General features: G+C 40.7%; 93 protein-coding genes and 2 pseudogenes (1 of these 95 running past the window's edge). 29 read left to right on the top strand and 66 right to left on the bottom strand.

Annotation, left to right across the window (positions count from 1 at the left end; all coding sequences use genetic code 11):
- Window positions 1-101 carry the beginning of a carbohydrate binding family 9 domain-containing protein gene (locus tag H5186_RS07615; protein WP_182794291.1) on the bottom strand. Its footprint begins 2,131 nt before the window's first position, so the window shows 101 of its 2,232 coding nt (coding positions 1-101); its start codon is at window positions 99-101; its stop codon lies off the left edge, out of view.
- A 134-nt stretch (window positions 102-235) separates the two neighbouring features.
- A complete protein-coding gene (gene fdxA, locus H5186_RS07610; RefSeq protein ID WP_145235999.1) occupies window positions 236-559 on the bottom strand; it encodes a ferredoxin FdxA in 324 nt (107 codons plus the stop codon).
- Window positions 560-724: 165 nt separating this feature from the next.
- On the opposite strand from fdxA, the gene H5186_RS07605 reads away from it, so the two are divergent.
- A complete protein-coding gene (locus H5186_RS07605) occupies window positions 725-2,335 on the top strand; it encodes an NAD(P)/FAD-dependent oxidoreductase (RefSeq protein WP_182794290.1) in 1,611 nt (536 codons plus the stop codon).
- Window positions 2,336-2,407: 72 nt separating this feature from the next.
- On the opposite strand, the gene H5186_RS07600 is transcribed toward H5186_RS07605, so the two are convergent.
- Together H5186_RS07600 and dapA are read right to left on the bottom strand one after the other, a co-directional pair.
- Window positions 2,408-3,709: a DEAD/DEAH box helicase gene (locus tag H5186_RS07600; protein ID WP_145236005.1), complete on the bottom strand. Its 1,302-nt coding sequence runs from the start codon at window positions 3,707-3,709 to the stop codon at window positions 2,408-2,410.
- Between the two features lie 198 nt (window positions 3,710-3,907).
- Window positions 3,908-4,828: a 4-hydroxy-tetrahydrodipicolinate synthase gene (gene dapA, locus H5186_RS07595; RefSeq protein ID WP_182794289.1), complete on the bottom strand. Its 921-nt coding sequence runs from the start codon at window positions 4,826-4,828 to the stop codon at window positions 3,908-3,910.
- 170 nt (window positions 4,829-4,998) lie between these two features.
- Between dapA and H5186_RS07590 the strand changes: the two genes are divergently transcribed.
- The 3 genes from H5186_RS07590 to tyrS all read left to right on the top strand — a co-directional run bounded on the left by H5186_RS07590 (window position 4,999) and on the right by tyrS (window position 8,138).
- Window positions 4,999-5,652, top strand: coding sequence for a DUF6058 family natural product biosynthesis protein (locus tag H5186_RS07590; protein ID WP_145236013.1), 654 nt, complete (start codon window positions 4,999-5,001; stop codon window positions 5,650-5,652).
- A gap of 326 nt (window positions 5,653-5,978) precedes the next feature.
- Window positions 5,979-6,800: a LuxR C-terminal-related transcriptional regulator gene (locus tag H5186_RS07585; RefSeq protein WP_182794288.1), complete on the top strand. Its 822-nt coding sequence runs from the start codon at window positions 5,979-5,981 to the stop codon at window positions 6,798-6,800.
- Window positions 6,801-6,881: 81 nt separating this feature from the next.
- Window positions 6,882-8,138, top strand: coding sequence for a tyrosine--tRNA ligase (tyrS, locus tag H5186_RS07580; RefSeq protein ID WP_182757622.1), 1,257 nt, complete (start codon window positions 6,882-6,884; stop codon window positions 8,136-8,138).
- 812 nt (window positions 8,139-8,950) lie between these two features.
- On the opposite strand, the gene H5186_RS07575 is transcribed toward tyrS, so the two are convergent.
- On the bottom strand, window positions 8,951-9,238 hold the full coding sequence (locus H5186_RS07575; protein WP_182740086.1) for a hypothetical protein: 288 nt from the start codon (window positions 9,236-9,238) through the stop codon (window positions 8,951-8,953).
- 224 nt (window positions 9,239-9,462) lie between these two features.
- On the opposite strand from H5186_RS07575, the gene H5186_RS07570 reads away from it, so the two are divergent.
- Both H5186_RS07570 and ykgO read left to right on the top strand, forming a co-directional pair.
- Window positions 9,463-9,714, top strand: coding sequence for a type B 50S ribosomal protein L31 (locus H5186_RS07570; RefSeq protein WP_145236032.1), 252 nt, complete (start codon window positions 9,463-9,465; stop codon window positions 9,712-9,714).
- 2 nt (window positions 9,715-9,716) lie between these two features.
- Window positions 9,717-9,860 carry a type B 50S ribosomal protein L36 gene (ykgO, locus tag H5186_RS07565; RefSeq protein ID WP_149980141.1) on the top strand — a complete coding sequence of 48 codons (144 nt, stop codon included), beginning with the start codon at window positions 9,717-9,719 and terminating at the stop codon, window positions 9,858-9,860.
- Between the two features lie 72 nt (window positions 9,861-9,932).
- Here ykgO and H5186_RS07560 read toward each other — a convergent pair whose 3' ends face one another.
- Entirely contained in the window at window positions 9,933-10,322 is a 390-nt protein-coding gene (locus tag H5186_RS07560; protein WP_182718730.1) for a cytochrome b562, read from the bottom strand.
- Window positions 10,323-10,471: 149 nt separating this feature from the next.
- Here H5186_RS07560 and H5186_RS07555 point away from each other — a divergent pair, with 149 nt between their 5' ends.
- Together H5186_RS07555 and H5186_RS07550 are read left to right on the top strand one after the other, a co-directional pair.
- Window positions 10,472-11,245, top strand: a complete 774-nt coding sequence (locus H5186_RS07555; RefSeq protein ID WP_182794287.1) for a substrate-binding domain-containing protein — start codon at window positions 10,472-10,474, stop codon at window positions 11,243-11,245.
- The gene (locus H5186_RS07550) at window positions 11,242-11,541 is read left to right on the top strand and encodes a hypothetical protein (protein WP_182794286.1); all 300 of its coding nucleotides are present in this window, start codon (window positions 11,242-11,244) and stop codon (window positions 11,539-11,541) included. The genes H5186_RS07555 and H5186_RS07550 overlap by 4 nt, the downstream gene beginning before the upstream one ends.
- A 62-nt stretch (window positions 11,542-11,603) precedes the next feature.
- Here the strand turns inward: H5186_RS07550 and H5186_RS07545 are convergent, their stop codons facing one another.
- The 5 genes from H5186_RS07545 to upp form a co-directional block, all read right to left on the bottom strand.
- Window positions 11,604-13,376, bottom strand: coding sequence for a sugar phosphorylase (locus H5186_RS07545; RefSeq protein WP_182718727.1), 1,773 nt, complete (start codon window positions 13,374-13,376; stop codon window positions 11,604-11,606).
- A gap of 68 nt (window positions 13,377-13,444) precedes the next feature.
- A complete protein-coding gene (locus tag H5186_RS07540) occupies window positions 13,445-14,665 on the bottom strand; it encodes a glycosyl transferase (protein ID WP_149980138.1) in 1,221 nt (406 codons plus the stop codon).
- Window positions 14,658-16,400, bottom strand: coding sequence for an HAD-IIB family hydrolase (locus H5186_RS07535; protein WP_182767591.1), 1,743 nt, complete (start codon window positions 16,398-16,400; stop codon window positions 14,658-14,660). Before H5186_RS07535 ends, H5186_RS07540 begins: the two co-directional genes overlap by 8 nt.
- A 149-nt stretch (window positions 16,401-16,549) precedes the next feature.
- Complete coding sequence (locus tag H5186_RS07530; protein ID WP_182718725.1) at window positions 16,550-17,782, bottom strand: uracil-xanthine permease family protein; 1,233 nt, start codon at window positions 17,780-17,782, stop codon at window positions 16,550-16,552.
- 2 nt (window positions 17,783-17,784) lie between these two features.
- The gene (gene upp, locus H5186_RS07525) at window positions 17,785-18,414 is read right to left on the bottom strand and encodes a uracil phosphoribosyltransferase (RefSeq protein ID WP_145236059.1); all 630 of its coding nucleotides are present in this window, start codon (window positions 18,412-18,414) and stop codon (window positions 17,785-17,787) included.
- A gap of 201 nt (window positions 18,415-18,615) precedes the next feature.
- On the opposite strand from upp, the gene H5186_RS07520 reads away from it, so the two are divergent.
- Entirely contained in the window at window positions 18,616-19,458 is an 843-nt protein-coding gene (locus H5186_RS07520) for an ABC transporter substrate-binding protein (RefSeq protein WP_182718724.1), read from the top strand.
- 1 nt (window position 19,459) lies between these two features.
- Here H5186_RS07520 and H5186_RS07515 read toward each other — a convergent pair whose 3' ends face one another.
- Together H5186_RS07515 and H5186_RS07510 are read right to left on the bottom strand one after the other, a co-directional pair.
- The gene (locus tag H5186_RS07515; RefSeq protein WP_182718723.1) at window positions 19,460-20,431 is read right to left on the bottom strand and encodes a Gfo/Idh/MocA family protein; all 972 of its coding nucleotides are present in this window, start codon (window positions 20,429-20,431) and stop codon (window positions 19,460-19,462) included.
- Between the two features lies 1 nt (window position 20,432).
- Window positions 20,433-21,383, bottom strand: a complete 951-nt coding sequence (locus H5186_RS07510; protein ID WP_182718722.1) for an oxidoreductase family protein — start codon at window positions 21,381-21,383, stop codon at window positions 20,433-20,435.
- A 193-nt stretch (window positions 21,384-21,576) separates the two neighbouring features.
- Here H5186_RS07510 and H5186_RS07505 point away from each other — a divergent pair, with 193 nt between their 5' ends.
- Window positions 21,577-21,753 (top strand): DUF6435 family protein, encoded by a 177-nt coding sequence (locus H5186_RS07505; protein WP_182718721.1) that lies wholly within the window; start codon window positions 21,577-21,579, stop codon window positions 21,751-21,753.
- 292 nt (window positions 21,754-22,045) lie between these two features.
- Here the strand turns inward: H5186_RS07505 and H5186_RS07500 are convergent, their stop codons facing one another.
- The 9 genes and pseudogenes from H5186_RS07500 to dnaK all read right to left on the bottom strand — a co-directional run bounded on the left by H5186_RS07500 (window position 22,046) and on the right by dnaK (window position 37,469).
- Window positions 22,046-23,758 carry a thiamine pyrophosphate-dependent enzyme gene (locus H5186_RS07500; protein WP_182794285.1) on the bottom strand — a complete coding sequence of 571 codons (1,713 nt, stop codon included), beginning with the start codon at window positions 23,756-23,758 and terminating at the stop codon, window positions 22,046-22,048.
- Window positions 23,758-25,026: pseudogene (locus H5186_RS23015) on the bottom strand (FMN-binding glutamate synthase family protein). Before H5186_RS23015 ends, H5186_RS07500 begins: the two are co-directional and overlap by 1 nt.
- An 870-nt stretch (window positions 25,027-25,896) precedes the next feature.
- Window positions 25,897-27,999: a TonB-dependent siderophore receptor gene (locus tag H5186_RS07490; protein ID WP_182794284.1), complete on the bottom strand. Its 2,103-nt coding sequence runs from the start codon at window positions 27,997-27,999 to the stop codon at window positions 25,897-25,899.
- A 223-nt stretch (window positions 28,000-28,222) separates the two neighbouring features.
- Window positions 28,223-30,478 (bottom strand): acyl-CoA dehydrogenase, encoded by a 2,256-nt coding sequence (locus H5186_RS07485; protein ID WP_145236077.1) that lies wholly within the window; start codon window positions 30,476-30,478, stop codon window positions 28,223-28,225.
- A gap of 309 nt (window positions 30,479-30,787) precedes the next feature.
- Window positions 30,788-31,249, bottom strand: a complete 462-nt coding sequence (ybaK, locus tag H5186_RS07480; RefSeq protein WP_145236081.1) for a Cys-tRNA(Pro) deacylase — start codon at window positions 31,247-31,249, stop codon at window positions 30,788-30,790.
- An 84-nt stretch (window positions 31,250-31,333) separates the two neighbouring features.
- Entirely contained in the window at window positions 31,334-33,655 is a 2,322-nt protein-coding gene (gene feoB / locus H5186_RS07475) for a Fe(2+) transporter permease subunit FeoB (protein ID WP_182740079.1), read from the bottom strand.
- Window positions 33,652-33,885: a FeoA family protein gene (locus H5186_RS07470; protein ID WP_149980124.1), complete on the bottom strand. Its 234-nt coding sequence runs from the start codon at window positions 33,883-33,885 to the stop codon at window positions 33,652-33,654. Before H5186_RS07470 ends, feoB begins: the two co-directional genes overlap by 4 nt.
- A gap of 337 nt (window positions 33,886-34,222) precedes the next feature.
- Entirely contained in the window at window positions 34,223-35,365 is a 1,143-nt protein-coding gene (gene dnaJ, locus H5186_RS07465; RefSeq protein ID WP_145236090.1) for a molecular chaperone DnaJ, read from the bottom strand.
- A 187-nt stretch (window positions 35,366-35,552) separates the two neighbouring features.
- Complete coding sequence (dnaK, locus tag H5186_RS07460) at window positions 35,553-37,469, bottom strand: molecular chaperone DnaK (RefSeq protein WP_149980123.1); 1,917 nt, start codon at window positions 37,467-37,469, stop codon at window positions 35,553-35,555.
- Window positions 37,470-37,712: 243 nt separating this feature from the next.
- Here dnaK and H5186_RS07455 point away from each other — a divergent pair, with 243 nt between their 5' ends.
- Window positions 37,713-38,528 carry an acyl-CoA thioesterase II gene (locus H5186_RS07455; protein ID WP_149980122.1) on the top strand — a complete coding sequence of 272 codons (816 nt, stop codon included), beginning with the start codon at window positions 37,713-37,715 and terminating at the stop codon, window positions 38,526-38,528.
- On the opposite strand, the gene H5186_RS07450 is transcribed toward H5186_RS07455, so the two are convergent.
- Window positions 38,517-39,245, bottom strand: coding sequence for an ABC transporter substrate-binding protein (locus H5186_RS07450; protein WP_259398786.1), 729 nt, complete (start codon window positions 39,243-39,245; stop codon window positions 38,517-38,519). The genes H5186_RS07455 and H5186_RS07450 overlap by 12 nt on opposite strands.
- Before the next feature lie 197 nt (window positions 39,246-39,442).
- Between H5186_RS07450 and H5186_RS07445 the strand changes: the two genes are divergently transcribed.
- From H5186_RS07445 to H5186_RS07435, 3 genes are read left to right on the top strand one after another with little or no spacing between them, the layout of a single operon-like run.
- Window positions 39,443-40,669 carry a paraquat-inducible protein A gene (locus H5186_RS07445; protein WP_149980384.1) on the top strand — a complete coding sequence of 409 codons (1,227 nt, stop codon included), beginning with the start codon at window positions 39,443-39,445 and terminating at the stop codon, window positions 40,667-40,669.
- A gap of 9 nt (window positions 40,670-40,678) precedes the next feature.
- Window positions 40,679-42,334, top strand: a complete 1,656-nt coding sequence (gene pqiB, locus H5186_RS07440) for an intermembrane transport protein PqiB (RefSeq protein WP_182718715.1) — start codon at window positions 40,679-40,681, stop codon at window positions 42,332-42,334.
- A complete protein-coding gene (locus tag H5186_RS07435) occupies window positions 42,334-42,957 on the top strand; it encodes a membrane integrity-associated transporter subunit PqiC (protein ID WP_145236105.1) in 624 nt (207 codons plus the stop codon). The genes pqiB and H5186_RS07435 overlap by 1 nt, the downstream gene beginning before the upstream one ends.
- Window positions 42,958-43,059: 102 nt before the next feature.
- Here H5186_RS07435 and H5186_RS07430 read toward each other — a convergent pair whose 3' ends face one another.
- The 6 genes from H5186_RS07430 to H5186_RS07405 form a co-directional block, all read right to left on the bottom strand.
- On the bottom strand, window positions 43,060-43,383 hold the full coding sequence (locus H5186_RS07430) for a GNAT family N-acetyltransferase (protein ID WP_145236108.1): 324 nt from the start codon (window positions 43,381-43,383) through the stop codon (window positions 43,060-43,062).
- Between the two features lie 41 nt (window positions 43,384-43,424).
- The gene (locus H5186_RS07425) at window positions 43,425-43,829 is read right to left on the bottom strand and encodes an NUDIX hydrolase (protein ID WP_145236111.1); all 405 of its coding nucleotides are present in this window, start codon (window positions 43,827-43,829) and stop codon (window positions 43,425-43,427) included.
- A gap of 84 nt (window positions 43,830-43,913) precedes the next feature.
- The gene (locus H5186_RS07420) at window positions 43,914-44,939 is read right to left on the bottom strand and encodes a zinc-binding dehydrogenase (RefSeq protein ID WP_145236115.1); all 1,026 of its coding nucleotides are present in this window, start codon (window positions 44,937-44,939) and stop codon (window positions 43,914-43,916) included.
- Window positions 44,940-44,956: 17 nt separating this feature from the next.
- On the bottom strand, window positions 44,957-46,333 hold the full coding sequence (locus tag H5186_RS07415) for a TolC family protein (protein WP_145236120.1): 1,377 nt from the start codon (window positions 46,331-46,333) through the stop codon (window positions 44,957-44,959).
- Window positions 46,326-49,481 carry an efflux RND transporter permease subunit gene (locus tag H5186_RS07410; protein ID WP_145236125.1) on the bottom strand — a complete coding sequence of 1,052 codons (3,156 nt, stop codon included), beginning with the start codon at window positions 49,479-49,481 and terminating at the stop codon, window positions 46,326-46,328. The genes H5186_RS07415 and H5186_RS07410 overlap by 8 nt, the downstream gene beginning before the upstream one ends.
- 8 nt (window positions 49,482-49,489) lie before the next feature.
- Window positions 49,490-50,656, bottom strand: a complete 1,167-nt coding sequence (locus H5186_RS07405; protein ID WP_149980115.1) for an efflux RND transporter periplasmic adaptor subunit — start codon at window positions 50,654-50,656, stop codon at window positions 49,490-49,492.
- Window positions 50,657-50,774: 118 nt separating this feature from the next.
- On the opposite strand from H5186_RS07405, the gene H5186_RS07400 reads away from it, so the two are divergent.
- Complete coding sequence (locus H5186_RS07400) at window positions 50,775-51,719, top strand: LysR family transcriptional regulator (protein ID WP_182718707.1); 945 nt, start codon at window positions 50,775-50,777, stop codon at window positions 51,717-51,719.
- On the opposite strand, the gene H5186_RS07395 is transcribed toward H5186_RS07400, so the two are convergent.
- Window positions 51,716-52,753: a GGDEF domain-containing protein gene (locus H5186_RS07395; protein WP_182718706.1), complete on the bottom strand. Its 1,038-nt coding sequence runs from the start codon at window positions 52,751-52,753 to the stop codon at window positions 51,716-51,718. The two genes, H5186_RS07400 and H5186_RS07395, sit on opposite strands and share 4 nt — an antisense overlap.
- Before the next feature lie 129 nt (window positions 52,754-52,882).
- A complete protein-coding gene (locus H5186_RS07390; protein WP_182718705.1) occupies window positions 52,883-53,749 on the bottom strand; it encodes a DUF6279 family lipoprotein in 867 nt (288 codons plus the stop codon).
- 533 nt (window positions 53,750-54,282) lie between these two features.
- Between H5186_RS07390 and H5186_RS07385 the strand changes: the two genes are divergently transcribed.
- On the top strand, window positions 54,283-55,008 hold the full coding sequence (locus H5186_RS07385; protein ID WP_145236141.1) for a tetratricopeptide repeat protein: 726 nt from the start codon (window positions 54,283-54,285) through the stop codon (window positions 55,006-55,008).
- A 40-nt stretch (window positions 55,009-55,048) separates the two neighbouring features.
- On the opposite strand, the gene H5186_RS07380 is transcribed toward H5186_RS07385, so the two are convergent.
- The 13 genes from H5186_RS07380 to H5186_RS07320 form a co-directional block, all read right to left on the bottom strand.
- A complete protein-coding gene (locus tag H5186_RS07380) occupies window positions 55,049-56,479 on the bottom strand; it encodes a coniferyl aldehyde dehydrogenase (RefSeq protein WP_259398280.1) in 1,431 nt (476 codons plus the stop codon).
- Between the two features lie 110 nt (window positions 56,480-56,589).
- The gene (locus tag H5186_RS07375; RefSeq protein WP_182794283.1) at window positions 56,590-58,065 is read right to left on the bottom strand and encodes a DASS family sodium-coupled anion symporter; all 1,476 of its coding nucleotides are present in this window, start codon (window positions 58,063-58,065) and stop codon (window positions 56,590-56,592) included.
- Between the two features lie 11 nt (window positions 58,066-58,076).
- Window positions 58,077-59,039, bottom strand: coding sequence for a porin (locus H5186_RS07370; RefSeq protein WP_145236151.1), 963 nt, complete (start codon window positions 59,037-59,039; stop codon window positions 58,077-58,079).
- 228 nt (window positions 59,040-59,267) lie between these two features.
- Complete coding sequence (locus H5186_RS07365) at window positions 59,268-60,635, bottom strand: sigma-54 dependent transcriptional regulator (protein ID WP_145236154.1); 1,368 nt, start codon at window positions 60,633-60,635, stop codon at window positions 59,268-59,270.
- Window positions 60,632-62,368 carry a cache domain-containing protein gene (locus H5186_RS07360; RefSeq protein WP_182718702.1) on the bottom strand — a complete coding sequence of 579 codons (1,737 nt, stop codon included), beginning with the start codon at window positions 62,366-62,368 and terminating at the stop codon, window positions 60,632-60,634. The genes H5186_RS07365 and H5186_RS07360 overlap by 4 nt, the downstream gene beginning before the upstream one ends.
- A gap of 36 nt (window positions 62,369-62,404) precedes the next feature.
- Window positions 62,405-64,381, bottom strand: coding sequence for a TonB-dependent receptor (locus H5186_RS07355; protein WP_182794282.1), 1,977 nt, complete (start codon window positions 64,379-64,381; stop codon window positions 62,405-62,407).
- A 118-nt stretch (window positions 64,382-64,499) separates the two neighbouring features.
- Window positions 64,500-64,763, bottom strand: coding sequence for a hypothetical protein (locus H5186_RS07350; RefSeq protein ID WP_145236163.1), 264 nt, complete (start codon window positions 64,761-64,763; stop codon window positions 64,500-64,502).
- 143 nt (window positions 64,764-64,906) lie between these two features.
- Window positions 64,907-65,158 (bottom strand): hypothetical protein, encoded by a 252-nt coding sequence (locus H5186_RS07345; RefSeq protein WP_149980101.1) that lies wholly within the window; start codon window positions 65,156-65,158, stop codon window positions 64,907-64,909.
- Between the two features lie 43 nt (window positions 65,159-65,201).
- Window positions 65,202-65,606 (bottom strand): DUF1761 domain-containing protein, encoded by a 405-nt coding sequence (locus H5186_RS07340; RefSeq protein WP_145236169.1) that lies wholly within the window; start codon window positions 65,604-65,606, stop codon window positions 65,202-65,204.
- Between the two features lie 284 nt (window positions 65,607-65,890).
- Entirely contained in the window at window positions 65,891-66,421 is a 531-nt protein-coding gene (locus H5186_RS07335; RefSeq protein ID WP_182717831.1) for a response regulator transcription factor, read from the bottom strand.
- On the bottom strand, window positions 66,418-67,659 hold the full coding sequence (locus tag H5186_RS07330) for a sensor histidine kinase (RefSeq protein ID WP_182794309.1): 1,242 nt from the start codon (window positions 67,657-67,659) through the stop codon (window positions 66,418-66,420). Before H5186_RS07330 ends, H5186_RS07335 begins: the two co-directional genes overlap by 4 nt.
- A 70-nt stretch (window positions 67,660-67,729) precedes the next feature.
- Complete coding sequence (locus H5186_RS07325) at window positions 67,730-68,134, bottom strand: DUF4440 domain-containing protein (RefSeq protein ID WP_145236175.1); 405 nt, start codon at window positions 68,132-68,134, stop codon at window positions 67,730-67,732.
- A gap of 8 nt (window positions 68,135-68,142) precedes the next feature.
- Window positions 68,143-69,456: an amidohydrolase family protein gene (locus H5186_RS07320; protein WP_182794281.1), complete on the bottom strand. Its 1,314-nt coding sequence runs from the start codon at window positions 69,454-69,456 to the stop codon at window positions 68,143-68,145.
- Window positions 69,457-69,609: 153 nt separating this feature from the next.
- On the opposite strand from H5186_RS07320, the gene H5186_RS07315 reads away from it, so the two are divergent.
- Window positions 69,610-70,686, top strand: coding sequence for a ketoacyl-ACP synthase III (locus tag H5186_RS07315; protein WP_182717829.1), 1,077 nt, complete (start codon window positions 69,610-69,612; stop codon window positions 70,684-70,686).
- A 55-nt stretch (window positions 70,687-70,741) separates the two neighbouring features.
- Entirely contained in the window at window positions 70,742-71,128 is a 387-nt protein-coding gene (locus H5186_RS07310) for a VOC family protein (protein ID WP_145236314.1), read from the top strand.
- Between the two features lie 20 nt (window positions 71,129-71,148).
- Here the strand turns inward: H5186_RS07310 and H5186_RS07305 are convergent, their stop codons facing one another.
- Window positions 71,149-72,510, bottom strand: a complete 1,362-nt coding sequence (locus H5186_RS07305) for a M17 family metallopeptidase (RefSeq protein ID WP_145236183.1) — start codon at window positions 72,508-72,510, stop codon at window positions 71,149-71,151.
- 94 nt (window positions 72,511-72,604) lie between these two features.
- On the bottom strand, window positions 72,605-73,054 hold the full coding sequence (locus tag H5186_RS07300; RefSeq protein WP_182739591.1) for a hypothetical protein: 450 nt from the start codon (window positions 73,052-73,054) through the stop codon (window positions 72,605-72,607).
- Window positions 73,055-73,207: 153 nt separating this feature from the next.
- Between H5186_RS07300 and H5186_RS07295 the strand changes: the two genes are divergently transcribed.
- The 3 genes from H5186_RS07295 (at window position 73,208) to H5186_RS07285 (ending at window position 77,912) form a co-directional block, all read left to right on the top strand.
- Entirely contained in the window at window positions 73,208-73,390 is a 183-nt protein-coding gene (locus H5186_RS07295; RefSeq protein WP_149980096.1) for an oxidoreductase-like domain-containing protein, read from the top strand.
- A 311-nt stretch (window positions 73,391-73,701) separates the two neighbouring features.
- Complete coding sequence (locus tag H5186_RS07290; RefSeq protein ID WP_182717827.1) at window positions 73,702-76,350, top strand: TonB-dependent siderophore receptor; 2,649 nt, start codon at window positions 73,702-73,704, stop codon at window positions 76,348-76,350.
- Between the two features lie 107 nt (window positions 76,351-76,457).
- The gene (locus tag H5186_RS07285; RefSeq protein WP_182717826.1) at window positions 76,458-77,912 is read left to right on the top strand and encodes a sulfotransferase; all 1,455 of its coding nucleotides are present in this window, start codon (window positions 76,458-76,460) and stop codon (window positions 77,910-77,912) included.
- Here H5186_RS07285 and H5186_RS07280 read toward each other — a convergent pair.
- Window positions 77,866-78,780, bottom strand: a complete 915-nt coding sequence (locus H5186_RS07280) for an alpha/beta hydrolase (protein WP_149980093.1) — start codon at window positions 78,778-78,780, stop codon at window positions 77,866-77,868. The genes H5186_RS07285 and H5186_RS07280 overlap by 47 nt on opposite strands.
- A 123-nt stretch (window positions 78,781-78,903) precedes the next feature.
- Here H5186_RS07280 and rlmF point away from each other — a divergent pair, with 123 nt between their 5' ends.
- Window positions 78,904-79,851 (top strand): 23S rRNA (adenine(1618)-N(6))-methyltransferase RlmF, encoded by a 948-nt coding sequence (rlmF, locus tag H5186_RS07275; RefSeq protein WP_182717825.1) that lies wholly within the window; start codon window positions 78,904-78,906, stop codon window positions 79,849-79,851.
- Window positions 79,848-80,861 (top strand): low-specificity L-threonine aldolase, encoded by a 1,014-nt coding sequence (gene ltaE / locus H5186_RS07270; protein WP_182717824.1) that lies wholly within the window; start codon window positions 79,848-79,850, stop codon window positions 80,859-80,861. The genes rlmF and ltaE overlap by 4 nt, the downstream gene beginning before the upstream one ends.
- Here ltaE and H5186_RS07265 read toward each other — a convergent pair.
- The 12 genes from H5186_RS07265 to H5186_RS07210 form a co-directional block, all read right to left on the bottom strand.
- A complete protein-coding gene (locus H5186_RS07265; RefSeq protein WP_145236208.1) occupies window positions 80,838-81,428 on the bottom strand; it encodes a thymidine kinase in 591 nt (196 codons plus the stop codon). The genes ltaE and H5186_RS07265 overlap by 24 nt on opposite strands.
- Window positions 81,429-81,516: 88 nt before the next feature.
- A complete protein-coding gene (locus H5186_RS07260) occupies window positions 81,517-82,368 on the bottom strand; it encodes an amino acid ABC transporter substrate-binding protein (protein ID WP_246175464.1) in 852 nt (283 codons plus the stop codon).
- A 76-nt stretch (window positions 82,369-82,444) separates the two neighbouring features.
- A complete protein-coding gene (locus H5186_RS07255; protein ID WP_149980090.1) occupies window positions 82,445-82,918 on the bottom strand; it encodes a methylated-DNA--[protein]-cysteine S-methyltransferase in 474 nt (157 codons plus the stop codon).
- The gene (locus H5186_RS07250) at window positions 82,915-84,276 is read right to left on the bottom strand and encodes a DNA-3-methyladenine glycosylase 2 family protein (RefSeq protein WP_182794280.1); all 1,362 of its coding nucleotides are present in this window, start codon (window positions 84,274-84,276) and stop codon (window positions 82,915-82,917) included. Before H5186_RS07250 ends, H5186_RS07255 begins: the two co-directional genes overlap by 4 nt.
- A 78-nt stretch (window positions 84,277-84,354) precedes the next feature.
- Window positions 84,355-84,981: a superoxide dismutase gene (locus tag H5186_RS07245; protein ID WP_149980088.1), complete on the bottom strand. Its 627-nt coding sequence runs from the start codon at window positions 84,979-84,981 to the stop codon at window positions 84,355-84,357.
- Between the two features lie 30 nt (window positions 84,982-85,011).
- Window positions 85,012-85,518 (bottom strand): hypothetical protein, encoded by a 507-nt coding sequence (locus H5186_RS07240; RefSeq protein ID WP_182717821.1) that lies wholly within the window; start codon window positions 85,516-85,518, stop codon window positions 85,012-85,014.
- Between the two features lie 89 nt (window positions 85,519-85,607).
- Window positions 85,608-86,099 carry a GNAT family N-acetyltransferase gene (locus H5186_RS07235; protein ID WP_182762259.1) on the bottom strand — a complete coding sequence of 164 codons (492 nt, stop codon included), beginning with the start codon at window positions 86,097-86,099 and terminating at the stop codon, window positions 85,608-85,610.
- Between the two features lie 27 nt (window positions 86,100-86,126).
- Window positions 86,127-90,875, bottom strand: coding sequence for a PAS domain-containing protein (locus tag H5186_RS07230; RefSeq protein WP_182794279.1), 4,749 nt, complete (start codon window positions 90,873-90,875; stop codon window positions 86,127-86,129).
- A gap of 108 nt (window positions 90,876-90,983) precedes the next feature.
- Window positions 90,984-94,124 (bottom strand): efflux RND transporter permease subunit, encoded by a 3,141-nt coding sequence (locus H5186_RS07225; RefSeq protein ID WP_182794278.1) that lies wholly within the window; start codon window positions 94,122-94,124, stop codon window positions 90,984-90,986.
- A gap of 11 nt (window positions 94,125-94,135) precedes the next feature.
- A complete protein-coding gene (locus H5186_RS07220; RefSeq protein WP_145236232.1) occupies window positions 94,136-95,356 on the bottom strand; it encodes an efflux RND transporter periplasmic adaptor subunit in 1,221 nt (406 codons plus the stop codon).
- Window positions 95,353-96,612 carry a TolC family protein gene (locus H5186_RS07215; protein WP_182762253.1) on the bottom strand — a complete coding sequence of 420 codons (1,260 nt, stop codon included), beginning with the start codon at window positions 96,610-96,612 and terminating at the stop codon, window positions 95,353-95,355. The genes H5186_RS07220 and H5186_RS07215 overlap by 4 nt, the downstream gene beginning before the upstream one ends.
- A 53-nt stretch (window positions 96,613-96,665) precedes the next feature.
- Window positions 96,666-97,046 carry a hypothetical protein gene (locus tag H5186_RS07210; RefSeq protein WP_182759469.1) on the bottom strand — a complete coding sequence of 127 codons (381 nt, stop codon included), beginning with the start codon at window positions 97,044-97,046 and terminating at the stop codon, window positions 96,666-96,668.
- Between the two features lie 166 nt (window positions 97,047-97,212).
- Here H5186_RS07210 and H5186_RS07205 point away from each other — a divergent pair, with 166 nt between their 5' ends.
- The 6 genes from H5186_RS07205 (at window position 97,213) to bfr (H5186_RS07180) (ending at window position 103,264) form a co-directional block, all read left to right on the top strand.
- Complete coding sequence (locus H5186_RS07205; protein WP_182762249.1) at window positions 97,213-98,076, top strand: cation diffusion facilitator family transporter; 864 nt, start codon at window positions 97,213-97,215, stop codon at window positions 98,074-98,076.
- 112 nt (window positions 98,077-98,188) lie between these two features.
- The gene (locus H5186_RS07200) at window positions 98,189-99,262 is read left to right on the top strand and encodes a PepSY domain-containing protein (RefSeq protein ID WP_182762260.1); all 1,074 of its coding nucleotides are present in this window, start codon (window positions 98,189-98,191) and stop codon (window positions 99,260-99,262) included.
- 289 nt (window positions 99,263-99,551) lie between these two features.
- Window positions 99,552-99,833, top strand: coding sequence for a hypothetical protein (locus H5186_RS07195; RefSeq protein WP_149980079.1), 282 nt, complete (start codon window positions 99,552-99,554; stop codon window positions 99,831-99,833).
- A 121-nt stretch (window positions 99,834-99,954) separates the two neighbouring features.
- Window positions 99,955-102,093 carry a TonB-dependent receptor gene (locus tag H5186_RS07190; RefSeq protein ID WP_182794277.1) on the top strand — a complete coding sequence of 713 codons (2,139 nt, stop codon included), beginning with the start codon at window positions 99,955-99,957 and terminating at the stop codon, window positions 102,091-102,093.
- A 222-nt stretch (window positions 102,094-102,315) separates the two neighbouring features.
- Window positions 102,316-102,789: a bacterioferritin gene (gene bfr, locus H5186_RS07185; RefSeq protein ID WP_149980077.1), complete on the top strand. Its 474-nt coding sequence runs from the start codon at window positions 102,316-102,318 to the stop codon at window positions 102,787-102,789.
- Between the two features lie 10 nt (window positions 102,790-102,799).
- Complete coding sequence (gene bfr / locus H5186_RS07180) at window positions 102,800-103,264, top strand: bacterioferritin (protein ID WP_182739583.1); 465 nt, start codon at window positions 102,800-102,802, stop codon at window positions 103,262-103,264.
- Between the two features lie 95 nt (window positions 103,265-103,359).
- Here bfr (H5186_RS07180) and H5186_RS07175 read toward each other — a convergent pair whose 3' ends face one another.
- The 7 genes and pseudogenes from H5186_RS07175 to H5186_RS07145 all read right to left on the bottom strand — a co-directional run.
- The gene (locus tag H5186_RS07175; RefSeq protein ID WP_145236256.1) at window positions 103,360-103,554 is read right to left on the bottom strand and encodes a (2Fe-2S)-binding protein; all 195 of its coding nucleotides are present in this window, start codon (window positions 103,552-103,554) and stop codon (window positions 103,360-103,362) included.
- 188 nt (window positions 103,555-103,742) lie between these two features.
- Entirely contained in the window at window positions 103,743-107,219 is a 3,477-nt protein-coding gene (locus tag H5186_RS07170; RefSeq protein WP_182762244.1) for an ATP-binding protein, read from the bottom strand.
- A gap of 22 nt (window positions 107,220-107,241) precedes the next feature.
- Complete coding sequence (locus tag H5186_RS07165; RefSeq protein ID WP_182762242.1) at window positions 107,242-109,503, bottom strand: ATP-binding protein; 2,262 nt, start codon at window positions 109,501-109,503, stop codon at window positions 107,242-107,244.
- A gap of 9 nt (window positions 109,504-109,512) precedes the next feature.
- Window positions 109,513-110,781, bottom strand: a complete 1,269-nt coding sequence (locus H5186_RS07160) for a PotD/PotF family extracellular solute-binding protein (RefSeq protein WP_182794276.1) — start codon at window positions 110,779-110,781, stop codon at window positions 109,513-109,515.
- Between the two features lie 107 nt (window positions 110,782-110,888).
- Window positions 110,889-111,809, bottom strand: a complete 921-nt coding sequence (locus H5186_RS07155) for a diguanylate cyclase (protein ID WP_182794275.1) — start codon at window positions 111,807-111,809, stop codon at window positions 110,889-110,891.
- The gene (locus H5186_RS07150; protein WP_182794274.1) at window positions 111,800-113,914 is read right to left on the bottom strand and encodes an EAL domain-containing protein; all 2,115 of its coding nucleotides are present in this window, start codon (window positions 113,912-113,914) and stop codon (window positions 111,800-111,802) included. Before H5186_RS07150 ends, H5186_RS07155 begins: the two co-directional genes overlap by 10 nt.
- 203 nt (window positions 113,915-114,117) lie before the next feature.
- A pseudogene (locus tag H5186_RS07145) lies at window positions 114,118-115,343 on the bottom strand (IS3 family transposase); the annotation flags it as partial.

Here is a 115,343-nt window from a genome sequence, read left to right as displayed (position 1 = left end):
TGCGCTAAACTAAATTGTTGTTGCTCAGCGTGTGCAAACGTACTGCATAAAGCGAAAGCTAAAACCCAGACAGATAATATTATTAATTTTATATACTGCATAAACATCCATTTAATACTCAGTTACTCGGATGAGTAATTTAAGTAGCAATTGTAATTCACGCAGGTACATTTGTTAATAGTTTGATTGCAAAAATGTTATTTTAATTAACTAATCAAGACAAAAAGCTGAGATTTTAGGTCTCAATTAACTTTAATTTATCGGCCACACCATTCCAGGTATCGGCATCTTCAGGGGCTGGTTTTACATCAGTGATACGCGGCCAAATAAGAGCAAGTTCGGCATTCAGTTCGGTGAATTCTTGTTGCGAATCAGGTAATTCATCTTCTTGATAAATTGCTTCAGCGGGGCATTCTGGAACACATAAACCACAATCAATACAATCAATCGGACTGATCGCCAAAAAATTAGGGCCTTCATAAAACGCATCTGCTGGACACACTGCTACACAGTCAGTGTATTTACACTTTATACAGTTTTCAGTGACTACAAATGCCATTTTAACGTTTGCCTAACATATCTTAATACAGCTGGAGATCATACCCAACCACAGCCAAAATACAATAAATAATCGCTGCCATCGAGGCTTAAATTAACGTAAAATAGTCCGCTATTGTGAGCAACTCGCGTCAGCGACTGCTAAGACACCTAACAGAGACTAAATATGATACGTTTAACAGAAATTAAGCTGCCACTTGATCATGGCGAAGATGCCATAAAGCAAGCAATTATAACTAAACTTGGCATTGATAACAGCCAACTCCATAGCTTTAATGTCTTTAAACGTGGTTACGATGCCCGCAAAAAAAACGCCATTTTACTTATTTATACCCTCGACATTGAGGTTGATAATGAAGCGCAATTATTAATTCAGTTTGCTAAAGACCAACATGTAAAACCAGCCCCTGACACCAGCTATAAATTTGTTGCTCAAGCACCAGCAACGATTCAAGAACGTCCTGTGGTAATAGGCTTTGGCCCTTGTGGACTGTTTGCTGGTTTAATACTGGCGCAAATGGGGTTTAAACCCATTATTTTAGAACGTGGTAAAGAAGTACGTGAACGTACCAAAGACACTTTCGGTTTTTGGCGAAAACGTACTCTAAATACCGAGTCAAACGTGCAATTTGGTGAAGGCGGCGCAGGAACATTCTCTGACGGAAAACTTTACAGCCAAGTTAAAGATCCAAAGCATTATGGTCGTAAAGTGATCACTGAATTTGTAGCTGCGGGCGCACCAGAAGAAATTATGTATGTCAGCAAACCGCACATTGGTACTTTTAAGCTGGTTACAATGATTGAAAAAATGCGTGCAAGTATTGAAGCGCTCGGCGGTGAAATTCGTTTTAGCACCCGCGTTGATGACATCCTACTTGATGATGGCCAAGTAACAGGACTGAAATTATCCACCGGTGAACAACTTGATACCCGTCATGTTGTACTTGCGGTAGGTCACAGCGCACGTGATACATTTAAAATGGTATACGATAAAGGGATTTACGTTGAAGCAAAACCGTTTTCAGTTGGTTTTAGAATTGAGCACAAACAATCTATGATCGATGAATGCCGTTTTGGTGATAATGCTGGTAACCCGATTCTTGGCTCTGCAGATTACAAACTGGTTCACCATTGTGACAGTGGCCGTACTGTTTACAGTTTTTGTATGTGCCCAGGCGGTACTGTGGTTGCAGCAACCTCTGAAGAAGGTCGCGTGGTAACTAATGGCATGAGTCAATATTCTCGCAGCGAACGCAACGCTAACAGTGCCATTGTTGTGGGGATTTCTCCTGAAGAAGATTTCCCAGGTCATCCATTAGCCGGTATTGATCTGCAGCGAAAACTGGAAGAGCAAGCCTTTGAACTAGGTGGTAGTAATTACGATGCACCAGCACAATTAATTGGCGACTTCTTAAAAGGTAAAGATTCAAGTGACTTAGGCGATGTAAAGCCTTCATACACACCAGGTATCAAACTCACTGATCTAGCAAATGTGTTACCTAAATATGCAATTGATGCCATTCGTGAAGCAATTCCTGCATTTAATAAGCAAATTCGTGGTTTTTCATCAAACGATGGCTTATTAACTGGCGTTGAAACCCGTACTTCATCACCAATTTGCATTAAACGAGATAAAAGCATGCAAAGTATCAATACCCAAGGCCTATACCCTGCCGGTGAAGGTGCGGGTTATGCAGGTGGTATTCTTTCCGCAGGCATTGACGGTATAAAGGCCGCTGAAGCATTAGCGTTATCTATGCTTGAGAAAAATAGCTAAGTAGTTTTTCACTGTTCACAAAAAAGCCTCATTTATTGAGGCTTTTTGGTGTTAATGACTTAACTTATACCATTATTTCTTTAACGAAAGTTTGGCACCTTTAAGGGTTTTACGTACGTTTGAGATACGTGAACGGTTTTTAGCTCGCGCTTCACCAGTTGCTTGACCTGATGGTTTATTTGAATGGCTACGACGCAAATGCGATGGTTTTTTGCCAATTTTATCAATCAGTACTTCACGGTTACTTACTTCATAACCCGGCAAGTATTCACGCTGAATTTTTTGACCGATTAAGGTTTCAATTTCAAACAACATATTTTCTTCTTCGCGGCTAACAAATGAGATTGCTTGACCTTGTTTACCGGCACGACCTGTACGACCAATACGGTGTACGTAATCTTCAGCAAGCCATGGTAAGTCAATATTAATTACACGTGGTAGGTCATCAATATCAATCCCGCGAGCGGCAACTTCTGTAGCCACAAGCACACGTACTTTACCCGCTTTGAAATCACTTAATGCACGACGACGGTTACCTTGGGTTTTATCACCATGGCACACAGCAGCCGGGATACCATCTAAGTTTAATTCTTTAACTAGCTCATCAGCCGTTTCTTTCATGTTAACGAACACTAACACTTGCTGCCAGTTTTTCTTACCGATCAATTCAGAAAGCAGCTCTTGTTTACGGCGCTCTTCAACTGGATAAACCACGTGATGAACGGTTGCAGCAGTGCTGTTGGTTTGATCAACACGGACAATTTCAGCTTGCTTGAGTACTTTGCTAGCAAACTGTTTAATTGCCGCTGGGAATGTTGCAGAGAACAACAAAATTTGGCGATCTTCAGCACAGCCATTGATCACTGTTTGCATATCACCAATAAAGCCCATATCAAGCATACGGTCAGCTTCATCGAGCACAAGATGTTGTACGTCAGCAAGGCTTAGATTACCTAAACGAATATGATCCAGTAAACGACCCGGTGTTGCGACTACGATATCGACACCCGCTTTTAAGCCATTAGCTTGACCTACCGTACTAACACCGCCAAATAAACTCACAGTTTTAAGCTTGGTGTACTTTGCAAAATCAGTAAAATTATTGGCAATTTGCTCTGCAAGCTCACGCGTTGGTGCTAGCACTAAGGCACGTGGTGCATTAGTTTTTGTGTATTCAACTTCAGATAATTTTTGAATAATTGGTAAAGCAAAAGCAGCTGTCTTACCGGTGCCTGTTTGGGCACTGGCTAAAACATCTTTGCCTTTACGTACTGCTGGAATAGCATTACGTTGAATGGGCGTAAGGGTGTGATAGTTAAGTTCATCTAACGCCTGAAGAAGTTCAGGGGCAAAACTAAAAGATTTAAAATTCATGCTGTATAACCTGCGGCCACATTATCAAGGGTCGCAAATTATACAGCAATTTAAGGCAAACAGTTAGTTTTTAAATATATAAACCAACTAGAATTACCTTTTCTCTTCTACAGCCATTTTTGTGTTTGACCTTTTCAAAGCATACTTTGCTAAGCAATAACAACAATGGTTTGGCGATCTTTTAAAGCCCAAACTAAATTATGGCAGAATAATTGTATTTTCTAAATTTAATGGTGTGGCTTTAGAGCCACCTACAACAGCAACATCATCAAGTTGATTGATCAACGTAACCCCTTGCGCTTGCTGCTGCTCATTTAATGGCACATAAGGTAATCTAAATACAGGCTTGACTGCACCTGTCATCATCAATGCAGTATTAATTGCAATTGGATTTGGCTCACAGAACAACCAACTGATCAAAGGTTGTAATGAGGCGTTCAGCGCGTCGCTTTTGCTGTCCATTAATTGACGATACAAGCCAGGAATTAAATTAGAGGTTACCGAGATCACGCCATGCGCTTTATAAGTATGGCGAGCATCATGTGCTTCATCGTCATTACCAGACCAACAGGCAATACCTTGTTGCTCATAGTGATTAATGCGCTCATTACCACCGCACTCTTTTACGCCAATAAAGTTTTCATGTTGTGCCAACGGCTCAATAATGTCAGGGGTTAAATCTTGTCCTGTACGCCCTGCTACGTTGTAAATAAATGCCGGACCAATTGCCAGCACTCGTTTGAAGTGTTCAATCACACCGGCAATCGATGTGCGGCCATAATAAGGGTTAATTTGTAGCGCTGCGTCCATACCGCTGGCAAAGCCATACTCAGTCGCTTTAACGGCTTCGCGGGTATTGTTACTGCCAGTGTTACCAACAATCACCAACTTATCTGCATACTTATTAACGCTGTGCGCAATCAGCATTAAATGCTCTTCCCAGTTCATTAACTGGCCTTCACCTGTGGTTCCACCGACCACAATACCATCAACACCGGCGGCGATCTGCTGTTCAACTAAATAATCATAGGTGGCTAAGTCAATTTCACCACTGGCTAAATAAGGCGTTTTAATTGCTGTGATGAGGCTTGCTTGTTTAATTTGTTCTAGGGTGCGCATAAAAAATTAATCTTAAAAAAACTTGCCGTAGTTGTAACATAAAAGCAGGCGTTTTCCGAGTGTTGCATAACTAATTAATTAAATTACTTGTGTTGTAGAGGTGCTTAGTCCAAAATAAACAACTGTATAAATAAACAGTATATTTATTTTCTAACCTTGAGTGCACTTTTATGCGTTTATCACGATTTTTAGCAACCCATTTTTATCACAGCGAAGAGCTTTGTCATGCCTTAGCAATCGATGAAGATACTCTTGCAATTTGGCAACAAAACGGGTTATTTCCAAAACCCAGTTACTGTATTAAAAATCAGCTTAGTTGTAGCTCTTACTCTGGTTTATATGAATGCGAAGAATACGACGACTTCTATCCACGAGGATGCGTTAACTGGGGACAAGGCTTAGCCAAGCAAAAAATTGATTCATCCAGTCAAGCCTTCAACTACTTTGCACAGCAATACAGTGCAAGTTTAACGAAGTTAGCTCAACAAGGATTTGAATTTAACGAAGAGCTATTTGGTTGTGAATTAGAAGAGCACCTGCAACAAGTATGGCAACAATTTTTATGCAGTAAATACGGTGTGCTAACTCAAAATGGCTTAATTGAAGAAATCGCCGCCGTTGATATTGGTCGCTTAGTTGTAGATGATATAACCGAATTACGCACAAAGCCAAACCTCACACAAGCAGAGCGAAGCAAATTACACCCTGCTTTAAAACTATTAAATCGCGCGCTTAGTCATGGTGCCGAACACGAAAAACAACATACCCTTCGTGCCCGTTATATTGATGCACTGGTGCTTAAATATGATTTATCGGTTAAGTGAAGAAAAAAAGTTTTAGGTTTTAGGAAAAACAATAGTGCCGTATCACAGTTTTGCATAAATGTAACCGCAATATGATGATTTTTAAGAGTAGTGTAACCAAACTTACTGAATGAGTACTTTGAGCGCGATGAAGATGGCCACTCTAGCGCGTTTCTGGACAGAAATACGTTACGAACTACAACACACTCTAACTTTTCGGATTGCCTCAAGTATTGCAGCCATGCACTCAGCATAGGAACCAAACTCAATTATCCAATATAGATAACTTTGGGGAAACCGCCTGTTGCGTTATGCTTATCTCAATCTTTATTGACTCGCGAATTCCCATGCCTAACGACGCATTCAACACTCAACTTGCAGAGACAATTTCTGCTCTTAACTCACCAAGCTTTACGCCTAAACTCATGCGCGTGATTGCTTCCATATTGAGTTTTGATTGCGCGGTTATCCTCGGCTACCGCGAAGGTAAACACCCTATCTACCTATATGATTCGATTGAAAGTGAACGCGATCTTCTGTTCCAGCGTTATCTCACCACCTCTTTTCAAAACGACCCCTTTTATAAAAAGCTGAACGCTAACAAAGAGCAAGGAATTTTTACGTTCAAAGATGTCGTAGATAAAGACGTAACGCGTAACACTTTCGAGTACCAAGCCTACTGTCAGCAGTTTTACCATCAAACGGGCTGGAAGGACGAACTCAGCATGCTTATCGAAGTCGAACCCACACGCTGGGTTATGCTCTACTTAGGATTTATGCAAGATGAAAAACGCTTCAACAAACCTCAAGTAACCAAACTCAAATCTTACTTCACCATTATTCAATCTTTGTGCCAACAGCACTGGAAACAGACTGAGTTTACACTCGCTGAGCCAGTATTCAGCCCTGACGCTTATTCAGGAAAAATGCGTGCAGCAATTGAATCCGCAGTGGCATCTTTTGGCGAAACTGTCCTCACCAAACGAGAACAGGAAATCGCCGCATTAATCGCGCAAGGCTATGACAACAAAGAGATTGCAACGCAGCTTGATGTCACAGTAGGCACAGTTAAGAATCACCGTAAACGCATCTACGCTCAGTTGAATGTGGCGTCATTAAGCGAGTTCTTTCAATTGTTTCTCAACCACCTAATCACTCAATCAAGGTAACAAACTGTCCCTTTAGGGATATATCTCAATTCCGCATCGCCTTTTAATATGAATACAACCAAACCAGACAAAGATAAGACAATGACACTAATTGAAGATTTACAAGCTCGCGGTTTGATTGCCCAAGCGAGCGATTTAGACCAAGTTCAACAATTGCTATGTGAGCCACAAACCTTGTACTGCGGTTTTGATCCAACCGCAGGTAGCTTGCACATCGGCCACCTAGTGCCACTGATTATGCTTAAGCGTTTTCAAGACGCAGGACACCAAGCCATCGCTCTTATTGGTGGTGCGACAGGTATGATTGGTGACCCAAGCTTTAAAGCCACAGAACGAAGCTTAAACTCAGAAGAGACCGTATCGGGTTGGGTGCAAGATCTGTCGAGCCAAATTCAACAGTTGATGGATAAGCAAATCAGCAAGCCAATGATCATGGTAAACAATGCTGATTGGGTGAAGCAGATTAACGTGATCGATTTCTTCCGCGATATAGGTAAGCATTTTTCCGTGAATACCATGATCAGCCGAGAGTCCGTTAAACAACGCTTAAAACGTCCTGAACAAGGGATTTCATTCACCGAGTTCAGTTACGCTCTGCTGCAATCTTACGACTTCGCAGAATTGAACCGCCAGTACAACTGTCGCCTACAAATCGGTGGTAATGATCAATGGGGCAACATTGTTAGTGGCATTGACCTTTCTCGCCGTCAAAATAGTGAGCAGGTCTTTGGTCTAACCCTACCTTTGATCACCAAATCTGACGGCACTAAGTTTGGTAAAACCGAAGGCGGTGCAGTGTGGTTAGATCCAAGTAAGACGTCGCCTTACGCTTTCTACCAATTCTGGTTATCCGTGGAAGATACCGATGTTTACAACTTCCTACGCTACTACACCTTCTTGAGCTGCAATGAAATTTCTGCGATTGAAACACAAGACAAAGAGAACAAAGGTAAACCACGGGCACAGCTTATCCTAGCAGAGCAAATGACGCGGTTTGTCCATGGTGAAGAAGGATTAGCTAGTGCAGAGCGAATCACCCAAGCGCTATTTAGCGGCAATGTTCAACTATTGAGTTTAAACGAACTAAAACAGTTAGAACTCGATGGCTTACCTAGCATGCAAAGTGCTGAGCAAGACTTGGTAAAACTACTAGTTGAATCAAGCTTAACCAACTCAAAGCGCATTGCACGAGAACTGATTGGCAGCAACGCAATCAGTGTGAATGGCGATAAAGTCGATGCAGAAAACCCAAACTTGAACTACCCACTGTTCGACCAGTACTGGTTGCTTCAACGCGGTAAAAAGCATTTTTGCTTGGTGAGACGTATAGTGGATTAACACACTTCTATTTTGGGTCACACTCTACCTCAGATGATTATTTGCCATTGAACATTGCAATGGCAAATAATGACGCCAAAAATTCCTGATATTTGCAGGTCTAATCTTGCACCGTAGTTTGTAGTGGATTAACAAATTTCGCCATAGAGTTAGAGATCTAAACATAAGGAAGAGTACATCAAATTACGCTTTAGGGAACCGAGTAGCTGAACGTTCGCAACTCAGAATGGGGCAGAAACGATTTACGCTTGAAGGTACGTTTTTGGCACTTTTCTACCTATCAAAAATAGAGCTATTCGTCATTTTCACTGGTTTTTATTCGATGGCTCAGATAACCACCAAACAACACCTTGCTCTTTTCGTTAAAACTTGTTGCTGCTTGTAATTGTTTACGCATTATCCATCATTAGATCACGCTTATTGTCCAAGGGGTTACGCTGTCGAAATGGTCTATGTGATACCGTACTGGTTTTGTTCTTTGTCGCGCTCTGCTGCGAAGGTGCATTAAAATAAGCTCAAGCTATCTTAACTTTATACCAATCGTGTTAAGTTACTGACCATTTATAGCGACAGATAAATACAGTGATAACAAGGCGTAAATTTTGACATGTAGTTGTTCTACTTGAAAAAATTATAACGCAGTTAGCGCTTTAGTTAGCTCGCTAGAATGGTTAAATATTTAAGTCGATTGGTATTACACCTTGCCTACTAACAAGCTGAGTTTGTGCAGCATTTGGACCAGCTATAATAGCAAGAAATGCAAATTGCCTTATAAAGATTAACTCTGAACCAATTTATCCAATATGTAAAAGTTACTCTTGATGCTCAAACTGACCGCGATATACTTCAAATACTTTTAAAACCGTATGTTGCGCTTTACTAAGGCCATCAAACCAAGCATCAAAAATTTCATCATCGTCTTGATCACTTAATGCCAAATACTGTGCAAGCAATTCAACAATGTCATTATGGGTGCAGCTTAATGGGTCTATTTGTTGTGCTAGGACACTATGATCACGACTACGTAATGTCTCCATGACGCCCTGATCTATTTCCTGACTTTGTTCACTACTATGCTGTTGCTGGGCTGATCCACTCATAATAATCTGACTCCTATTCTTGATTACTTATTATTTATAACAGGCTAATTCCCAATAGCTAGTTTTTTTAAATCAACTGCTGATTTTTTAACTTGTTTGTGTGAATAAACATCAAATCAGCTACTTTACCAACAACTCAAAAATAGTATTTGCAAAGAATTCTTATTTACTATAAATTATAGTGATAATATCACATAACATTAATTTCCAGTAAAAGGCTATTTATGAAACCTAATATTCACCCTGATTACCAAACGGTTGCTTTTCATGACACGGCCGCCGATAGCTACTTTATTATTGGTTCAACAATTAAAACTGATCGAACCGTTGAGTTAGATGGCAAGACATACCCTTACGTACCTATTGATGTATCAAGTGACTCACATCCATTTTATACCGGTAAGCAAAAATCTGTTGCAACAGATGGTCGAGTTGCTGCGTTTAATCGCCGCTTTAAAAACTTAGGGAGCAAATAATCATGAAAGTCTTGAGTTCATTGAAAAGTGCTAAAAACCGCCCGGGATGTCAAATTGTCAAACGCAAAGGACGCGTTTTTGTGATCTGTAAAGACAATCCACGCTTTAAAGCAGTGCAAGGTATGAAAAAGAAAGGAAGAAAATAAACAACTATCACAGACTGTACACCTTGATATAGGCGTACAGTCTTTAAGGCTAAACTTAAATACAATCTAACACTACTTACCGAACAACAGCTCCCAAAACCCTGGTGGCTCATGCAGTTTATGGTATTGCTTACGGAGCCCATCAATGGCTTTTAACGGTCCTTTGGCTGCTTCGAGTCCTTGCTCATTCGCTAATTTTTTTGCAAGTTCAGCTTTTGCGATCACTTTATCTAAACCTTGCAGTGACTGCTCAGCCTCTTTGTGAAAAGTGGCTGTTTTACTTCGCTTAACCAATATCATAAATTCATCGATCGCGGTATTAAACTCCTGTAGTTGTGTTGCTTCAACAGTATGCTTGAACGCAAGCCCCATATTCTTCATGTTGGCTTCAAGATCTAAATCGTCGTTAGCAAATAAACTCGGAACAAACAGCAGTGCCACAAGACACAGAAATACTTTCATAATAATCCTAACAGTTACAACTCAAAAAAGATGAAAAATCATTATACACTCCAGCAGCTATGAATATAACCTTACTCTAAGTGTGGTGAAAATTAATTTTGTGTTAGAATTCGTTTTTGTTGATGAGATGTGTTTTGGGTTTAGAGCGAATGCGAAGATTAAAAAAACAATTTCTGATTTTCTTGTTGTGTTTAATAATTAGCCCTTCTAGCTTTGCCAAATTAAACATTACCTTTGTAAATCCTGGTTTTGCAGATTCATCAGATGAAATAAACACAACGGGTAACTTTTGGTTCAAAGTATCTAAGATTATGCTAAATGCGGCGGATGACTTAGATATAAACTTGCACATAAAATACGCGAATCGTAATCATATCTTAATGAAAGAACTTATTAGGCAGGCAATTAAAGACAAGCCTGACTATTTAGTTGTGGTAGATGAAAAAAGCGTTGTCAGTAAATACTTAGCAAAATTAAATACCAGAAATATCCCTATTTATTTTTTATATAGCCGACCTGCTATCGGAAAATTTATATCATTAAAACGAGCTGGCGTTAATATTATTGGCAGCCTCATACCGGATAATTATGCTGCAGGGGAAGCTCTTGCACAACAGTTACTTATAAAACACACAACCACATCAACTCAACCTGCTAATATACTCGCTCTGATGGGTGATTATACAACGCCTGCATCGGTAGAACGTGTTGCAGGCCTAACTGAATTTGTTGAGCAACATGAAGATGTTAACTTTATTGGAAAAGAGGTTGCCAATTGGTCTGAACAGGAAAGCTATATAAAAACGTTAGCGTTTATGGAGTTTGCTCCTGAGATCAATATTATTTGGTGCGCCAATGATGCAATTGGGTTTGGTGCAAAAAGAGCATTACAAGTGCACATAAGGTCATTGTTGGTGGGATGAATTGGGACTCTGTACCAAAAGGTATCAAAGCGTTGGATATAACATTGGGTGGCCGTGTGTTACTAGGTGCCTATGCACTTATTAATATAGTTGATCATCATAATGAAAATACTCGAGTTCCCCTAAATCATTCATATTTATCCATATTCAGTAACCTTACTACTGAAACCATACCTCTTGTAAAGCACATAAATGAAACTGATTTAGCCGACATTGATTTTGCTCAATTTAGTAAAACTGCCTCAGATCCGAGGCCATTTACAGTAGATAACCTCGTCAAAGCCCTTAATAAATAACACTGTAAAGGGGATTTACAGCCCTTTACAGTAACTCTGCCGTTTTCCAGTAAAATAGCTAACTATTGTCGATTCGATAGCCATAGCGGCTGATAAGGCGCAAGTTCAATACTTTGTTGCCCCTGCTCTATTGCCTGAGCAGAAATAAGTTCAAACCACTGCTCAGTATCAATTAAGTTCAGATCAGCTAATAGCAGAGTCTGAGGCTCATCGCTAATGTTATAAACACAAAAAACACTTTGCCTACGGTCTATACTTTGACGCCAAAAACCAAATAAAGCACCGGTTAAATGTAAGGTAAATTGCGTCGCATTAGGGTGAAAAGCATCTTGCTGCTTACGAATAGCCAGTAAATTATTGATTTGAGTAAACACGTGATAATGATGACTTGATTGATCGGCAAGCTTTTCAAGTAGTGCCGACTCTTGCCAACGATGACGGTTAATACAGCGGTTATGCTGGCTATTTTCAAAGCGTTCATAATCATTGGTGGTACCAAGTAAACTATGAATATAAAGCCCAGGAATGCCTTCGAGGGCAAACATAATAGCATGAGCACAGGTAAAACGTTGTAAGCCCCACTTATCCACGCCTTTATGAGTGCCTTGTAAGGCATCAAATAACGCAATATTAAGTTCATAGGGTGAGCTGGTGCCATTATTCGCTGTGCGCATTGACACCTTTGCGCCAAAGCGACTAACCGTATTGACCATTTGCCCTAGTTCATCCTCGTCAAGCAACCCTTCGACAGGACGTAAGCCAATTCCATCGTGAGAAGCTATAAAATTAAAGTAGGCAGTACCATTTTGCGCTGGCGGCATGCTCATCATCCAATGTTTGAGCGCTTTACTGTCACCACTGAGCAAGGTATGTAATAACAAAGGCGGCAATGAAAAGTTATAAATACAATGTGCCTCATTGGCATTACCAAAGTAAGATAAATTTTCACGATTAGGAATGTTTGTTTCAGTGATTATAACTGCACTTGGCTCCACATGCTCTATTAGCGTTCGCAGTAATCTGATCACTTCATGTGTTTGCGGTAAATTAATGCAAGAAGTATTAAGTTCTTTCCATAAAAAAGCCACAGCATCAAGGCGAAATATCTTTATACCATTATCCAAGTAATGGCGAATAATACCTACAAATTCATTAAGCACTAATGGATTAGCAAAATCTAAGTCAACTTGATCTGGGCTAAATGTGCACCAAACATGGCGCTCCCCTAGTGCCGTTTGCACTGTATTAAGTAGCGGTGATGTTCTTGGTCGCACAACGTCAGATAGATCGTCATTTAAGCTAGCTGTTTTAAAGTAGCTTAACCCCGGCTCTTTGCCCTGAATAAAGTTTTCAAACCAACGACTGCGACTAGAGCAGTGGTTGATCACTAAATCAGCCATTAGCTTTACATCTTGAGCTATTCCTTGAATATCATCCCAACTACCAAGAGATTCATTCACTTGTACATAGTTCATTACCGAAAAGCCCTCATCAGAGCTATAAGGATAAAAAGGTAATATATGCAACGCGTTAATCGTTCCCGCACACTGGTTTTTCATAAACCGATGAAGGGTATGTAACGGTGGTTCACTCGGTACCGCAACTGCTTGATCTGCATCGCGATAACGCATAATTGAATCGCCATAAGCAATCAAAATTACATCTTGCTGATCCCAGCGGTTTTTATGCGGCGTAGGGTCTCGAACCGGGTCGTCTCTTAACATGGTAGTGATCAACATGCTTGCAAGCGCATCAATACTCATACATAAGTCAACACCCTCATATATACTCGTCAGGTGCTGTTCAACCCGTTGTTCAAATAACGCTTTACTCATTACCCTACCCCGTTGTTTATACTAATTTTTAATTATTTATCTGTAATTACTTCTCTGCTTAAGTATTATTATGAAAACTCTTTATTATCAAGCTCTACTGCTTCTTCTAAACGCGCAAACACATCTGGCATTGCTGAAGCAACTCGGTTCCAGCTGGGTACAAATGGCGCTTCCATTGGATACTGTAAAAAATGCTCACCTGCGTTCATAATGTTTTGCGCAAACATTTCTACTGCTTTTTCTTCTTGATGAATATCGAGTTTTAAGCCGTTCATCATGGCATCGTTATGATAAGTTTCAATAAAATCCAGTGCGATACGATAATAAGTTGCTTTAAGTGACCGAATGGTTTCCGTGGTAAATGTCACTCCTTGCGTGGCTAACTTACGAAACAGCGCTTTGGTGATATCTATCGACATTTTTGACAAGCCAGCCGCTTGATTATCCAGTGACAGCGCTTGGTGTTTATGATCATAGTTATCTGCAATATCTACTTGGCACAAGCGATTGTGTGAGTAGTTACGGTACATTTCAGACAGTACGCCAATCTCTAAGCCCCAATCGCTAGGAATACGAATATCGTTGAGCACATCACGGCGAAACGAAAATTCCCCCGCCAGCGGATAACGAAATGAATCCATATATTCAAGGTAGTCAGTGCTGCCTAAAATGGTTTTAAATGAACGCAATAAAGGAGTAACGAGTAAACGCGATACACGGCCATTGATCTTGCCATCAGCAGTACGAGGGTAAAAGCCTTTACAAAATTCATAGTTAAAGCGCGGGTGAGCAACTGGATAAATTAATCGCGCTAATAAACTACGGTCATAAGTTAAAATATCACAATCATGCAGTGCTATTGACTCAACTTTTGCCGTTGCCAATTTATAACCCATGCAGTACCACACATTACGGCCTTTGCCGAGTTCACGCGGCGCGACGCCTAACGCTTGCAACTCTTTATCGAGTGCTTGCAAACGTGGCCCTTCGTTCCAAAGCACGCGGTGATGTTGGTCAAGCTCTGCAAAAAATTGTAATGCATGACGATACTGACTCTCATCGGCCCTGTCTAAGCCAATCGTAATTTGCGACAAATAAGGAACATGTTTCAATTCTTGCACAATATTTTGTAATGCAGAGCCCTCAAGTTCACTGTACAGCGAGGGTAAAATCAAGCCCATTGGCCGTTGTTTTGAAAAGCTAACGAGTTCAGCTTCTAGATCAGCCAGCGGACGGTCGGCAATATTATGTAATGTTGTTATGATGCCATTTTGGTAAAAATCAGCCATGTGATTGCTCCTGTTTAGACGCTAATTGCGCTTTGATAACACTTAGATCTGCTACTTCATCGAGCCAACCTTGTGGGGCTGGGTGTTCACTAACACGCCATGGTTTGTGGGATAATTTTGCCTTGGCTTTACTGGCAGGATTATTAATTAAAATCGCGATATCTGCGGCATCCAACATCGCCATATCATTTTGGCTATCACCCAGTGCAATAGTAGTGAAAGCATGACGACAATGTTTTTTAAATTGCTCTACTAACCAGTTTTGCGCTTTACCTTTATTGGTACTGCGATTTAAATGAATAAAACGCCCGCCTATTAACACTTCATAACCAAGCGGTTTTATTGCTTCTAAAAAGTCAAGTAGCTGTTGCTCTGTGCCTTGCCAAAAAAGCGGATCTGAATATTCACGAATACGGGCAAGTTCGCTTTGTGCTAGGCTCAAGTCTGTTATCTGACTGACTTCTTGCGCTGATAATTGACTGAACAAACGGTAATAAGCACTAAACTCGCTACCGTATTCAAGTAATTCACTGTACAACTGCTTATTGGTTGGCGAAAGCGCATAACGCCAGTGTTCATCCAGCTCTTCGCAGCCAATTGGTTTTAATGAAAAATAATTTTTTGGGATATATACAGCCCCGCCATTTTCAATAATAAACGGCTGGTTTAACCCAAGTGATTTTTGCAGTGCGATTACCTCTGCAAACGTTTTGCTGGTATTAAAAACTACAGCGATACCTGCGCGACTCAATTGGCTTAAAAACGGAGCAATCTCAGTACATTGGTAATCGTTATGATCAAGTAACGTACCGTCTAAATCAGTGAAAATAAGTGGCATTGCAACATCATCAGCGCGAAGCTTCATGGCACTAATATCACGTACTTTATCTAGGCTCAGTAATGCATCGGCCTGCTCTGGTAACTGAGTTAAATTTTCTCGCGTAATACGTTCAAAATGAGAAATAAATCGCACTAATTGTTGCTCATCGAACGTTCCTTGGCCTCGTCCTTTATGCGACAGTAATTTTTGCTCTTGCTCTAATCGCCACCCATATACATCGGCAAATGACGGTGCTTTTAGCATCACGGTATAATCAATCATTGCAAAAATATCTTGGTATTCATTCGCTAAACAACTGTTTACACAGCGTCGCCAAATACCTTCAGGATCCTCGTATTGTTCTAATTGATTAACTGATTGATGTAATTGATAAGGTTGTTGCGCTATGCTACCAACACACCAACCTTCAAAAAAAATGATATCAACAGGCTGTTTATTAGTAGGCCATAACGCTTGCGTAACTGGATCATCGGTTTGTTTATCAAACTGTGGCAAAGGCACCCCTACTTCACCTGCAAGTAACGCGGTAAAAGTCTGCTGCATAAGTGCTGTATCATGGGTACCTGGCACACCACGCGTTGCAAATAACGGATGTACATCTTTACTTAATTGTTGACGATGCGCGTGGCTGTGATAAAAATCATCAATCGACATCGCAATACTATTAAACGCTGTATTACAATTGATCCAAGTAACTAAAAAATCTGCTAATGTCGTTTTACCTGAGCCTTGGCAACCATTGATTGCCACCAGCATTGGACCATCAGTTGGTTTGCTGTGGAGAATATCTTCAGCGAGTGGGACGAAATACTGTTCACTCAAATACTGATATTTGAGTGGCAGCTGATGTTTTGCTAAAAATGGGGTGATATCCACAATATTTGTCTCTTGCATTAAACGCTCCTGATCAGTATGACACTGTTAATGAGGTAAATGCAGTTACTAGACCAGTTTTATAACTTTATATTTTTTAGTTAGTTAAAAAAATAGCGCATATTAAATGCGCTATTTTGGTGCAAATCATTAGCTGAATGTGCAAAATATTACGTTGGCTTATCAGCCTTTGGTAACACTAAATTAAGCACTATGCCTAAAATAGCGCATAGGCTCACGCCTTGTAAGCTAAATTCGTTGCCACCGATATGCATACCACCAATGCCACACACTAAAATGAGTGCCACAATACTGAGGTTACGTGGAGCCGTTAAGTCTTCTCCACTTTTCACTAACGAATTTAAACCCACCACAGCAATTGAGCCAAACAGCAAAATCATGATCCCCCCCATCACAGGTACTGGTATGGTTTGCAAACCAGCGCCCATTTTAGCCACAAACGCTAAAATAATGGCGATAATGGCAGTCCACATCATCACTTTAGGATTAAAGTTACGCGTAAGCATCACTGCACCGGTGACCTCTGAATAGGTGGTATTAGGTGGCCCGCCGAATATAGACGCTGCAGTAGTAGCTAATCCATCACCAAACAAGGTGCGATGTAAGCCCGGTTTTTTCAAATAGTCTTTATTGGTGACTTGGCTAATCGCCATCATATCGCCAATATGTTCAATAGCGGGGGCTATTGCCACCGGCACCATAAATAACACCGCTTGCCATTTAAACTCAGGCCAAGTAAAAGCTGGCATTGCAAACCACGGTGCATTAGTAACAGCATCAAATTGCACGATCCCTAAATATAGCGATAAACTGTAACCTGCGATGACTCCAGCTAAGATAGGGATCAGCTTAAATACACCTTTGCCCCATACCGCGAAAATTAGCGTCACTAACAACGAAAATGCCGCCACCCAAATGGCTTGCTCGTACGCAATCAACTGAATTGAACCATCGCCGCTTTTACCCATTGCCATATTAACTGCAACAGGTGCCAGTGCTAAACCAATTACCATGATCACCGGACCGACCACAACTGGTGGTAATATTTTATGCAGGGTAGCTACACCTTTTAATTTCACTAATAGACTTAACAACATATAAGCCCCGCCTGCAGCCATTAAGCCCCCCATTGTGGCAGGCACACCCCATAGCTGCACGCAGGCAATAATAGGGGCGATAAACGCAAATGATGAAGCTAAAAATATCGGCACCTGACCTTTAGTTACCAAATGGAACAGCAAGGTACCAATACCAGCCGTAAAAAGTGCCACATTTGGATCAAGCCCCGTTAATAAAGGAACTAACACCAAGGCACCAAAGGCGACAAATAACATTTGCGCCCCAGTTAAAATTGTTTTGATTGAAAAGGTAGAGTTATCCACTGTTAGACAGTACCAAAAATTTTATCGCCAGCATCACCAAGACCAGGAATTATATAGCCTTTCTCATTTAAGTGGCTGTCTAATGATGCGGTAAAAATCTCTACATCAGGATGAGCTGCAAGGGTTTTTTCAACCCCTTCAGGTGCGGCAACCAATACAATCACTTTAATTTCTTTACAACCCGCTTTTTTCAGCATATCGATAGTCGCAATCATCGAGCCCCCAGTTGCGAGCATTGGATCAATAACGAGGCTCAAGCGCTCATCAATTTTGCCTACTAACTTTTCAAAGTAAGGAATTGGTTCTAATGTTTCTTCATTACGTTGCAGGCCCACAACACTGACTTTTGCAGCAGGCAGTAACTGCATAACACCATCCATCATGCCAAGGCCAGCACGTAAAATTGGCACAACAGTAATTTTTTTACCTTTGATGTGTTCAACATCTAATTGATTACCATCCCAACTGGTAATTGTTACTTTTTCCAGTGGCAGGTTTTTAGTCGCTTCATAGGTTAATAATGTACCCACTTCAGACGAAAGCTCACGGAAACTCTTAGTACTAATGCCATATTCTCGCATAAGGCCAAGTTTATGTTGAACAAGTGGGTGGTTAATTACATGAATAGTCATAATAGCGCCTAAAAGAAAAATAAATTGCGCTTATTTTAGCTTAAAAAATTCCATCAGACTTTAAAAAAGCATGATCAGTGCAATAAAAAAATTATTTTATGTTCCTAATACAGCGCTTTATCTCATTTAATCCGATAATTGTCATTTTCAACGCAACTACACTATAATAATAGCTATGAATAATTTGCTCACATAGGTTTTATGTCAAAGTTTGTTATTGGGCTCTTGATTGGTATTTTAGCAATAATGCCTTCATTAGCGATGGCTAAAAAACCATTAAAGGTGCAAATGATGACCGACTTTGCATCACAGGAAAATGATGATCCATTTAACATAGCCACTCAATTTTTGCTCGATATTGAAAAGCAGCTCAATGGTGCAATCGCGTTAAACTTTATCACAGCGAGTAGATTAAGGGAGTGGCAACAATTGCATGCAATGAAAGATGTGTGTTTGTACAATAAAGTCAAAACACCTGATCGCCTTGAAAATGCATTATTTAGTACCTCCCCAATTATGGCTTTTCCGGCCAACCGCTTAGTGGTGTATAATCATCCAGAACTGCCTGAAAATATTAGTTTAAATGATGCGGTAAATAAATATAATCTCACCATCGGCATTGCTTCAGGGCGTTCATATGGTCACGAAATAGATAATTATATTACCAAGCATCCTAAATCATTTATGAGCTTAGGCGGCACAACAGGTGCTTATCGCCTTAGTCAAATGCTATTTCAAAATAAGTTCGATGCCGTTATTGAATACAGATCGGTGTTTACTTCTCGTCACGGTACAGATCCAAGCACAGAAAATATCCGCTATCTCAGCCTAGACGACACGAATCAAACAGTGTTTGGCTATATTGCATGCTCGCAGTCAGAACAAGGAAAGCAAGTGATTGCATTATTTGATCAAGCATTACAAACGCCTGAAATCCAGAAAATAATCATTAGTAGTCACACACAAATATTTGCACCGCCGGAGCAGGCGCTGATATTACACGCATTACAAGATGCTTTTAACGTAGCAATACCTGCACGCTGATTTAGTTGTTTAAAATTTGCTCCATCACCCAACTAGTATGTGCGGCCGAATGACCTGTTGACGGATGTGTAATATTTTCAAATAATGACGAGGCCATATTTTGCACATGATATTGTTGAACATGAGGCGGGTTTTCAATGCTCAGTTGTTGCTGACCACTTTCGTTAATAACCGTAATTGCTTGCTCATCAAATACGCTAAAGCTGATCTCGCCCTTTTCACCGTATAAAGTAACAACATCAAAACGAGAAAAACCACCAAAGTTCCAACTTCCTGAGCCGGTAATACCGTTTTTATGCTGCCAACACGCAGTGATTGCATCAAAAGCGCCATATAAGTTTTGCTGGTTTGTCGCCAGTCCTTTCACTTGTTCATAATCACCAAATAAGTAACCAAATAAATCGAGACCATGGCTGGCTAAATCATCAAAATAACCTCCTGGTGCGATAGTTTTATCGGTACGCCAATTGTAAACACCTGATCTATCTTGCTCGCTGGAGGCTTTACTTAAGTGCCAATTAATATGTCGCACCTGGCCGATTTCGCCCGTGTCAATCAGGCTTTTTACTTTATTAAAGCGCGGTAAAGAACGTCGATAATACGCGACGAACAAGGGAACATTTTTACTGCTGAAAGCTTCAAGAATAACTTCACTGTGAGCCAATGTAGGCGCCAGTGGTTTTTCAATACAACATGGTTTGCCCGCAGCAGCAACTTTTAGCGCAAGCTCCATATGGCTATCTGGAGGCGTTGCGATATACACGGCATCAATATCAGAACTTACGATCAATTCATCGGCCGTTTTAAATACCATAGGCACGTTATGGCGTTTTGCGTAATCTTCAGCGAGTGCGGTATCTCGTCGAGTAACGCCTTGCAACACAAAACCTTTCGTATTTTTATACGCAGGGCCACTTTTCACCTCGGTTACAGCGCCACAGCCAATCATTCCCCAACGGATCTGTTTCGTCATTCTACGTTACCCCAAAATTTGTTTTTGTAATTTGATATTGCATATAAGCATTAATTTTTACGTGTTCTGGACTCCAGCCCATTAAAAATCGGTAAAAGTCAGCCCATACAACTGGCCATAAGGTTTGCCATTCGTTAATAGCAGCATGGCTATATGCGCTTTTATCAAATATGTGCATGGCGTTGGCAAAATATTTAAAGTAATCGGCTAAGTAATCATCAGCTCTTTGTTGTAATTGCTGTTCATTTAAACAACTACCCAAAAAGTACATAACGTCAATAACACCTACTCCAGCGCCAACATATTGAAAGTCATATCCTAAAACTTCCATAGTCGAACTATTAACAGCGAAGTTCGCAAGTTTTGCATCACCATGAATAAGCGTTTGATACTGACATGCCCGAATAGTTTGATCGATGCTGTGTGCTTGTTGCTTGATAGCACAATCTGCCATTTTTTCATACTCGTCTGGCCGAGTGGCTAAATGCCAATAACTCCCCTGCGGCCATAAGCCATCAGCTTTGACTTGAAAATGAAAAGCATGAAAATACGCCAACCACTTAATAATGGCTGTAACATGTGTATGGATTGGTTTTGCGTTTACAAAGCCACACTCTGTAAAATCAGCAAACACTAAGACTTTGTGCTGCTCATGTTCTATGGCATTAAAACACCTTAAAGCACCTGCTCTAGATGGTAATCGCGTCGCATAATGCTGATACCAATAAAATTCGACTTCATAAGAGTGACGCTTTCGGTTAATTGCAAACTCAGTTTGCGAAATTCGCGGATGATTTATGTGATCGGGCACACTAATCGCTTTAATGACGCAGGCTTTACCGTCTAAACGACAACGCACTATTTCACCACAGCCACTCCATAAAGCAGTGATTGTTTCAGTGATTTTAATATTTTTATAATGAAGACCAATTAATGGCAGATAAAAAGACATACGCACCAATATTCATAAAACACCTAGTATGACATAAACATTTTAAGATTAAAGCGCTTACAGGCAACACAGCTCACTACTTAACTACATGTTAGCAATCATTATCTTTTGCCAGCTTACTATTTCAACATAATGTAAACCAATGCATTGATTGAAACGTATCAATCTGCACCAGTTATTAAACGAGTAATATATGTTTTCATTCTTTAAGAAAGACCCAACTAAAAAGTTACATAAGCAGCTTTCTATAAAACTAGAACAAGCAATGCATGCCCAACGTAATGGCGATATACGCAAATACTCAGAACTTTCCTTTGAAGCAGATCAAATAGACAAACAAATAATAGAAATAGAAAAACAAAACAAGTAAATATAATATTTAGCCCGCAGTCTAAAATTATGAAATGGGGCTTTTTATTGAGCCCCGAGAATCGTGGTTGAGTCAATTCATACAAATCAGCCCTTTACACAAACTCACCCTCACTATTTCAACTACTTATCCTGACACCTAATGGTGCTGGGCTAGATTGAATGACCTGAACACAAAGAGCATCCTAGCGCTTGTTAGGGAAGGAATAATTTTATTAACATAGCGAGAAACGTTGAGGCACTATGAGTAAAAACCGGAGGTATCGTAATACCTCCCATTTTAAAAGGCGTTGTTACTTAATAAAGTTATCTCGGATTAATGAAATCACTTCATCTGAGCGACCATTAAGAACGGCTTTTACTCCAAATAAGGCAGTAGAAGCAACTTGGTTAGCCTCTATTTTAGGAGGCATTACTAATTCCATGCGATTAACTTTAACTTCTAATAATGCAGGTCCTTTATGATCTAACCAAGCTTGCATCGTATCTGGGAGTCGCTCTGGAGTATCGACTTGCCACCCCTGCAGACCAATTTGTTCAGCTAATGAAGCAAAATTTGGGTTATGCAGACTCGTATAGTTATCTAGTAGACCTTCAACCCGTTGTTCCATTTCAACAAATCCAAGGGATTCGTTATTGAAAACCAATAATTTCACTGGGATTTGCTCTTGTACTAGTGTCAGCAAATCCCCCATTAACATTGTTAAACCACCATCACCACACATCGCAATCACTTGCCGATGTGGGTATGCATTTGCAATACCTAGCGCTTGGGGATACGCATTTGCCATTGTTCCATGCAGTAGGCTTGTTAAGAATCGACGCTCGCCTGTAGCCTCTAAATGGCGTAGTAACCAGACCATCGGACTCCCACCATCAGCGGTAAATATGGCATTTCTATCGGCTTTATCACTGAGTAATTGCGTTAGATACTGAGGGTGAATGAGCTCACTCTCATGCCTTGCTTTTCCTGCATACTCTTTTTTGTCCTTGTGCCACTGCTCTAGTGCATTATTTAGATGAGAATCATCAGAGCGCTGTTCAAGTAAAGGCAGTAATGCCTCAATTGTATTGGCTACATCACCCACCAACCCCAAATCGATAGGTGTACGTCTTCCTAAATGTTTCGCCTGTGTATCAACTTGAACAATTTGTGCATTTTTCGGATAAAACTGGGTATAGGCGAAGTCAGAGCCTAAACATAGCAATAGATCACAGTCATCCATTGCTTGCATGCCAGCCAAATTACCTAGTATACCTGTCATACCTACATTAAACGGATTATTAGGTTCAACAAACTCTTTTGAACGAGAGCTGTGTGCAATAGGTGCTTTTATTTTATCAGCAAGCGCAACTAGTTGGTCATGTGATTCACGTGCGCCAATCCCCGCATAAATCGTGATCCGCTTTGCACTATGGATCATACCCGCCAAGGTGTTTAAATCTGCGTCATTTGGACGAATTAACGGCTGTGGTTGGTGTACCGACCAAGCGATATCATCTTCAATTTTATTTTTAAATATATCGCCATTCACTACAACCACCGCGACACCTTGATGAGTTAACGCAGCTTGGGCCGCTTGGGCAACGATCCGTCTTGCTTGACTAGGATGATTAATACGCTGGCAAAAAACGGAGCACTGATCGTATATCTTAGTTTGGTCTAATTCCTGTGGAAACCCCATGCCTTCTTCAGAGCTATCTACATTTGAAGCAATGAGTACAACTGGCGATCCGTTACGATGGCTTTCAAAAATACCATTAACAAAATGCAAGCTTCCAGGACCACAGGTGCCGGCACACACAGCTAATTGCCTAGTCATATATGCTTCACTGCCAGCAGCGAATGCCCCCACTTCTTCATGTCGAACATTGATCCACTCTAGAGACGTTTTACTGATTGCATTAGTAAAGTGGTTAATTGTATCACCCACAATACCATAACAACGTTTTGCACCCGCTTTTATTAGCGTGTCAGCAATTACTTCGGAAACTGTAATACTCATTAATAATGCCCTCTATTATGTGCTGATAAAGTTTTTCCCATCGCTTGTGTTATGTCTTTAATGGGTTTGAATGTATCCGGTGAAGCCGCCTCCCACCAATCGCCATAGGCTGTATCTTTAGGTGCGTCAAGCAAGCTATTTGCAGGCAAAAGCGGGTGAATATCAATAATCGACTTAGATTGAGCAGCGTTAACACGGGTAATAATTTGATGCGGGTTAAGCTCGCTTGGGTGAATAACACCACTTGAGCCTACAATTTCAGCCAGTGCTGAGAGAGTTTTGGCATGAAAGCGAGCAGCCCGTTCAGATTGTATATCAATATCTAAGGAGCGTTGACGTTGCGGATCTTGTGTTGCAATGCCTGTAGGACAAGTTCCCTTGTCACAACGCCGCGCCTGAACGCAACCAATCGAAAACATAAATGCACGCGCCGCATTACACTAGTCAGCTCCTAAAGCAATGTGCTTTGCCATTCCCATACCATTATAAATTTTACCGCTGGCACCTAACTTAATATGTTTTCTGAGCCCTGTGCCCACTAACATATTTTGCATCATTACGAGACCATCTTCTAAAGGCATACCAACCCAATCAGACAGTTCACTAGGAGCTGCCCCGGTGCCGCCTTCGGCACCATCTACAACGATAAAATCAGGATAAATCCCTGTACTTAACATTGCTTTGCCTAATGCCATCACTTCATGAGGCATGCCAACACAGAGCTTCAGACCTACGGGTTTATTGCCTGATAACTGACGCATATTTTGCGCAAATTCCAGAAGCTCAATCGGGGTTGAAAATGCAGAATGCCCTGAGGGAGACAAGCAATCTTGATGAATAGGCACTTGTCGCGCGTTGGCTATTTCTTGGGTTACTTTAGAGCCTGGCAACATGCTACCATGACCCGGCTTTGCACCTTGGCTTAGCTTAATTTCAGTCATTTTTACTTGTTCGATTTGCGCTTGGTCAGCAAATTGCTTGGGATCAAAACGACCCTGTTTATCACGACAACCAAAATAGCCAGTGCCGAGTCCCCATACAGTATCGCCACCGTGTTTTTTATGATATTTGCTAAGCCCTCCTTCACCGGTGTCATGATAAAATCCACCAATTGAAGCGCCCTTATTTAAAGCCTCTATCGCTCGCCCAGATAAAGCACCGAAGCTCATGGCCGAAATATTTAATAAAGATGCATTATAGGGTTGGCTAGACTGCTCATTACCAATCGTGACACGTGGTTTTTTATCAGGCTCTGCGCTTGGTGCCATTGAGTGGCACACCCATGTATAACCATCTTCACGGACATTTCGCTCAGTGCCCAGCGGCTGTGTGTCACTTTTACCCTGAGCCCGATTATAAATAAGATTACGCGCAGCAAAACTATATGGCGTCCCTTCTAAATCATCTTCTACAATGTATTGACGCAAAAATGGACGCAAATCATAAAAAATATGGCGCACCCATGCAATTACAGGGTAATTTCTCAAAAGTGTATTACTCTTTTGAAAGCGGTCTCTAACGCCAAGAAAGGATAAAAGTGCAAGTATAATAATTAAACTGAGTGTCCAATAATTATATGAGTCAAAAATGATTAGAAACAAGGCTGTTATCGCCGCGCAAATAGGTAGAAAAGATCGTAGTACTAAATGAAAAAAAGACATGACTTACTTCATGAGACTATAATCCTTTGTCTATTTTAATGAAAACAGCAAACACACTATTCCTAGGTGCGAGTACAGCTTACTTAGTAAATAACTTATTTTTACCCTATCATTTACCTTCTGAACACCACCTTAAATAATCAACAAAAAATTTTATCTTACTCGTTTGGCGAGTTTACATATAAAGATTAATCAATAAATCTCATCGCAAAGCGACACGAATAAACTCTGTAGCTAGATGTTGGTGATATTGTAAACGTGTATGCTAGGAGCTGAAGGTACTAAAAAATAGTCGGCTTTGATTTACTTTCATTCGCAAGTTTATGGCTTTTTGCATTACATTGGTGTTTGGCAACAATGACATTGCCCACTCACTTTAAGTACAAAAAGTGATTAGATCTAATCAAGTAAACTACCTAAGAAGGAATAGCTTACCCGCTTTAACTTGCGGGGTAAGCTATGATAAATAGAGAGTGGTTAAAACTGATACCTTACTGAAGCTTCAATATTACGGGGTGCGCCAAAGAAGCCTTGGTTATAAAAATCAATACTGGAGTAGTACTTTTTATCAAATACGTTGTTGATATTCATTTGACCGCTAAACTGATCTGTAAACTTGTAACGCGCCATCATATTAACCAGCCAATAACTTGCCTGCTCTGCACGATAGGCATTATTAGGGCCAACATTTTCATTATAGATTTCATTTTGCCAATGTGCATTTACACCAAATTTGAACGCCTCATTATAATCATACATTCCAGACAGTTTAACTAAGTGCTCTGGGTTATGTGTTGCAAAAGGATCACCATTTTCATCTTCAGATTTGGTATGTGCGTAGCTGAAATTAGCATTAAATGAATCAGTCACTTGTCCTGAAACTTCCACCTCAAAACCTTTACTCTGCGTACCTTTTTTCCCGATATATGGAAAGCTACCATCAGGCAATGGTTCAGTGAATGAAGGGTCTAGTACTGCTACATTATCTTTTTCGACCTTAAATACGGCAGCAGTAACAAGTAATCGTTCATCAAGCCAAGTACTTTTTACGCCTGCCTCTAAGTTGCTACCCTCTACAGGATCAAGACGTTGATCATTTTTGTCTTTTGCATTTTGTGGCTGGAAAATTTCAGTGTAGCTTGTATAAATTGATACCGTAGGTACAGGTGAGAACACTAGTCCCGCATAAGGAGTGTTAATGCCCGTTTGTTTGTAATTATCAGCACTGTCTATATCATTTTCATAATCATAGCGACTAAAGCGGTTACCTAGAACAAGGGTTAGTTTATCCGTTATACTCAGTTGTGTAGCAATATACGCCCCAACCTGCTGTTCGTTATTTTTTCCGGTAATAGCGGTATCTGCATAAGTAGGTTCAGATACACTGCCATCCCACTGTAAAAAGTTTCCAACGGGATCACCACTGATAGCATAAAATGAATCAGAAGTGACATGCTGATCACTTAAGTTAGCCCCAACAATCAAGCGGTGCTCTCGAGAAAACAACTCAAAAGGACCATCTGCGTATATGCGCGCACTATCCAAAGTACGATCACTTTGATAAATCATTGACGAACCACTCATACCAAGCCCAGTGTCTCGATCAGGATGCCCGCTTAAGTATAATAGTTTGCCATCCATTTTATCATCTCGGCGTTCGTATTCTGCTCTCAACTGCCACCCATTTGTAAAGCTATGCGCTAAATTAACAAAGGCACTGGTATTATCGCGGTCCCAATAGGTCCAGTTTGCTGCCGTTGTACTTGATATAGCTAAATCATCAGCAGAGGAGCCATCTGCATAAAATAAAGGTAATGCACCCCATGTAGAGCCTTTAGGCCTACGTTTCGCATGCTCTATTCCGATGTTCATCTCAGTATTCGCGCCTAAATCAAAACCCACGGTTGTATAAAGTTGAAGATTATCTTTTTCAGCTAAATCAACATGGCTTTCACCTTGATCAATACTCGCAGCTACACGGCCACGAATACTGCCATCGCTATTGAGTGGCGTGTTAAAATCACCTTCAAGTCTAACATTTTGCCATGAACCAACTTTCGCAGTAACGTAACCTTGTTGTTCAAAACCTGCTTTTTTACGGATCAAATTGATTGCCGCTGAAGGTTCACCTGCTCCAGAGAGTAAGCCAGTGGCGCCTCTAACTACTTCCACACGCTCAAAAAGAATGGAATCTGATACTGCTTCTGAAAAAAAGCTATTGTAAAAAACCGGTAAGCCATCATACTGAAAATTGGTAACGGGATTACCACGTGCGCTAAAGAAAAAACGGCTGGTTTCTGCTTTTTGAACATTGATCCCCGCAGCCATTCCCACGACATCTGCAACATTATCTAGTGCAAAGTCTTGAATTGCTTGCGCATCAATTACAGAGATAGACTGAGGAGTTTGTTGCACTGAAAGCATTAAGCCTGTAGCGCTGGTATTATATTCTAACCGTTGCCCTAGCACAGAGATTTTTTCGATATTTGCTTCTTCTGTGCCTTGCTCATTTGCAAAAGCTACACTCGACATTGCTAATGTAACTGCCATAGAGATGTAAGAAATAGTTGGATTAAACATGGACCCTCAAGTCAAATAAAAACAATTTGCACTTAGATTAACGTTTTTTAACAACAAATACAATCATAAAGTTTTACAACCTATAGACTTACAATTGAATAACATATTACTGTGCCGGCGGAATAACACTTGTCTTATTAACGAATAAATATGGATTCTAAGTTTTTTTAGCACAAAAAAAGCGCCTATACTGCAGGCGCTTACATTGTTGAATTAAAAAATATTACTGATTAACAACACTTTTCAGTGGGTTTATCGGTTTTGCATTTTCGTCTAATAAGTTCATATCAAAATCAAACTCATCAACACGAATTGCGCGTTCACGTTTTTTGTTGTAATCAATCAGTTTAGCGTATTCTTCTTCAGTGATTACATTTGCTACAAGTGCATTATCAAGAGTAAGTGCAAAACGAATACCTGGTTTGATTGTTTTAGCACGCAAGGCTTTTTTCACTTTTGCGAGTAAATCTAAACAGCCCATTTTCGCTTTATACGCTTGCTCGTTAATGTAATGTCCATCACCTTCAATAGGTTTAACTAAGTGTGTGATTTGCTTTTTAAATGCCGTGTCAAGTTGCGCTTGTGTAGCTAATTCGCGAATTAAGTCATCGCTAATTTTTGGCATTTTAGTCGAATAGTTCATGGTAATAAAACGCATAAACTTACGTGTGCCACTTGCAGGGAAGTTGTCTAAAAACTTATGCAATGCTTGTTCGGCGCTTTGTAATGCAAAACGTGTTGCGTAGTGGAAATATGGCGCTGCTTGCTCGCGTTCACTGCTTGCCACTTTTTGCTCATAATATTTAATTGATGCCATTGCCGCATATAAGAAGCTCATTACATCGCCTAAACGGGCTGATAGCATTTCCGCTTGTTTAAGTTTTCCGCCGAGTACCAGTAACGAAAAATCTGCATATACTGCTAATTTAGCTGATAATTTATGAGCTGCTTTTTCATATTCACGTACTTCTGGAAGTGGTGAATTAGCACCTGCTGTAAATGGTAATACGCCTAAACGAAATGCACGTAAACTGTTTGCTACGCTATAACCGACTGTTTTACGTAGAATGCGGTTAAATTCTTTATCTGCGTTTTTATCTTCGCTGTGGATTGATTCAACCATCGATTGTAAATATGGGTGACAACGCATTACACCTTGACCAAAGATCATCAAGTTACGTGTAAGAATGTTGGCGCCTTCAACCGTGATGGCAATTGGCTGTGCAACATAGCCGCTTGCTAACGTATTTTGCGGGCCGTTCTGAATTGCTTTACCAGCTTGAATATCCATTGCTGAGTCAAGCACGTCGCGACCAATTTCAGTCATATGATATTTTGCAATTGCAGTCACAACCGATGGCTTTAAGCCCATGCCTAAACCTTCGGTTGTAAGTACACGCATTGCTTCTTGCAGGTATGTTTTACCAGCAATATCAGCGAGTTTTTCTTGAATACCTTCAAACTGACCGATTGCTAAGCCAAATTGCTCACGTACCGCAGCGTATTCAGAGGCACCTTTAAATGCTACCTGAGATGAACTAACACCTAATGCAGGTAATGAAATACCTCGGCCAGCACCTAAACAGCTAACCAACATTTGCCAGCCACGGCCGATGTTCTTTTGCCCACCAATAATGAAGTCCATTGGCACAAATACTTTGTTGCCACGCGTAGTGCCGTTGTAAAAACGAATCCCCATTGGATCATGGCGATTACCAAGTTCAACACCTGGGTGCTCTTTTGGAATAAGTGCACACGTAATACCGAGGTTTTCTTTACCACCTAGCAAGCCATTTGGATCAACCACTTTAAATGCTAAACCAAGTACGGTGGCAATTGGCGCAAGGGTGATATAACGCTTGTCCCAAGTGATCTCAAGGCCAAGAACTTCTTCGCCGTTATACATGCCTTTAGTCACTGTGCCTAAATCTGGAATGCCACCGGCATCAGAACCAGCCTCTGGGCTAGTGAGTGCAAAACATGGAATGTCACGGCCATTGGCTAGGCGTGGTAAATAATGTGCTTGCTGCTCTTTAGTACCAAAGTGCAGTAGTAACTCACCAGGGCCTAACGAGTTAGGAACCATAACGGTTACTGCAACAGCAGAACTTTTAGTGGCGATTGTGCCAACGATAGTTGAGTTTGCGTAAGGGCTAAACTCTAAACCACCGAATGATTTAGGAATGATAAGTGAAAAGAAACGTTCCTTTTTCAGAAAATCTAAAATGTATTCAGGTAAATGAATGCCATTTTGAATTTCTGTATCGTCGATCATACCCAATAGCTCTTGTAATGGGCCGTCGATAAATGCTTGTTCATCTGCGCTCAATACAGCAGCAGGGACTGCGCGAAGTGCGTTGAAGTCAGGCTTACCTTGGTAAATAGAGCCTTCTAACCACACATCACCCGCATCAAGGGCTTCTTGTTCAGTGATAGAAATACTTGGTAATACTTTTTTTAATTTTGTACGTAAACTCATAATCAACTCATCCGACCAGACAATAATACCTACATTACGTCATAAAAAATGGTTTAGATCAATTACTCTAAGCAATTTTTTAACAGTTTTTTCAATTTATTTATTTTTAGGCTATCTAAGCCATTGAATAAAAAGAGCTAACACTTGTACGCTGAAAAGTATTTAGTTGATTTTTTTTTACTAAAAAACGCTAAAATAATTAAACCTCAATAACAATAGAAAAAAATGAGGGAAAATAAACATATGTTAAAGTTTGTGCAAGGTATTACTGTTAGCTTATCGACTGTTAACTAACACTGTAAATCACCACTAAAAGTCAGCTAATTTGCCATTACACAGTTTTATTAATGTATTGGGATCAAGTGCAATTTCAAGGCCGCGTTTACCAGCGCTTACATAAATAATATCAAACTGCTTTGCGCTACTATGAAGGTAAGTTGCTAAGCGTTTTTTTTGCCCTAATGGACTTACGCCACCAAGAATATATCCGGTGCTATTTTCTACCTTTTGTGCAGCGGCCATATGTACTTTTTTAACACCACATGCTTTTGCTAAGAGCTTTAAGTTAACTTGTTGACTCACAGGCGTAATTGCCACTACTAACTGCAATTCATTGGTTTCAAATACTAAGGTTTTGAAAACCTGCTCAGCGGCTAGATTTAACTTTTCAACAGCTTCTAAACCAAAGCTATGTGTACTTGAGTTATGCTCATAACTGAGCAGCTCAAAAGTGGCCTTGTGTTTTTTTAATAATTGTGTGGCTGGCGTCATGACTAACTCCATTGAATTGTTAACTGCTTTAAAATTAACAAAAAAAGAGTACCAAGGTACTCTTTTTTAAACTATATATACTGGCTAAATAATATTAACAACAGGGATTAAACGACTCTTTGCAGCCATTTTATTACCATAAATACGCATAGAGCTTATTGCCAATGCAATAACGACAGCGCACCCGAGTAACCAAAATGCCGAAAACATCGGAGATTGCTTAAAGTTACCCACTTGATACACCACAGAGGCTGTGATGTAAGCAAGCCCTGTTGACCAAATTGCAACAAATAGCATCCATTTCATTCCAGCTTCTCGGTACATAGCGCCCATCACCGCCACACACGGTGTATAAAGCAATACAAAAACTAAGTAACTGAATGCAGCAAGTTGACTGCTAAATAGGTTTTCCATGGTTGCGAAGGTCGATACATTCACTTCTTGATCAATGGCCGCACTACTTTGATCGCTCACATTAGTGACATTTAAACCCAGTGGATCGAGTAAATTACCAAATACGTCTATTAGGTTTGCAGGAATACTCGCGAATGCTTCAGCCACTTTATCGATGACATTAACTGGCTCTTCATTCACAGCCGCTACGCCATCTAAATTTGAATATAAACTATCTAAAGTGCCAACTACTGCCTCTTTAGCAAATACGCCAGTAAAAATACCGACAGTTGCAGGCCAATTATCTTGCTCTACCCCGATAGGAGCAAACACCGGTGTTGCAATTTTTGAAATTTCACTGAGCATCGATTTATCTGTGTTGTCATTGCCAAAAGTAAAATCAGTACCTATGGAGCTTAATATTTTTAAAATAACAAACACCACAATTATAGTTTTACCGGCGCGCATACAAAAGCTTTTTAAGCGCTCCCATGCTTTGTAAAGTACGCCTTTTGCCGTTGGCATATGATACGCAGGTAATTCGAGAATAAACGGGGTAAGCGTTGGACTAAACAAGGTATTTTTAAGTACCAAACCGGTTAATACCGCCATAACAATACCTAAAATATACAGTGCAAATACTAAGTTTTGGCCATTAGTGGTAAAAAAGGCAGCGACAAACAAGGCATACACACTTAAGCGCGCGCCACATGACATAAATGGTGACATGGCAATAGTCAGTAAGCGATCTTTATGGGTTTCTAAAGTACGAGTTGCCATTACTGATGGCACGTTACAGCCAAAGCCAACAATTAAAGGCACAAACGCTTTACCCGGTAAACCAATGGCGCGCATTAATCTATCCATGATAAAAGCAGCACGCGCCATATAACCTGAATCTTCAATAAAGGCTAAACAAAAGTATAAAAAGCCAATCACCGGGATAAAGGTGGCAACAAGCTGAATACCACCACCTATACCGTCCGCAAGCAATGCGCGTAGCCAATCAGGTGCGCCTAATGAAGTTAATATTTCACCAAAGCCATCGACTAAAATCGCACCTACAGCAATATCGAAAAAGTCTATAAATGCGCCGCCTACATTTACCGCAACAGTAAACATTAAATACATGATCCCTAAAAATATTGGGATCCCTAAAAAACGATTGATCACTACCGCATCTATTTTATCACTAATGGTTTCAGAGGCGATGCCTTTAGTATTTTGAGCAAGTTCAGCCAGTTGATGGGCAAACTCATAACGACCATTGGCAAAAAGCACATCAAGTTCATGGTGATCGGCAAACTGTTCAAATTCAGCTTTTGCCACTGCCAGTGTTTGTTTATCAGCATAGCCAAAACAGCTTTCATCTTGCTCTAATAACCGCAATGACAACCAATCAGTGTCGATGTTTTCTATCGGTTTATTATTGGCAGTAAAACTGGCTGCAATGTTGTTGGCCGCTTGCGTTATTTTTTGCTCATAACTAGGGATATGCATTGATACTTTTTTAAGTTTAAGCCCTTGTGCAATAAACTCTTTTAAACCAGTAATGTCTGTTTTATTATTTGCACTTAAGGCAATCACAGGGCATCCAAGTCGCTTTTCTAGCGCCTTTGGATCCGTTACTAAACCATTTCGTTTTGCCACATCGACCATATTTAGCACGACGAGTAAAGGTACTTTCATCTCAAGCAGCTGAGCGGTGAGGTATAAATTGCGTTCAAGATTTGATGCATCAAGAATATTGATGATCAGTTGTGATTCACCACTGAGTGCATAATCACGCGCAATTTTTTCATCTAAAGGGGTTTGTGCATTTACATCTAAAGAATAAGTGCCGGGCAAATCAACCAAGTCGACAGTCTGATCAGCCACTTTAAATTGACCAATTTTCTTATCGATGGTCACCCCTGACCAGTTACCTACTTTCTGTTTGCTACCGGTTAAAGCGTTGAATAGTGTAGTTTTACCACAGTTTGGGTTACCTATTACGGCAATGTTTGGATTCATACTGCGAGTTCCAAATTAATTGATTTTGCCTCGGATTTACGAAGACTAAGAACGGTACCGCGAACTTTGACAATCATCGGATCGCCAAATGGAGAAAAGCGTAATACGTGGACAGGAGCGCCTGGCGTTAAACCCATTGCAAGTAATTTCTGGCGCAACAAACTCGCATTAGGATCGATGCTTACAACAGAGCCATGTTGGCCAATTACTAATTCGTCTAACGTTAACATGCCATCTCATTTCATTTAATACATCAATGGCGCTGATTTTACGCCGATTATTCAATCATGCAAGTGAGACTAATTATCATATCGATAAGTAATGCAAAATAAAGCAGCAATGGCATTTAATTACCCATATAGGTAGGGGCCGAAATTTCATTTGATAAGATAAAATAGCCGTTAAGTGACAGGTGATTAACGAGCCTAATCGCTGTGTAAAGGTAGCATTATGAATATGTATTACTGCGTGGTTGTCAACAAAGCGCTTATTTTTGTCAGATTAATAAGCTTTTGTTAGCCAATAAAAAATGGCGCTAATTAGCGCCATTTTGTAAGTAATGAGTGATTACTTAGTTAAATCATCAAAGAACTTTTTTACACCATCAAAAAAGCCTTTTTCTTTTGGACGGTTTTTAGAACCATCCTTACCCATGCTTTGCTCAAGCTCTTGCAATAACTCGCGTTGGCGTTCATTTAACTTAACGGGTGTTTCTATTACCACTTTACAGATCAAGTCACCAACTGCGCCACTACGGACAGACTTAACACCTTTACCGCGCATACGGAACATTTTGCCCGTTTGACTCTCAGCTGGGATCTTCAATTTAGCACGACCATCTAAAGTCGGTACTTCAATTTCGCCACCAAGAGCAGCCGTTGTAAACCCAATCGGCACTTCACAATATAGGTTATTACCATCACGCTCAAAGATACGGTGTTCACGTACCGATACCTGCACATACAAGTCACCAGCGGGTGCACCATGTACCCCTGCTTCACCTTCGCCAGATAAACGAATGCGGTCGCCAGTATCAACCCCGGCTGGGATTTTAACCGATAATGTTTTGGTTTTTTCCACACGGCCTTGACCATGACAGCTATTACATGGATCAGAAATTATCTGACCAGTGCCCTGACAGGTTGGACAGGTTTGTTGCACAGCAAAAAAACCTTGGCGCATTTGCACTTGGCCTGCACCATGACAAGTCGTACATGTTTTCGGTTTAGAACCCGCTTTTGCACCGCTGCCGTCACACGGCTCACAGCTCACCCACGTAGGTACTTTAATTTCTACTTCTTTACCACGAACCGCTTCTTCTAAGCTTAAGTCCATGTTGTAACGTAGGTCTGAACCTCGTTGCTGACGCGATTGACGACGGCCACCACCGCCTCCAAAAATATCACCAAACACGTCACCAAATACATCACCAAAGTCACCATGGCCGCCACCAAAGCCGCCATGACCACCACCGCCACCGCCTTGTTCAAACGCAGCATGGCCGTATTGATCATACATTTGACGTTTTTGACTGTCAGTGAGGATCTCGTAAGCTTCTTTTACTTCCTTGAATTTAGTTTCAAGTTCTTTATCGCCTGCGGTACGATCTGGATGATATTTCATCGCTAAGCGTTTATACGCTTTTTTTACGTCTCTTTCGCTGGCGTCTTTTGCCACTCCAAGGACTTCATAATAATCGCGTTTTGACATATCTATCACACTACTCTTTTCTTACTGCAGCATTGCTGCGGATAAATCGATAAATCGTATCGATTTATCATCTAATTTACATGCAAAAGGCGCGTCAAGCTTTAGCCCGCGCGCCTTAGTTGTTCATCCTAACTTAAATTGCGATATCAGTCATCGTGTTTTCAGTTAGGCGAAGCGCTAACAACAATTACTTGTCGTCTTTAACTTCTTCGAACTCAGCATCCACTACGTCGTCATCTTTCTTCGCAGATTGTTGCTGCTCGGCACCGGCGTCACCACCTTGTTGTGCTTTAGCTTGTGCAATTTCCATTAACTTTTGTGACTTTTCAGCAAGCGCTTGAGTTTTTGCTTCAATCTCGTCTTTTTTGTCACTCTTAATCGCAGCTTCAAGGTCAACAACAGCCGCTTCAATTGCGTCTTTGTCTTCGCTTGGTAATGCATCACCCGCTTCTTCAATTTGCTTACGTGTACCGTGAACAAGTGCATCAGCTTGGTTACGTGCAGCTACTAACTCTTCAAACTTTTTATCGTCTTCTGCGTGTGCTTCGGCATCACGAACCATTTTTTCAACTTCTTCATCGCTTAAGCCTGAAGATGCTTGAATGGTGATTTTTTGCTCTTTACCTGTGTCTTTATCTTTTGCAGATACATGTAAGATACCATCAGCGTCCACATCAAAAGTAACTTCGATTTGTGGTGTACCACGTTGTGCTGGACGAATACCTTCTAGGTTAAATTGACCTAGTGATTTGTTGTCGCTAGCACGTTTACGCTCACCTTGTAAGACATGGATAGTTACTGCGGCTTGATTATCTTCAGCAGTTGAGAATGTTTGCGATTTCTTCGTTGGAATAGTCGTATTTTTCTCAATTAACGCCGTCATTACAGAGCCCATAGTCTCAATACCTAGAGATAATGGCGAAACGTCTAGTAATAGTACATCTTTAACATCACCAGCAAGTACACCACCTTGAATCGCTGCGCCCACGGCTACTGCTTCATCAGGGTTAACGTCTTTACGTGGCTCTTTTCCGAAGAAATCAGCAACTGTTTTTTGTACTAAAGGCATACGTGTTTGACCACCAACAAGGATGATGTCGTCAATGTCGCTTACTGATAAATCAGCATCAGCAAGGGCACGTTTTAATGGCTCTAGTGACTTCATTACTAAATCTTCAACTAGTGACTCAAGCTTAGCGCGTGTTAGTTTCACGTTCATGTGCTTAGGACCAGTTGCATCAGCAGTTACGTACGGAAGATTTACTTCTGTAGATTGTGCAGATGATAATTCAATTTTTGCTTTTTCAGCCGCTTCTTTAACACGTTGCATTGCAAGTGGATCAGTTTTTAAGTCTAAACCTTGATCTTTTTTGAATTCAGCAACTAAATAGTTGATTACGCGGTTATCGAAATCTTCACCACCTAAGTGAGTGTCGCCATTTGTAGCTAGTACTTCAAATGTGTGCTCACCTTCAACTTCATCAATTTCAATGATTGATAAATCGAAAGTACCACCACCTAAGTCATATACTGCAACAACGTTTTCGCCTTTGTTTTTGTCCATGCCATAAGCAAGGGCAGCAGCAGTTGGCTCATTGATGATACGTTTAACTTCAAGACCTGCAATACGCCCAGCATCTTTAGTAGCTTGACGTTGTGAATCATTAAAGTAAGCAGGTACTGTAATAACCGCTTCAGTTACTGCTTCACCTAAGAAGTCTTCAGCTGTTTTTTTCATTTTTTTCAAAACTTCAGCTGAAATTTGTGGTGCAGCGCGTTTTTCGCCGCCCGCTTCAACCCATGCATCACCATTATCTGCTTTGATAATTTTAAAAGGCATGATGCCGATATCACGTTGTACTTCTTCGTCTTCAAAGCGACGACCAATTAAACGCTTAATTGCAAATAGTGTGTTTGTCGGGTTAGTAACCGCTTGACGTTTAGCAGATTGACCTACTAAAGTTTCACCGTCTTGCGTATAAGCTATAATAGACGGAGTGGTACGATCGCCTTCCGCGTTTTCAATAACACGTGCTTTGCCACCATCAAGTACTGCAACACAAGAGTTAGTAGTACCTAAGTCGATTCCGATAATTTTACCCATGAAATATCTCCAACTTCAAAATTCATTAATACGTTCGATGACTAGTAGATAGGGATGCCACAAACTTAATTCAACTGTAAAAATGAAAAAAAAGTGCTTTTTTGTAATTTATTTTGCAAATAACCCTAATTAATGTGTGGATTGACGTTTTTTGCATCATTAGGGGCCATTTCACAATCTGGTCTGATGAGTTTTTCTGTGTTATAAAATCACTAATAAATAAAAATGTCTCAAAGGATCACTATGCATTTTGACCAACTACTACAGCAAGCGGCACTTATAGGTCAGCTTCCCCCTTCAGAGCAAACTTACGCAACAATGCAATTTCCTGCTAACTGGTGCCAAGGTCGAACTGCTTTTGGCGGTTTATCAGCCTCATTACTGTATCAGGCAATGCGTCAACAAATAGAACCAAGTCGTCGTTTGTTATCTATTAGTACAAATTTTGTAGGTCCTTTATTAGCAGATGCTGATTTTTCTCTTTCCGTCGAAATTTTACGGGAAGGAAAAAGTAGCACACAAGTACTGGCTAAAGCGCTGCAGAACGGCCAAGTAAGCGTGGTCGTACAAGCGTGTTTTGCAAAATCGCGAGATTCAGCTATTAAGGTACCAGTGACAAAAACAATGAGCCTAAAACCGGTTAATGAACGTTACACTTTACCATTTCAGTCAGGTGCCATGCCGGAATTCTTCCAACATGTCGCGCTTTGTCCTCAGCAAGGTGCAATGCCGTTTACAGCAGCCCAAACGTCGCATTTAGGCGGCTGGATGAAATTAAAACAGTCGCCAGCAGAACTAAGTGAGGCACATATTATTGCCTTAACGGATGCATGGCCGCCTACTTTATTACAAATGTTTAACCAACCAGCGCCCGCCAGTAGCATGTCGTGGTATTTAGAGTTTGTGAAAACACCGCAGTTGGCAGCCGACGAGTGGCTTGGATTTGAAGCAGTAACTCACCACTGTAAAGATGGTTATGGTTTAGAAGATGGCTGTATTTGGTCACAATCCGGTGAGTTGCTTGCGCTTACCCGCCAAACAGTAGCATTATTTGATTGAGTTTGGTTCTACAGCCTGAGCATAATCGCTGCCATCAAAGGCCATAATTTTACTGTACTGCCCATTTGCAATGATATGGGCAAGTCCCGTATCAAAAATCTCTTGTAGCACTTTACTATTAAAGTAGGCAGGGCGAGGTGCCTCAGGAAATATAGGGTGTATAGTAATAGGCTTAATTGGGTGCGATTCTTTATACTGCTGTAAATAATGTAAAAACACCCGTTTCTCTAGTACCACCACATCAACCCACTCTTTCATTAAATGATCCACCTGCGCCGCTTGGTATACAACTTCTTCATAGGAACTCAGTTTAGTTGTTAATGTTTTAAATGGTGGCGGCAAAAATTCGGTGGCATTTTGAAAGGCGACAACACTCTTACCCGATAAATCATACACAGTGTTAATTTTAAAATGATTTTTCTGCAGGCTCACCGCTACATTTTGATAAGCCAATAGACTTTGACTGGAAAAAATAGCAGGGCTCGTCACGCCCGCATAATTCATCGCAATATCGACCTGCATTTGTTCTAAGGACTGCCCTGCACGCTTATTAGACATGTAAACGATATCTAGGTTGGTTATACCTTGATCTTTAAACGCAGATTTTAAAATCTGCAACTGCAAGCCGGTATCATCCTCACTAAAGACGTAAGGAGGCAAAGAAGGGCTTACCGCAACGGTAATAATGTCGCTAGATTTTGGCGCAGCTAAACTCAATGCAAAAGTGCTATATAAAACAAAAAAAAACACTATAAAATACTTCATTCACCACCCACAGATAGATGCTTTTTAGCAACTGTAAAATTACATGACAACTTTCTTATTAGGCTAGCCTAGTTAAACCAATTTCGCATTTGTATTTAGCATATAATTGATGCAAACTTGATCTAAGATACTTCTAAGTGGTTATTAATTTGCAAACTGCCTGCCCTAATTGTGACTTGATTATTGATATCCCGCACATAGTTGCAAAACAAATGGCTGTCTGTCCACATTGTCACAGTAAACTATGCGCAGCAAATATAAATTATGACAGCCGTATTGTAGCACTCAGTATTAGTGCTTTACTCATGCTGCTAAGCAGTATGTTTTATCCCTTTATCTCATTTAGTAGTAATGGCATTACACAGACGATTACCTTGCCCGATGCCGCTCGTATTTTGTTTAATTACGACAGCGATTTATTAGGCATTTTTATTGATGTTAGTATTATTGGTTTACCAATGGCATTACTCACTATTTTGATCCCACTGCATTTAGGCTTACTTAAAGTACTTCCACAAACGATTGCCAGACGCTTACTCAAATTCACCTTAGCGCTGGAACCATGGATCATGTCAGAAATATTTTTAATCGGCGTATTGGTCAGCATGGTAAAAATAATGTCGCTAGCGGAAGTCAGCTTTGGCGTTAGTTTTTGGGCCTATGCCGCGTTTGTACTCTTCTATATTGGCTCATTAGCACACTTAAATCGTGCTCGATTATGGGATCAAGTACAGCCTCAGGCTGAAATTGCAGCCGCAAAACTTTCTTATCGTGCCATAGATAGTAACATTCGAGCCTGTCATGTCTGCCATCAACTAAGCGATAGCGAATACTGTTCTCGCTGTAATAGCAAAACCCATATCAGAAACCCCCACAGCGTACAAAAAGCAACGGCATGGTTAATAACTTCAATTGCCTGTTATATTCCGGCAAATTTATTGCCAATAATGTACACCACTAGTTTGGGGGATGAATCCCCCTCAACATTAATTGGTGGGGTAATAACACTGTGGCAAGCTGGCTCATACCCTATTGCATTAATCATTTTTTTAGCGAGTGTAGTAGTACCATTAGCTAAAGCGCTCATTTTAACATTTTTATGCTTTTTGGTTAGCAAACCCGCTAACGGCCAAACAAAGGGCTATACTAAAGTTTATCAATTAACTGAGTTTATTGGTAAATGGTCCATGATCGATGTATTTGTTGTCGCAATTCTAGTAGCCTTAGTGCAATTAGGAAATTTAATGTCAGTAACGCCAGGTTTAGGCACTGTATTTTTTACTATCATGGTGATTTGCCAAATGTTGGCAGCACACGCGTTTGATCCTCGGCTATTATGGGATTCGCCAAACAATGATAAAAAGACCATAAATTAGAGAAACAGCATGAGTGAAACGGCTAATATAAAAAAAGAACCTATTATTTCTGCGATTTGGATCATACCGGTTATAGCTTTGCTCGTTGGTGTGTGGATGCTTTACCAATACCAAGCTAATAAAGGCGCAACCATTTATATTTCAATGCCTCATGCTGAGGGTATCGTGGCAGGCAAGACTGAAATAAAAGTACGTAGTGTGAAAATCGGCCAAATTGATCACGTTCGCCTCTCTGATACTAAAAACAGTGTGATTGCTCGAGCTCAAATTGATAAACATTATGATGGCTTACTCACGGAAGACGCCAACATCTGGGTAGTAAAACCACGTATTGATGAAACGGGTATCAGCGGTATGAGCACGTTACTATCGGGTGTATATTTAGAATTTTCACCAGGTGAAAGTAGTAAAACAAAAGAGCATTTTAAATTACAAGAAGAGCCAGCGCTGATTGATAAAGATGTCAAAGGCGGTCGCTTTTCATTACTCAGCTATGATGCTGAGGTTATGGATGTCGGCACCGGTATATTTTTTAAGAATTATAAAATTGGTCAAGTTGAAACAGCGACATTTGATTGGAAGAATCAAGCGATGAAGTATGGTATTTTCATCAACGAACCTTATCAAAACCTGATCACCTTAAATTCTATTTTCTGGGTCAATACGGGTGTTGAAATTGATTTATCTGCCGATGGCATTAATGTAAAAACAGGTTCATTAAGCAGGTTATTAAAAGGAGGGATCTCGGTTGGTTTGCCTAAACAACAGTCACCGGGTAATTTAGCCCAAGAAGGCCATAGCTTTTCGCTTAGTAACAGCTACAAAGATGCTCTTGAGGAGCGTTTTTATAATTTTGACTATTACCTAATTGAGTTTGAACAGTCTATTCGAGGTTTACGTGCCGGAGCCCCGGTTGAATATCGTGGCATGCGCGTCGGTACTGTTGTTAAAGCACCTGCAAATGTGATGATCGATGGCAAACCCGCTCACTTTAGAACTGATAATACCGCTGTGCCAGTACTGATAAAAATAGAGTATGGCCGCATTTACCACGATAATGCCTCAGCCAAACAATTTTGGCAAAACAGTGTTGATGGTTGGATCAAAAATGGCATGCGCGCTTCTTTAAAACCAGGCAACTTACTCACCGGTGCTGTGTATGTCGATTTTGATATCTACCACGATGCCCCAGCTGCGAAGTTAGAAACACTGTCTCAATATCAAGTATTTCCAAGTGTTTCCAGTGGCATTACCGTATTAGCAGATCAAGTGTCTGACGTATTAAATAAGGTAAAAAACTTAAAAATTGAAGACAGCTTAGCGCAAATTGATTCCGCGTTTGCTGATTACCAAGCGCTGGCGAATGAAATGCGCACATTGTTAAGTAAACAAGATACCCAAGATTTACCCGGTGATATTAATCGTAATTTTGCTGAAATGACAAAAAGTATGCAGCAATTTGATGTCACCATGAAACAGTTTGAAAAAACCATGGCCAGTTATCAACAAGGTTCCTCATTACATCAACAATTACAACAAACGCTCTCAGAGTTTAAGCGTTTAAGTGAAGAACTACAGCCACTCTCGCGTGGCTTAAATGAGCAACCAAATATGTTTATTTTTGATAAATCATTGCCTGCCGATCCAACGCCGAGGAAACAATAATGCGGACATTTTTACGTATACAATTTTTTGCTGTTATCGGCGTAGTGTTATTATCAGGATGTAGCCAATCACTTAATGCCCCCGTTAAATACTACCAGTTTGAGCAAAGTATTAAACCAATGCAGCGCAGTAGCACTAACACATCAGCTCAATTACGGATCAATACAGTAAGTTTACGAGGCGCATTAAATAACCGTGGTATTGCAATGAAAATGGATAATAATCAGGTCAATGCTGCTAATTATCACTTATGGAGCGAAGCGCCAGATCAAATGCTAACAGCAAGCGCCCATCAAACATTATTTACCACGCTTGATAACTGGATGGTGGTCAAAGGATTACCTGTTATAACAGATAAAGATCAGCAAAGTTATTATGAATTAGAATATGAGCTACATCATTTCAATGGTGATAACCAAGGTAATGCCGATATTTCTGGTTTGTGGCGCCTATATTATACGTCGTTTGAAAATGGCCGCTCTTTAAAAACAATTCATTATTTTAGTGAGGTTAACCCTTTAACTGGTGATGATTACGAAGGCCTCGTCGAAAGCTTAGAGCAAAACTGGCAGAATATTAATCAACAGGTAGCAACTACCCTGAGTGTTCTTATTCAAGAATAAACACCACTAAAGCAGTGCCATCATTATTAAGCACTGCTTTGCCTATATACCTAAACCCGAGTTTATTTAATAACCCATGCGAAGCGGTATTGTCAGCGTCGGCTATCGCGGCAATGTAGCTGAACTTACCTTGATACGCGTGTAATAGTTTTGCAGCCGCTTCATAGGCACTGCTAATGCTTCTCGTTGGAATAAGCCCACCATGCCCATGGCAACGCCTTGTTTATTTGCCACAATATAAGGTCCAAAACCTTGCTGTTGGTGGCCATCAATAAAGGTTTTTTGTAAATAATCTTCGGCTTGTTGTTTGGTATAAATGCTTTTATCAGCAATATAACGATAAAAACTCGGCTGATTTAATAAACTCAAGATAAACGACGCATCACTAAGCTGGCCATGGCGAAGAATTAAACGTTGCGTATTCATATCTCGTTTTCCTATTAATGATAGTGATCGTTTAAGCTAAATTAAAATGCAGCACTATCAACTGTACCGGTATAATTTAAACAGGCTGCGACACGATGTTGTTGAACCTTGGAAAGCTCCGACAATTTATAATAACGATGTGCTAAGTGTTCATCGCTGAGCGTGATCACAGCATCTTTTAACAAACTAACTCTAAAAATAAAAGCATGAGAATTAAACGCTTTGTGGTAATAAATACCGGTTAAGTGTTCAATTTTCACTTCACAGCCGAGCTCTTCTTGGCATTCGCGTATGAGTGCTTGATGTACAGTTTCACCGACATCTAAGGCGCCACCAGGTAATCCCCAGCTTAGCTCGCCATAGCTTGCCTTTAGCAGCAAAACCTCCCCGCAGGCATTAGTGATCACCCCATGGGCGCTGAGTCGATAAAAATCTGTAAATGCCATGTTTCCCCCTAAGTTGATAACCTTAAACAATAACAAAAAGCCCCGCAATTGCGAGGCTTAAAGATTATGAATCACGGTTAATAATTAATCATGGCTAATTTTCACTACCTGCTTTCCGGTAAAGCCACCAGCAATTTGTTTATTCAGCGCCTGTGAAATACTACTGGCGTTAAATTCAACCTCAATGATCTGCGGTATTTTGATACTGCCACTGGCTAAATTGTCTAGCAATAAATTGCCCATAAAACTCATTTTTTGCTGAGCACATAAACTGTTTGCTAACCACGCTCCACCTAAAGAAACAATACCTATATTTGGCGCACGTCTGAACATCAGCTCCTGCTCAAACTTAGGCAGTGGATTTAAGCACGCAATACGGCCACAAAAACGCATTAATTCAACATTACGCACAGTGGTTTCACCACCAATCGAATCGAGCACCGCATCAAAGCCTTGTGGACCAAGTTCTTTACGAATTTTATCGCTAAGCTTTTTATCGTTGTAATCAAACACCACATCAGCACCCAATTGTTTAACAAGCTTATGGTTGCGTTTGCTCGCGGTGGTAAATACCGTAGCACCACGTTGTTTGGCAAATTGAATGGCGAACTGACCGACGGCCCCCGCACCAGCTTCAATTAAAAGTGAATCACCTTCGGTTAATTGCAGTTTATCAAGAGCTATTAATGCCGACATCCCTGCGCAGGGTAATGTCGCGGCTTGCTGTAACGTAACGCTATCAGGAATTTGCGATACAGCAAAGTTAGGCACTTTAGCGTATTGTGATAACACCCCTTGGTCGCCAACATTACCATGCCACATAACCCGAGTACCGACACTTGGAAATACCCCTTTAGTGGCTTTTACCACCACCCCTACAGCATCAAGGCCTAGGGTATGAGGATAGTGCCATTTACAAAAACCTTGTTTAGCAAAATACGCATCAACCGGATTCAACGCAACATACTCAACCTTTATCAACAATTCGTTGTCTACAACATCAGGCACCGGCAATTCAAGCTCAGATAAATTAATCTGTTCATTAGGTTCAAGTAACGCAATCGCACGCATTGTCGCGGGGATTGTTGATAAAAGATCAGTATGTGGCATCAAAAACTCAACTTAACTTAATTAACTAACGCATAACTCCAACGACCATTAAATACTTGGTAAGTGTCTACTTTAGCAAGTAATGATGAAATCGTTGAGTCAATTGCATTTTCCTGCGCTATTAAAACATCCTGTCGCGCATCTAACAACTCTAAGTAAGGTATTTGCCCTTCTTGGTACATCGCCTGCGCTTGTAAAAAGGCATTATTAGCAAACTCATAACGTGCTTTGGCATAGCCTAGTTGTTGAGTTTGTTTGACTAATAACTGCAGTGAAAGTTCACTCTGCGCTAATGCCTCCAACACCACTTGTTGATATTGGCTGTAAGCGGCTTCACTGAGATATTGCTGAGCATCACGTTGCGCCAATAACGCAGGGTAGCTCAATAATGACCACTGAATGCGTGGGGCAACTTGCCATTGCTGCGTAGTGTCAGAAAGCTGGTTGTTATCTAAGCTCAGTACACCTGCAAACGCCGTTAAACTGATATCAGGTAATAATGCTTTACTCGCAGCCACGCTTAATGAATTAGCTTGGCTAAATTCAAATAATGCTTGGCTAATATCAGGACGCAGTGCAATGGCATCACTTGGAGTGGCTAAACTTACAGTAAATGCATGCTCAAACAGCGCTTGCTCATCAACTAAGGTTAGATCAGCAGGTAACTGCCCTGTTAATGTCGCAAGCGTTGCTAGATCACGAAATTGCGCGTATTCAATATCTGGCAACAAAGCTTGCTGCTGCTTCAATTGTGCTAAGGTTCGATTTAAATCAAGCTCATTAGCGACCCCTTCCTCAACGCGAGCCCGCAGAACCGCAATACTTTGCTCTAATGCTTCAATTTGTAGGTTAATGATCTGCTGTTTTTGCTTATTACCTTGAAAACTGACAAACCCTTTTACCACAGAGGTAACAACTTCAATATGCAAAGCACGTAATTGTTCCGCTTGACTCATTGCCCCTGCATTCGCAGCATCAACAAGCGCAGTTATTTTACCAAATAAATCAAGTTGCCAATCAAGGTTAACATTGGCTTCCGATTGACGCGTGTTAACGTTACCAGTACTTGAGCGAGTGGCATCAACTGCCACTGCACCTTGGGGAAGATACTGTGCTTTTTGCCCACCTAAACGAGCAAGCGCGCTTTGTAACTGCAACTGACTAGTGTGCAAATCATGATTATTAGCGCGCGCACTGAGCACTAGATTATTTAACTGGGTTGAATTTAATTGCTGCCACCAGTTAAGTTCGTCTTGACCTTGTAACTGTGCAGCGATCTGTGTTTTTGCAACAAATTCTTGTAGCTGATTTTGCTGTTGCTGCTCATCAATTTTACTGGCGCAGCCACTTAATAAACCCGCCATAACAAGAGCGGTTAACTTATACTTACTCATTAATTTGCTCCTGCGTAGTCACTTTACGGGTTTTAGTTACCAAAATATAAAATACAGGGGTAAATAATAAACCAAACACGGTTACACCAATCATACCCGAGAACACTGCGTTGCCCATTGCATGGCGCATTTCTGCTCCAGCTCCCGTTGCTAATACTAAGGGAATAACACCCGCAGTAAAGGCAATTGACGTCATTAAGATAGGTCGTAAACGCATCCGACAAGCTTCTAAAATAGCGTCGAAATGACTCAACCCATGATTATTTTTATCGCGTGCAAACTCCACCATTAAAATGGCATTTTTAGAAGCCAAGGCAACCAATACAATCAATGCTATTTGCGTGAAAATATTATTATCAGCGCCAACCAACCATACACCCATTAATGCTGAGAATATTGTCATTGGTACAATAAGAATAATAGCCAGTGGTAGACGTAAGCTTTCATACTGCGCAGCCAATACCATGAACACTAATAACACCACTAATGGGAATACATAGACCATGGTATTACCCGCTAGAATTTGCTGAAAAGTAACTTCGGTCCATTCGTACTCAATACCCGTAGGTAAATTATCAGCCAAGATCAGTTCAATTGCCTGCTGTGCTTGATCTGAACTGTAACCAGGCGCTGGACTACCATTAAGCTCTGCACTTGGGTAACCATTGTAATGCATCACTCGATCAGGGCCTGTTGTAGGCGTTACCGTTAATACCGAGCCCAATGGCACCATATTCCCTTGGTTATTGCGCACTTTTAGATTCAATATTTGTTCTGGATCAAGGCGGAAATCAGCATCAGCTTGGGCATTAACTTGGTACGTACGGCCAAATAAATTAAAGTCATTAACGTACATTGAGCCCAAATACACTTGCAACGCATTAAATACTTCATCCAATGGAATACCTTGAATAAGCGCTTGCTCTCGGTCGATATCAATATCCATTTGTGGTACTTGAATTCTAAAACTTGAATAGAGCCCCATTAACGCAGGATCTTGCTGAGCTTTAGTAATCACCGTTTGCAAACTGTTAAATAGTGTTTCAAAGCCTTTATTACCGCGATCTTCAATTTGCAGTTTAAACCCACCCGTGGTGCCTAAACCTTGGATTGGCGGCGGTGGAAATACAGCCACAAATGCTTCATCAATGGCACTAAAACGCTGGTTTAACTGTGCCGCAATAGCCATCGCCGATTTACTCGGATCGCTTCGCTCACTAAAGGCTTCTAGCGGTGTAAATACAATGGCACTATTAGGGCTGTTAGTAAAACCATTTACCGACAAGCCAGGAAAGGCAACTGTGTTTGCAACACCAGGTACTTGCAGTGCAATTTCTTGCATTTGCCTAACCACATCTTGAGTACGGTCTAAACTCGCTGCATCAGGTAATTGTGCTATCGCAACTAAATACTGCTTATCTTGTGCAGGAATAAAACCACCCGGCACGGCATCAAATAGCTTAATTGTTCCGCCTAATAAAACCACGTATGCAATCACCACTACCACGCTCATGCGCATTAGTTTTTGTACCAGCTTTTGATAGCCTTTGGCGCCACGGTCAAATACTCGATTAAAGGGTGCAAATAACCAGCGACCAAATAAACGATTTAATAAACGCGTCAGCGCATCCGGTTTAGCATCATGGCTTTTAAGTAATAGTGCCGCCAACGCCGGTGATAAAGTTAATGAGTTAAATGCTGAGATAACCGTTGAAATAGTAATAGTTAACGCAAACTGTTTATAAAATTGACCTGATAAACCACTAATAAACGCGGTAGGAATAAACACTGCACACAACACTAACGCAATCGCGATTATAGGCCCTGTCACTTCAGTCATCGCCACGCGCGTTGCTTCCAGAGGTGATAAACCTTGTTCAATGTTACGTTCAACGTTTTCGACCACCACGATAGCATCATCGACCACAATACCTATGGCAAGTACTAAACCAAATAACGACAGCGTATTGATCGAGACCCCTAACCACTGCATCACCGCAAAAGTACCAATCAGTGAAACTGGCACAGCTATAAGTGGAATAATCGAAGCACGCCAGGTTTGTAAAAATAACACCACTACAATTACCACTAACGCGATAGCTTCAAGTAACGTTTTGATCACCGCATCAATCGAACCGCGAACAAATACCGTAGGGTCGTAGACAATGTCGTACTCAACACCAGCTGGAAAATCTTTCGATAAACGCGCCATGGTTTCGCGTACTTGATCTGAAAGCTCAATCGCATTAGAGCCAGGACGTTGAAATATCGGCATCGCCAGTGCTGGTTGATTATCAAGTTCAGCTCTAAGTGAGTAAGTATTTTGGCCTAAATCGACTCGAGCAACATCGCTTAGACGTGTTAATTGACCTTGTTCACCCACTTTAATGATCACTTGCTGAAACTCTTCAATACTGTTTAAGCGCCCTTTTACATTTAACAATATTTGAAATTGACTGTCTGTTGAAGCAGGTTGTGCACCTAAGCTACCCGCTGCAACTTGTTGGTTTTGCGCACGCAATGCGTTGACGACGTCCATTGCGGTTAATTCTCGTGCCGCTAATGCATCGGGGTTAAGCCACACTCGCATTGAATATTGACCACCACCAAATAATTTTACATCGCCTACGCCACTCAAACGTGCAATTTGGTCTTTCACATATAAGTCAGCGTAGTTAGATAGATACGCCGTATCATGTGTTTTTTCCGGTGAGAATAAGTGTACCACCATGGTTAGATCCGGTGATGATTTTTCAGCGACGACGCCTAAGCGCTGCACTTCTTGTGGTAGTCGCGGCAAAGCACTGTTAACCCGATTTTGTACTTGTACTTGCGCACGATCTAAATCCGTTCCCAATGAAAACGTTACCGTCAGTGTCATACGCCCATCACTGGTCGCCTGGGAAAACATATACAACATGTTTTCAGTACCATTGATCTCTTGCTCCAATGGAGTAGCCACAGTTTGTGCTATTACGGTTGGATTTGCTCCTGGGTAGTTCGCAGTTACCACAACTGTCGGCGGAACAACTTCAGGATACTCACTGACCGGCAGTTGAAACAACGAAATACCACCGGCGATTAAAATCACCAATGACAGCATGGCTGCAAATATCGGTCGTTGAATAAAAAAGTGAGAAAATTTCATTATTCGTCCTACTTCTTAGCCATAAGCGTGTGCTGCGCCGTTGGCGATAACGTAAAAGCAACACCAGTTGTGTCTAGGGTCACTGTATTAGGTGAAATCGGCATGCCAGGTCCAACACGCGCAGGACCATTAACCGCAATCACATCGCCAGCTTTTAAGCCCGAGGTAATAGCGCGAAAACTGCCATAGCGCTCACCGGTTGTAACCAGTTTATATTCGAGAATATTGCCTTCACCTACAGTGAGCACAAAGCGATTTTTCAAATCGGTGCCAATTGCTCTATCAGGCACAATAACTTGCTCTGTAACGTCATTGGCCGCTAACTTAATACGTGCAAATGAACCGGCGCGTAAGGCGGTATTTTCATCAAATCGTGCACGCACTCGCAAAGTACCTGTTGCTGCATTGATTTGATTATCAATAAAGTCGATATAACCGGTGTGTGCAAAGCCATTTTGACCCACTTTTTGCATGACTACTTGCTGATGAGCAGCGGCGGTTACTTCATCAAATGAACTATTCCAAGTACGTTCATCAACATCAAAGTAAGCATACATAGTTTGATTTGATACGATTGAAGTCAGTACACTTTGCCCTGCAAGCACATTATTACCTTTGGTAATATTTGCACGCGAGATCACACCATCAATGGGTGAACGTATATCTGTAAATTCTAAATCTAAATTAGCTGCAATTAGCTGGGCTTTTAAGGCAGCAAGTTGTGCTTCACGTTGGCGTAACGTTGAGGTACGTGATTCCGCTTGCTCTGTTGAAATCGCTTTTCGCTCGGTTAATCGCACCGCTCTTTTAGCTTCACTTTGCGCTTGCGATAAAGCGGCTTCAGCACTGACTACTTGTGCCTCTAAACTTGCTACAACCGCAGCATATGGGCGAGCGTCAAGTTTAAACAGTAAGTCACCCTGTTTAACCTCGTCGCCCTCATTAAACGCAATATGCTCAATAACTCCGGCAACACGTGGCATAAGTGATACTTCTTCCGGCGCTTCTAAACGCGTAGTGTAGGTGTGCCAGTTTTGCACTGGCTTAATGATCACCGAGGCAACATCTATTGGTTGAAGATGTGGTTGATTGCTCTGTTGAGCAGGCTCTTCTGCACAACCGGTGAGGGCAAGTGATGCCCCTAAAACTGCAATAGCTATTAAGTGTTTGTTCATGACGACGCTCCATTTAGTGTATTTTTCTATGTTACGGAACATTGTTGTGGACAAAAACCATAGATTTTTAAATTCATTAATGCCAATATGGCATCAATTAAATATTGGTGAGTAATTAATGGATACCACAAGTCGCTTATTGATGTTGTTAGAAGTCGTTGAGCGAGGCTCATTCGCTAAAGCAGCAGAAACCCGTAATATTGATCGTTCAGTGATCTCAAAACAAATAAGTCGTCTCGAAGATGATTTAGGAGTACGTTTACTGAACCGCACCACCCGCTCATTTTCACTGACAGCTGCAGGGGCCGAAATGATTAAAAAGGCCAGTGAGTTGAGGCAACTACTAGGTGAAACTGTACGTTTAGCCGAGAATTATCACCAAGAGCCACGCGGTGTATTAAAAATCACTTCATCAACTATTATCGGCAGGCGTTATCTACAACCTGTGATTAATGATTTTCAAAAACGCTTCCCGCAAGTAGAAGTTGAACTAAGACTCGATGATAAGTTAGTTGATCTGGTATCTGAAGGCTTTGATCTTGCTTTTCGGGTCGGTGAGCCAAAAGACTCATCACTGATCGCACGTAAAATTGCGCGCAATAGATTACTAATATTAGCCGCACCTGAGTTTATTCAAACGTATGGATTGCCAAGTAAAATAGAGGACTTAATTGATTTACCCGCAGCCAGTTATTCCAGCACTTCGTTGCGCGTTGAGGGTATTCGTTATGTAGATCAATATGGTCTACCGCAAGAGCAAAAAATTAAGAGTGTGTTTAGAGCCAATGATGCCGAGGTACTGCTCGATAAAACGCTTTCTGGAACAACCTATGTGCTCGCGCCAGCATTTATTATTAATGATGAAATAAAACAAGGACGTTTAGTGCCCTTATTAACAGACATCAAATTACAAGAATACAGTGCGATGTACGCGGTATATCCACACCGTGATTTACCTGTAAGAACACGGTTATTTTTTGATGCGATACGTGATCACTTAGGTAAAGAAACACCACTTTGGGAAAGTAACATTCCCGGTTTCGAGCACATGTATCAAGGTTAAGAAACCTGTTCTAGTTTTGCTGAGTATTGCTGCGAGTCAGAATAAACGTTATTTCGACCATGTTTTTTTGCATAATAAAGTTGCTCATCTGCTGCTTTAATCGCTTGTTTTAGGCTATCGCCATCACGATAAGCAGCTAAACCGATACTTGCTGTTAAACTTATTTCACGCTCACCAACATTGATAGCCGTACTTTGCAAACCGACTCTGATATTTTCAGCAATTTGATAAGACTCCTGTTGATTCGAATCAGGAATGAACAGCGCAAACTCTTCGCCACCAGTACGAAAAACTCGCCCCTTGTTAAGTGTTTCTCTTAATATAGTGGCAATTTCGACCAGAACTTGATCGCCCACATCATGACCAAATTCATCATTTACTTTTTTAAAGTAATCGAGATCTAGCACCATAATAAATAAATTAATTTTGTCTACCAGCTCAACTTCAAAGTAATGGTTCATTGCTAAACGGTTGCCGGTGTTTGTCAGCGGATCTAACAAGGCAAGGTTTTCTAATCGTTCTGCAAATTGTGCTCGACTCGCTTCAAAAGTATGTGCAATGACCCAAATGCTCAAATAGCTAAAGCTCATATTTAGGTACAGGTTAAGGTCTAAAAATGGTGCTAAAGAGGTTTTACTAGTAAACACAGCGGTTTGTATACACACCAATAATAGCGATAGATAATAGCCGCGTTTACATCCTAATAATAAATAAAATAATACGGGTAAGGTAAAGGTCCAAATGAACAAACCGCTCCTCATCGCAGCTAGGTAAGTTCCCAAGGTTACTAATAGCATAATACAAAGGCACAATAATAACGGCTGCCAAGTCTGAAATTTTCGTGTCCGAGCATAGTTAAAAGTATAAAAACAATAAATAGCAAAAACCCCTTCTAAAATCCCTAATGAGTAAAAGTCATTAATAAAAAGATTAAAATAGGTAAAAACACTCGCTAAAATTCCGAAACAGAAACAAATCCATTTCAGTAAATTTTCACGTAATACTTGAGCGCTATCTAAGGCTGCGATATCCATTGATTAACTTTAATTCGAACGAAAAAAAGTCAGTCTAACGGTTAATTGAAAGAGTACAAGCTCTATTTGTTTTTGATATATTCATTTTTATAAAAAATTTTTAAAATTAAGATCTTAGTAACTAACAGCCTATTCATCATTAATTAATTGTTCTATATCTTCTAACATATCGGAGAACTCAGCATTAGCATGTTGGCGCTGTTTTGCTGTCAACGTGGCTCTTAAACTCACAAGTAAACGCGCATAGCGCTTTGAATTTTCAGCATCTAAGCGAATTAATTGGTCACTCATAAACACCTCTCGCTCAGTAATGACAGCTGATAATTGGCTAATAAACTGATCGCGGCTAAGTTGGCTATCAAAAAATACCTGTTTGAGTTTATCCAGCCGAGTTTGCTTGTAAGCTTGCCTTAATAAAAATGTTGCTTGAAATTCGCTGTTCGCTTGGGTGATCAAAGACACTTGTTGTTCACTCAGTTTACCAAGCCACTGTTTATAAGTATCTAACTGACGTTCAAGGCGATCTTGCTCACGCTGTGTTGGGGTTTGCTCATTATACTCGTCACTTTCTGTGGTTATATCCTCTGCAATGGCAGCAACAAATTCTTCTCTTTGCTCCGTGGATAAACCAATAGCAAGTTCAATAAGATCGTCTCTTACATACATAACTAACGATTGCCAATGTGTTTTAAAACCTTGAAAATACGTTAATAATGCTTGCTCTGAAGGGTCTTCATCAAGTAGCTTTTGTAATGCCAACAGATCCTGTCGATACAAAGGTAATTGCGTCTTACGATGCCAATCCCGACTTTGCTTAATTAAGTCTTTAGCTTGTTTGCTTTGCTGCTTCGATAAATCAACGTAGTCATCAATCCAAAACGCCGATAACCAGCCTATATTATTGTAGGTAAATGTAGCTGAGCACCCAGTCAGAGCTAATAGCAACACACCAACTACTGCGAACTTATAATTCAAGCACATGTTTTTTATCGACATTTTTTATTTTTCTTACGATTATTTATAGCACTACGTTAATCAACTTAGCGCATTATGTAAATGAGGGAATTAAAATAAAACCGAACAAATAGAAATAATTATCATTTAGCTATTGACGCACACTCAAATACAAGTAATAATCGATCGCATCAACACCAAGCAGCCCAACACGACAGGTTTGCGCTTCTTGTAAGAATTGAACGTACCGACCTCAGTGCCCTAGGGAAGATCGACCAGTAAGGATGCTGGGCCCCTTTAGTACAAAGTTGTTGATGAAGATGGTGACGCTTCGAGCATATTACTTACTCGACCCAAGTAATATAATTAAAAGATCACACTCACTTGCTACATTGCTCATATCGGTGACGGTTGATATGACCCAAAAAGCCCCATCAGGGGCTTTTTTTATTCCTTTAAATTTTCTGTAATATCTGTATCTTATGTCTAAGTTTTATCATTTATAGTGCGAAGCTGGGCAATTGTGGTTGTTGAGACTAAAATTAAACAGTAACACGCTAATTGGAGGTATTGTCATGTGGCAGCCGAAGTTTAAGATATTGTTGATGGTCGGTGCACTTAGCATCTGTGGTGTTGCTCATGCGGGACTTGAAGAAGGGATCCGCGCAGCCAATGAAGGTCAATTTGAAGATGCACTTAGAGAGTTTAACTACCTTGCAGAAAAAGGCTTTGCACCAGGAATTTACGAGCTAGGGCAGCTATATGAAGGTGGCCACGGCGTAACGCGCGACTATCACAAAGCTGCTGAACTTTACCAGCAAGGCGTTAAAAAGAACCACGTCGACTCAATGTTTGCATTAGCTGTACTTTATCAAGAAGGTAAAGGCGTTAAACTTGATAAACAAATGTCAGTTTCACTCTTTAAGCAAGCCGCGGCAAAAAACTTACCTGCTGCTCAGTTTAACTTGGGTGTGATGTACGCCAACGGCGATGGCGTTGCGCAAGATTATAAAGAAGCTATTAAATGGTATGAAAAAGCCGCTGGTAATAATTATACGCTAGCACAGTTTAATATGGCGCTGATGTATTTCGAAGGCCATGGAGTCGAAAAAAACATCGAAAAATCATACATCTGGAACACTGTTGCTGAGTATAATGGTAATTTAGATGCCAGTCACAGTCGCAAGCTAGATGAGCGCAAGCTGATGCCTGCGCAAATTGCAGAAGCCAAAGAAAAAGCTGATGCATTGTATGAAAAAATCCAAGCTGGGCTGTATGCGGGCGAAGATCGGATGTTTTAACTGCCAGTTAAAACGCTATTGGATTGTACTTAACGCCAATTTATGGCCGCAAGTACAACCATTTAAGTATTTTAATCAATATCTTATTTTGCGCCAGCAACAATCCCAATTTAGGATTAAAACCACCCGTTTTCAATGTATTACGTGCATGGCTAAAAGTTAAAAAGCCTTCTATACCGTGATAGTTTCCCATCCCAGAAGGACCTAAGCCACCAAATGGCGCATCATCAGCAGTCACCTGCATTAAGGTGTCATTTATTGCGAAGGTACCACTTTGTGTTTGCTGTTGAATACCTTCATTGATTTGTTTATCTTGCCCCATTATGTACAAAGCTAACGGCTGAGGACGTTGATTTATGTATGCAATCGCCTGAGGTAAAGCTTGATAACTGACAATCGCAAGAATTGGTCCAAACAGTTCTTCTTGCATCAACTTCATATTGTCATTCACATCAGTCACAATGTGCAAACCAAGACGATGCTTATGTTCGTCGCTTTGGTTTTCATCTAACGGCTTAATTATCTGTGCGCCCTGTTGCTGTGCATCTGCCAATAAATCGGTTAAACGCTGAAAATGGTGGTGATTAATAACCGAGGTTAAATTTTTCCCCTCGACACCTAAGTTATAATGTTTTTTATATAAGCTACAGAGACTTCTGACTAACTGATGCTGTAAGTTTTCCGGCACTAAAACATAATCGGGGGCAACACAAATTTGCCCTGCATTGGTCATTTTACCAAATAAAATAGCTTTAGCCGCCTTATCTATATCCGCTTGCGCGGTAATGATAACGGGCGATTTGCCACCTAACTCAAGAGTTACTGGGGTAAGGTTTTTACTCGCAGCGGCCATAACATGGCGCCCTACAGCTGTAGAGCCGGTAAAAAATAAGTGTGCGAATGGCAAACAGCTAAACTGTTGACTTAATTGCGCTTCACCTTCGATCACTGCGCAATGTTCGCTAAGCTCGCCGATAAATAGTTTTTTGATTACTTGATTGGTGTGCGGAGTAAATTCACTGACCTTTAATAATACCCGATTACCTGCGGCAATTGCGGTTATCACCGGCACGATTGATAATTGAATTGGGTAATTCCATGGAGAAATTATTCCCACCACTCCTTTGGGTTGATAGCTCACAGCAACTTTTGATGGCGCTAGGCTCAAACCCGCTTTTCGTGGTGAATTTTTTGCCCATTTAGGTAAATGCTTGATGGTGTGGCTGATCGTTTTGACCGTAGGCAGTATATCACCCAAAATCGTATCAAAAGCAGTGCGAAAGCCAAAGTCTTTCGAGCTTGCAGCTACCAATTCAGCCTCTAATGCCAACAGTTCACGTTTTAAAGATTTTAATAAACGGATCCGCTGTGATAATGCTAAATATGGCTGGGCATCAAAATGCAGCTGCATTTCATCAAATTGCGCTTTTAGCTCAGGGTTACATACAGTGCCAGTGTCAGACAAAAGCATACTCATAAACAAAATAAAGATTTAACCACTATAACTTTGTTTCTTAGCAGGGGCAATATAGAGCGCTATCAACAAACGAATAGCGCTCCGGTTGGGTAACTTTGAATTACTTAAAAATTAAATACCGATGCAGCAAGGGTCATAGTGACAAATGTGATCAGCGCAATTGCAACAATATTTAATGCAAAGCCGGCTTTGATCATATCCCGCATTTGAATTTGCCCAGAGCCAAACACAATGGCATTAGGCGGGGTCGCTACAGGCATCATAAACGCACAACTACAGGCTATAGCCGCAGGAATAACCCAGACCAATGGCGAACCTGTGACTGACTCAGCGACAGGGCCAAGTAGTGGTAAAAATCCAGCTGCGGTTGCTGTATTACTGGTGATCTCAGTTAAGAAAGTGATTAAGGTTGCAATTACTAATACACTCAATACTAATGGAATGGCGCTGACGCCTTCAATCATATGAGCTATGTATTCAGCCAAACCTGATGACTTTATTTGTGCCGCTAGGGTTAAGCCACCACCAAACAACAATAACACTCCCCAAGGAACTCCTGCCGCACTTTGCCAGTCAAGAATACGTTCATCACTGCCTTTATTAGCAGGCAAAACAAATAATAATAATGCTGCAGCAATGGCAATACCGGTATCCGATATTTTTAAACCAGAAAAATCAGCGATCAGAGGTCTAAATATCCAGCACACAGCTGCAAATAAAAACACACATAACACCCCTTTCTCAGCGCGTTGCATGGTGCCAAGACCTTTTAACTGCGAGCTAAATAGTGACTTGGTGTCGACTTTTTGAGATTTTTCATTTGTTTTATCAACTTTATAAGCAAACTTGGTCAGCCACAACCAACAGATGATCAACATAGTCAGTGACAATGGCACACCCACCATCATCCATTGCGCAAAACCAATTTCAATTTTATAACTATCTGATAAATAAGCGGCCATCAATGCATTCGGTGGCGTACCAATTAATGTTGCAATGCCGCCAATGCTGGCACCATAAGCAATAGAAAGTAACAGTGCTTTACCAAAACCATTATTATTTGGATTAGATTTTTGCACTAAATGGGTGATAGACATAGCAATAGGTAACATCATCACTGCTGTTGCAGTATTTGACATCCACATTGATAAGAATGCCGTTACTAACATCATCGCTAATATCTGCAAACTCGGTTTTGAGCCCGCGTAGAGCATAGTACGTAAAGCAATGCGCTTGTGTAAGCCCCAACGTTCCATCGCAATGGAAATTAAAAAGCCACCTAAAAACAAAAATATTAAGGGGTGCGCATACGGTGCAGCGACACTTTTTATCGCAGCAATTTCAGCCAACGGAGAAAATACCAACGGCAATAGCGCCGTAGCTGGGATAGGAACTACTTCACTCACCCACCATGATGCCATCCAAAATGCTAATCCTGAAGTACGAAGAGCAGCGGTACTCATGCCAGCAGGAGGATCGATCAAACACGTAAGTAGCATGACCGCAGGGCCCAATAACAGCAGCAACATCTGTATCATTGGATTTTTTTCAGGTTTATCGTCTAAAGTTTGTGTGCTCATATTCAACCCCTTTAAAATTTATACTTTAAGCCAAGGGCTAAGCTACTATCCGTTTGCTGTTGCAAATCTAAGTCAGTATAGAATAAGTACGCGGTAGTTTGTTTATCAAATAAATAATCCACACCTGCAGTCCACTGGCTGCCCTTAGTACTTTGGCGAATAGTTGAGTCATCACTGGCAAATTGTAGTTTTGGCTGCCATTTGTCAATGGTATAACTGGCACTCAACACATAGCCGTTTCCTGATTTAGTACCATCTACTGACTCACTGTGCTGGTAAATAGCACCTAGTTGTAAATCATTTTTTTGCCACGCGCCAACGATGCGACTGGCGTTGATATTATTGAGTGAATCAATATGGCTGATCGCCACATAATAATTTTTATTTTTTAAACCACGGTCACCATAAATTAACGTAGCGGCATAACCGGCTTCATTATTGGCACTGTCATCCTTCAAAGCATAGGTAAGTGATAGCTGAGCACCCGCATATGATTTTGAACTATACGTTATGGTATCACCAAGGCGATCTTGACCCGGTAGTAATTGAGCAATATCGGCTTGAGTTTCATTGAAGTTATCAACTTTACCTTCTGAATACTTAAAGCGTGTATCGTTTCGACCAACTACAACTTCACCAAAATTTCCCGCTAAACCTAAATATGTATTACGGGCACTAAATGGCTCATCGGTATCATCGTGCTCAAAGCCCTTTACTTGCACTTCGTATTTAAATACCGCTTTTAACGAGTCAGTGAGTACATGTTGCCCTTTCACACCAATGCGTGAAAAAGGCGCATCGATTTGCGTTCCTTTTTTAGCATAGCGCATTACACCGTTGTCAGTATTAGCAATTTGCACTTCTGCTTTACCATAAATGTCATACTCTGCGGCATGAACACTTTGTCCAAAGCAAGCTGCTGCAAAACTCGTTGCTACAAAAACAGGGGTTAGCTTTTTGTCTATTATTATCATTGTGTGCCCTTATTATTAGGATCATTTGTTGTTCCCGCTAATAAAGGCAAGTTTACTGCCAACTGCTTATAAAAAAGTAAAATTTAATATATTCAAATAGTTAAATTTAAAATTAAATTATACTTACAATAAAGTGTGCGGGATCCCACACACTATCAAAACGTCTGTGTCACCGTTTCCACCCATCAAATTAAGCTGAGCAGGTAAATCACTTAAGCAAAGCTCTGGTTAATCAATAAACATGTCACGATTGAGGCCATATTTACTCATTTTGTCATACAAGGTTTTACGGGCAATCTGTAAGGTATTCATAGTTTCTTTAATACTACCTTGGTGGCGCTCAAGGGCTTCTTCGATTAAAGATTGCTCATAAAAGCACACTTTTTCCGCCAAACTCAGATCGGGCGATAACTCACTGCCATTATTATTTTCGGTATTGGCGAACGCTAATTCAGCACCCAGCAGCACCGCTCGTTCAGCTTGGTTTCTAAGCTCTCTGACATTACCTGGCCACTGGTAACTAAGTAAACGCTGTAATATATCGCTACTTAGAGGAGCCGGAGGTTTATGAAAACGAGTCGCGGCAATAGAGCTAAAATGTTTGAATAATAAAGGAATATCAGCTTTCCTATCACGCAATGCCGGAATACTTACCCTCACTAAATTGAGTCGATAATATAAGTCAGCTCTGAAGTCCCCTTTTTCGACCAAGGATAATAAATCAACTTTGGTTGCCGCAACGATACGTATGTCTAAGTCAACGGCGGTATTAGCGCCGACGGGGGTCACTTTTCGCTCTTCTAAAACGCGAAGTAACTTTACTTGTAATGATGCCGGTGTGCTTTCTATCTCATCTAAAAACACCGTACCACCTTGAGCAAACTCAAACTTACCTTGGCGACTGTGTGTTGCCCCTGTAAACGCGCCACTGGCCGCACCAAATAGTTCACTTTCAATCAGTTGCTCTGGTATGGCACCACAGTTAATTGCCACAAAATTACAGTTTGAACGGCTGCTTTGGTCGTGTAAAAAGCGTGCAACTAACTCTTTACCGGTGCCAGTTTCACCTTCAATCATTACATCTGCGGGAGTGTCGATCACCGCATTGAGCAAGTGCATCATTTGCTGCATTTGCACGGTTTCCCCTAAGATCCGTACACCTGGGGCTGACGTTTTTTCTACCGCTAGTTTTAAAGCACGATTTTCCATTACCAAGGCACGCTTATCACACGCTCTGGCAATACAATCTAATAACTGCTCTGTAAGGGGTTTTTCAAATAAGTCGTAAGCCCCTAATTGCATGGCTTTAACGGCCACCGATACATCAGCAAATCCAGTCAGAAAGATCACCGGTAATTCGCTATCAAATGCTTGAACTTGTTCTAAAAAAGCCAGTCCATCCATTTTCGGCATATTAATATCACTGAGCACCACCCCGTTAAAACGACGATTAAGTTTTGATAAAGCACTCATTGGATCGCTAAAACACTGTACTTGATAGCCTTCGAGTGTCAGCAATTGGTCAAGTGAATCGCGGATCATCGCTTCGTCATCAATAACAATGACCTGTTTACAATCAGTTGCTAACGTATTCATAACGCTCCTTTAGTACTTGCTAAGGTAATAATGAATTGAGCACCACCGCCAGGGCGATTATGCGCACTTAAACAGCCATTAAATGAATTAATAATTTGCTTAGAAATAGATAGCCCTAAGCCAAGGCCATTAGTCGATTTAGTGCTATAAAAAGGCTCAAAAATAGTCCCAAGCGCATGTAACTCGATACCAGGCCCAGTATCCAAAATAGACAGCTTAACGCGGTCGTCAAACTGCTCTATCTCAAAACTCAGCTCTCGCACAGTACTGTCAGCCATTGCTTGGCTGGCATTGGTGATCACATTCACTAATACTTGCTCAAATTTAATGCCATCAACCCATACTTTTACAGTGTCAGCGATATCAGCGGTGTTAACGTTGACATCATCCTGCTTTAATTGCGCGGAGGCGATCACCATGGCATTTTTAAGTAACTGGTTTAAGCTTTGCTCTCTTAACTGTGTTTGTGCCGGTTTACTAAAGTGCTTTAATTGCCCAACAATTTTATGTACTCGTTCGATCAACGATTGCACAATAACAATATTTTCAGCTGCCTTTGCAATATCACCTTTGGCAATCAAGCGTTTAGCACTAACCAAATACGTACTCATTGCACTCAAGGGTTGGTTAATCTCATGATTAATACCCGCGCTGAGTTGACCTATGGTGGCCAATTTGGCTGTTTGCACCAGCGCTGTTTGTGCTTTTTCGAGTGCATGGGTGCGCTCTATAACTTCTTGCTCAAGGCTATGACGAGAAAAAAGTAATTTTTTATAGCCGGCAAAACGTGCCATTAAACTGTAAAAAAGCATTAACCCCCCAGCATAAATCACACTCAACCAAAACAATCGCCCTAGTTGATTAATATTCACCGACGATATATCAACAAGCACAGTTATTTTTGCATTAAGTCGCTCAATCGGCGCACTTGCAGGCATATATTTACTGCGTTTATTCGCATCATTAACGTATAACAGGGGCATCCCTTGGCTAATAATGTGCTCAGCAGTGATAACTTTTGGTACATACTCTAGGTAGCGTCGGCTTGTCGTAAAGTGTTGATAGTCTGCTGCTGTGAGGCTATGCAACGAATTGAGTCGCCATGAGGGGCTATCGGACATAGCAATAATATTATCGTCTAAGCTTAAATAAAAATGGCTAGCGTGGGACGCATTCAGTAATTGTCGATCAGTTTCAAACTTAGATACATTCACTTTTAAGGTGACCACACCTATTACTTGGCCATCGCGATAAATCGGTTCAGAAAAATAAATACCCCGTTCTTTAGATCGTAAACCAAGAGCAAAATAGGCAATTTTGTTACCCGCCAATGCCTGAGAAAAATACGGACGAAATGCAAAGTTATTACCGATATAACTGTAATCAAGTTGCCAATTGCTCGATGCAATAACATCCCCTTCACGATTAAGGACATAGACGTCTGATGCACCACTGGCTTGTTGGATATCAGCCAAGTAATTATTAATAGGCTGCACGGGCTGATCAGTATCACTGAGAAATGCAGTGAGTAACTGGTTATCAGTAACTAAATGAGGAATAGTTGCAAAACGAGAGAGTTCGGTATCAAGATAATTACGCAATTGACCCACTTGGAGTTCAGCTTGCTGCTTTGCTTGACTTAAATCATAGTGTCGGCCAAATAAAAAACTAAGCAACAATACACTAATTAAAATGGCAACAGCGATTAATATTTTTCGGGGAAAACGCAGCATGATCAACCAAAGGGCACACCTGAGCGTCCCTAAAACTTAAAATTTGATTTGATAGTGTAACGAGTATTCACTGCCGACACCAGCAACAGTGCCATCTGTAACTCTTGGATCGTACACACGGTAGTGCTTATCTAAGAGATTATGGGCTTTAAAACTAATTTCACCGCGTGCAGAAAATTGCCAACTCACAGCCCCGCCGAGCAAAAAGTAAGCCGGTTGAGTAAAGTCGCTTGTCATTGTCGGGCCACTGACGGCATCGCGCCAAACACTATTGAGGCTCAGCACCCATTGCTGATGATGATAATTAGCAATCACACTAGCAAAGCGCTTAAACGTTGGCTTAATTGGCGTATCAAAATACTCGCTGTAAGTCGCTTCCACTGATAAATCACTAGTAATGTGGATCATGCTATCTAATTCAACACCACGATTAATGTCATCTAATTGGTTTTCAAAGGTAAACTGATTATTGGCAGCTGAATTCGGCACTAGATTAATAAAATCAACAAGTTGATTATAAAAAAGCACCGAATTAATATGCCAATCTTGTCCCTCGTAGCGCCAAACAAGCTCTGTGGTTTTAACATATTCAGACTTTAAGTTTGGATTGCCCTTAGTCACATCATCATCTGAATACAATTCATTCGTCACAGGAGTGCGAAACGATTCACCGTATTGTAATTTAAAAGTATGCGCGCGAGTTGGTGAGTAGATTGCGGAAATGCGCGGCGATAATTTACTGTCTATCGCTTTAACATCATCATAACGTGCCCCTAAAAATAAGGTCAATTTCTCAGCAAAAGGCACTTTGATTTGCCCATAAATACTTCGGGTTTCAAAGGTAGATTGCAAACTCTGAAATGGAGCATAATTACTGATTGTAACAATCCCCCCTTGATAAAACGGATCTTCAACAATAATTTCACCGCTGTTTATATCAAAATAATTAACACGTAAGTCCGCTTTATGTTGCTCTGCGCGGCTATATTGCAAGCCTGAATTGATTGACCAACCATTATTAAATTGCTGACTGGCCTCTACACTGACTGTTAAATCCGTTGTATGCCAATCAGGACCAACAAAAAAATCATAACTAGCGTTAGGTAAAGTTGCTGCAGGTGCGATTAATCCAGCACTTTGTATTTGATGATGTGCATACGCTATTTTTGTAGTCAAAGTACGTGTATCAGTTTCAAGCCAATCATAACCTACAGATAGGAAAGTATTCTCACTACGATGTTGATTACTGTCAGAATAACCACCAAGATTTAAAAACTCATTCAGTTCAACTTGGTTAAAACGCGCTCTCACAGCCAGTTTATTGATATCGACACCCGCTTCAAAGTAAATTAATTGCAGCGGATCATTAACCCCTTGTGGATAACGCTCACCACTTTTTTGGTTATACGCGCCATTAGCAAACAGATGTGTTTGCTGATTAACTTGATGACTAACCGAGAATGCAGCGCTGGTTTGACCTACATTACCCACAGCCAGCGACATTTCATTATTTTGGCTTTTAGTCACTATATTCATCACCCCTAAGAATGCATTACTGCCATATAAAGCAGAGCCAGGGCCACGTATAAATTCAACTTTATCAATAACTTCTACAGGTATATAAGGCATATAAACTGACGCTTTGCCAAATGATGACTCATTTAAACGCTCACCATTGATCATCACTAAAACATTGCCACTATCAAGGTACACACCCCTTGCGTGATCTTTTGGTACAGCGCCTACCCAATCACCACGAGTAGATTGCATACCTGGAACAAAATTCATCAATTCAAACGCATTATTCACCCCAAGCAAGGCTATTTTTTTGCGATTAAAAACGGTGATAGTTGAGGGGGCAGAAGCGAGAGTTTCTAAGGTTTTAGAGGCAATATCGACATGAACTTCAAGCAAATCTTCAAAGCTAAGCGCAAATAAATCATCAGCGTCGCTCGCCAGTAAGGGGGCTGTGTTAACACATAAAAAAAGACATGCTGTTAGCTTTAAAATCATTACGCCGCTTTACACCTATATTTTTCATTGGAGTTAGCACATCATAAGTAACGTGCTATTTACAATATTAATACAAATACGCGACGGCGTGAGAGTTTTTCTCTATTAATTTATAAATTTAGGCTACAGCTGAAATCTGCTTAGCTTTTAGGTATTTATATAAACCAATTAATGAGGCTGCGATCCAAAATATTTCAATCACAAAACTTGCTAAATTAAAGTTATAACAAAGACTTATAAGCAACAAAATAGCGCCAGATAAATTCATCATGTTATATAAAAGCCCTGTTGGCGTGGCTTTACCCAGTTGTAGCATAAAAAACGCGCCAACCACTAAAAACGTACCTGTCATACCAACAATATCAAATAAAAGTGCAATCACGGGTGTCCCCTATCCTTTTTAATCATACCCAACAAACTGGCCCATTCCATGGGGAGGGTTGTTTTCAATCATTGAAACAGCAAACCGGGTAAGTTTAGCAGCCTCGCCAAAAGCGCACAGGATAAATGTCCGCTTTAGCGAGTTCATTTAAACGTAACTTTGCCGCCGATCATTTTATACGCGGGTGCGCCTCGGATAATTGCTTCTCGAGCAAAAGGGCGTGAGCAGTTGGGGCATACGCAAGGAATAGTGGTGAAATCTTGACTGATCCGTTCGATAAAACATTTAACCAATGCCCCTTTGCCGCCTTTACGATATTTGAATAGGGGAGCTTTACATTGACTACAAAAAATATCGACCGTTTTAGTAGGGCCTTTTTTATTCGGTTTTGCCATTATTTTGTTACTTTTACTACAAACACGCGAATAGATTAACAGCTTATGGCCAAAGTCCAAAGATTAAGCCCATTAAAGTAAACTGTAAAATATGGTAACCGCTATTGATTAAAAACAGCTTTAGTGGTCGTTGTTCATAAATATAGCTCATTCCTAAGGCACTGCTTACCCAACATAGTCCAACCGCAAAGCCAACGCCTACCGCAACCCCTAAATGTGGATGTGGTCCTAAAAACAGTGATAAGCCAAAAGCGATAAATAAAGATAAAACAAAACCGCCACCAAATACCCATTTTGGATTTGTTGCTTTTAAATCCAGCTCCGTTAATCCACAGCCTTCTAACCAGGCTCGTTGAAACAACCAAGGTGAATACCAAACGCCTCCTAACATAAAAGAAGACATGGCAGCTAATAATACGGCTACAAAATCCAGTTGTGATAAATCCATAATGACTACTTATGCTGATTGCAAAAAATACAATGATATTTTTACTGTAGTTAATGAACGCCATTGCAGCAACTATCTAAACTGCAAAACTATCTATGATGCGTGGCTGGTGCCCAAATATAAATGCACTAAAGTAACCTGAGCTTCATTTCAAGTGACTACAGGCGACTGTATTACTTAGTTGACCGGGTAAAACTTATTACCTAAAAGGCAACAATAAACTTACTGAGCATTACTAAACCGGAAACCGTGATCCGAAATAACGCTCACTATTGCGCTAGGATTTACTGCTGAACTGGTTTTTTTTGTAGCTTACGCTGTAAAGTCCGCCGATGCATATTAAGTTGCCGAGCAGTTGCTGAAATATTGCCTTGATTGGTATGCAGCACTTGCTGAATATGTTCCCACTCAAGACGCTCTGGCGACATAGTTACAATATCATCTGCAATTAACTCAGTAGTTGGCTCGCATGTGCCTGTTAAGGCTCGTAATAACGTGAGCATATCAACGGGTTTTGTTAAATAATCATTTGCACCTAGGCGCATAGCCTCTACCGCTGTGGCAATACTGGCATAGCCTGTTAATAATACAATATGTGCGTCTGTTAGTAAGGCTCTCAGTGGTGCGATAAGAGCTAAACCGTTATCGTCAGCTAATTTCATATCTAACAGAATATGTGTCGGTGCGAAGTTTTTAGCTACACCGATAGCCTCGGCTTTATTATGTGCCAGCTGACATGCGAAACCGTGTTTGGTTAAGCGCCGCGCTAACGTATTGGCAAGATTAATATCATCTTCAATAATTAATAGCTTCATACAGGCTCAACTTGTGGCTCATCAATGGTTAATTGTACTTTGGCAACCGCGCCACCTTGTGGGTGATTAAATAATGTTAAAGAGCCTTGTAAACGCTCAAATGTTACATTTGAAAGCATAACTGCTAGCCCCATCCCCGTTTCACTAGGCATTAACTGACCCCCTAACTCTGCCAATTGTGCTGCGCTAAATCCTTTACCAAAATCACGTATAACTAAACTCACTGTTTTAGGGTTATCTGGAGTCTGTTGCCAGTTCAATTCCAGTGTTTGTTGCTGCGCCTGTTGATTGGCAAAAGCAGCATTTTGCAACAAGTTTAATATCGCTGGCAGTAACATAGCATCATTAGTAACCGAGCTAGCAGGCGGTGCATTTAGCCAATTAAGCTGTTGATCGGGATACTGTAATAGCATTGTATCGCTAATTTGTTGAGCTAATGCGTTTAACGATACAGTCGCTGCAACCGTTTGTGTGCGTAGTTCAGATGACAGGGTACGAAACTGTTTTAACTGCTGTGCGCATTGCAACAAGGGCTGCTGCATGTCTTTCACAATCTCATTATCGGGCTGCTCTTCAAGAAGCTCTTCATACAATAATTGTAAATTGGCGATTGGGCTGGCTAATTGATGAGTAATTTGTGCCGCAGCACCATCAAGCGTGACTAACTGCTCTGCTCGTAATTGTTTTTCTCGCACAGTTGCAATTGTGCGCTCTCGCGAATGCAGTGCACGGTTCATAGTGCCGATAACGAATGCTATAACGCTAGCACTGATCACAAAGTTAACCCACATACCCACAAAGTGACTGGTCATTTGCATATGATGCATGCTGTGCTGAGGCATTTTAAATAGCAGCACGCTATAGGCGGTGATCGCTAATACAGCAATATAAGCTAAGCCGCGAGCACTGACACTCACCGCAGCAATCATTATTGGTAACAACAGTAACGACACAAATGCATTGGTCGCACCACCACTCAAAGACAGCAATACCGATAAAAAAAGCACATCGGCCGTAAGCTGCATTAACATCCCAAGTTCTTTCGCTTTACTGACATTACGATAAGCAATCACGCTTAAAATTTGGAATACGGCTTCAAAGGAGATCACTACCAGTAGAGGCAATAAAGGGATTTGGTGCTCAAGTAAAAAATAGACTGCAACAACGGCCAATAGTTGAATTGCAATTGCACCACTGCGTAACATCAGTAAACGGCTAATCGCAGGATCAGTGCGCATTAAAAACGCCATACATAATTACCTAACAAAAAAATACCTAATAAAAAATGCTTAATTAAAGAAGGTTAACCTAATCATCATCCATAGAGATACTAAACACAGCACACGGCGTTCCTTGATGAAACACCATTTTCCACTGGCCTTCGGTTAATCGCCATAGCGACATCCGTAACGAATAGTTAAACTCAGCGCGCGCAGAGCGCCGATATGCCGCTTGATAACTTAGTTGGGCAATATCATCACTAAGCATTCGGCCTTTAAAATGCTGATTGTAAAACTGCGGCACGACTTCGGTAGGTAACCGCGTTAATACTTGATATTTATTAAATACAGTACCATTAGCGGCAATTTCAATAAAATCATCATCGAGCAAAGCATCCAATGCCTGCTCAGATTGACGGATCTCAGGATCTAATAACTGGCGCTCAGCGTCAATCAAATGATTAAACAATGATGCCTTGATTTTGCTGCCCATACTGTATCCTACAATTGGTGTTTATATATTTGCCCTGCTTTCATCACAAATTGTACATTTTGCAATGTCGTTATATCATCAAGAGGAGAGCCATTAACGCTGATGATATCTGCTTGTTTACCAACACTCAACTGCCCTAGTCGGTCTTGTTGGCCGAGTAACTTAGCGGCATTAACTGTTGCTGACATAATAGCCTGTTTTTCAGTCATGCCATATTTAACTAACCATAAAAACTCATCAGCATTATTACCATGGCGTGATACGCCAGAATCTGTACCAAAAGCAATATTAACATTGTTTTTTAATGCCAGCTTAAATGAAGCTGCAACATTTGGTACAACGGTGCGTACTTTATCAGCAATAGCTGTTGGCATATTTGGGTTACTGAGAACTTCTTGACTGACCGTTTGGCCTGCCAATAACGTGGGCACTAAATAAGCGTTGTATTGCTTAAATAACTTTACAGTCTCTTTGTCTAGGTAAGAGCCATGTTCAATTGAATCAACACCTGCACGTAATGCCGCTTTGATCCCTGATGTACCATGAGCATGGGCTGTTACGCTGCGCCCTAAGTTATGTGCAGTATCAACAATCGCCATCAACTCTTGATCTGTGAACTGCTGATTGACACCCGCTGCGGTATTACTTAACACCCCACCCGTTGCGGTAATTTTAATTACATCAGCACCTGATTTAATTACTTCACGAACCGCGCGGCGACAATCATCAGCACCATCACACACCCCTAACCCTCCACTTATCACATCACTAATATCTTTACGGTAACCGTGCAGATCAGCATGCCCGCCTGTTGGGGTAATTGTATCTCCGGCAGCAAAAATACGTGGCCCTTGAATATCTCCACGCTCAACGGCACGCTGTAGTGGAAAGATCACTTTATAGCTACTACCTAAATCACGCACGGAGGTAAAACCCGCAGCAAGAGTGCGCTGCAAATATTTAACTGAGCGCAGCGCATAATCAGCCTCATATTCTGTTAGCCAGCGATGTGGATTAGCACTTGCGTCACGCTCAAAAGTAACATGTACGTGCATATCAATTAATCCAGGCATAACAAATTGATTTTTTAAATCAATGATCTTTGCATCGGGCAATGCTAGATCAATAACACTCACATAGCCTTTTTCGATGCGCGTGATGATAGCGTCTTCTATAACAATAGTGCGTTGCTTTTCTAGTGTTTGTTCAGCACCTGCTAACATTGATCCTGCGTAAATAACCTGAGTTTGTGTTGCAAAACTCGCCGCAGAATATACCGTCGTACCCAATGCAGCCAAGATAGTAATTAATTTTTGTTTCATGTTTACCTCATTTTTCTACTACCATTAGCCTAAATTACGTTTAATTACCACTATTTACGACGTAAGCTAAGTTATAAACTAGTCTTAGAACTGGATTTTTGGTATAAATCAAACATAGATGACACATGTCTGACCACTTAAAGAGAGCACACTATGACCTACGCACACATAACGGGTTGGGGTAAATGTATCCCACCAGCGCGTATTAGCAACGATGAAATTAGCCAATTAGTTGATACCAATGATGAATGGATCACATCCCGCACTGGTATAAAAGCCCGTAGAGTAAGCCACGTTAGTACTGCAGAGCTTGCCACTGTAGCAGCTAAACATGCAATAGCCTGTGCTGGCATTAATGCTAAAGACATCGACTTAGTGTTATTAGCAACATGTACGCCCTCTACTATGGTGGCAAACACAGCTTCGTTAGTACAAAAAAACATTGGTGCAGTTGGCGCTGCCGCTATGGACACCAATGCAGCTTGCTCTGGTTTTTTATATGCAATACAAGCAGCGACTGCACAAATTCAAGCCGGTATGATCAAAAAAGCTGTAGTAATTGCTGCTGAACGTATGACCTGGTATGTAAACTGGGATCGCCGTGACAGTGCGGTGTTATTTGGTGATGGCGCCGGTGCCGTAGTACTTGAAGCCGCAGACACACCAGCGGGTTTACTCGCGACAAAAACAGGCTGTGATAGCGAAGACCGTGATATCTTGCATATCACTAACTTTGGTAGTGACTTAAATAAATATGTGCCTATTGGGCCATCTGATTTATTATTTGAAGGTCGCGAAATCTTTAAACGCGCAGTAAAGGGCATGAGTGAAGCCTGTGACGATGTGCTCACACAAGCAAATTTGAGCCTTGATGATATCGATGTACTTGTGCCACACCAAGCAAATTTACGTATCATTCAAGCCATTCAACATCGCTTAAAAGTGCCAGATGAAAAAGTAATGGTTAACATTGGCGAATACGGCAATACATCGGCAGCAACTATTGCAATCGCATTATGTGAAGCTGTTGAGCAAGGATTAATTAAACCACATGCTAATATCATGTCTGCAGCATTTGGTGCCGGATTAACTTGGGCTGCTAGTTACATAAAATGGGGCGAACGCGTCACACCAATCAGCGTTAGCGATGCAGCACTACCACCGTGTGATAAAACCGGTTTAGAGTTAGTGGCCCCCGCTGTAGCAGCTTGCAAAGGCAGTGATCAATAACATACTCAATATGGCGCAGCTATACTGCGCCATTTACCACAGATAGCTAAAAATGATGCAATTGCTAGGAATTCACCACGCTGCAATTATATGCAGCGATTACACCCGCTCAAAACATTTTTATCATCAGATCTTACAGCTGCCGATAATTGCAGAGCATTTTCGCCAACATCGCCACTCATACAAATTAGATTTAGCCTTGCCTGATGGTAGCCAAATAGAGCTATTTTCATTTGATAATGCACCAAAGCGACCTAGTTACCCAGAAGCACAAGGTTTACGACATTTAGCATTTAAAGTGGCCAATATTGAGCAAAGTAAAGTGTATTTGCAAAGCCAAGGTGTGGCAGTAGAAGAGATTCGAACGGATGAATACACAGGTAAACAATTTACCTTTTTTGCAGATCCTGATGGGTTACCGCTTGAGCTTTATGAGGCATAACCTCACAAAGCTCAATAAATTTATTTAAAACGACTTTGTAAGTAGTTAAATACGGCACGAATACCGAGTGCTTCACCACCGACTGGACGACCTGGTAATGAGCGGATATTCCATGCCATTACATCAAAATGTACCCATGGTGTGGTTGGCTCTACAAATTCTTTTAAATAAAGTGCAGCAGTAATTGCGCCGCCGAATGGGGTACTTGCACAGTTAGCCATATCAGCAACATCACTTTTTAATAAACTTTTATATTGTTCAAAAAGCGGTAATTGCCAAACGGGGTCGCTTACTGCAATACCGGCGTCAATAATGCCATTGGCAACATCACGCTCAGTTGAGAAAAACCCTGGTAACTCAGTGCCTAACGCAATACGACAAGCACCGGTTAAGGTTGCAAAATCAATGATCAACTCAGGATTGTCATTTTGTGCTTCCGTGAGTGCATCACATAACACTAAACGCCCCTCTGCGTCGGTGTTATCGATTTCGACCATAATACCTTTTCGTGTTTTAATTACATCGCCAGGGCGAAATGCATTGCGCGATACCGCATTCTCAACAGCGGGTACCAACACGCGTAAACGAATTGGTAAATTTGCCGCCATAATTAACTGCGCTAAACCAATTACATGAGCTGCGCCGCCCATGTCTTTTTTCATATTGCGCATACCTGAGCTTGGTTTAAGATCTAAACCACCAGAATCAAAACAAACACCTTTGCCGACTAAGGTGATCAAAGGAGCATCTGCAGCGCCCCAGTGTAAATCAAGTAAACGCGGTTTATTTTCACTGGCGCGGCCTACCATGTGGATAGTTGGATAGTTTTGTTCTAATAATTCATCCCCTATCCATTCATTGAATTGACCATTGTAAGTGTGTGCTAAATCAGCCATCACTTGTGATAAGTGCTGTGGCATCATGTCTACGGCGGGAGTATTAACTAGATCTCTAACTAAGTTAATCGCATTTGCTTGGCGTGTAATACGCGCAAACAATGCTTCATCGGCAATTGCTAATTGTGCTTTTACAGCACCTTTGGCTTTATATTCGCTAAATTCATAACCACCAAGTATAAAACCCAGAGCAATCTGTTCTAATTGTTGTTCACACTCTTGAACTTGGTAAATTCCTGCTGGCAGTTTGCTGGCTAATTCACCCGCGAGCCAAAAGTCATCAACGCTATTAACTAAACAATACACCTGACTTAGCGCTCCACTTTGTGGATTGACCACCAAGGCTAAACCTTGTTTTGCAAAATCACAGCTATTTAGCCAGTTTTGTAAAAAAATTGGCTGCTGTGCTTGCCATGTAGCTAAGTCATTTTTAACAATAAAAGATAAAGGAATACCCGTAGAACTATGACGAATTAATGTACTCATTAAATGACTCGTTTAAAATTATATGATGATCAAGCATATCAATAACTCAGCATAAAAGGTATAGCACAAAGACTATCCTTTAAACTGCATGGCATTATTTTTTTACAGGTGGTTTTACGTCTGACTTTGCCGTTTTTTCAGCGTGGTGGTGTTGCAGCTCTTCATCAGCGATCTGCTGGTCAATATCTTTAAGTGATTTATTGATGTTAAATGAACTTGGCAGTACATCAACCCCAACCCATTGACCCAACTTAACAACCAGTGGAATAGTCACAGGTGCAAAAGGTAAAACAGCAAAAACACCTAAACCCAATCCTTTGAGAATATCAACAAACTGGGCATTCGCTTTTTGCAGATCCTCTTTACTCACATCTCCTTGGGTGTAGCGACGATAAATTGTGAGCATTTCTTTGGTTTCTTGCTTTTCCTGCGCCAGTGCAATTTTAAGTGCTACCATAGCGCGCTTGAAACGCAACTGTTGGCGTTTTGTAGTAATTTTTGCCACTCGAATTGGGGCACGATGAATAACTTTATATAGTCGCATAACGCTATTCTCACATAGCCTTAACACTTCACAAAGCATAATTTAATACAATCACCGATTAACAGATCCAGATTATTTCTCAGCTAGTAAAAAAGCCATGATTAAGTATAATCACTGGCCAATAAACGGCCCATATTATTAAACCTATAAGTAATGAATAAAATACCGCAAAACACAGCCGATATAGCAAACCGAGTTGACGACACAAAACCAACCAGACCGGCTGCTGATCAGTGCTGCGGTGGTGGCAGTTGTTGCCCATGTGTTTGGGATGAATACCGAGAAGCGTTAAAAGCTTGGCGACAACAAAATCCTGAACAAACTGATAACCTATAATTACCATTGAACTTTACTGAACAGTTTCCAGTCTAAAAACTTCTATTTACAAAATTATTATTTTTTTTCTGATTTATTTTACAATAAAAATTACATTAAATGCTTAATTTCTAATCCCCGCCTTAAAAATATCATTATTTTTCATGTAGGTAAGTAAATCTCGAATTTCCTCTATAGAAAACATAAAAAAAACCAAACTATTTAACACCTTGCACAATTATTTAACAAGTTGTATAACTTTAATAGACTATTTGGCTTTTTAAAAATCATATAGTTACGAAATTACAATAATTCTAACTGGGGAAATTAGAATGAAATTTAAAAATAATTTATTAAATCATGCCGTTAAACTTGCATTAACGACAACTACCGCAGGCTTATTTATTTCAGGAACTGCCTTAGCTGCAGATGAGCAAGCTGAAGTCACTAAAGTAAATAAAAATGTAGAAAAAATTGCCGTAGTGGGAACTCGCTCTGCACCGCGTTCTATTGGTGATTCACCAGTACCTATCGATATCATCGGTGGTGAAGAACTTGGTAAATCAGGTAATACGGATATGCTCGAGCTATTAAAAGGCGCAATTCCATCATTAAACGTGCATTCAATGCCTATTAGTGATGCGGCATCTTTAGTTCGCCCTGCGAACTTACGTGGCCTACCTTCTGACAGTACATTGATATTACTCAATGGTAAACGTCGTCATCGTGCCTCTGTTATTGCCTTTTTAGGTGGCGGCATAAATGATGGTGCGCAAGGCGCAGACATTTCAGTTATTCCAAGTATCGCCCTAAAACAAGTTGAAGTACTTAGAGATGGCGCAGCCGCTCAGTACGGCTCAGATGCGATTGCAGGGGTTATCAACTTTGTACTAAAAGATGCCTCAGAAGGCGGCAGTTTCGAAGTACGCCAAGGTCAGTACTATGAAGGCGACGGTGATACAACACAGATTTCCGGTAACATTGGTCTACCATTTACCGACAATGGCTTCGCAAATTTAAGTTTCCAATACAAAACGGCTGACGCTACTAGCCGCTCTGTACAACGTGCCGATGCTACGGCCCTTATCGCAGCTGGTGTTCCTGACATTGCCCCGATTACACAAGTATGGGGCGCACCAGAAGTTGATGACGATATCTCTATTTTTGGTAATGTCGGCCTTGAGCTGACTAAAAACTCCGAATTTTACATGTTTGGTAACTATTCAGAGCGTGATGTACGCGGTGGTTTTTATTATCGTAATCCAACAACTCGTCCTGGTGTTTATGGCGGAACAATTCGTGATGTTAATGGTACAAATATGCGTCGCCCTGGTGATGATAATCCAGCGGGTCAAAAACTGTGGGATGATGCAACTCCAACAGTGTTAGTCGCTTCACTGGATGGATATGATCAGCAAATAAACTGTCCTCTTGTCGAACTGCAAGCCAATGGCGCACCAGATCAAGCTGCTATAGATTCTCTAAGTGCTGCAAATTGCTTTGCCTTTAACCAAACATTGCCTGGTGGTTTTACACCTAACTTTGGTGGCAACATCACAGATACTTCGCTTACGATAGGTACTAAAGGCGAGTTCACTGGTGGTATGTTAGAAGGTGCGTACTACGATTTAAGCGGTACGGTCGGCTTTAATGAATCTCGTTACTTTATTTACGATACTGTTAATGCATCATTAGGCCCTGATAGTCCGCGTGATTTTAGCCCAGGTAAATACTCACAATTAGAGAAAAACTTTAATTTTGATTTATCAAAAGGCTTTGATTTTGATCTAGCATACGATGTGAACATAGCCGGTGGCCTTGAATGGCACGAGGAAACATTTACAGTTACCTCTGGCGATGTAGCATCATTTACAGCAGGCCCACTAACGGATCAAGGTTTTGGTATCGGTTCAAATGGTTTCCCTGGCTTTAAACCATCTGACGCTGGTGAATATACTCGTCGCAACTACGCCGCTTATGTCGATATTGAAGCCCCATTTACCGAAGAGTTTTTAATGGGTCTAGCGCTGCGTTATGAAGATTATGATACCTTTGGCTCTACGGTTAATTATAAATTAATGGCTCAATATCACTTAACCGATGATTTAAACGTGCGTGGTTCAATCAGCTCCGGCTTTCGCGCACCGACTGTTGGTCAAGCCAATGTCAGTAACGTGCAAACAAACCTAAGCAGTGGCGTATTGGTCGACTCTGCTTTACTACCACCGACCAATCCAATTGCGGTACAGTTAGGCGGTACAGAGCTTGAGCCTGAAGAGTCGCAAAGTTATACCTTTGGCGCGGTATACACCATCGGTGAAGTATTCCTAACTATTGATTATTATAATATTCAAGTTGATGACCGTATTAGTCAATCTGAAAAAATCGAGCTGAGCCAAGCTGATAAAGATACGCTTGAAGCCGCTGGTGTGCCAAACGTGCAAAGCTTAGCGCAAGTAAGCTTCTTTACTAATGACTTTGACACCACCACTCAAGGTATAGACTTTGTAGCAAACTATGCCACAGATTTACTCGGCGGTAGCTCAACATTTAGTTTAGCCTACAACTGGAATGAAACTGAGGTTACCCGTTCAACTGATATTACTGGGCCGTTTAAAGTAAGCCGTTTAGAGAACGACTTACCAAACCACCGTGGTACGCTTAGTTGGTCACAACAATGGGAAAGTTTCTCAATGTTTACTCGTGCAAATTATTTTGGTGAATACCAGGGTGTGCATGTAGATTATGACGAAACAGCAAAAACGGCAGATGCAGCAATTACGCTCGACGCTGAAGTAACTTACTTTTTGAATGATTCGATTAGTTTCTCAGTCGGCGCACAAAACCTGCTCGACCAAGAAGCAGAGAAACTTGATTTTACCGTGGCACCTAATAATAACTGGGGTGGTAAATACTATGAAACTTCGCCATATGGTATTAACGGTGGTTTCTATTATGTCAAAGCAACGTATACTTTTTAAACGTAGCTAAGCATTGAAAAGATAGGCGAAATGCTCAAGACATTTCGCCTTTTTCGTGCTATACCCAAATAATAAATCTAGTAACTAAAAAATAAAAAAAGTGATGCATGTTGCTAAAAAAAGCTAACCAACTACTTGCCGAAAACAAACTCCAAGAAGCGGAGTTTCACTATAAAACCTTGCTTGAAAGTGATCCCCAAAATGGCGAAGCGCTATTTGGTTTGGGCCGTATTGCCCTGCGCTTAGAGCGCTTTGATGCTGCGGTTTATTTATTACAAAGAAGCTGTGAACGTCTGCCTAATATGTTGGAGCCACTGCACGCGTTAGCGGATGCATTTAATGGCGTTAATTCGCCAAATGATGCATTAACAGTACTGGAGTACGCAAAAAGCATTGCTAGTCATAACCCAGAGCCACACTATTATCTCGCACAACATTATTTAACCCATGGCGAATTAGATAAAGCACACACCACCTTTGCACAAGCACTAAGTATTGGTTTATATCCGGTCACTGCTTATATTTTATTTGAACTGGTACAACTTGGCCGCTTTGATCAACAGCATAACTACATCAGTAACTTGCATCATTTACTCACACAAACCAATAATTTACGTTTAAAAATGGTTTGTTATTACGCCTTGGCAAAAAGTTATGATCAACTCAATGATATAGAACAAGCTGTAAATTATTATAAACTAGCCAATAAATTGCAGCTGCAATTGAGTAGCTTCAACACTGAACAATTAACGCCGTTTTATCAAAGTATTATGCGTTATAATCCAAAAAGTTTATTTGCCACTATCAAGCCTGGATTTACTGGTACTGTTACGCCCGTTTTTATTATTGGCATGCCACGCAGTGGCTCAACATTATTAGAACAAATGTTAGCTTCACATAGTGAATTTGCAAGCCTTGGGGAAGATCGCTGTATTAGCTCGCAAATTGTTGCATTCATAGAGCAACAAACCAAGTTGCCCTACCCTGAATGTATTAGCGCACTAACACCGCAACTGATTGAGCAAGCGCGGGCTCTTTATACCGCACGGTTAAAACAAGCTAAACCTATTCGCGCGTTTATGATCAACAAATTGCCCGCGAATTATCAATCGTTAGGGCTTATCTATTTATTGTTTCCAAATGCTAAGTTTATTAACTTGCAGCGCGATTTTAATGCCACAGCTTGGTCCGTTTATAGTAATTACTTTGCAGAAAATGAACCTTATTTTTGCTCATTACCTGAATTTAAACGTTACTATGATTTATACCAAGGTTTGATGACGCATTGGCAACAAGCAATACCTTCGGCTATCTTAGATGTTCATTATGAGCAACTGATCAGCGAGCCGCGCGATACGTTAAAAAGCGTATTTACATTTTTAGGTACCGCATTTGAAGCACAATGTTTAGACTTTTATAAATCAAAAAAACCAGTTACCACGCTTAGCAAAGCCGCAGTACGAAAACCGCTACATAACCGTGCAATAGAACACTGGAAACGTTTTGAAACGCCACTCAGGGCGTTGCTGAATGACGCTCAAACCACGTCACTAGATCCTTAAATTGATCTGCTTTAGCACTGGCGTGCGTTAACATATTAATATGATCGTAATCATATTGATGGCCGTGTTTTTTCCCGTACATTTGCAGGTGTTGAATACCAGTACCTGACTCGGCAATAAATTTTTCAATATCAATTTGTTGTGCAAGCGCTTTGTCTTTCACCCCCCCTATGTGTAAGGTCGGTGGCAAACTTAAGCCAGCCACAGCTTGCGCGTAATCAAACCCGTCGTCGCTATCTAACCATGGTTTACGTTTAGCCCATTGCATACTTTGATAATGCGACTTTTTAGTTTCATCATCACTGCCCCACTTGAGTCTTTTGGCGGGTAAATAACCATGTTTTTTAGCCAGTATTGGCGCTAAAAAATACCAAATCAAATTTCCTTGAAGGTATTTTTGTGGATGATGATTATAAAGCGAGCGTTTAGTACCAAAGTAAGCACATGCTTTTACATCATTGATATACTGTGGGAAACGCGCAAACACACTGTTCATTAATACACCACCCCAGGAATGGGCTACCCAATACGCTGGTGGTCTACCTTCACGCTCGGTAATTTTAGCAATAAAAGCGGGAATATCTTCAATAATAGCTTCGGTTTGGCCATAGTGAGCATGCTTTGAGATAGCCGGTTTGCTGCCACCACGACCTCGTAGATCAGCCACATAACACACATATCCTTGCTCAGCTAAAAAAGGTGCTAAACCCTTATTTGAATGCGTATAAAATATTTTACCGTTTTCAACAGCACCATGCATAAACAACACAGCTGGCCCAGCGGCTTTGCTGTTATCTGCTATGCGGCGCAAATGTAATGTTTGTAGCTCAGTTAGTTTAATAAATACTGATTCTTGTACGATCGCCATTTCAGTTCCTTGTTGTCATTGTTATGAACCGCAACTCATCCTACCAGTAATTTAAACAAGATCACACGTCAATGTGTTTCTCTGGTAAAATAATTTTTTTGTTTGTTAAGCTAATTATTTGTTATGAAATCAACACCATTAAAATCAAAACTACACCCTCGAAATCGCCATAACGAAGGCTATGATTTAGACTACCTAAGTATTCAAGTGCCCACTTTAAAACCATATATCGTGCTTACTCCCAATGGTACTAAAAGTATTGATTTTAGTGATAACAAAGCAGTAAAAACGCTTAATCAAGCACTTTTGCAAGCGTACTATAACGTTGATTTTTGGGATATACCTGAACACAACCTTTGCCCACCGATTCCAGGACGCGTTGATTACATTCACTACTTGGCCGATTTACTAGCAAACGATAATCAAGGCGTTATACCTCAAGGCAGACAAGTTAAAGTGCTGGATATAGGTACTGGTGCGAACATAATTTACCCGTTACTAGCAAGCCATGAATATAACTGGAGCGTCACAGGCTCAGATATAGATCCGAGCGCTGTAAAATTAGCCAAACAAATCGTACAATTTAATAATCGCAAAATTACCGTCAAGCTACAAAAGCAGTCGCAGCATATTTTTCAGGGGGTAATAAATGCAAAAGAGCTTTTTCATATTACATTGTGTAACCCTCCTTTTCATGCCAGTGAACAACAAGCAGCTCAAAGTAGCGAGCGGAAATGGAAAAACTTAGGCAAAGCCCCTAAATCGGCTTTAAATTTTGGCGGGCAACATAATGAGCTTTGGTGTGAAGGTGGCGAAGCGCAATTCATTTGTACCATGATCGATGAAAGTGCCCTATTTGCTGAGCAGTGTATGTGGTTTACCTCTTTAGTTTCAAAAAAAGAAAACTTAGCCACGTTACAAGCACAATTAAAAACACACCCTGTGGCTGAAGTTAAAATCATTGAAATGGCGCAAGGGCAAAAAGTGAGTCGCTTTATTGCGTGGAGTTATTTTGATCAACAAACTCGCCAAGAGATCAGCCAGCAATTTACACAACCGGAGATATCATGATTGATTTTCGTTCTGATACTGTCACTAAGCCCTGCGCTAAAATGCGCGAAATTATGTTCAATGCCCCTTTAGGTGATGATGTATATGGTGATGATCCCAGTATTAATAAATTAGAAAGCGTTGCAGCACAGCGTCATGGCTTTGCCAGTGCATTGTTTTGTAGCTCCGGCACCCAAGCAAACTTATTAGCGTTAATGGCTCATTGCGAACGTGGTGATGAATATATTTGCGGGCAAAATGCACACAATTATAAATTTGAAGGCGGTGGAGCGGCAGTGCTTGGATCAATCCAACCGCAACCTATCGAGAATGAAAATGATGGCAGCCTCTGCTTTGACAAAATACGCGCCGCTATCAAACCCAAAGACTTTCACTTTGCTAATACCCGCTTACTCAGTTTAGAAAACACCATTGGCGGTAAAGTGCTGCCATTAAGTTATTTAGCCCAAGCGCGTGAGTTCACTCACAGCCATCAATTAGCACTGCATTTGGATGGTGCTCGCGTTTATAACGCTGCGGTTGCGCTTAGGGTAGATATTACCGAGATAACTAAACACTTTGACTCCGTGTCTATTTGCTTATCAAAAGGCTTAGGCGCACCAGTAGGCTCATTACTACTTGGCTCTGTTGAACTGATCAATAAAGCAAGGCGTTGGCGTAAAGTACTTGGCGGCGCTATGCGCCAAGCTGGTATGCTGGCAGCCGCTGGCCACTATGCACTTGAGCACAATGTTAGCCGTTTAGCCGACGATCACAGCAATGCGCGTTACTTAGCGCAGCAGCTCAGTGCCATTGAAGGCTTTAACGTTGACTTGTCGCGCGATACAACCAATATGGTCTATGCAAATGTTGCTGATAGTGTTGATATTAATGCCATTGCACAGCAACTAAAAGCACAAGGGATAGTATTCAGCCCAAGCAAAACTTTGCGTTTAGTAACTCATTTACAGATCACTCGAGCCGATATTGATCAATTTATAGCAGCGTTAACTTCGGCGCTGCATGTTTAACGCAGCTTTATAGTGTTTGCGGCACACCGACACATAACGGTCGTTGCCGCCAATTTCCACTTGATTACCATCGGCAATCGCTTTGCCTTGCTCATCCGTACGCAATACATGGTTCGCTTTGCGACCGCAATGACACACCGTTTTAAGTTCAACCAGTTTATCAGCCCACGCTAGTAAGTACTGCGAGCCGCTAAATAACTCGCCTCTAAAGTCATTACGCAAGCCATAGCACAACACCGGAATGCCTAATTCATCCACCACATCGGTCAGTTGCATTACTTGCTGACGTGATAAAAATTGACATTCATCCACCAGCACACAATGACGTTTTTGTTCACTATTAAGCTGTTTGATCAGTTCAAAAACATCTTTGTCAGCATCAAAAATATGTGCATCAGCTTGTAAACCAATTCGAGAAGATACCTTACCAACACCAGCACGATCATCCAATGCAGCCGTTAAAATAACGGGCTCCATGCCGCGTTCGCGATAGTTAAATGCCGATTGTAAAAGCGTGGTAGATTTACCTGCGTTCATTGCAGAATAATAAAAGTACAGCTGAGCCATGAAAATGCCTACCCTGAAAAAAGTGCGCTAATGCTACCTTAATCTTGATTGAACATCACCTTTTTTACCCGTGTTATAGAACTATAACTCAACGGTGCCTGCTACTGACGACCCTAGCTTCGTGATTAGTTTTATCTAAATATTCAACATACAGCTTGGCATTATCTTGTGCAGCGATGGTTTGCCAAATACGTTGACTAAGCGCCTTATGCTGTTGATAAAACTGCTTAGAGAAAAGCAAATAGCCTTGGGCTTTTTCAAGTGGAGGATAAATGGCTTGTACTTGGGCTGTTTTATACCGGAAGTTTGATACTTTCCGATCGCCAACTTGGCACACGTCAAGCGTAGCATCAACGACTCCACGGTCGATCAACTCAACGGCTTTTTCGACTGAGGAAGTATGTTGAACAAAAAAAGGCTCTTGATGTAATACCTTGCCTAAGTCATAACCGTTCGCAATAGCTAATGTAAAAGCCCTGGTCTGAAATACTTCGCGGCTTTGCCATTGCTGGTGAAATTTTTTTCCCCCGATGAGACAACTGCCAAATTCACTCACTGCAAAACGCGGATCCAGTTGCTGAGTTCCATCCATTGGGTATTGGGCAAATTCAGTTCGCTCAGGTCGATAGGTAGCAATAACCGCATTCACTTTATTTGTACGCAGATCATTTAAACAACTTAGCCAAGCTTTACGCTGATAACGAATAGACAGTTGTGAAAGTGTATTATCTAGATTTTGTAGGATTTCTAGCGATGCTTCTGGTTGAGTACCTAACATTTCATTGCTTTGCGCTAAAAACATCGGCGCGACAGTTTTATCTTCATAACAAAAAATTAGTTCAGTTGAGTTAGCAATTGCCGCTGTTGATAGCAAACTACACCCGCTACTGAGTACCAATAACGCCAATAAATTATCCCTAACACGTTTATTTTGTTTCATTTTATCTTGCTCCCTAGACGTTTCATCTAAAGTGTAGACCGAAAAAATGAATTGTTTAGTAACTAAACCAAAAAATTTAGATGATCCCTTCGTGCTCAAGTAACCACTGCTTGCGCTCTAGCCCACCCGCATAGCCGGTCAATTTACCATTGGCACCAATAATACGGTGACACGGCACAATAATACTGATTGGGTTTTTACCATTAGCAGCCCCCACTGCGCGAACTGCCTTGGGATTATTGAGTGCATGAGCAATATCTGAATAACTCTGTGTTTGTCCAAATGGCACCGCGGTGAGCGCTTGCCATACCGCTTGTTGAAAAGCAGTGCCATGGGTGGCTAGAGTGACATCAAAGGTTGTTCGCTTGCCTGCAAAGTAGTCATTAAGCTGCGCAGCACAATTTAAAATATGTGGCTGCTCAACATCTGAAAATGGGGTTTCTGAGCACTCTATAACTGGATAAAAGCCCACATAACTGACCCCGTGTTGGTTACCTTGAATAATAATCTCATCAATTGGGCTGGGTATGCGGGTTTGGATAATAGTCATGTTAGCTGCTGCCATAGTTGAAAGGTTAAATAGGAGCGAAATGGCGCGCACATCTCATCATTAAATGGTTTTGCCCCCGCTTGGGCTTTCTTTACGCCTAAATCTCCCGCTAATAAAATATCGGGCTGACTTTGGCCGCGTAATTTTGCATAGTTTACTGTCCAAGGTCCAATCCCTTTGAGTGGCAGCCATTGATCAAGCTGATGACAATCAGGGTTATCGGCGCAAAACTGCGCTAAATTACGCAGCGCATTCTTTCTCGCTTGAGGCATTTTAAAAAATGCCAGCTCACTGTTTGCCACTACCTCAGGGGTTGGAAAATACACTCGCTCGCCATCTTGTTCGCCCAGTTCATCCACCAGCTGAGTCACTAAGTTATGCGCGGCAGTTACACTTACTTGTTGGCCAAGTACCGCACGAATACCAGCCTCAAATACCGACCAAATACCCGGTAACCGCAATCCTTGGGTTAACACAATTGCCCCTTGAAGTTGAGTTGCTAGGTGTTGTTCGATTTGCGCAGTATCGGCATCTAAATCGAGCACCCTGCGAATTTCACTTAAAATAGGCTGTAAAAAGCGCGGCTGATCAATATCAATGCTGACTAAAAAGTGATGTTTGTGCTCTACAAACTCAGCCGTAAACTGACCTTGGCAATGCTGATTTTTAAAGCTGCGACCATAATATGTCTCGCCAAGCCACTCAAGAGGTGAAATTAACCGCTTAGCTAAAAATTGCTGTAACGCAGTCCAATTATAAGGGGGCCGAAAAGGTAATTTAAGCGTCAAAATCGCACGTGTTGTGCTGCGCTCACCACGCATTTTTGACGGGCAAATATGTAACTGCTGTAAAAACGCATCATTAAAGCGACGAATACTATTAAAGCCCGCTGCAAAAGCAACTTGAGATACCGATAAATTAGTTTCTTGCAGCAGTTTTTTAGCAAAATGACATTGATTAAATAACCGATACTGAGTTACTGAGATACCAAAATGTTGCTGAAATAACTGCCTTAAATAGCGGCTACTCACGCCGAGTCGCTCAGCTAACTGTTCACAGCTATGTTGCGTTGTTAAGTCACTGTCTATCAGCTGTTTGGCTCGCAGCGCTGTGGTTTTTGTTCCTTGCCATGCGCTACTTCCAGGGGCGCTATCTGGACGACAACGAATGCACGGGCGAAATCCAGCCTGGGCAGCATTGTGCGCATATTGAAAGTACTCTACGTTTTGCTCTTTTGCAGTAGGGGCAGGACAAATTGGCCGACAATAAATACCGGTGCTTTTAACACCGATGAAAAAGAGTCCATCAAAACGATGGTCGCGGCTTTGTCTGGCAAGTTGCCAATGGCTAGTATCCATAAGGTGCTCTTAACTATACATCTGCTAATAGAGTACGTGAAAAAACACAGTTTACTAGCCATTTTCGGCACTCAACCTTTATTCGCTGATTGATTTACTGGTAGCAGCTAAATAACGACGCTCAACTTCAGCCCAATTAATAACATTATAAAATGCTGCGATATACTCCGGGCGGCGGTTTTGGTATTTCAGATAATAGGCGTGCTCCCACACATCTAAACCTAAAATCGGCGTGTTGCCGTGCATTAATGGACTATCTTGATTTAAACTACTTTCCACCACAAGCTGGTTATCTTTATTAACACTTAGCCACGCCCAGCCACTGCCGAAGCGACTAACAGCTGCCGCTGTAAATGACTCTTTAAAGTTATCAAAGCCGCCAAGCTGCTCTGTGATCGCATCTAATAAGCTCCCTTTTGGCTGATCCCCACCATTGGGGCTCATTACTGTCCAAAACAATGAATGGTTTGCATGTCCGCCACCATGCTCTTGCACTACTTTTTGCAGCTCAGTTGGCAACGTGTCAATCTTTGCGAGTAACTCATGTACATCAGTATCACTATACTGGGTATTTTCAAGTGCCGCATTGGCTTTATTGATATATGTTTGATGATGCAAAGTATGGTGGATCTCCATAGTTTTAGCATCTAAATGTGGCTCTAACGCATCGTACTCATATGGTAATGGGGGTAATGTAAACGCCATAATTGTTCCTTGTCGGATTAAGATAAGTGATCAATGCACAGTGGCAGTTTGATCTGGGGTGTAACTTAACGTCTGATTGATTTGTTCTATTAATTGCGGGTAATGACTGTGCAATTTGGCAAACTGTACTAACTCTGTGTAGGTTTTGTGATGATGGTGCACAACCACTGTACGCACCGTATCGCATGGATGCTGGAGCAAATGACTTAAACTTATATGCACATCACACAAACACTGACACGCTTGCTCTGCTTGGTTCATGGCTCGATATGTATCCGCTAAATTATGAGCGGCAACAACGAATGCGGGGCAGCAATGTTCAATTGCGCTAATAACTGACTGGCATATTTTTGCTTGGCTAAATTGGCTTAATAAACGAGCTGAGAGGGTGTGTGCTGTCGTGTATTTATCGCGAGCTTCAATTAAAGCACCGCGTTCAAACGCTGTATTTCCAGCAATGATGTTGGCTTGCCAAGGACTTAATACTTGCTCAACCTGAGACAATTTATTGCTGCTGTGAAACTGTGGGTGTGACATAAAAATCACCTGCACAAAATTAAATGATGTGATTAATTTACACAGTCAAACAACTTGATGCAAATGATTTTTATTTATATTACGTATTTTTATTTCTCGACAAAATCAATTAATGCTTGTCCTGTAAGCCGATAAATGATCCACTCATTTTGTGGCTCTGCCCCCATACTATTGTAAAAATCGATCGCAGGTTGATTCCAGTCAAGTACCACCCATTCAAAACGGCCACAATCTTTTGCGATAGCTTGGCGTGCCAAATGTTGCATAATCAGTTTACCCGCACCATTACCTCGGCTATCTGGGCTGACATATAAGTCTTCAAGGTACAAGCCATTCTTGCCAAGCCAAGTCGAATAATTGTAAAAGTACACCGCAAAGCCAATTGGCGTATCGCCTTCAAAACAAATCAAACTATGCGCTGTTGCACCTTCACTAAACAGGGTTTTTAAAATCGCCTGTTCATCGGTTTTAACCGCATCGGGCTCTTTTTCATAAATTGCCAATTCGGTAATAAAATGCAAAATAGTAGCAGCATCCGAAGGCTGCGCATCTCTTAAGGTAATCGTTTTTTGGTCTGTCATAAGCTCTCTTATTTATTACTGCATTGTTTAATACTGATCTAGTTTATCTTTTAATATTTGTAGTTGAATTGGTTTAGCCAAGTAGTCATCCATTCCAGACGCTAAACACAGCTGTTTGTCTTCATCCATTGCATTGGCTGTGAGTGCAATAATTGTGATCTGTTGATGTTTAGCACCCGCCTCACCGGCACGAATTGCGCGAGTAGCGTCAAATCCATCCAGCACCGGCATTTGGCAGTCCATGAGCACTAAATTAAAGTGTTCTGCAGGTACTTTCGCTAAAATATCAAGGGCTTGCTGACCATTCTCCGCTAGCGTTACGGTAAAATTCAGTTTACTTAACATTAGTTTAGATACTTGCTGGTTAATCGGATTGTCTTCAACCAATAAAATATGGCTATTTGCTCTATGCTGATCACTACGCAGTGAGGATATATAACTTGATGTCACTAAAGGTAAATCGGCGCTACCACCATGAGCGATCACCGCCATGGCACTGATCAAATCAGCCGTAGTGATAGGTTTTGGAAAATACGCTTGGAACCCTGCATCGCTAAAACGTTGTACTCCTTCCATGCCAGCAATACTGGTCATCATTACTAATGGCATTGCTTTAAAATCATCATCGGCTTTTAATTTTCGACACAGTGCTAAGCCATCCATTCCTGGCATTTGCATATCCAACACGGCAATATCATACAAATTAAGTTTATCTGCAAGGCGCTTTTTACATAACTGCAAGGCTTGTGCTGCATTACAAGCAAGCTCAACTTTTGCACCCCAATGAGCAAGCTGTTGGCTTATCACAATCCGATTGGTTTCGTTATCATCAACCACCAATATAGTGAGCTTGGTCATATCTATGGTCGGTATACTACGCTCAGTGTCACTTCCCGCCTCTAGCATCACTGTCGCGGTAAACTCACAACCATGCCCTACCTCACTGACTAACGTTACTTCTCCACCCATTAACTCACACAATTGTTTACTAATCGCCAAACCTAATCCAGTGCCGCCATATTCACGCGTAGTCGAGGCATCTACTTGCGAAAATGGGCTGAATAAATCTTCTTGCTTGGTTAGATCAATTCCGATGCCAGAGTCTTTTACACTAATACTGAGCTGATATTGTTGTTCAATAGGAGTTACTGATGCGCGGATCAATACTTCACCTTGCGCAGTAAACTTAACAGCGTTACTCAGTAAATTGGTCAGCACTTGGCGAATACGCCCCGGATCGCCTTTAAATTGCACCGGTGTCACAGCCACTAAATCAATAATGATTTCGATATCTTTATCTTGCGCCGCAAGGGCTTGAGATTCCGCCACCTCTCCGAGTAAATTACAGACATTGAAGTTGATACTTTCTAGCTCGATTTTACCGGCATCAACTTTCGAAAAATCTAAAATATCATTGATCACCGACAATAAAGAATGCGCGCTATTTTTTGCTATCGCGACTTTCGTTCGCACCGGCTTGGTCAACGCTTCAAGTTCGATCAGCTCAAGCATACCCAACACCCCATTCATTGGGGTACGAATTTCATGACTCATGGTTGCTAAAAATTGACTTTTTGCTGTTGCAGCAGCATTGGCTTTGACTAATGCAATTTTCAGCTCTTGGGCGGTTTGCTTACGCCTTTGCGACATTAACACGCTGCCCACTAAGGTCGCTAAAGAGCGTAAATAGGTTTCTTCATTTTGGCTCCAACAGCGATAGCTACCGACACTTTCCGCACAGAGCACTCCTAATATACCCTCACCGGTAGATATAACGGCATCGAGCATCGAATTAATATTTAATGGTGTTGTGTAAGTGTCAATCAATTCGGCGGTTGCAGGATGGCTATTAACATCATTAATTGCCACTAAACCTTGTGCAAATATTGCTTGGTAATAAGCGGGAAATTCACTCGCTTTAAGCACTAAAGGCTGCTCAACAAAACCTTGATCATCGATAAATAAACTCACGCACGTCATTTCATCGCTAGCTTCATCAAACACCCACACTGCTGAGCGTTGCACATCAAGTACATCACACATTGACTGCGTCACTAAATTTTTTACTACATCGAAATTACCTGCCAATAACTCAGGTGAGACGGTTAAACTCGCTAGGTTTTTATTATATTGGTTGGCTTTTTTACTCTCTAATTCGAGATGTTTATAAGTATCAATATTTTGAAATGAACCATACACACGCACGCAACGTTCATTTTTAAATTCAACTTGCCCTATCGACTTAACCCACCTTTCATTGCCTAACGCTGTGACAAGGATTAACTCAATTTCCCAGCTATTACCATTAATAACTGCATCTTCAAACAGTTCGCTAATTTTATCACGATGTTCACCTTGCTTATAAAAATCAAGAGCTTGCCCTATTACTGGCTGGTAGTCGCCAGCGACTTCATGAATTGCTTTGACTTCATCGGACCAATACATTGTCTGTGCTTCTAAATCCACTTCCCAGGCACCAATTTGGCCTTGTTTACTCATTGCTTCAAGTAAACTTTGTTGGCGATAAAGTGTCGATTGAGTATGATAACGCTCGGTTATATCATGAATAAAACCATCTAAATACAATACGTTGCCAGCCTGATCATACACTGCTTGACCTTTTTCATGTACCCAATGAATACAGCCATCAGAAGCGACCAAACGGTATTCTAATGACCATGGCTGACGAGCATCAATATCGACTCTTACTTTCTCAGCCACGCTAGCAACATCATCCGGGTGAATTAATTCAACAAAGCTAAGCTTATGATTATCAACTAAATCATTTGGTTCATAGCCGGTAATAACTTTTGTTTGTTCACTCAGGTAGAGCATGCTCCATTGGGCATCGTATTTACATCGATACACAATGCCTGGAATATTGCCGACCAGAGACACAAATCGGTCGCGACTCAATTGTAATTGTGCTTCTGTTTCTTTTCGCTCTGTAATATCAAGGTGAGTACCTATCATTCGTTTTGCAGAGCCATCACTATTGCGCTCAACGATACGTCCTGTGGTCAGTACCCACACCCAATGTCCGAGACGATGCAACATACGAACTTCGCAGACATAATAATCGCTCTCACCCGCAAAATGCTGCTCTAAAAGCTGCCCTGAAGTAACAAGATCATCTGGATGAGTATATTTGTTCCATGTATTAAAATCAGTTGGTTGTAGTTCTTCCAATTTATAACCGATAATACTCGCCCAGCGGTTATTAAAGTATGCTTTGCCAGTATCTACATACCAGTCCCAAATCCCTACTGCAGTGCTGTCCAACACTAATTGTAATTGTGTTTTGTGTTGTTCGAGTTCAAATTCTTGTAGTTTTAATGCTGTGATGTCGGTGCGAATAGCGATATAACTTTGGGGCTTGCCCTGTTCATCTAAAAAAGGCGCAACTGTAGTATCGACCCAATAAAAGTCACCATTTTTTGCTCGATTACAGATTTGCGCATGCCATACATTGCCTGCGGTTACGGCTTTATACATGTCCTTAAAAAAATCTTTAGGATGAGTCCCAGAGTTTAAAATACGGTGGTTTTTTCCTAACAATTCACTTTCGCTGTAACCGCTGATCTCACAAAATTTCTTATTAACAAAGGTGATCGTGCCCTTGATATCGGTCACAGCAACAATTGCATGTTCATCAAGTGCACTTTTTTGTTCCGCTAACTGTTTTAAGGCAAGCTGAAGCGCTGTGCTTTGATGCTCTAGCCGTTCTTGCTGTTGTACCTTACTACTGACTAAGTGTTCTAGATCAATCGACAGCTGATGTAATTCACTACTGTCTTCCAGAATAGGAATATTGTTGCGCTCACCTCGGGTTATTTCAGCGCTGGCATTGGCAAGGCTAATGAACGGGCGAGATAAACGTCGTCCAAACCACCACGATAGAATTAAGATCACTAAAAATGCAAAAGCATTAGCAACCACAGCTGCAAACTTATAGTCACTGGCACCTTGCAACATAACGGCTGCAGGCTTTTCAACCAATAGCTGCCAGCCTGTGGCGTTTGCAAAATTCAAGTCCGTTAAAATGGCATAGTGTAATGTGTCATCTATTTTTCGATAGGTAAAAACCTGTTCAGTATTTGCCACATTAGTAAAATAATCAGCTTTTGGTAATACACTCGGGTGCAATTGGGCACCTTTGATTTCACCTGCTTTCACAATAAAGAAAGTTAGTCCCTCATTATTATTATGAATATGTTCTAAATTATCGAGCAAGCCTTGAAAATTTATATTCGCTAATACTATTGCATAAAGTCCGCGTTGCTCGTCTATCATAGGTAACGCCACAAAATGATGTGTTTCAGCCCCCATTGAAGATATAAATACACTTTTTTGCCCTTGCTCAATAGCCGCTAGCATCGCAATTAACTGATCACGATTTAAGGCTGAAAACGCACTGTTATTAACTGGGTTTGGGGTATTTGAGGGGTCGAAGATAATATGAATTTCATTGACAAAATCATATCGATCAACAAACTCATCAATCAGTAGCCGTTTATTTAGCTGGCTATGACTTAGTTGATCATTTAATAGATATAGGTCTTTAATGTGATCTGCAAACCAAATATTCGCAAATTGCTTACCAATACTGCTTAATTCACCAAGTTCAGTTTGGGCGCTTTTTTCAAGGGAGTTGCTTACATGTTGAAGACTAAACCAAGACATTAAAAATAATGGTGCTAGCGCAATGACAATAAAAGTAACAATCAGTTTCGTCCGTATAGATTGGCTTTTATTTTTTAACAGGCCATTCAGCATTGTATTTCCATAATCAACTTTTTATTGTTTTAGAAACTTACTTATATTAATGCACTAAATAGCACAAGACGCAAGTTTATGCGCCTTGTGTAAGGTACTGCAGTAGAGCTAGTTTTTATTCCCATTGACACGGTAAAACTGCTGACTAAATTGAGTGTAGAGTACCGGCAATACAAATAAGGTAAGAAAGGTTGCGGTAAATAATCCGCCAACAATAACCGTTGCTAATGGTTTTTGAATTTCAGCGCCGATCCCTGTTGATATCAACATGGGTATCAAACCAAGCGCTGAGGTTAACGCCGTCATTAGTACGGGTCGCAGCCGAGATAGTGCGCCATTAAATGCTGCGCTTTGTAGACTATCTCCCGCTTTAACACGATTATTAATACTCTCTACCATCACCACGCCGTTAAGCACAGCTACCCCAAACAAGGTAATAAAACCCACAGAGCTTGGCACTGATAAATATTGCCCCGATACGTAAAGTGCAACCACACCACCAATAACTGCTAACGGCACATTGACTAAAATCAGCAATGCTTGGCCTATTGAGCCAAATGCAAAATACAAAAGTAATGCAATCAAAGCCAGCGAAATAGGCACCACGATAGATAAACGTTGCTGCGCCCGTTGTTGGTTTTCAAATTGACCGCCGATATTCACACCATAACCTGCGGGTAAATCAACTTGCTCAGCTATGGCAAGGCGAATATCCGCGACGACTGAGCCCATATCGCGCCCTTGTACATTGGCTTGGATCACTACTCGGCGCTGAACGTCATCACGACGCACTTGTGGCGGACCAGATTCAATATTAACCGTTGCGACATCCCCAACCCTAACCACGGCACCTGTCGGTGATAATAAACGCAGGTCTGCAATGGCTTCTGGGCTGTCACGAAACTCTGCACCAATGCGCACATAAATATCATACCGCTCATTGGCATTAATAATTTGCCCTGCCGCAGTGCCGCCAATGCCATCTTGCACTATCGACATTAAATCCCCCACAGATAAACCATAGCGAGAAAGTGCTAAGCGGTTCGGTTTTATCACTAATTGTGCTTCACCAGCAATTTGTTCCATTGCCACATCTTTAGCGCCAGCAACACCTTTTACAGCTTGCTCAATTTGCTGCCCTTTAGCGACTAACACATCTAAATCAGCACCAAACAGCTTAATCGCTAGTTGCGCTTTCACCCCTGATAGTAGCTCATCCACCCGCGTGGCTATCGGCTGTGAAAAGTTAAACAATAAACCAGGAAACTGCGCTAATTTTTGTTCCATTAACACTTGCAGTTGTGCACGATTAGCAGCTGATTGCCATTCACTCACCGGCTTTAAACCTAAGTAAATTTCAATATTATTAACTGGCTCTGGATCCCCCCCGACTTCTGGGCGACCAATTCGGCTAAGTGCATACTCAACTTCAGGAAAGGCCAATAATATCGCTTCCAACTTAGGAGCGACCATTAATGCTGTATCCAAGCTTGCCGAAGGTGCCAGCGTTACCCGTAAGTTAATAGTGCCTTCTTCAAGCTCTGGCACAAACTCAGTACCTAGTTGCGGCAATAAGATACCAGCAATCACCACTAATATTCCCGCCAGCGAGATCACCGTTTTACGTGCGTTCATTGCCCAGCGTAAACATATTTGATAAGTTTTATCTAACGGCTCAAGTAATACACTGCGCCTAACTGTGACACCTTTAGAAAATAAATACACTGCCATTGCTGGCACGATTACTAGCGCAACAATCACAGCAGAAATAATGGCTAACATGATACTTATAGCCATTGGCTGGAATAATTTAGCTTCTACACCTTCAAAACTAAACAGCGGCATAAACACGACTAAAATAATTAGTGCAGCAAAAAATACCGGCCTGGCAACTTCTTTAGCCGCCACAGTAATCAATTTAGCCGGTGAGTGATCAGCATGAGTATTGTTAGTTAAGTGACGAAAAATATTTTCCACCATCACCACCGAGCCATCCACCAGCATACCAATTGCCACAGCAATACCACCGAGTGACATCAAATTAGCCGAGAGCCCTAACCACGACATGACACATAAAGCCATACTAATGGAGATTGGTATAGACAATAAAACCAATAATGTGGCGCGTAAATTCATTAAAAACAACGCCAGCACAACCACAATAAATACAAACGCTAATAGCAAGGCATCCACCACAGTATCAACCGCTTTGGTGATCAAATCAGCTTGGTCATATAACGGTTCAAACGTTACTCCCTCTGGTAGTGCTTGATTGATCATCGCAATCCGCGCGCTAATACCATCAATGGTTTGCTTGGTATTTGCACCAATGCGTTTTAATACCACCCCTGTCACCACTTCACCTAATGATTGCACATTACCTTGACCATCTTTTTTACTCATCGTAGCGGCACCTTGGCGAATTTCACTGCCAAGCGTCACCTCTGCCACATCGGCAATGGTGATCACTGTGCCATTGATGGTTTTCAATGGCGTTTGTGCTATTTCTTGCAGCCCTAGTGTGCCGGCATTGAACCAACCTGTTCCACGAATAACTAACTGCTCTTGGCCGCGGTTCATATACCAGCCACCTACATTAGTGTTGTTTTCTTCCAGTGCAGTTACCACTTGTTGTTGTTCGAGCTGATAAGCCAATAACTTATTTGGGTTAAGATTTACTTGGTATTGACGCACATCACCACCGAACGACAGTACTTCGGTAACCCCATCAACAGGTAGAATAAGCAATTTGACAATCCAATCGTTTAAGCTGCGCAGCGCCATACTATCCAAGCCAGACTCAGGTGATGCCGCTAATAAGTATTGGTAAACCTGCCCGAGCCCTGACGTATTCGGGCCCATTTCTGGCAAGCCAATCCCGTCCGGGATCAGTTCTTTCGCTGCTTGCAAACGCTCAAATACCAGTTGGCGGGCAAAATAGATATCCACCCCTTCTTTAAAAACCACGGTAACACCAGAAAGCCCCGTTTTAGAAATCGAACGAACTTGCTCTACATCAGGTAATGCATACATGACCGCTTCAATTGGGTAAGTGATCAGCTGCTCAACTTCAACGGCAGCCAAACCTGGTGCTTCGGTATTAACAGCCACTTGCACATTGGTAACATCTGGAAAAGCATCAAGGTTGAGTTTTGGGATCACCACAACACTGGTGACAATTAATACACAAAGAGTCAGCAAAACCAGTAGTCGATTAGCAATCGCACTATCTATTATATTATTAAACATAGTGTTAGCTCCTAATGGTTGTGCGGATCAAAACCGCCTTTAGCTTGTTCTGATGCGACAAAAAATGCTCCTTGAGTAACGACTTTAGTGCCCTCAGCTAATCCTTTAATTTCACGAAGCTGACCAAACCGTCGGCCACGTTCAATTTCAGTTGCTATAAGTTCACCGTCTTCATCTTGCACATATACCGCCCAATCACCATCTGGGTTCCTAAGTAGAGCTTGCTCTGGTACTGCCAACACTTGTTGCTCAGTTGAAAATTCAAAATACACGTCACTAAACATCCCTGGGTGTAATTGATGCTGGCTGTTTTGTACACTTAAACGCACAATCCGTGAACGAGTGATCTGATCTATAGTGTGTGCTTCTTGGATCACCTTGGCTGGGTATGTGAATTGATTCACTTTCACTTGCGCTATTGTCCCTGTATCAATATTAATGGTTTGATTTGCCGACAATTGCGCTTCAACCCACAGTAGACTTTCATCAGCAATCAGCATCAGTTCAATTCCCGCATCGACCCGCTGCCCTTGTGCAAAATTATCACTGAGCACAGCCCCTGACGTACCAGCAAATAATGTGTACTCCCCCAGTTTATCGGCTGGGCTGACCGCACTTTGCGCAATTGCTTTAGCCGATAAACCAAACGCCACAAGTTGACTGTGAGCCACTTCATATTCGGCCTTGGCTGTGAGTAAGCGTTTTTCGCTCACCGTACCTTTGCCCATTTTTTGCACCCGCAGCCACTGTGCTTTAGCTAATCGATAAGTGGTTTGTGCACTGGCGACCTCAGCACTAAATAAAGTCACTAACGGTGCGCCTACTTGAATATGTTGTCCTAAGGTTGCGTGACGTTTCACCACAATTGAATCTACCCGTGGCGACAACACATAACTGCTATAACCATTAGCTTTGATTTCACCAGGGGCATACAACTGCGCTTGATAAGTGTGCTTTTCTAATGGGCTGATCTGCACATTTGCTAAACGCATTTGTGTCGGGGTTAAACGTACCCCGCCGGCTTGATCATGTGCAACATTCTCACTCGGTTGTACTGCTGTGGTAGCACTATGATCAAGGGCTGCATCTGGTGTATGAGCGTGCGGTGCTTCTTCACTGTGTTGATGACCTGTTTTTGTATCATCAAACTTTTGTTGTGCAACAGTGGTTGCCTGCCCTAAATTGCTAAAAATAAATAGCAGAGCAGAAAGAATAATTTTTAAGCGCGTCATAGTGCAGCTCCATCAGTTAGGGGATCCGTAAAGGTAGAAATATAATGGCTAAGTTGACCACTTTGCGTTAACCAATTCACACTCGCCAGTTGGCTCTGCTGAACAATTTCAATGCCAGCAAGTAATCCTGAAATACGCTGTTGGCGCATGGTTAAGTACTCAGCGGTACTGATATCACCGCTTTGCCATTGTTGCTCTATCAACGCAAGGCTGCTATCTGCATTTGCTTGGTTAATCGACTGCCAACGCTTAACGCGCTGAGCGTACGCTTGCATCACCTCTTTACTGGCTTGTGCTTGAAACGTCATAGTGCGCTTTAAAGCTTGATATTCGGCTTCTTTTGACATCACCGTAAATTCAGCGGCTTGGTATTCATCGCTAAAATTATTCACTATATTCAGCGGCATAGAAAAACTCACAGAGACAAGGTTATCATCACCATTTTTACCTGCTACAAGCCCAATGGTTGGTTTGACGGCTCGCTCTGCTTTGATCACCTTTACTTGCTGACGCTGTTGTTGCCATTGTGATTTCACCAGCAAAAGTTGTGGATGTTGGACCACATTTTCAGTATCTGTAGTGAGTTTAATACCACTGAGTAACTGTTCAGGTGTCAGCTGTCCATCTTCGTGCCACGTTGGTAACAGTGCCTGCACAGCTAATTTAGCATCTGCATAAGCACTGGCTTGTTGGGCGGTTTGATTCAAAATTTCTGATAGTGAGTACAATGCTAATTGTTCATCCAGCAACCCGACTTCTCCGGCCGCTCGACGGCGCTTAACCACGGTAACTAAACGCTCTAATTGCTGCTCTTGCTGTTGCGCTAACTGAAAAGCTGCTTTACTACTGCGCCAATTGATAAGCGCAATCAGGGTTTGTTCAACTAATTGTAAATACGTTAATTGCAAACGCTGCTGCTGTGCAACCAGTGTAAGTAGCGCCGCACTGTGTTGTGCCTGTTGTTGATCATTAATATCAAATGTTTGGCTCAGCCCAATACTAAAATTATTAGCATCGCCTTCTTTTTCAATACTCGACTCAAGGTTTGGATTATATAGAGATTGCCCTGCGGCTCGCACAGATGCAGTGGCACTTTGCAGCTGCTGAAAATCAGCCTGTAAATTTGGGTGTTGTTTTAATTGCAACAACAACCAGGTTAAATCGCCGGTATTATGCGTTGGCGCAGCCAATGCGGGTGGTGCAGCTAATACAGTCGCACACAGACAAGCAAACCCAAATGGTTTGTATAAATTCATAACATATACTCTTACTAAATAAATCGGTGACCATGATGTTGGCCAGCTAAAAATTAACTTAGTGAGTGAGTAATTGGAGGGCGTAGATCAGGAATAAGCAGACGCGAATTAAATGCAGGGGCGTTCAAACTAATAATGTCGTAGCTTGGTAAATTGACATGCTGCTGCCACGGCTCAGTAAAAAATGCGGGGATATGACATACATGACAATGCGCATCATCGGCGTTATCAGCTAAGGCTTGGCTTAATTGCTGATGTTGCAGTTGATGAATATCATGATCGTTATTGACAGAGCAGTGTTCGTCTAATTGACTTTGTTGATGTAATAATTGCGAAGTTACATTAATAGCAGTGTTATGATCAGCCACGTCAAAACTATCCAGCACAGGCTGAAGTAGTACAAACGCTAAGATTAACAACACTAATTGCTTCAAGCAATATATCCTTTGAACGATTTCCAAGCTAACTTAACACATCTTTTCGTTACTGAGAAGTGCTTAACCGCTCGCGACAGATGCCAACTTTATGCCGCTGGCTAATTCAGCAATGCTCATTTAGTATAGCAGTATCAATATAATAACAACTTAGGCAATACTGAATATGGCTCATCAACATTCTCATAGTCATCACAATGACGACCAAAGTGATCGCCAGCTAGGCTTCGCTGTTTTTATCAATGTGCTACTTACTATTGCCCAAGTTGTTGGCGGTCTCATCTCTGGCAGTCTGTCTTTAATTGCCGATGCACTGCATAATCTCAGTGATGCAGCGGCTATTTTTATCGCATTAATCGCCCGTAGAATTGGTAATAAACCCGCTAACGAGCACTATCATTTTGGTTATAAACGTGCAGAAATTTTAGCCACATTGTTAAACAGCAGCACCTTAATCATTATTGGTGGATTTTTAATACTAGAAGCCATTGACAGCTATTTTAACCCAACCCCAATCGATGGCTGGATTGTAGTGTGGGTGGCAGCATTAGCACTAGTAATTGATGTTGCGACGGCGGTGTTGACCTTTCGTGCGGGGGCAAAAAATAGCATGAATATTCGCGCTGCATTTATTCATAATGTGTCTGATGCTATGGCCTCGATCGTGGTAATTGTGGCTGGTACCTTAATTATTCTCTATCAATGGTATATTGTTGATTTGATTGCCACAGTATTCATTTCGGCATATGTAATTTATCACGGGGTATTACTACTGATTGAAAGTTGCAAAATTCTTATGCAAGCTGCGCCCAATAACTTTAATCGTGAAGCAATCACTAATGCGTTACAAAAGCACTTTACAATTAGCCAAGTACTCAGCATTAAAGCCTGGCAAATTGATGAGAAAACGACCTGTTGTGAACTGGTGATCATAGCTACTCAGCCACTTGATATTGACGCAATTAAAGACTATTTACACCATGAATTTGCTATTGAGCAATGTATTATTGAATATAAACAGCCACAATAACAAACCATGATGCGAACTCATAATTGCATTTAATCGGATTTTTATTGAAAACAGCTCGCGTTCTCATTTATCATCGCATCTTTATTTTTATAAATATCATAGGATATCTGTGTTGTTAAAGCTGTGGTTACGCCGTACTCATTTAATACTGACATTAGTTAGTGGGCTGTTTTTGATCTGTTTAAGCATCACCGGCGCTATTTTAATTTACGCAAAAGACATTCAGCAAATCATTAACCCGCAATATTGGACAGTAACCCCGCAATCAACACCACTGGCCTATCCGGTGCTTATCAATACGCTGGCTATTCACTCCAAACAAAATGTCACTTTACTTATGCCAGAGCAGCAGCCCACTGTTGCATGGCAAGCCCAGCTTGCTGATAAAAACTATATCAGCGTTAACCCATATACCGGACAAGTACTGCTCAAATATGATTATTACAGTACAGTGTATGGCTTTACCATGGCCGTTCATCGTTGGCTATTATACCAAGATACAGATGGCAAAAAGCCGCTGCGCAATTGGGTCTCTATCTGTGCGTTAATTTTTATTATCAATATATTCGTTGGCGTATACATGTGGCTTAAACCTAAAAATCGCCTAAAACGTTTAGTAATAAAACCCAAGGCTAAATTACGTATTTTGCTTTACCAACTCCATACAGTGATTGGCATGTATCTATTTATCCCTCTTATTTTAATTGCCTTTACTGGTATGGCATTTCACTGGAAAGACGAGACCAAAGCAGTGCTTGAGTTTGTAACACAAAATAATGTAGAGGCACGCCCTAAAGCGCCGGAACTCGAGGTGCCAAATATAATCAATGGCGATAACTTTGCAGTGGCTATACAAAACGCATTAGCTGTATTTCCTGAGGCTGAATTATTTCGTATCTATTTGCCTAAAAAAGCCAGCGACCCAGTTGCACTTAGAGTAAGAAACCCTGATGAAAGTCATGCTTATAGTTGGGTATGGGCCGATCAATACACCGGTCAAGTCCTGCAATCTTACGATGCCTCAAAAGCCAACCTCACAACTCGCGCGTGGAATTTTAAATACAAATTTCATATTGGCGATTTTGCCGGTTTTTTGGTGCAAATGTTATGGCTATTGGTTGCACTACTGCCTGCTTTTTTTACTATCAGCGGGGGTTACTTTTGGTATAAGCGCCATTATAGATAACCCAGCATTATAACGTTTTAATAAATCAGCTCGCACTGGTGATGTTGAACAATAACTTTAAGTTCACACCACCAGTAACACTGTCAGATCAACTCATGCCACCCTTACCTTTCAAATAACTGCCGTTCCTGACTCGATGTAAATGTACTTTTTGCCTTGTGGCAACTCATACTTTAAACAAGTGACGTTGCTTTATTTTTCCTATTTTAGCTCCTAAAATTAATCGTACCAATTACATGGAATTAATCACTTATTAGCGCATCAGGAAAAAAGCTTAAGGACGAGAGCTATGAAAAGTGTTCTATTATTATTTATAATCAACCACTTGTGCTTTTTTATAGCAGCCGAGTTTTTTACTGGCACCTTGAGCAAACTATCAGGTAATAGCTTTCTCTCAGTGATAGGAATCATTTATGCCTTTGTGGGTTTTCCACTCCAGCTACTTATTGAGCTACTACTGCTTATTGGTTTTTGTTATCAACTTTTTAATGTCGGAAAATATCAAGCAAGTGCGCCGCTTTGGTTGGCATTTTTTGCAAGCATAATGCTGATGTTTAACTTTTTTGAATAGCAAAAAACAAAATGCAATTGATAATAACTATCAATACCCTTGCCTTTACACTTCTTTACACTTATTATTGCGCCAATAAAAACAGCAATATCTCATAATTACATAGTCGTAAAGGATCTTCATGTTTAAAACCTCTTTCACTTTATTAGCCCTCGCTGTAAGCACTGCCACTTTTGCCGATGAAGCAATCAATAAAAACCAATTAACCGATGCACAAATGGAGCGTGTGGTTGTCTCTGGTAGCCGTGTTTTTGAAAGCATTGATGAGGTTCCCGCATCAATTACTATTATCAATCAACAGCAAATCGAAGAGCATTTAAAAGTAAATCCAGAGCTACAAAGCTTACTTGCGCAAATGGTGCCGGGCCTTGCTCCTGATACAGGTAGTTCGAGTAATACCGGGCAAACGCTGCGTGGTCGTGCACCACTTATAATGATTGACGGCGTGCCGCAATCAACCCCACTGCGTAATGGCTCTTTAGGTATAAAGAGCCTCGACCCAAGTGCTATCGGCCGCATTGAGGTGATCAAAGGTGCCACCTCTATTTACGGTAACGGTGCATCAGGTGGTATTATTAATTACATCACTAAACAAGCAAAAAGTGATGGTAAAACCGAAGGTGAAATAAGTTTATCGAGTCGCTTTAGTGCGGTAAAACTTGAGGAAAGTGCCGGTGCAAGGCTATCAGCAGCCATTAATGGCCGTGCTGACAAATTTAGCTATTTAGTTACTGCCAGCTATGAAGAAAATGGCGTACAACGCGATGCCCAGGGTGACATACTCGGTTTACAATATGGTTTATCTGACGCAGTTACACAAAACTACTTTACTAAATTGGGCTATGATTTTGATGACGAAAAACAGCTACAATTTAGTTATAACTACTTCAGTTCGCAGCAAAAAACTGACCTTGGCGATGTTGCTGGCGATATCAGCTTAGGCGAAAAAACCTACGCAATCCATGTACCACCTGAATTACAAAAACAAGGTAAACCACAAGGCCCCGAAGGCAACGAAAATATCACCCTAAAGTACATAGACTACGCGCTATTTGATAACACCCAAATGACCTTAGATCTTTATATGCAAGATATAGAAAACGTGTTTTTCTTCTCCCCCAATCTTGCTAATCAAGACGAAAATTATGACGGCGGCCAGTCAATTATAAGATCTGAGAAAAAAGGCGCACGCGCAACATTTAATACCCTAATAGATTTTGATTCTATCGAAGCCTCATTTATTTATGGTATCGATGCATTAACCGATGTGACTTCGCAGCCACTTGTTGATGGCCGTATCTGGGTTCCAGAAATGGATATGCAAAGTGTTGCTGGCTTTTTACAAACCAAATGGGTGATTGCTGATGACCTTATTGTCAAAGCCGGTGTTCGCAAAGAAAGCATTGATTTAACTGTAGACGATTACCGCACACTTAAACTATGTAAAACGCCAACTCAGTGCTCAGTACCTATTAACGTTAAAGGCGACACTATAGATTACGATGCGACAACCTATAATGTTGGTATTAAGTACAACCTTGATGAAAAATTCAGCCCATTTTTAAGCTACTCACAAGGCTCCGATATTTCAGATATTGGCCGTCTGTTACGTGCTGCCACGGTAAACGATATTGGACAGATCCAAACTGAAGCCTCGATCATCGACAACTATGAAATTGGTTTTAATTCACAATTTGATAATGTACGTATTGAAGTTGCCGCATATCGTAGTACCTCTGAACTTGGCACAACCAATAAATTTAATGAAGTGACCGGCGTATATGAACCAGTGCGAGCACCACAGGAAATTTGGGGCTACGAAACACTGGTAGATTATACAATTTCTGCAAACCTAAAATTACTGGCAACGTATAGCTATGTTGAAGGTAAAAACACCGAAGCAGATGTTTATTTAGGTTCTAAACAGATCAGCCCACCAAAAGCGACAGCTAACCTAAACTGGCAACCTAGTGATGCTATGTCACTAACATTAAGTTACCTGTATGTCGGCGATAGAAAACGCTTTGCAGCAAATGACGATGGCAAATATGTGGGCGATCAGGGCCCTGTCGAAAATTATAATATTTTTAACTTAACTGGCCAATACCAATTTGCTGATAACTGGCAAGGGTTTGCAGGTATCGAGAACTTATTTAACGAAGATTACTTTCCAGCCCGTGCTCAGTCATATACATTCGGCGGCTACAACATCAAAGGTTTAGGAACAACAGCAACTGTTGGCGTTAAATATAAATTTTAAGCATCATTAAACTCGTTCATTGCGCGGTGCAATGAACGAGCCTTTCTTAATTTCATCTTTAACCTTAAATATAAATAGCAATCTGTTCACAAAGCAACCAACAATGCAAACTTAAACGAGAATCACACGCAATATTAACCATATGATTTAAAAGGAAAATACTTGCAATTTTGTGATTTTACACTAAACTTGTCGCAATTATGAATTTCAAGGTAGGCCGTTATGAAAGGTAATCAAAAAGTTATCGACAGCTTTAACACATTGCTTGCAAATGAACTTGCAGCAATCGATCAATATTTTATCCACTCACGTATGTACGATGATTGGGGTTTAGATAAACTTTATGTACGCCTTAATCATGAAATGGAAGAAGAAAAAGATCACGCTGATTGGTTAATTAAGCGTATTTTATTCCTCGAAGGCGTACCAAACATGACCAAACGCCGTGATCTTATTATTGGTCATGATGTTAAATCAATGATGCAAAATGACTTAACCCTAGAGCTTGAAGTCGTTGAATGTGTTAAAGAAGTAATTGCAGTCTGTGAGCAAGAAAAAGACTATCAGTCACGTGAGATCCTTGAAAAGCTATTATTCGATACCGAAGAAGATCATGTTTACTGGCTTGAACAACAACTTGGTTTGATTGATAAAATTGGTAGCCAAAACTATCACCAATCACAAATGGGCGAATAGGAGCTAAATTATGAAAGGCGATAAAGACGTTCTTGTTGCATTAAATAAAATACTGGCAAATGAATTAGTTGCCATTAATCAATACTTTTTGCATGCCCGTATGTTTAAAGATTTTGGTTTTAGCGTATTAGACAAAGCTGATTACAAAACCTCGATTCAAAAAATGAAAAACGCTGACCGTTTAATTGAGCGTATTTTATTTTTAGAAGGCTTACCTAATCTTCAAGATCTTGGCCGTTTACGCATTGGCGAAAACAGCGAAGAAATGATTGCTTGCAACATGAGTTTTGAACTAGATTCATTGGTTGATCTAAAAGATGCGATCAAACTTGCTGAAAGTAAAAAAGATTATATTAGCCGCGAAGCGCTCGATAACATTTTATCTGAGCAAGAAGAGCAAATTGACTGGCTAGAAACGCAACAACAGTTAATTAAAAGCACCGGTATTGAAAACTACCTGCAGTCGCAAATGTAACGTTTGGTTAATATCAAAAAAAGCAGCTTAGGCTGCTTTTTTAGTTTTTATAATACAAATAAATGTCACTGAGATTAAACAATTACCAGCAATAGCTACGCCACTTGCTCAGTAATATCAGCGATTTGGATAAGTTTACGATTGAGGATCTTTTTAGTACAGCCGCAGCATTTGCCGCACTGGCTACCGACTTTAAGCTCTTTAGAAAGCTCGCGCATTGTAGTCGCACCTTCGTCGATTGTTTGTTCAATTTTTTTATCTGTCACACCGTGACATAAACAGATATACATGAATACAAACCACTCTCAATTACATTCGAGCTTGTATATTAATCTAAACGTAAACAGTTCGCAATTAATAATCGCATAAAATTGAGAATTATTTTTATTTGCTTAATTTCATATAGTTTTAGATGATCACCGCAATCCGGTTAAAACTTAAGAGGCTGATATGTGCCACTTCATGAAATAACTCATATCTAACTGTTATTTTCTTCTAGCCACTCATTCATGTCATTCAATAACGCAGGAAGCAGCTTTTCCAGAAGTGAAAACTCTTTTTCAATATCTAGTTGCCCCTTGCTTGCTTGTAATTCAATCTCTGCAAACAAACTTCTTAACCTGTCGGCGCTTATCTCACCACATAAACCTTTAAGAGAATGCGCAACTTGACGAACTTGTTCATAATTATGATCATCGACAAATTCTGTTAGTTGGTTAAATTTTTCAGGTGCTGTTTTAATAAACATAGTACAAATTTTAATAAGCAAAGCTTCTTTGTTAAGTAAACGAGAAAGTGCAGCACCATGATCCCATAACACTTCTTTTTCAGCCAAAATTTCAGTGACAGAGTGTTCATTTTTTTCGTAATTAGATAATGTCCACTCTATTACTTTAGCTTGCGCCTCATTTGCTTGAATAGGCTTACTAATATAGTCGTTCATGCCAACCGATAAACACTTTTCTTTTTCGCCCATCATGGCGTTAGCTGTCATAGCAATAATAGGTATATTTATAAACTCATTACCGGCATCTCCTGCACGAATTTTCTCACAAGCTTGGTAACCATTTAAGATAGGCATTTGACAATCCATCAAAATACAACGTATTGGCTTGCCTTCTATGCGACTAAATTTTAACGCTTCTATTGCTTGCTCACCGTTACTTGCTGTTTTTACATAAATTGGTAAAAACTCAAGTGATCCAACTGCTACTGCGATATTTATCTCATTATCATCAACAATTAATATACTACACCCATCAATTTGCTCTAAAGTTCGTACTGGTATATTACTGTTTTCGCTTGCTTCTACTGTAAGTAACTGCAATTGATCAACCTTACTCAGAGTTAATCCAGTCGCTCTTAGTAAATCACTTTGTGTGAATGGTTTACTAATTGTGGTGACCTTACTTGAAATACCTTTAGGTAATGGCGATCCGGGTTTGTGTAACACAACAATTTTAATGTTTGAATTATGGTGCATGAAGCCATCAATTATTTGTTCTAACTCACCACTTTTATTGTCTTCTGCATCTAAGAAAATAATGTCATAAGGTTCAGCAGTTATATCTGCTAAATCTTCAAAATTTGAGTACTCGACCTCGCCCCCTTCATGACGAATTAACTGCCCTAATAGCTCTTGAGATTCTTTATTATTATTAATAACTAAGACTTTTTTAGACAAATAATGCTTGTTCTGTGGTGTATTCTCACTACTTTCACTATCAATTATTATCTCAAAACTAAACGTACTGCCCTTAAGTGGGACCGAGTTCACTTTTATATCGCCCCCCATCATCAGGCATAACTTTTTACATATTGATAATCCGAGTCCCGTACCGCCAGACTCAGCGGTTATAGAGCTATCAGCTTGGTTAAATGCATTAAACAGATGCTGCTGGGCACTATATTCAATGCCTACGCCAGTATCTTGAACGCTAATGAGTAATTTGTGTTTTTGATCCTCAATCTTTTCTGATTCAACTTTGATCTTTATGAAACCACGCTCTGTAAATTTAATCGCATTATTAATTAAATTATTGATTATTTGGGTTAACCTTAATGGGTCTGATACAGCTCGCTGGCAATTTAAACCTCGTGTATCAAGATAAACCTCAAGCTCTTTATCAAAGGCTAATATGGCGCACGATTCAACTAAGCCTTCAATCAAATATTTGGGATTAAATGTTTTTAAGTTTAATTCAAATTTACCCGCTTCAATCTTAGACAAATCTAAAATATCGTTTATTAACACGCTTAAATTAATAGCACTTAACTCCATCGTGCTAATCAACCTGCGTGATTGTTCTGGTAATTCTTCGCGCTTTAAAATATTCAATGTTCCAATCACACCATTAAGTGGGGTTCTTAGTTCATGGCTGATATTAGAAATAAACGCGCTTTTAAGATCACTATTTTTGATAGCCTGATCTTTCGCTTCAGCAAGATCTTGTGTTCTGTTTCTAACTTTTGACTCTAGCTCAGAGTTCAAACGTTTTACCTTAATTTCAGCCGCTTTCTCTTTGCTAATATCCCTGATAATAAGCGCGAGGCCATTGAGTACAAGCTGTTCAGAAAATACCGGGCTTACAGAAATAGCAAAAAAGTAAGATTGCCCATTTACCTCTACGGACCGTTCATCTTTGATTTGTGATTTCGAGTTTTCCAAATCAGCAATATACTTATCTATCGGCAGCTGTTGGAGTAATATCAATTCATTAGTATGCATACCTATAGATAAAGATTTAGACGTTGATAATAATCGCTCTGCACTAAAGTTAAGGCTGGTTAGTTCACTTTGAAGATTTAATCCAACAATGGCATCAATTGAACCATCGACAATGGCTGATGACTCCCTACGTGCTTCAGCTAGCATTTGGCTTCTGGTTGCATTTCGATAAAAAGTAATAAGCAGTATTACAGTAAAAAAGATGATTACCAATAAAAAGCCATAAGTCAAAAGCCGTTTATCACTAATCATCGTATCGATATACTGCTTTGGAACGACAGTACTTAAATCAATATAACTAAACTTTTTTCCCGGTCGCATTTGAACTATATCGGAAAACACATAGTATTGATCACCCGCTTTTTGTTTCGAATCAACACGATAAAGTCCTTGATATTGGATCGACTGCTCATATAGCGTATCCCATGTGATGTTCGGTGCTAAATCTCTTGTAAAGCGATACTTTTCGATAGGATGGTATAAAAAGTCGCCTTCAGAGCTACTGATTATAAGCTGAGAATAGTCAAACACTGTGGTTGCTAATTTTTCAATTAGCGCATTTGCATTCACGTTCATAATTAAGAAAGCAAAACGCTTACCTTCTTCACTGTAAATAGGGATAGAAAATCGTAACATCGGCTTATATGGAAAGGTCACTTCTCCAAACTCGCGATTCAACGACATCGGAGATAAATATATTTGCTTAACTTCAAGCTGCGAACTGGGCAAAAAATACAACTCCCCACTTTTGGGCTGTAAAGAATAATCGGGTACAGCCTCAACTGAAGCACCTCGGCGCTGTACACGAATTAGCTCTTCCCCTGCGGCTGTAACGGCAATGATGCGCAGTTGCTCAACATTTAAGTTATTTTCCATAAAGCCAATAAATATGGTCTCTAATCGCTCTTTCCACTGTGTATAAGTGGTTCCATCATATGGATCTATACCATTGTTATAATGGGCTCTTGGTAACCCTGAAATTGGCGGTGTAGAGTGTAAAAATCTAATATCTGATTTTGATCGAGATATAAATGAAGTCACCACCTCCCTTAATCGCTGATTTGTTGTTGAAAACTCGCTATCTATTAGCGTTAACACATCTTTTTTTACATACGTTTCAAATAGTAAAACCGCCAAAACCAACAACAGACCAAAAAAGAACGAGATCCACCTAAGAAACGTCTTTGAAGAGACAACTGACTTATTTGCTTTCATGGAAATATTCATTTTAGTCCTTTGTTACTAATGCTTAGTTAGGAGAGTTATACCACTTTAATAGTACCGCTCTTAAACACTCATAATTTATTGGTTTTGCGATAAAATCATCCATACCAGATTCAAAGCAACGTTGCTTATCACTTCCTAATACATTTGCAGTTAAAGCGATTATCGGTGTTGTTAAAAAAGCTGGCATCGTTCTAATTTTAAGTGTTGCTTGAGGCCCATCTAGTACAGGCATTTGCATATCCATAAAAATAATATCAAATGCACACATTTCGCACTGTGCAATCGCCTGCTCACCATCACCGGCTATATTGATACAAGTGATATTAAACTCTTTCAAAAGCGCTTCAATAACAATTTGATTAATCTCATTGTCCTCAACAACTAATACGTTTAAGTTAGACAGATCAATCTCTTGCGGTGCTGGTAATTTAGTATTTTCATGATGTCGACTCGCTTGTTTATCACCCCTTTGAGTCTTTAATTCAAAATAAAAAAGCGAGCCTTTACCAAGCTCACTTTCTACCTTTAAAGGTGCATCCATAAGCGCTAATAACTTACTGGTAATAGCTAAACCTAGGCCTGTTCCGCCAAATCGGCGTGTAATCGAGGTATCGGCCTGTGAAAAAGCTTCAAAGAGTGTCTCAATATGCTCGTGTGATATACCTATACCGGTGTCAGAAACACCAAACGACAATATAAGCTCATTATTCGCCTCTTTTTGAATATTTACACTTAATGCAACACTTCCTCTTTCAGTAAATTTGATGGCATTGCCTAACAAATTTATAAGTACTTGCTTTATACGTGTTTCATCTCCTGCAAAAAAAATATTCTCTTCGTCTGGCGGCGATGAAACAAAAAGCTGAACTTGTTTTGCATTTGCTTGTTCACTAAATAGTAGCTTTAACTCTTCTAGCATTTTATGTAAATCGATTGATTGGTTTTCAAGCTCTACTTTTGCGGCATCAATCTTACTCAAATCGAGGATATCATTAATAATAACTAGCAGGCTGGCGCCTGAAGACTGAATAATCTCTAACATTCTTGCTTGTTTATCTGTCAAAGAGGTATTGCCAAGCTGTCGCGCCATCCCCAAAATTCCATTCATAGGAGTGCGGATCTCATGACTCATATTTGCCAAAAATTCAGATTTGACCTTAGAAGTATGTTCCGCTGCTTTTTTTGCAGAAATAAAGTCTTTACTTAACGCCCTGAAACGATTTGCAGCACCCGCTAACAAACCGATTTCATCTTTGCGTGTTAAATCGTGAATGGGCGCCGATAGGTCACCATTAAGAAAGCTTTGAAAACTTTTGGTCAATAGTTTAATAGCATGTGCTATATGAAAGTGAAAAAATAACGCTAGTCCAATGATATACAAGATAGCGCCTACTCCGAGTAGCTGTAAAACATACTCTGTTTTTGAAATACTAACTGAGCCGGTTTCTTTTATTGTAATTAAACGTGACAGTGACTGCTCTCTAAGTGTATTTGCTAATGCACTAAACTCAATGGCATCACCCGCCATAACAACATTAACTAGGCTTAAATAGTTACGATTTGCTTGGACGCTTTTAGTAAAAGCTTGCTGGTAATCTACAGCTAACTGAACTGTTGGGTTTTCGATCCTGTTTTGCTGCTTTTGCAAAGCTAATTTGGAGCTTGAGAGACTTTGCAGCGCCTTAATGACTTGTTGACGCTTAGAATAGTCCTTTTTAGTTAAATAAAGCTGCGCATTGTGGTGTAATGTGTGCCATATATTTATATTTTGCGTAATTAACAACTTATCTTTTAAATCTGCGGTCAGTTGTAGTAAGCCTGTTAAATGGGCAACAGCGCCTAAATAAATACGTGGCAGCTCTGTATCTATCAATGCTGTTTTTATATTATAGCGCTTTTTTAGCACGCTTAGATTATCACCATACCTAAGCACGAGTTCAGACATGGCATCGATATAAATTTTATCGTCAACTTCATTATTTTTTTTATCTATTGCTTTTAAACGCTGGTCAATACTTTGGTAGTTCTGTTCAATCTTAGCAAATACCGCATCACTCCCTGATGCGCCATAGACCGAAATATCACGTTGCATTTCAACAATATCTTTGTTTATTCGTAAAATACCAATGGCATGACTACTAATATCCGTAATATTATTTACCGATGTATCAATTGCTTCTAAGCGTTTATCCATGACGATGTAGCTGATACTGAGTGTAATTACCACCAGTGCTAACGCTAATGTCATTTTCGCTGCAATAGAACGCGATATTAAATGTACCAAACGACGTCCTTAAGCATTAAGTAGTTCATACCATTTATCTAAACTATAATCGTAATTTTGCATTACGGTATTCCACACAGCTATATTTGAAAAACGTTTAATATAACTTCCACCATCGCGAGTCTGGCCAGCTTGTACAGAAATTTTACCATCCGTTCCAATCAGCTCAGTGGTTGCTTCTTTTCCCTCGTACCAATAATCCCACTCAGGCTTAGACATTAACGGCTGGCTACGCTGTGGGTTAGATATATAGTAACCTTGTTGAGCAATAAAGGCTCCAGGATAACCAGATAGCCACCAATTCATATATTCATAAGCCGCATCTTTTACATGCCCCGAGGTATTAGCAGATAAACACATAACACCATGCCAAGCACGATACCCTTCCTTCGGGGATGCATTGACAACAGGGATACCTTGGCCTCTACAGGCACTCACACCCGGTGAAAACATACTTTGGATATTAACGCGCTTTGTCTTCATAAAATCCACTGACTGCGGTACTGATGTCCAGAAACCAGAAAAGTGGCCTTGCCTTTTTTTCGATAATAAAATTGCAAACAATTTATCTAATTCGCCAATGCTCATGTTGCCAATGTCGTTAAATGTCATCAGACCTTGGCCCTGAGCAGCAAGCGCAGCATCAAATATGCCTATTGTTGGTGCATTAACAAGGGCCACTTTTCCTTTATTTTTATCATCCAGCAACCAAGACCAAGACTCAGTTTCATAGGCTTGCCCCTTTTCGATGTAATCTGTGTTATAGCCAAATGAGTCAACATTGTGGACATATGGCATAAAGCTTATTTTTTTTGTAGGTGTACTTGCTAATGAGCCATCATTTTGAACAAATAAAATTTTGTTTGGTGCATCACCTGCCCCTAGTTTGGCCGAGGGGGTTATTTTACCTATTTTAGTAAGGTCATTTATTTCATTCCAGTAGACAAGCCTATCGACGTCTATTGGTTGAATAGCACCGGCTTGCCATAGGATATTTATTGAGTCTGACCACTGTTCATAAAGGTCAAAAGAAGTTGGATCCGCAGCAGCTTTTTGTAAAACAGCTGCACTACCCATAGGTATAAATTGTAAATTTATACCTAGCTCTCGCATTGCTCGCTGCCGAAGCTCTTCTTGCAATGTAACGTGAGTGCCCATGACGCGCAAAGTTGTTACTTTTTTAGCAAATACATAAGGCGCTTTGAATGCGAGTGTTGATACAGCGGCCCCGGCACCAACTGTACGCAGGAAGTGTCTACGATCAGGTGAATAACTCATTATTATTTATCCAATACCAATGTCCCTAAGAGAAAAAGTATAGACTAAACAATAAAAAAAACAGCAAATTAGATCTCATAATTAATTAAAATTACTAAGGAGCCAAATTAAACAACCTGTAATTTATAGCAATTACGGCCATCTCGCTTGGCGCAATATAGTCCTTCGTCAGCCAATGAGATCAACTCATTAAGCTCCATTGTGCCCTGTTTCTCATACGTTACTCCGCCAATACTAACAGTAACGTGCCCAATGGATGATTGATTATGCTCAATATTTGACTCATTAAGTTGTAGAATTATTTGTTTGCATACGTGCGACATCCCTTCAATGTCGGTATAAGGCAGCACAATCAGAAACTCCTCACCTCCAAATCTAATCGCTACGTCATGAGGCCTTTTTATACTATTGGCAAACACATCGGCAATTTGTTTTAAACAAATATCACCTTGAAGGTGACCATAATGGTCGTTATAAAGTTTAAAATGATCAATATCGATCATTAACACACTAAACGGCTTTTTTTCACGCTCTGATTGTTTCAGCGCATTACTGACTTCCTTGTCTAGATAGTGCCGATTATAAAGTCCTGTAAGAGAATCTTTATAAGTCAACTTCATCAACACTTCTAAGCGCAGCTTATTCTCTACGTGATTTGTAGTTCGATGTATAAGCGTTGAGGCAATTACTGGTTTATCAATAAAATCTGCTGCACCAGCTTCCCAACAAGCATTCTGAGAATCAGTATCATAAGTTGCAGTAATAAATACAATAGGAACGTGCGCAAACAATATATCCTGTTTTAACGCTCTGCATACATCTAAGCCACTGATGTCTGGCAAATTTACATCAAGTAAAATGAGATCTGGGATATTGGATTTGCAATAATCTAACGCTTGTAAGCCCATAGCTAGTGTCTCGACTTCAAAGAAATCTTCCATGATAGCCTGTAGTGAAAAGCGAATTATTTCATCATCATCAACTATTAATATTTTACATTGCGTTAATGGCTTAAGAGCTAGGTGCATATATTTCCTTTATTTTTGGCTTGAGTAAGCACGTCCATCATCTCTAAAAAGGGCATTGGTTTACCAAGTAAGTATCCCTGACCAATGGCACAGCCTAGAGATTGTAGCTTATCTCTTTGTTGGCTTGTTTCAATACCTTCCGCCACGATCTGTAGGCTTAATGAATTAGCCAAGTCGATAATTGCAGTAACAATATCAAGCGATTGAGAGTCACTAATCATATCACGTACAAAAGACTGATCAATCTTCAACACATCAAGAGGAAATAGTCTCAAATATGACAGACTAGAATACCCCGTGCCAAAATCATCAAGCGCAAGGCTAACCCCCATATCAGCGATCGCCTGTAATTGCTTTATCGTTTGTTCGAAATTATCAATCAGTGCTGATTCGGTTACTTCCAGCTCTAAATAACGACTTGGTAGCTTAGTTTTTTCTAATATCGATGCAACCGTATCAACCAGAGAAATACCAGTGAATTGTTTAGCTGAAATATTAACAGCGACTTTCTTTGGGTATCCTGCATCAAGCCACTTTTTAGCATCAATACAACTTTGCTCCAAAACTTGTTCACCTAAACGGTAAATTAGTCCTGATTCTTCGGCATATTCAATAAAATTAAGTGGAGATATAAATTCTCCAGTGTCATCTTTTAGCCTCACTAATCCTTCAGCACCAATAACGTCGTTAGTCACTAAGTCATATTTTGGCTGATAAAGCACAACAAGATCATTGTTATCTAGCGCGTTGCGTAAGCAATTACCCACTTTTAAACGCTTAGTCATTTCAACTTGGAGATCATTACTAAAATAATAATAGCTATTAGCGCCTTCTTGTTTTGCTTTATACATTGCTGAATCTGCATGACGAAGCATTTCCTCTACACTTGATGCATCATCAGGATACACACTTATCCCCAAGCTTGCTGAAAGGACATGTTGCTCATCAGCTAATCTGAAAGGTTTAGCGATGACATCTAGCACTTGACTAATAAGCGGTTCAAGACCGAATGTGTCTTTTTCATAGGGAACAACAAGTGCAAATTCATCGCCGCCCACTCTTGCAACAGTAATATCATTACATGCAAATTTATCAAGGCTATGACCTATATGGGCAATTATTTCATCACCAATATGATGTCCTAAAGCATCATTTATGTACTTAAATTTATCTAAGTCAAGAAGCATCAGGCTCACTTTAGTATTATTAAATGAGGCTCTAGCTATTCCTTGAGTTAACCTGTCATGAAGCAATACGCGATTGGGTAATGCAGTTAGTTGGTCGTGATGAGATAAATAAGTCATTTGAACTGACATAGCAAGGACTTCGCTAACATCTTGAAAAACCATTACTGCACCACGCTTATTACCATCCTTATCTAATATTGGAGCCGCACTATCTTCGACTCGGTGTAGCATACCTTGCCGACTAATTAACTGTGTGTTTATAGCCATAGCAACAGGACGATTTTCCTTCAGAGCAACTGATAAAGGATTTATAGAAGGTATTTTTGTTGAGGCATCTCTGAGTATCATCACTTCTTCAATATGCCGCCCTCTAGCCGCGGTTTGTGACCAACCGGTTAGACGTTGCGCTACTGGATTTAGGTAAGTTATACACGCATGCTCATCAGTAGAAATAACACCATCAGCAATAGAGTCTAACGTGATCCGTAAGTGCTCTTTTTCAGCAGCCAAAGCTGCTTTAGTGCGCTGAATAGTTTTTTCTTGAATTCGAATTTTTGCATGGTTTTCAACCCTCATTCGACATAAAGTTAAATTCAAAGGTTTAGATATGAAATCAATCGCTCCCAATGAAAGCGCTTTTTGCTCGATGTCAGGATCATTATGAGAAGTGATGATCAAAACGCGTAAATCACCAAGATGAGGTCTTTTTTGTATTTCTAGTAATATGTCAAATCCACTAACATTGGGCATTTCTAGATCGAGTAAAAGTATATCTGGTATAAACTCTTCAATAAGAGCGATGGCATCCTCACTTTTATTACATGAACAAATAACCCCAACATCGTCCAGAACATGCTCTAGTTGCAAGGTATTGATCTCTTCATCATCTATAACGAGAATTTTACAAAGCTCTGCCATTTAAACGCTCTCCATAATCTAATTTGCCTATAATTAAAGATAGTCCTAATCTCTATGAAAAGCGATACAGCCCAGTTTTAATATATATTGAATTATCATCCACATAAGTGGAAACAACTCAAATCACTATATAATCCTAAAGAGGGTTGGAATAAAAATAAGCCTCGGAGTTTTTCAAGTTAGTTGTCGCCTCAAGTTAAATTTTATGCCGCCCGCATTTCTTCTTTTTTCTCAGGATTCAAATTTACTTCGTTTATCATTGACCAATCTCGTGACTTTCCTGACCAACGACTTGGGTTATTCAATTTAGCTGCGTCGTTTACCTGCTGACGCTTGGCTAATATCTCTTTATCTAAACCTAAATGACGTTGATTTGGCGTCACAAATTTTATACCACTGTGTAGGTGCTCATTATTGTACCAATCAACGAACCCACTTACCCATTCTCTTGCTGCGCTTATATCTTCAAATGCCTTTTCTGGGTATTCTGGGCGATACTTTAACGTTTTAAATAACGACTCAGAGTATGGATTGTCATTACTTACTGACGGTCGACTAAATGATGGCACAATCCCTAACTCCTGTAATGTTGCCAGTAATGTCGCGCCTTTCATTGGGCTACCATTATCTGAGTGCAACGTGACTTGCTCGCGCTTTATTTGCTCCCGACTGCAAATATCCTTCATTAAATCTGCGGCTAATTCACTTAACTGTGTGTCGTAAACCTGCCAGCCAACAACCTTTCGACTAAAAATGTCCATCACTAAATATAAGTATAAAAATTGCCCTTTTACGCTCGTTGGTAAATAGGTGATATCCCAAGTGTATACTTCATTTGCACGTACTGCCTTCAATGCTCTTGGCTTTTTCATCGGCTTAGCTGGCTTTACTTTTTCTCTATGCGTTAATAAGTTATGTGCCTTCATGACACGATAAAATGAACTTTCAGACGCTATCCATATACCGTTATCAAGCAGCTTGGGGACTATTTTACTGGCCGGTAAATGCCCATACTCAGTTGAGTTAACCGTATTAATAATACGCTGCCGCTCTAACTCTGTGAGACGGTTTGGCGGCCGTTTTTTCGTACTCGTTCGCTTGTCAGTCATATCGTCTGCTTCAATCCACCGCTGAACGGTTCTTACCGTCAGCCCAAGTAACTCACATGCTTTTTCTTTCCTTGCCCCTGAATCCTGCGCGTTTGTAATAAGCGTTATTAATTCATGTCGCTCAGCCTGTGTTGTTAATCGTCCTCGTTGAAACCCCAGAGTGCATCCGCTTTTTTTTTGAGAACAAGTAATGCCGCTGTTTCAGCTAAGGCTTTATCTTTACGATTAAGCTCTTTTTGCAGCTGTTTTATTTCTTGCTTTAACTGTTTACTGTCTGATTTAGCTAGTTTCGTTGTAGGTCCTTGGGCAAAGTCGTGCTT

The organism is Pseudoalteromonas sp. SG41-2 (assembly GCF_014164535.1).
GTDB lineage: Bacteria > Pseudomonadota > Gammaproteobacteria > Enterobacterales > Alteromonadaceae > Pseudoalteromonas > Pseudoalteromonas rhizosphaerae.
Note: the sequence above shows the minus strand (reverse complement) of the source record. Positions and strands in the feature narration are given on the sequence as shown.

Excerpts from the sequence above, each read along its gene's own strand:
- fdxA (WP_145235999.1), bottom strand. The coding sequence starts at position 559 with ATGGCATTTGTAGTCACTGAAAACTGTATAAAGTGTAAATACACTGAC.
- H5186_RS07605 (WP_182794290.1), top strand. The coding sequence starts at position 725 with ATGATACGTTTAACAGAAATTAAGCTGCCACTTGATCATGGCGAAGAT.
- H5186_RS07600 (WP_145236005.1), bottom strand. The coding sequence starts at position 3,709 with ATGAATTTTAAATCTTTTAGTTTTGCCCCTGAACTTCTTCAGGCGTTA.
- dapA (WP_182794289.1), bottom strand. The coding sequence starts at position 4,828 with ATGCGCACCCTAGAACAAATTAAACAAGCAAGCCTCATCACAGCAATT.
- H5186_RS07590 (WP_145236013.1), top strand. The coding sequence starts at position 4,999 with ATGCGTTTATCACGATTTTTAGCAACCCATTTTTATCACAGCGAAGAG.
- H5186_RS07585 (WP_182794288.1), top strand. The coding sequence starts at position 5,979 with ATGCCTAACGACGCATTCAACACTCAACTTGCAGAGACAATTTCTGCT.
- tyrS (WP_182757622.1), top strand. The coding sequence starts at position 6,882 with ATGACACTAATTGAAGATTTACAAGCTCGCGGTTTGATTGCCCAAGCG.
- H5186_RS07575 (WP_182740086.1), bottom strand. The coding sequence starts at position 9,238 with ATGAGTGGATCAGCCCAGCAACAGCATAGTAGTGAACAAAGTCAGGAA.
- H5186_RS07570 (WP_145236032.1), top strand. The coding sequence starts at position 9,463 with ATGAAACCTAATATTCACCCTGATTACCAAACGGTTGCTTTTCATGAC.
- ykgO (WP_149980141.1), top strand. The coding sequence starts at position 9,717 with ATGAAAGTCTTGAGTTCATTGAAAAGTGCTAAAAACCGCCCGGGATGT.
- H5186_RS07560 (WP_182718730.1), bottom strand. The coding sequence starts at position 10,322 with ATGAAAGTATTTCTGTGTCTTGTGGCACTGCTGTTTGTTCCGAGTTTA.
- H5186_RS07555 (WP_182794287.1), top strand. The coding sequence starts at position 10,472 with ATGCGAAGATTAAAAAAACAATTTCTGATTTTCTTGTTGTGTTTAATA.
- H5186_RS07550 (WP_182794286.1), top strand. The coding sequence starts at position 11,242 with ATGAATTGGGACTCTGTACCAAAAGGTATCAAAGCGTTGGATATAACA.
- H5186_RS07545 (WP_182718727.1), bottom strand. The coding sequence starts at position 13,376 with ATGAGTAAAGCGTTATTTGAACAACGGGTTGAACAGCACCTGACGAGT.
- H5186_RS07540 (WP_149980138.1), bottom strand. The coding sequence starts at position 14,665 with ATGGCTGATTTTTACCAAAATGGCATCATAACAACATTACATAATATT.
- H5186_RS07535 (WP_182767591.1), bottom strand. The coding sequence starts at position 16,400 with ATGCAAGAGACAAATATTGTGGATATCACCCCATTTTTAGCAAAACAT.
- upp (WP_145236059.1), bottom strand. The coding sequence starts at position 18,414 with ATGACTATTCATGTAATTAACCACCCACTTGTTCAACATAAACTTGGC.
- H5186_RS07520 (WP_182718724.1), top strand. The coding sequence starts at position 18,616 with ATGTCAAAGTTTGTTATTGGGCTCTTGATTGGTATTTTAGCAATAATG.
- H5186_RS07515 (WP_182718723.1), bottom strand. The coding sequence starts at position 20,431 with ATGACGAAACAGATCCGTTGGGGAATGATTGGCTGTGGCGCTGTAACC.
- H5186_RS07510 (WP_182718722.1), bottom strand. The coding sequence starts at position 21,383 with ATGTCTTTTTATCTGCCATTAATTGGTCTTCATTATAAAAATATTAAA.
- H5186_RS07505 (WP_182718721.1), top strand. The coding sequence starts at position 21,577 with ATGTTTTCATTCTTTAAGAAAGACCCAACTAAAAAGTTACATAAGCAG.
- H5186_RS07500 (WP_182794285.1), bottom strand. The coding sequence starts at position 23,758 with ATGAGTATTACAGTTTCCGAAGTAATTGCTGACACGCTAATAAAAGCG.
- H5186_RS07490 (WP_182794284.1), bottom strand. The coding sequence starts at position 27,999 with ATGTTTAATCCAACTATTTCTTACATCTCTATGGCAGTTACATTAGCA.
- H5186_RS07485 (WP_145236077.1), bottom strand. The coding sequence starts at position 30,478 with ATGAGTTTACGTACAAAATTAAAAAAAGTATTACCAAGTATTTCTATC.
- ybaK (WP_145236081.1), bottom strand. The coding sequence starts at position 31,249 with ATGACGCCAGCCACACAATTATTAAAAAAACACAAGGCCACTTTTGAG.
- feoB (WP_182740079.1), bottom strand. The coding sequence starts at position 33,655 with ATGAATCCAAACATTGCCGTAATAGGTAACCCAAACTGTGGTAAAACT.
- H5186_RS07470 (WP_149980124.1), bottom strand. The coding sequence starts at position 33,885 with ATGTTAACGTTAGACGAATTAGTAATTGGCCAACATGGCTCTGTTGTA.
- dnaJ (WP_145236090.1), bottom strand. The coding sequence starts at position 35,365 with ATGTCAAAACGCGATTATTATGAAGTCCTTGGAGTGGCAAAAGACGCC.
- dnaK (WP_149980123.1), bottom strand. The coding sequence starts at position 37,469 with ATGGGTAAAATTATCGGAATCGACTTAGGTACTACTAACTCTTGTGTT.
- H5186_RS07455 (WP_149980122.1), top strand. The coding sequence starts at position 37,713 with ATGCATTTTGACCAACTACTACAGCAAGCGGCACTTATAGGTCAGCTT.
- pqiB (WP_182718715.1), top strand. The coding sequence starts at position 40,679 with ATGAGTGAAACGGCTAATATAAAAAAAGAACCTATTATTTCTGCGATT.
- H5186_RS07435 (WP_145236105.1), top strand. The coding sequence starts at position 42,334 with ATGCGGACATTTTTACGTATACAATTTTTTGCTGTTATCGGCGTAGTG.
- H5186_RS07430 (WP_145236108.1), bottom strand. The coding sequence starts at position 43,383 with ATGAATACGCAACGTTTAATTCTTCGCCATGGCCAGCTTAGTGATGCG.
- H5186_RS07425 (WP_145236111.1), bottom strand. The coding sequence starts at position 43,829 with ATGGCATTTACAGATTTTTATCGACTCAGCGCCCATGGGGTGATCACT.
- H5186_RS07420 (WP_145236115.1), bottom strand. The coding sequence starts at position 44,939 with ATGCCACATACTGATCTTTTATCAACAATCCCCGCGACAATGCGTGCG.
- H5186_RS07415 (WP_145236120.1), bottom strand. The coding sequence starts at position 46,333 with ATGAGTAAGTATAAGTTAACCGCTCTTGTTATGGCGGGTTTATTAAGT.
- H5186_RS07410 (WP_145236125.1), bottom strand. The coding sequence starts at position 49,481 with ATGAAATTTTCTCACTTTTTTATTCAACGACCGATATTTGCAGCCATG.
- H5186_RS07405 (WP_149980115.1), bottom strand. The coding sequence starts at position 50,656 with ATGAACAAACACTTAATAGCTATTGCAGTTTTAGGGGCATCACTTGCC.
- H5186_RS07400 (WP_182718707.1), top strand. The coding sequence starts at position 50,775 with ATGGATACCACAAGTCGCTTATTGATGTTGTTAGAAGTCGTTGAGCGA.
- H5186_RS07395 (WP_182718706.1), bottom strand. The coding sequence starts at position 52,753 with ATGGATATCGCAGCCTTAGATAGCGCTCAAGTATTACGTGAAAATTTA.
- H5186_RS07390 (WP_182718705.1), bottom strand. The coding sequence starts at position 53,749 with ATGTCGATAAAAAACATGTGCTTGAATTATAAGTTCGCAGTAGTTGGT.
- H5186_RS07385 (WP_145236141.1), top strand. The coding sequence starts at position 54,283 with ATGTGGCAGCCGAAGTTTAAGATATTGTTGATGGTCGGTGCACTTAGC.
- H5186_RS07380 (WP_259398280.1), bottom strand. The coding sequence starts at position 56,479 with ATGCTTTTGTCTGACACTGGCACTGTATGTAACCCTGAGCTAAAAGCG.
- H5186_RS07375 (WP_182794283.1), bottom strand. The coding sequence starts at position 58,065 with ATGAGCACACAAACTTTAGACGATAAACCTGAAAAAAATCCAATGATA.
- H5186_RS07370 (WP_145236151.1), bottom strand. The coding sequence starts at position 59,039 with ATGATAATAATAGACAAAAAGCTAACCCCTGTTTTTGTAGCAACGAGT.
- H5186_RS07365 (WP_145236154.1), bottom strand. The coding sequence starts at position 60,635 with ATGAATACGTTAGCAACTGATTGTAAACAGGTCATTGTTATTGATGAC.
- H5186_RS07360 (WP_182718702.1), bottom strand. The coding sequence starts at position 62,368 with ATGCTGCGTTTTCCCCGAAAAATATTAATCGCTGTTGCCATTTTAATT.
- H5186_RS07355 (WP_182794282.1), bottom strand. The coding sequence starts at position 64,381 with ATGATTTTAAAGCTAACAGCATGTCTTTTTTTATGTGTTAACACAGCC.
- H5186_RS07345 (WP_149980101.1), bottom strand. The coding sequence starts at position 65,158 with ATGGCAAAACCGAATAAAAAAGGCCCTACTAAAACGGTCGATATTTTT.
- H5186_RS07340 (WP_145236169.1), bottom strand. The coding sequence starts at position 65,606 with ATGGATTTATCACAACTGGATTTTGTAGCCGTATTATTAGCTGCCATG.
- H5186_RS07335 (WP_182717831.1), bottom strand. The coding sequence starts at position 66,421 with ATGAAGCTATTAATTATTGAAGATGATATTAATCTTGCCAATACGTTA.
- H5186_RS07330 (WP_182794309.1), bottom strand. The coding sequence starts at position 67,659 with ATGCGCACTGATCCTGCGATTAGCCGTTTACTGATGTTACGCAGTGGT.
- H5186_RS07325 (WP_145236175.1), bottom strand. The coding sequence starts at position 68,134 with ATGGGCAGCAAAATCAAGGCATCATTGTTTAATCATTTGATTGACGCT.
- H5186_RS07320 (WP_182794281.1), bottom strand. The coding sequence starts at position 69,456 with ATGAAACAAAAATTAATTACTATCTTGGCTGCATTGGGTACGACGGTA.
- H5186_RS07315 (WP_182717829.1), top strand. The coding sequence starts at position 69,610 with ATGACCTACGCACACATAACGGGTTGGGGTAAATGTATCCCACCAGCG.
- H5186_RS07310 (WP_145236314.1), top strand. The coding sequence starts at position 70,742 with ATGCAATTGCTAGGAATTCACCACGCTGCAATTATATGCAGCGATTAC.
- H5186_RS07305 (WP_145236183.1), bottom strand. The coding sequence starts at position 72,510 with ATGAGTACATTAATTCGTCATAGTTCTACGGGTATTCCTTTATCTTTT.
- H5186_RS07300 (WP_182739591.1), bottom strand. The coding sequence starts at position 73,054 with ATGCGACTATATAAAGTTATTCATCGTGCCCCAATTCGAGTGGCAAAA.
- H5186_RS07295 (WP_149980096.1), top strand. The coding sequence starts at position 73,208 with ATGAATAAAATACCGCAAAACACAGCCGATATAGCAAACCGAGTTGAC.
- H5186_RS07290 (WP_182717827.1), top strand. The coding sequence starts at position 73,702 with ATGAAATTTAAAAATAATTTATTAAATCATGCCGTTAAACTTGCATTA.
- H5186_RS07285 (WP_182717826.1), top strand. The coding sequence starts at position 76,458 with ATGTTGCTAAAAAAAGCTAACCAACTACTTGCCGAAAACAAACTCCAA.
- H5186_RS07280 (WP_149980093.1), bottom strand. The coding sequence starts at position 78,780 with ATGGCGATCGTACAAGAATCAGTATTTATTAAACTAACTGAGCTACAA.
- rlmF (WP_182717825.1), top strand. The coding sequence starts at position 78,904 with ATGAAATCAACACCATTAAAATCAAAACTACACCCTCGAAATCGCCAT.
- ltaE (WP_182717824.1), top strand. The coding sequence starts at position 79,848 with ATGATTGATTTTCGTTCTGATACTGTCACTAAGCCCTGCGCTAAAATG.
- H5186_RS07265 (WP_145236208.1), bottom strand. The coding sequence starts at position 81,428 with ATGGCTCAGCTGTACTTTTATTATTCTGCAATGAACGCAGGTAAATCT.
- H5186_RS07260 (WP_246175464.1), bottom strand. The coding sequence starts at position 82,368 with ATGAAACAAAATAAACGTGTTAGGGATAATTTATTGGCGTTATTGGTA.
- H5186_RS07255 (WP_149980090.1), bottom strand. The coding sequence starts at position 82,918 with ATGACTATTATCCAAACCCGCATACCCAGCCCAATTGATGAGATTATT.
- H5186_RS07250 (WP_182794280.1), bottom strand. The coding sequence starts at position 84,276 with ATGGATACTAGCCATTGGCAACTTGCCAGACAAAGCCGCGACCATCGT.
- H5186_RS07245 (WP_149980088.1), bottom strand. The coding sequence starts at position 84,981 with ATGGCGTTTACATTACCCCCATTACCATATGAGTACGATGCGTTAGAG.
- H5186_RS07240 (WP_182717821.1), bottom strand. The coding sequence starts at position 85,518 with ATGTCACACCCACAGTTTCACAGCAGCAATAAATTGTCTCAGGTTGAG.
- H5186_RS07235 (WP_182762259.1), bottom strand. The coding sequence starts at position 86,099 with ATGACAGACCAAAAAACGATTACCTTAAGAGATGCGCAGCCTTCGGAT.
- H5186_RS07230 (WP_182794279.1), bottom strand. The coding sequence starts at position 90,875 with ATGCTGAATGGCCTGTTAAAAAATAAAAGCCAATCTATACGGACGAAA.
- H5186_RS07225 (WP_182794278.1), bottom strand. The coding sequence starts at position 94,124 with ATGTTTAATAATATAATAGATAGTGCGATTGCTAATCGACTACTGGTT.
- H5186_RS07220 (WP_145236232.1), bottom strand. The coding sequence starts at position 95,356 with ATGACGCGCTTAAAAATTATTCTTTCTGCTCTGCTATTTATTTTTAGC.
- H5186_RS07215 (WP_182762253.1), bottom strand. The coding sequence starts at position 96,612 with ATGAATTTATACAAACCATTTGGGTTTGCTTGTCTGTGTGCGACTGTA.
- H5186_RS07205 (WP_182762249.1), top strand. The coding sequence starts at position 97,213 with ATGGCTCATCAACATTCTCATAGTCATCACAATGACGACCAAAGTGAT.
- H5186_RS07195 (WP_149980079.1), top strand. The coding sequence starts at position 99,552 with ATGAAAAGTGTTCTATTATTATTTATAATCAACCACTTGTGCTTTTTT.
- H5186_RS07190 (WP_182794277.1), top strand. The coding sequence starts at position 99,955 with ATGTTTAAAACCTCTTTCACTTTATTAGCCCTCGCTGTAAGCACTGCC.
- bfr (WP_149980077.1), top strand. The coding sequence starts at position 102,316 with ATGAAAGGTAATCAAAAAGTTATCGACAGCTTTAACACATTGCTTGCA.
- bfr (WP_182739583.1), top strand. The coding sequence starts at position 102,800 with ATGAAAGGCGATAAAGACGTTCTTGTTGCATTAAATAAAATACTGGCA.
- H5186_RS07175 (WP_145236256.1), bottom strand. The coding sequence starts at position 103,554 with ATGTATATCTGTTTATGTCACGGTGTGACAGATAAAAAAATTGAACAA.
- H5186_RS07170 (WP_182762244.1), bottom strand. The coding sequence starts at position 107,219 with ATGAATATTTCCATGAAAGCAAATAAGTCAGTTGTCTCTTCAAAGACG.
- H5186_RS07160 (WP_182794276.1), bottom strand. The coding sequence starts at position 110,781 with ATGAGTTATTCACCTGATCGTAGACACTTCCTGCGTACAGTTGGTGCC.
- H5186_RS07155 (WP_182794275.1), bottom strand. The coding sequence starts at position 111,809 with ATGCACCTAGCTCTTAAGCCATTAACGCAATGTAAAATATTAATAGTT.
- H5186_RS07150 (WP_182794274.1), bottom strand. The coding sequence starts at position 113,914 with ATGGCAGAGCTTTGTAAAATTCTCGTTATAGATGATGAAGAGATCAAT.